This is a genomic window from Planctomycetota bacterium (assembly GCA_018242585.1).
In the GTDB taxonomy this organism is placed as follows: domain Bacteria; phylum Planctomycetota; class Planctomycetia; order Pirellulales; family PNKZ01; genus JAFEBQ01.
On sequence record JAFEBQ010000030.1, the window covers coordinates 1 to 85,506 of the forward strand.

Sequence of the window (85,506 nt, forward strand, 5' to 3'; positions counted from 1 at the left end):
CCACGATGGCGTCGTCCACCACGACCCCGATCGCCAGCACCAAGGCGAAGAGCGTGATCAGATTGATCGACAGCCCCAACACTTGCATGAAAAAGAAGGCGCCAATCAACGAGACGGGCACCGCCAGCGTCGGAATCAGCGTGGAGCGGACATCCCCGAGGAACATGTATACCACGAGGGAGACCAGCAAGAAGGCTTCCAGCAGGGTGTGCAGCACCTGCTCGATCGAAGCGTCCAAGAACGTCGAGACATCGTAGCTGATCGCGAAGTCCATGCCCGGCGGGAACGCTTCCTTCTTGATCTCCTCGAGCTTCTCTTTGACGTTCTCGATGACGGTGGCGGCATTCGTACCGGGGATTTGTTTCAGCACGATGGCCGCCGAGGGGTGGCCGTCCATGTCCGAATAGACGTTGTAGTACGAAGGGCCGATTTCGATTTGGGCCACATCCTTGAGCCGCAAAATCTGGCCGTCGGGGTTGGCCTTGAGGATGATGTTTTCGTACTGCTCGGGCTTGTTGTAGCGGCCGACCCAGGTAAGCACGTACTCCACGGTTTGCGAAGTCCTACCGGTCGCCTGGCCCAGGCGGCCGGGCGAACCGATCATACTTTGTTCTCTTACCGCCTGCATGACGTCGTCGGACGAGACTCGATAAGCGCGCATGCGCTCCAGATTGAGCCAGACGCGCATGGCCATCGCGCGGCTGCCCAGGATATTGGCGCTGCCGATGCCGCGAACCCGCTTGACCTCGGGCACCACGTTGACGAACGCATAGTTGTACAAGAAATCCTGGTTGTGCCCCGGATCGGTGCTGTAGATGTTGACGTACATCAACATGCTCGTCATCTGCTGGAGCACGACGATGCCTTCCAGTTCGACGATCGGCGGCAAACGCTGTTTGACGGTTTGAATGCGGTTTTGCACATTCAAGACCGCGATGTTCGGGTCGCTGCCGGGCTCGAAGATGATCAGGATCGTCGCCTCGCCGGCGCTGGTCCCGGCCGAGACCATGTAGCGCATGTCCTGCACGCCGTTGATCGCCTGCTCGAGAATGACCAGCACCGAGTCGACCAACACGTTGGCGCTGGCGCCCGGAAAGGCGAGGGTCACGACCACGCTGGGGGGCGCGACGTTGGGGAATTGCGAGATCGGCAGGGTTTTGATCGACAACCCGCCCAGGAACAGAATGATGATCGAAATGACGATCGCCAGGGCTGGGCGGCGGAGGAATTGCGAGAACATTGGGGTGGGGACAATCCGTTTTGCTTCAGGTGCTGGCTGCCGTTAAGCGGCGGTTACTCCGCGTGGTATTTCAGGTTGGAAACCACTTGCTCGATTTCACGATCTTCGTATTTCACCTTGTCGCCGTCGCGCACCTGGCGAATGCCTTCGAGCACGATCTTGTCGCCGGTGCCGACGCCCTGTTTGAGCACGAAGAGATCATCCAATTCGTTCTGGACTTCGATCTCTTGCTGGTGCGCGATGTTGTCCTCGTCGATGACGTACACGTACCGCTTTTGCAGCACCTCGAACGTGGCTCGTTGCGGAATGAGGATCGCGTCGTTTTGCACGCGGCTGATCAAGATGGTGCCCGTCTGGCCGTGACGCAGCAAACGATCCGGATTCGGAAAATCGGCGCGGAACGGGATATTGCCGTTCTCGTTGTTGAAGTCGGCTTCGATGGCGCCGATCTTGCCGATCTGGTCGAACTTCTTGCCGTTGGCCAGGACGAGCTCAACTTTCAATTCATGCTTGTGCTGGTTCATTTCAGCCATGTATTCGAGATAGCGGGCTTCGGGGACATTGAAGTACACCCACATCAGGCTATTGTCGGACAAGGTCGTGAGGATTTCGCCTTCTTGCACCAGGCTTCCCTGTTGATGCTGGAGACGATCGACGATGCCTTCGAAGGGCGCCTTGACCGTGGCGAAATTCAACTCGGCCTTGGCCAGGTCGGCCTTGGCCTCGGCCTTGGCCAGTTTGGCCCCAATCAGGTTCACTTCGTTCTCCGACACGACCTTCTTTTCAAACAGGCTCTTGGTGTAGTTGTATTCCAAGCGAGCCAGGTTGGCCTCGGCCACCTCGGCATCCGCCTTCTTCTGGTAGAGGATGGGGATCACGCGGAACAGCAAATCACCAGCATTCACTTGCTGGCCTTCCTTGATGGTGATCGCCTCGAGGTACCCCATCTCCAAGGCGCGGACCTTGATGTGCCGCTGCGAATGAATCTGGCAGACGTACTGCTGGATCAGCGTGATCGCCTTTGACTGCGGGTTGGTGGCCGTGATCTTGTGGGCTTCCTCGTGGTGTTCCTCGTGATGCGAGTTGCACGCCGACAGACAGAGGGAAACCAGCGCCAAGTTAACGGCGAGAAGGGACGAGACTTTCATGGGGCTTTCGCTCGTGGTTTAGTCGTTCAGGTCGCGATCCGGATGGTGTCGCGTGGCGAGTTCACAACTGAGGTATAGGACACCCGCCCAATAACGCAAGTATTACTTTTATTCGGCCGTTGAACCAATACAAAAAAAGGTGTGAAAATATATTGAAAAAGACTATATGTTCATAGTTATCACCCAATCGGCATCAATAGATTAAATAAGCGTAATAAAAGGCCGTGTTGCCGGCCGATGCAACGCGCCAGAGTGAAGATCGGTAGTACGCTTGGGATGGAAAAGCGGGCGATGAAATGACGCGGTTGGCTGGCCTCGTAAACCTTCGTCGTGGTTCCCTCAATGACGCGAGCGCGTCCATGCCTGCCAACGACTGGTTGAATTACCACCATCTGTTGTACTTCTGGACGATTGCGCGCGAGGGAAGCGTCGTTCGCGCGGCAAGCCAGTTGCACCTCTCCCAGCCGACCGTCAGCACGCAATTGCACGCGCTCGAACGATCGCTGGGGCACAAGCTGTTCGTGCGTCGGGGCCGAAGTCTCGCCTTGACCGAGATCGGCGAAATCGTGTTTCGCTACGCGGAGGAGATTTTCGAGAAGGGGCGGGAATTGTCGCAGGCCGTGCATGGCGTGGGCGCCGAGCGACCGCAGCGTTTCGCGGTGGGGATGGCCACCACGCTTCCCAAGCTGACGGCGCATCGCTTGCTCGACCCCGCGTTACGCCTGTCCCCCGCGGTGCGGCTCGAATTGCACATGGGTCGGCCTGATCAATTGCTGGCGGAGCTTTCGGTCCACGCCTTGGACATGGTGCTTAGCGACGCGCCGATCCCGCCGACGGCGCGTGTGCGGGCGTTCAATCACTTGCTCGGTGAATGCCCCGCCACGCTCTTCGCCACCAAGCCGCTGTGGCAGCGATATGGCAAGGGCTTTCCCAAATCGCTGCACGACGCGCCAATGCTGCTGCCGACGCCGAATAGCGCCATGCGCAAGTCGCTCGACGCCTGGTTCAGCGCGAAGGGGGTCGCGCCCGAAGTAGTCGCCGAGATTGAGGATCTGGCGGTGCTGCAGTCCTTGGGTCAGAAAGGGTTGGGCGTGTTCGCCGCGCCCACGGTGGTCGAGCGCGACATCACGCGGGTCTACGGGGTTCGCGCCGTGGGGCGCGTGGGGGTGATGACCAATCGCTTCTATGCGATCTCGGTCGAGCGCAAGCTAAAGCATCCGGCGGTTATCGCCATCTGCGAGTCAGCCCGCGAGCGACTGTTCGCCGAATAACGGACGCGCCTTCGCCCCCATCGCGTGTGGCGGCGCCAAGAAGCGATGTCGGCATGTGCCTGTTCCGACGACTGGTTTTTGGCAACGCGATAAACCGCGCAATTCTCCGCTCGGTCGGCGGCGCCACCGAGCGCGGCACGCTATATCGTTCTCGCGGGCAACCAATTAGAATGGACGAGCCCGCCCTCCGCTCCCCGCTGGCTAGATGATGAAGCCTTCCCGACTGCTCACCCTCGCTGCTGGTTTGCTCTGTGTCTGGCTATGCGGCGCAACGGTTCGCGCGGCCGACAAAGGGGCGGCGCCGTCGCTGCCCGCTAAACACAAAGCCTTGCTCGACACGTTTTGCTTGAACTGTCACGGCCCCCATGAGCAGAACGGCAGGTTTCGCGTCGATGAGCTGTCATTCTCGATTGACAATCTCGAGACTGCCGAGCGGTGGCAAAAAGTTCTCAATGCCATGAACTCGGGGGACATGCCCCCCGAGGACCAGCAGCAGCCCCCCAACGCCGCGAAGGCCGATTTGCTCGACGATCTGGCCAACTTGATGGTCGCGGCGCGGAAGCGCCTTGCCGATCAGCGCGGCGTGATTACGATGCGACGCCTGAACCGGCGCGAGTACAAGAACACGCTGCGCGAGCTGCTGGGCGTCGAGATCAATGTCAGCGAACTGCCCAGCGACACCGGCACTGGCGGGTTCGATACGGCGGGCCAGAACCTGTTCATGTCCGCCAACCAGATCGAACAGTACCAATCACTGGGGCGCGAGGCGTTGGAAGAGGCGTTTGCCTGGCAAGCCGCGGCCGGCGAAGAACGCAAACTGCGCTACGAAGCCGAGGAATCGCTCAAAACCATCATCAAGAAGTATCAAGATCAACTCGACGCGCTCGAACGAGCCAAGCAGTGGGCCCAAGCCGTCGAAGCAGCTGCCGCGCGCTCGGAAAACGCCGCCATCGTCGCCGAACTGCGCAAGGAAGCGAAGACCGACGCGGTGTTTCGCCGTTCGTGGGCGAAGATTCAGGGGGCGCCGGCCCCTGAAGCATTTGGGTTTCGGACTGTCGAGAATAACGCCGACAAGGCCAATGGCGCGCTCACCTTCGAGACCAAGCAGGCCAGCGGTTATCTGCGGCCCTATACCGAGAACTATCTCAAGCAACCGCACCTCGATACTGGCGCGTACTTGACGATCATGGCCGGTAACGATCTGGGGAACGATTATGTTGGCGTCACGGTGCCGCCAAACTGGCCCGTGGGCTCGTATACCGTGCGCGTGCGAATTGCGGCGCTGGAACATTCAGCGCCCGAGCGACGTTTTATCGAGTTTGGCTTGCACCCGCGCAACGGTCGGCCGCTGAGCACTCACGAAGTTAGCGGCACGATGTCGGCGCCGCAGGTGATCGAGATTCCGGTGACGCTTACCAAGGAGCAGATGACGCGAGAGAGTCGCACGTTTTTTATTCGCGAAAAAGGGAGCAACGATCACTTCACCCAAACCCGGATCATTTTCAACGCTGGCAAGGCCAAGAACGGCATCGGGCCGGAACTAGCGTTGTGGGTCGATTGGCTGGAAATCGAACGCAACACGGGCGCCGCGCCGGCGACGCCACCGAAGCCGCCCCGGTTCAATATCGGCGACAACCGGCAGGTCGGCTCGGTCTCGGCGGCGGGGCTGCGCCAGGTGCGGTTTGAATGTGAAACGGCGAACGAAAAGGTGAAGAACTACGTCGCCGCGCAAATCGACGCTCGCGAGCGGGCCCAAAGTTGGGTACAAGCCATCAATGCCGCGGCCGCGCTGCCCGAGAACAAAGATGTAGTCGCCGAGTTGCGCGGGCAATCGAAGAACGACGCGGTGTTTCGCCGCTCATGGGCCAAGCTCCAAGGCGCGCCGTCGCCCGAATCATTCGGCTTTCGCACCGCTGAAAACAACGCCGACAAGGCAAACGCGGCGCTGGGTGAGAATTGGCAGAAGTACCACGAATACTACCTGTCACGTCCCGGGCTCGAGCGCGGCGCGTATCTGGGCACGCCGACCATGCACCCGGCGGTGATGGCGCTCGGCTTTTTGCAATTGCCGGTGCCGGGTGAATGGAGCAGTGGCGATTACGTGTTGCGAGTGCGACTGGCGGCCGCGCCCGAAGCGCGGCCTGAACAGCGCTTTCTTGAGATCGGCATGCATCCGCGCAATGGGATGGTCCGCGCCACCTATGAGATTACTGGCACGATGGAGCAGCCGCAGATTGTCGAAATGCGGTTCTCGCTGACGCGCTCGCAAACCGACGCCGGCGACCGTACGCTCTTCATTCGCGAAAAGGGAGCGTGGGACAACAATGACGAAGGAGGTCGCAAACGCAGCGCGGCCGTGAAGCGCAACGGCATCGGGCCCGAGGCGGTGCTGTGGATCGACTACCTGGAAATCGAGCGGCTGAGCGACGCGGCCAAGTCGCAGCCGCCGGGACTCGCCGCGATTGACTTGACGATCGATGGCAAATCGCAGGCTCCTCCCACCGCCGAGGTTGAAGCGGCAATCTCGCGGTTTGCCAAAGTTGCGTTTCGCGGTGTCGAGCCGTCCGAGAGCTATTTGCGGCGACTCGCGAAGATTTACGAGACGCATCTCAAATCGGGGCGCCGACCAGCGGCGGCCTTGAAAGACACGCTCTCGATCGTGCTCGCCTCTCCCATGTTCTTGTACCTGGCGGAGCCGGTCGAAGGAGACAAGCATCGCCCGCTGAGCGGTCCCGAGTTGGCGACCCGGCTCTCTTACTTTTTGTGGAGCGCGCCGCCCGACGAAGCGTTGTTGCAGGTTGCCGGTAATGGTGAGCTGCTCAAGTCCGATGTATTGGTTAGCCAAACGACGCGCCTTTTGGACGACCCTCGTGCCAACGAATTCGTTCGCGGCTTTGTCTTTCAGTGGCTCGGCATGGACCGACTCGACTTCTTTGAGGTCAACCGGCCGAAGTTTCCTCGCTTCGACGACAGCACGCGATTGGCGGCGAAGAACGAAGTCTATGAAACATTTGCCTTCGTCCTGCGGCAGAATGCGCCGCTGAGCGATCTGCTGAAGGCCGATTACGTGGTCATCAACCATCTACTCGGCGACTTCTATGGGCTTCCTGGCGTGCAGGGAGACGCATATCAAAAGGTGAGCGTGCCGACCAACTCGCCGCGTGGTGGTTTGTTGGGCATGGCGGCGATCAACGTGATGGGTGGCAACGGCGATCGCACCAGCCCCGTCGAGCGAGGCGCCTGGGTGCTGCGCAAGTTGCTCAACGACCCGCCGCCGCCGGCCCCGGCCAACGTGCCGCAAATCACGCGCCTGGCGGGAAAAGTGTTGACGACTCGTGAGCGGCTCTTCGCACATCAAGAGGACGCCCAGTGCGCCAGTTGCCATCGCAAGATCGACCCCGTCGGCTTTGGCCTGGAGAACTTCGACGCCGTGGGTCAGTGGCGTACCGAAGATAGTTATCAGGTCATGGACGAAAACGGCAAGCCGGTCAAAGGGGCCAGCAAAACCTGGACGATTGATCCGACGGCAACCCTCCATCAAGGCCCGACGTTTAGCAGCTATTTCGAGCTGCGCGAGATCATTGCGTCGAAACGCGAGGACTTCGCGCGAGGATTCAGTGCCGCGCTCATTGAATACGCGCTCGGCCGTCCGATCGGCTTCCGTGACGAGCCATTGCTGGATGATTTCGTGGCCACGGCCAAGCAGAAGGATTTCGGCATGCGTGAGTTCATCCACGCCTTGGTTTCCAGCAAGGAATTCCACACCAAATGAGCGGTTGCAATATACTGACTGCATCCCGACAAGCCTGACCATTTAATCAGCGATTGAAATCAATGAAAAACCGCCGCCACTTCTTGCACTCGGCTACGGCCATCATCGCCTTGCCCGTGCTTGAATCATTGGGCTTTCGTCGATTCGCGGCCGCCGCTGAACCATCCCAGCCACCCAAGCGGTTGATCTTCTTGGGCTTCGGTTGGGGCATCACCGAAAGCACCTGGTATCCAGACATTAGGCAACCGGGACCGAACTACGAATTGCCGCCAGGACTGAAACCTCTGGCGCGTCACAAGGCTGATTTCAGCGTGGTGCAAGGTCTGTTGAACAAATATTCCAACGAGGGGCATTGGGGCAGCACCATGTGGCTGACGGGCGCCAATCGGTATGCCCAGCCGGGCCAAAGCTTTCATAACAGCATCAGCGCCGACCAGGTTGCCGCCGCCCAGCTTGGATTGCAAACGCGTTTCTCGTCGCTGCAATTCAATGGCAGCCAGTCTGGCGACCTGAGTGGACATGGCCCCGGTTTGTCGATGGCTTGGGACGTCAGCGGCAAGCCGATCGGTGGTCAGAACGGCCCCGTCGCCGCGTTTCATCGGTTGTTCGCCCAGGACACGACGCCGATCGAGCAACAGCGGGCCATGCTCGCGCAGAAGCGAAGCGTGCTCGATACCGTAATCGACAATGCCAACTCGTTGCGGCGAGGTCTGTCGCGTTACGATGACGCCAAGCTCGAGGAATACTTCCAGGGAATTCGCGACATCGAGACGCGATTGGCCAAAGAGGAGCAATGGCTGGGCGTGCCCCAGCCACAAGCGCCGCTGGCCGAGCCCAAGCCCGGCGTGGATGGCCGCGAGGAAATCAAGCTCATGTACGACATCATGGTGGCGGCCATGCAGACCGACAGCGCGCGCGTCATGACCTACCGTCAGCCGGTGAACACGCTGTTGACGGCGATGGACATCAAGGTCCATCCGCACGATATGAGCCACTACCATACGACGCTCGGCGAAAAGCTCGACGCTTCGCAGCGTCGCGACGTGGCGCAGAGCGAACTGTTGGCGGGCTTCATCGATAAATTGAAAGCGACCAAGGAAGCCGATGGCAGCCGGCTGTTCGACAACGTCGCGGTCGCCTACGGCAGCAACATTCGCACCGGGCACGAGTTGACGAACTGCCCGACGATTCTGACCGGCGGCGGCGCAGGGGTGAAACTCGGCCAAAACATTGTTGTTCCGAAAGACACGCCGCTGTGCAACGCCTGGCTCGCGCTGTTGCAAGGCGTGGGTGTGGAAGTCGAGCGCCACGGAGATAGCACCGGGGTGCTCAAGGAGATCATCGCGTAAGCGCGCCCCTCGGCGGCGGCGCGGATGCCGCTGGCGGTGGCCAACTCATTCCTGGTCGGCGTCCCAATTCAACTCGACCGCCGCGCGATCGACCACTCGGCTCCAGCGCATCCGCAGGGCGTCGGCCGTGGTTCCTAGCTCGACCGCCAACTCGCCCCACGAACGGCCCGCCGAGCGAGTGTCGAACAAGTAGCGCTCTTCGTCGGTGAGCATGGCGCGGAATCGATCGAGCAGTTCACGCCCCGCGACGATACGGCTGGGAGTCGCCAAATTTCCTGGCAGCGTCTGCTCGTCAATTGACGCCAGGTGCCCGTTTGGCCCTCCGCGCTTGATCGCCTGCTCGCGGCGGACTTTCTCGTTCAGCTTGTTCGAGGCAATGGTCGCCAGCAGCTTGATGAGCTGATCGGGAGATTCGAGGTCGAACTGTCCCACGGCCAACCGGGCAAAGAATCCCCCCATGACCGACTGACAAATGTCCATCGTGTCGAGGGTCCGCCTCAGCTGCTGATCGGTCAGCCGGGCGCGAATGAAGCGGCGGATCGCCGGCTCGTAACGCCGCACCAACTCACCTGCCGCGGCCTGATCCCCGGCGCGCACTTTTGCCAGGAGTTCGGCGAAGGAGTGCTGCTCGCTCATGATTGCCGCCGAAAAAGGCGAACAGAATCGGGTCGCCTCATGTTAGTCACCACGCAAATCGGCGGCAACTCGCCCCAGCCGCGGAAGTTGGGAGCTTCGGGCTGAAGCGACGCGAGCAGCAGCCCCCATTTCATCGGCTCGGGCGCCTTTCTTCGGAAAACGAAGCGCGATTGTGTTCGTTCCGGCCAGGAACGGCATTCCTTGGTAATGACCAGTCCCCGCCGGGCCAGCGCCACCGAGTCCGGGCACTTGGATCTGAAAAGGTTCAAAACCATGAATCTGACTGACCCGCATTTGAACGCATCGTCCGAGCCGAGCGATTTGCGCGAAGCTACGGCGGTTCTGCGAGCCGTGATCGCGGAAAAGTTGCGCGGCGCCAACCCGTCGCTGGGCCAGGGAGCAGGTGGCCCCGCGGCGCCCGATCGGGTCGCTGACGACGAGCCAGAAAGATCGATGCCCAACGATGGGATGAAAGACTAATCGCCAGGGGGGATTGCTGTGCGATGTTATGCCGAGACATCGCTCCGCCTGCGGTGAAACTTGGGCGGCACCGGCTGGGTAGAACCTACCGACTCAGTCTGTATTCCAGCTCCAACCGTCTTCGTCGCGCCCGAAAGGAACTGCCATGCGCCGATTCGTCGTTCCCGTCTTGCTTTTCATGTTGACCGGGAATTGTTGGCGGCACGGCTGGGCCGCCGAGTCGCCGTCGGCCCGCGTCGCCGAAACCAAATATCTGGTCTTTCAGGTTTGGCCCCGCATGCCGGGATATCCGGGCCTTCCGTCCACGTCGGCGCGCTTCACGTTGGGCAAGGCGGAAATGGAGGGCTTCGTTCGCGACGTGTCCCAGGCGATCGGCATCACCGGTGACGCGCGGCACAAGCTCGGCTTTGCCGTCGGACCCTTTTCGTTCGATGTCGCGGACGACGATGCGCGCCAGTGGATACGCGACGCATTCGCCGTCGCGCGGGAAAACGACGTCGCCGTGGCCATTCACCTTGACGATTCGATGAGTTGGGGCGAGCGTAAAGATTTGCTGGCTAATCCCGACAATATCGAAGCCGCCGATTGGAAGCTCCAGCCCAGCACCGGTCGGCGGCTGGACTGGGGACCGAGCCCGACGAAGTTTCCTCCGCAAATGTGCTACAACGCGCCGGCCGTTGTTTCCGCGGCGAAAGCCCGGGCGGGGTTGCTTGGCGCCGAGATCAAGCGCGAGTTGGAAACGCTCAAGGCGCAGGAAAAAGAATACCTGTTCGCGGGCGTGATCGCCGGGTCCGAAACGCAGATTAGCCGTGATTACGACACGAGTCGCGCGCTGGGCTTTCGAGCGCTGGCCCATCGCGGCTTCAGCGAAGCGAATCCGCCAAAGGATATTGACGCTGAACGGGTGAGCGTGGTGAAAGAATGGATGAAGCTGTGGGCCGACGGGCTGCACGCCGCCGGAACGCCGCGCGAAAAAATCTTCTGTCACATCGCTTTCACCGATCAGGGGCTGCGGAAGCCAACCGAGACCGAGACATACGCCGAACGGGTCGCCTTCGCGGTGCCCGAGGTGGCCTTCAGCTCGGCCTACCGCCCAGGATTCTCCACTTACCCGGAAGGACGCACGTTTAAGGAGGTCTACTCGGTGCTTGAGAAGCACGGCTCCCCGGGCTGGATTTCGGCCGAAGGGACGAACGTGTCTCCCACCAGCATGCCCGGCGAGCCGACGATGGAAACCTACCTGGGACGAATGTTCAACCACGGCGCGGTGCTGACGAATGTGTTTTCTTGGGGCATCGGCGGCGAGGCGCTGCGCGAAAGTTTTTTCCGCCAGGCCACGGAGAACCCCGAGTGCCTGGCCGCCTATGCCAAGTTTCTCCGCGGCGAACCGCTGGTCGAATCCGCAGCGACCGGTTTCTCGAGCGAGGCGTTCCAAGCCAAGATGCGCCGCATTCAAGCCGAGCTTCCTCCGTGGGTCCAGAAAACGGGAAAGCAGGCCCAGGCGATGCCGCTGATCCAGAAGGTCCAATCGCTGATCAAGGAAAAGCAATGGCAAGCGGCCGACCAGGCCGCCGACCAGGTGTTGGCGTTGATGAAGGGAGAAAGCCCCGAGACGCCACGGCCCAAGGTCACGACCGTCGCGATGGACCTACCAGCCAAGATTCAAAAGATTCAGCAGTCGCTTCCCGGCTGGATCGATGGCGACCGAAGTCGAGAGCGGCAGGCCATCGCACTGATGCGTGAGTTGGAAAAGAATCTGCAAGGCCAGGACCTCGCGGCAGCCGAGAAAACGGCCGATGCCGTCTTGAAGCTGTTGGGCGCGAGCGGCGAAGGCCGTTGATCGGAATCATCTCAGCGCCAAGTTGCTGATGACGTTTTCCTTTCGATAAGCTCGGATTTGGCTTGCGCGGCCCCGTCGGCTAGGATCAGGGCCACCGCTTCAAGCCGAGCCTCGATCAGGAGATCATCATGCGCACACGTCGCCTTGTTTCACGACTCATGCTGGTGCTGAGTGTGGCCGCCTTGGTTGCGGCCGAGACATTCGCCCAGAACCCGGCGCCCAAGCGGGCCACGCCGCCCCAGGGCTTCGTCGCCGAGTACGACGTGCTTTATGTACCCGACGGCGATCCGGCCCAGACGCTCGACATTTACTATCCCGAGAGTCCGGCCGAGAAGCCATTGCCGCTGCTAGTCTGGATTCACGGCGGCGGCTGGAGCGGCGGCAGCAAGACCCAACTTCCCTACCTGGAACAACTGCGGCGCGGCTACGTCGCCGCCAGCATCGAATATCGCTTCAGTCAGAAGGCCACGTTCCCCGCTCAGATTCAAGACTGCCAGGCCGCCATTCGCTGGCTGCGCGCCAACGCCAAGAAGTACAACATCGACCCTGCGCGGATCGGCGTCGGCGGCGCCTCGGCCGGAGGACACCTGGCCGCGCTCGTCGGCACCAGTGGTGGCAAGCGAGCGTTTCCGATGATCGGCGGCAACGAAGATCAGTCCGATCGGGTGCAGGCCGTGTGCGACATTTTTGGCCCCGCCGATTTCTGGAAGGTCGTGGCTCACGCCGAAGCCGACACGGCGGTCAAGTACGTCTTCAAGTGGAACAACGGCGATCCCTATTCGCGGCTCATCGATGCCAAGCTGGGCGAAGACAAGGAAAAGTGCGACGCCGTCAGCCCGGTGCATTATGTCAGTAAGGACAACCCGCCGTTTCTGATTCTGCACGGCGACCGTGACTCGCTGGTCCCGTATGCTCAAAGCGTCGAGTTGAGCGAGCTATTAGCCAAGGCGGGCGTCGAGGTCACGCTGCAAAAGCTGCCGGGTGCCGGCCACGGCGGGCCGGCTTTCTTGTTGCCCGCGGTCGGCAAGCTGGTCAACTCGTTTTTTGATAAGCACCTGAAAGGGGTCGATGCCCAGATCGAGCCCTTGCCCGAGAGCGAAGTGACGGTCCAGCCGCCCTTGGCGCCGGCGGCCAAGTAACGTCGTCGACGAAGTGCATTTCGGCCTCAGGCGAGACACGCGATGACAGACGAAACCGGGGCGGGAGCGTCGCCCGTCGAGTCGCGCGCCTTTGCCGAGCTACGGCGAGGCGCTGAATTCGTTGCTTACCAGGCCGATGAAGTCGTCTTGGAGTTCGACGCCGAACGGAAGTTCACGTACTTTGGGCCAGAGAATCTGAGTAACGCTACGTCGATTAGCTGAGCAGCAACTTCAGGTCATCCGCGGTCAGTTGGCTGATCGGACTGCCGTCGGCCGAGATGATGGCGTCGGCTAGTTCCCGCTTTTGAGCTTGCAGTTCGAGAATCTTCTCCTCGACGGTATTGCTGGCGATCAAGCGGTAAGCAAAGGTCGGCTTGGTCTGGCCGATCCGGTGGGCGCGATCGATGGCTTGGGCCTCGACGGCCGGATTCCACCACGGGTCGAGAATGAACACATAGTCCGCCGCGGTCAGATTCAGGCCCGTTCCGCCCGCCTTGAGGCTGATCAGAAACAGGCGACACGTGTCGTCGTTCTGGAATCGTTCGACAACTTTCTGGCGGGCGTTGGTCTTGCCGTCGAGATAGGTGTAACTGATCCGTTCGGCGTCCAGGCGCTTGCGCACGATCGCCAGCAGGCTGGTGAATTGCGAGAACACTAGCGCCTTGTGCCCGGCGTCGAGTACCTCGCTGAGTTGCGCGAATAAGGTGTCGAGCTTGGCACTCGATTCGCCAGTCTGTTTCTTGTCGAGCAGGCCGGGGTGACAAGCCGCCTGCCGCAAACGGAGCAGCGCTTCCAGCACCTGGATCTTCGATTTCTTCAGCCCTTGCCGGGCAATTCGCTCATCCAGTGATTGCCGATAATGATCGCGCAGCTCGTCGTAGAGCTTGCGTTGCGTCGCGTCGAGTTCACAGAACAAGGTCTGTTCGGTCTTGGGTGGCAACTCGGACAGCACTTGCTCCTTGGTCCGGCGCAATAGAAACGGGCGCAGCGCCTGGGCCAGTTGTGGCAAGGCGTCCGTCGCGACCTTCTTGCCGTTGGTGGACAACGCCTGGAACCTGGTCGTGCGACCCAGCATGCCAGGGTTCAGGAACTCGAACATCGACCAGAGTTCCCCCAGGTGGTTTTCGATGGGGGTGCCCGTCATGGTCAATCGAAAGTCCGCTTTCAACAACCGGCAGGCCTTGGCTGTTTGCGAGTCGGAGTTTTTGGCCGCCTGGGCCTCGTCGAGAATCGCGTAATCGAAGCCAATGTCCTTGAGCTTGAGAATATCGATTCGCAGGGTGGCATAAGTCGTGACAATCAAGTCAACCCCCGACAGTTCGCCGAGCTTTCCGTTGCGCTCCAAGCCGGTGTAGTTCAATACGCGGAGCTTCGGGGTAAACCGAGCGGCCTCTTCGACCCAGTTGTGTACCAGGCTCTTCGGCGCCACGACCAGCGAGGGTTGGCGCGGCTGTCCCGGTTTGGCGCGGCGCGTGCGCCGCTCTTCCAACAGCGCCAGCACCTGAACGGTCTTGCCCAACCCCATGTCGTCGGCCAGACAGCCGCCAAACCCGAACTCCTGCAAAAATCGCAGCCAGCCCAATCCCAATTGCTGGTATTCACGCAACTGCCCCGCGAACCCCCCGGGTTGTTGTCGAGGGCTGACGCCGGTGAAGTCGCGCAGCTTGACGCGCAGTCGGTTGAAGGGGGCGTCGACCTTGGCCTCGGGCTGGGCGGCCAACAGCGCGTCGAGGAACAACGCTTGCGAGCGGCGAAACCGCATCACGCTTCCTTCGACCTCGCCCAATTCAGCGAGGGGCGCGAATTTCGCCAGCCATTGTTCGGGCAGCATGCCTTGCGAGCCGTCGTCCAGGGCGACGTATTGCGAACCGCGGCGCAATGCCTCGAGCAGCTTCGGCAAGCCGACGCTGACCCCTTCAAAGTCGCACCGCGCGTCCAAGTCGAACCAATCGATGCCTGAAGCGACGCTCAGCTTGAACTCGCCAGCCTGGCGGACCAGCTTGCCATCGGCCTCGACCTGCCAGCCGGCGCTGGTCAATGCCGGCACGACGCGCGGCAGATTCCTTTCATTCAATTGCCAGTCAGCGCGGTTGCGGCTGTAATAATCGGCGTCTTTGAACCCCAGGTCGCGGGCATGCGCAAGCAGTTCCTGTTCGCGAGCGAAATCGCGACGGGTCACCCGCCGCGCCGCGCGGTCGATGAAGCTTGGAGCGGGATCACTCAATCGCACGGCATGGTCTTCGTACTCAAACGTGACCTTCGCTTCGAGGTCGGTGCGCCGCCAGGCATCCGGCCCTTTCTTGAGCACGATCTTGGGGCGCGGCGCCACGGTGGCATGTTCCCAGCGGAGTTCCGCGGGCATGTCGACCTCGGGAATGCTGGTGGCTTGCCAGAACTGCTCGAGGAAGTCGTCTGCCTGGCCGCGCGGTATGACCAGCGGCCCGGTCTGGCGGAGCCCACTGGCCCACGCGGCGCCGCCTCCCCAATCGACGCGCGCCAAGCGATCGTCGAGCAGCATGAAACCGGCGGGCAGAACCAGGTGCGGGCGCGAAACATCGGCCGCTTCGTCGCCACGATGCAATCGCCCGGTGACGCACCAGTTCTTTTTCTTATCATCGAGATCAAAGTGCAGCCGGAACTGCCACGGCGGCCCCTCGTCCCAAGCAACCGGCCGGCCCTGGTCGTCGGTCCAAGGGCCGCGAGAGTCGTTTCGCTCGGTCCACAACATCCGGCCTCGGGCGCATAGCCGGGGCAGGACAATCTGGCCCAGCGTCGGCGACAGCTCGATTTGTGAAAACACCTGGTGGTCCAACCAGCGGTATCCGCCGTAGTCCGAACCGTAGCCGTAATTCTGGCAAGGCAGCAGGCCCAACAGCAGGTCCAGCGTATCGCGATCGTCAGCGTCCTCAAAACACGAGAGTTCTTTCCGCGCCAAGCTCATCACCTTGAGCTTGCCGAATTCGCCGTTCCGTTTCCGCTCGCGACAACAGAGTTGCACCACCAGTCCGCCCGCGGCCAGGCAGTTGTTCAGGTTCAGCAAGAACCACGCTTGGCGCGGCGCGCCCGTGCGCTGGCCAGAGAGATCGACAAGTGCATCGACTCGGGCCAGCGCATTCTTCACGGCCGCCAACCGCTTCTTCCAAGAGTCGGGCTCGGCTTTCCGCCGGCCAGATTTCCGCGAGGAAGCCTTTTGTGCGGCCCCTGATGTGACGCGCTTCGTGGGCGAGTTGCGCCGCGGAGGTGGCGAGTACTCATCGTCGTCGGCGTAGTAGCCGTCGTCGAGGCCGTCCGATTCGCCCAACTCCTCGACGATGAAATTGCCCGAGGTGCGTCGCGGCCCGACTTCTTGCTCGTCGGCCGCCAGGATCGTGGCAAAGACATGCTTGCACAAGCCGGTGTCCGCGAAGCGCGGGCAACTGCACGCGACTTTCAAGACGCACTCATCGGCTTCGGACCAATCGAGCGTCACGTCGTAGGGCGAATAGTCCGAGCCCGCGACCTCGGCGTTCAGCCGGTCGTCGTTGACCTCGAGATTGTTGACGGCCCCGGTGGCGAAATACTCGGCGCCGCGCTTGATGTCCCGGGAAGAAAACTGGTTCCGGCAAATGTTGGCCAGCGACATCCACGGCATCCTTGCGGAGAATGAAAGAAAATCGAGCTTGCCGCTCGACGTGAAACATCCGGCGCGCTGTTGCGCATCTTCCGGTGCATTCGTAAGCACGAAACGGTTAGTTAAGCGCTTGATCGTAGCAGGCTGGCCTTCGAGATACTAGCAAATAGGCGCCCCGCAACCTGGCGTTCATGGCTGTCATCGATCCGCCACTTATCCGCCACGTCGAATGATTCGCCCCCAAAATGACTCTTGCCGCGACAGAGTCGATTGCAGGACCAGCGGGTGATATGCTGGTACGCAGGAGCAAGGCGATGACCTCATCAACATTCAACGCCGTCTTTGGGCATTTCCAGAATCTGAATCTGCTCTTCCTGTTGCAGGACTTGCGCGACGGTCGCACCACGCGCCAATCTTGGCTCAGCGGCTCGTTGCTTTGTCCGGTCGCTCATGGCCTGTCGCACGGAGCCGAAGTCCGCGAGCTGCGGGCGTTGGGCCAGGTCGAAGATCTGGCTGTCGGCTGCGACTACGCGGCTCGCGACCTGGGAGCTGATCCCGACTCGGTGCTGCGCTTCGTGCGCTTGTGGGACGCGCAATTCTTGAGCGACGAGGGGCTGATCCGCGAGCTCGATGCGATCTGGCAAGAGCGCCTGACCGACGCCGAAGCGGCCCAAGAGTTTTTGCAGTCCGGTCGTCCGCAAGAAGCAAGAGCATTTGCAGTCGATCCTTTGAGAGATCAACCTTGCGAGCAGGCGATCTCGGCCTGATCGCGGCTGCTGCCATCTTTTGGCGAGTAATCGAGCGCGGATGGCACGAGCTTTGCTAAGTTGTCATTCATCCAGCGCGCGGTAAGTTGCACACTGGTCAACAAGCCGCATCGAAGCGGCCGGAGCATTTCGCGGCGCGATGCGCCCAGGCTGGAAGCCCCTCCCTCGTTTGGCAACGGAGGTTTCCATGTCGACCGCTTTCGAGACCCTTCCTTCACGATCCGAACTCCGCCCGACCGTTCCGCGCTCGCTGGCCGATTTGCCACCACCGCACCCGCGCGTCAAGCCAATCGAATTGGTCCAGCTTTGCTACACGCTGGTCCATGCCGCCCAGGCGGCCGGCATTCACGACCTGGCCGACGGTGAATACCGTCCCGGCGACCCAACGCTCGAAGTCGGCATCGAGCGACAGCTCAACTATCTGCTCGACCAGGTCGGTTGCAACCGGCCGGGCTTCCGGTTGCTCGAGATCGGCTGCGGCTATGGACATCTGCTGCGTTTGGCCGCGGCGCGCGGCGCGCAGGCCGTCGGCGTGAATGTTTCGCGCGAGCAGGTCGAACACTGTCGCCGCAATGGCCAGCAGGTTTACTGTTGCAGCTACCGCGATTTGCTCGAGCTGGATGAATGGCACGGTCGGTTCGACGGCGTGATCGCCAACGGCTCGCTCGAACATTGGGTCCAGCCCGAGGACGTGCTCGCCGGTCGAATGAACTCGATCTATCGCGAATCGTTCCAGATCGCGCACCGCATGCTCGACCCGGCACTTCCCGACGCTCGTTACGTGACGACGGCCATTCACGTGAAGCGCGAGGTGCGTCCCGAATGGCTCCTGGCACCGTGGCAGTCGTGGCCGCGCGGCTCGGACCAGCGGCATTTCAGCCTGTTGCATCACTGGATGGGGGGCTACTACCCGGTCGACGGGCAGTTAGAGGCGTGCGCCCGCCCGTACTTCACGTGCGAGGCCGAGGTGGACGGGACCGAAGGGTACAGAATCGCCAACGATTTCCGGATGGCGACGATGATGTGGGCCTTGTACACCAATCCCCGGGTCGTGTGGCGCATCGCCCGGGCGTTGTTCCGTCACCCGCGGGTGACGTCGACGATGATCGAAAGCTTTTTTATCGAAAAGTCGTGGGACTGGCAGTTCTGGGGAGCCGACCCGCCGATGAAACTGCTCCGCCACACGTGGCGGCGAAACACCGAGCCACGTTCAGCGTGCCAGTGAGCACAACTCGGAAGCAAGCACCATTAGCCCCGGTCAATGACCGGGGGCTTTGTGTTGGCAAGGTTCGTCGAGTGTCAGTTCGGTAGGTCAGGCCTTGGCCTGACATTGTTGTGGCTTCCATTTGCGGCAGCGGCTCCGGTCGCTTGGTTCGCACAATATCGCCAGGCCAAGGCGCGACCTACAGACTGGCGAGCCGACCAAGGACGCCCAGTGAAGTGTTAGGATTACGAAGCCTTGGCCGGCGGGTCGATGGCGGCCGGCATGGCGGGCCAGCCGATAGCGCGATAGAGGGCGAACTGGGCCAGATTGTAGTCGATCATCGCGCGCAGGTATTCGCGGCGCGCGCCGGTCAACGCCTGGTTTGATTGCAACACTTCGATCGGCAACCCTTGCACGTCGCGGATGCGCGCCACGTTCCGCTCGTGCGAGGCCTTGGCCGCTTCGACCCCCAGTCGGGCTGTTTCAATCTGGGCAAGGCGCGCAGCCACCTGGGTATGGGCCTCGACCACCTCGCGGGCCACCAAGTCCATCGTGGCCAGTTGCTGCTCGTTGGCCTGCCGGACCACCGAGCGCGTCTGGGATCGGGCCGCCGCGTCGCCGAAGCCCAAGTTGCGCAGCTCCCACCAAGCGACTGCGTCGGCATCGAAACGGCCACCGAACCCAGAGACCGACGCATTTTGCCCACCACCAAACGTGCCGTAGCTGGCACCGACGAGCACGCTGGGGACGAGGGGGGCGTATTGTTCGCGGCGCATCCTTGCGACCGCCGCCGCGACCAGGTGCCGGTTCTGGCCAATCTCGGGTCGCAGTGTCAACCCTTGCGCCACCAACTCGTGCAGCGATGCCTCCGCTGGAACCAGATTCAACGGCACGATCGTGTCGTCCAGTGGGGCAAGCTGCACGGTCGGGTCGAGTCGCAGCAACTGGGCCAGCCGCGCCGAGGTAACGCGCAGGTTTTCTTGTGCCCTCAACAGGTCGTTTTTGCGCAGCGACAGCTCGGCTTCGGCCCGATCGGCGTCGGCGCGCAGGCCTTGCCCCGACTGGGCATAGGTCGAGGTTAGGTCGAACAGGTATTGGGCGTTTTGCTGGGCCTCGTCGGCAATGGCGATATCTTCGGCCGCGCGCAACAGTTCGAGATAGCCCTGCGAAACGCGCAGCAGCATATCGTTGGTCGTGGCCGCCGCGGCATGGCGTTGGGCCAGAGCCGTTTGTCGCGTGGCCAACGGTTGAAAGATCGCGTCGGCGAGATCGAAGTTAGCGTACAGCCCAGGGAGAATCGGCGAGCCGGCCCCCGCCGCGCCGGCGCCCAAGCCCGAATAGAACAAGCTCCGACTCACCGGCAAGATCGTACCGTTGATGTTCTGAATCGGCCCATCATGCCGGTTATAGTTCAACCCGCCGCGCAACGATGGCAGCCACAACACTCGGGACCCTTGGTATTGTGCCCAGGCCTGGCGAATCTGCTCGCGAGCCACGGCCACTTGCAGATTGCTGCCGTCGGCCAGTCGCAACGTCGTGACCAGGTCGATCGGGTACTCACGCGGCGACGACTCGGCCGGCGGCGCGGGGACCGGTTCAGGCGGGGGCGTTGGCGCCACCAGGGCGATGCCCGATGGAGATTGCGGCTGGGGCGCCGCGACAATCAGCGACGTCTGGGCGACGGTGGACGCGGGCTGTGGCGTCGAGGGGGCCGGCGCTTGGGCGAGCGCCACGGTCACGCGCTGTTCCAGGGGCGCGACATTCGCGGTGGCCGCCGGTGGCAGCGCCAACTCGGGGCGTTCGATCACCGGCGGCGAGACTGCGGCAACGCGAGGGGGACGATTGGCCGACGAGCCGGCGCAGCCGACGACGAGGCACGCGCCGGCCATCCAACAGGCTCGAATTAGCCAACGATGCTGCCGCACAACCGTCTCCGCCAGTCCTGCGCGCATTGTTCGCGCCATGCGCATCAATCGCGACCATCGTTACTATCGGAGTGCGCGGCAGCCGACGCGGGCCGGAAATGGAGCGGCCGAGCAAGAAAGCGCGTCAGAATGACGGGTAAAGATCGGCTTAGGGCGCTGGTATCGGTTGTGCGGGCTGGCCGTCGGCAAGGTTTGCGCCATTGGCAGCCACGACCACGGCATCGTCCTTGAGCCCGCCGGTGATCTCGACTTCGGTCCCGGCCCGCACGCCCAGGGTCACCGGCCGCCGGCGAATCACGCCGTCTTCGATGGTGGCACAATAACTCTGTGACTTATCAGCAAAGATCGCAGCCGTTGGCAGGACGAGCGCGCCCGCGCGCTGGGCCGACGTGATGCTAGCATAGACGTACATGCCAGCATGAAACTGCCCGCGCGGATTCGGCAGATCGACTTCGGCCCGCAAGGTGCGTGTGGCACGGTCGAGCGCCCACGACGTGCGGATGACTTTGGCTTCGACTTGCAAGCCGCCGAGCGCCGGGAAGCGGAGTGTGACGGGGCTGTTGGCTGCGACCTGATCGGCGTCAGCCTCGGGCACATCGATCAGCACGCGGACTCGATCGGTCCGCGCTACGATCAGCGCCGGTTCGCTGCCGGTTGAGCCTTGCACCAGGTGGCCAGTGTGAATGTTGCGACGCGTGACCACACCGTCGTACGGCGCGACCAGCACGCGGTAGCCCCACATCGTGCGTGTCTGCTCGACGTTGGCTTCGGCCACGCGTTGCCGCGCTTCGGCGGCGGCGACGTCGGCCGCGGCCTTTTCCAGCAATGCCTGGCTTTGCTGGATTGCCGCTTTGACGGCGGTGATCTTGGCCTGGGCCGCGCGGACGTTTGAAGCGGCTGCGTCGCGCGAGGCGGTGGTCTCGTCGACCAGTTTGCTCGGCACGGCGTCCCGCTCTTTGAGGGCCACAAACCGCTTCAGCTCGGATTCATAGCGCGTCGCCATTGCCTCGGCTCCCGCGACGGCCGCTTCGGCGGCGGCCATGTCGGCCTTGGCGACGGTGATCCCTTCCTGAGCCACTCGCACGGCCGCCTTGGCTTGCACGACTTCCGATTTGGCCTGCGTGACCAACGACTCTTTCTGGCGCAGCTCGGCTTCGAGTTCAGGGACTGACAATTCGGCCAATGGCTCGCCGGCCTTGGCCTTGCCGGCGGGTTTGCCTTGCGATTCGGGAGGTGTCGGCTGCGGCCCGTGAATCGCGTCGCCGATGTCGACGCGAACTCCTTTCACATAGCCCGGCACGCGGAAGTAGAGGGGCGTGATTTCATACGGTTCGATCGTGGCCGGCTGCTCGATGACACGGCGCAGGGCTTTGCGGGCCGGCTTGATCGTGGCGACACGCACGGTGTTGGCCGGCAGTGCGGCCGGTTCAGCACCCAACGAAATGCCGGCCACGGACGACACCAGGAGAGCGACCGCAACCAGACGAAACAACGAGTGAATAGTAGGCATATTACGTCTTCTTCAGTGAGCGGCCACTTGGTGATAGATGCTTTGCGGGTCGTCAGGGTCGAGCGAGGCGCTGCGATTCGGAGCGTTGCGCTGGGCAATAGCAAACACCGAAGGCAAAACAAGCAGCGTAGCCGTCGTCGCCCCCAGCAGGCCGCCGATCACACTGCGACCTAGCGGGGCGAACTGCTCGCCACCCTCGCCCAGGCCCAATGCCATCGGCAACATCCCGGCCAACATGGCACAGGTGGTCATCAAGATCGGACGCAAGCGCGAGGCGGCCCCTTGGGCCGCGGCGTCGCGTGCCGTCGCGCCGTCGCGGCGAATGTGTTCGGCAAAGCTGACCAGCAAAATGGCGTTGGCCATCGAAACGCCCAGCGCCATGATCGCGCCGATGAACGATTGCAGGTTCAGCGTGGTGTGGGTCAACCACAGCATGGCCACCGCGCCAGCAATCGCCGCCGGGGCGGTCGATACGGTTGCCAACGCCAATCGCCACGACTGGTAGTTAGCGGCCAACAGCAGCAGCACGACCAGCACCGCGACACCAAGTCCTACGCCCAGACCCGTGAGCAGTTGTTCCATCGGTGGGATTTGACCGCGGATGTCAAGGACGGCGCCATCAGGTATCTTTCCCGCGTCGGCAATCGCATCGCGCAACTGGCGCGAGACGTGGTACAGGTCGGACCCGCGAATGTTGGCGGTCAGGCCGATCTCGCGCTTGTTGTTGTACCGGTCGAACTGTCCTGGCATGGTGCCACGCGCAACGCTCGCCACGTCGCGCAGCAACACCTGGCCCGCCGGCGTGTCCTTGACCGGAATCGCTTCCAGGTCCGAGGCCACGGTCACCACGCGCTGCGGCACCTGAACTTGCACCTGGTAACCGACGCCCGTTTTGGGATCGGGCCAGTAGTTCGGCATGGTGAACCGCGAACTTGACGTGGCCGGGATCAGCGACCGCGCCACGTCGGCGGCCGTGACGTTGCTCAGGCCCCCTTTGCGCCGATCGAAGTCGACCGTCACGGTCGGGTATTCGAGCGACTGGGCATATTGCAGGTCGCAGATCGCGTCGATCTTGGTCATGTTCGTCCGAATGCGCTCCACGTAGGCTCGCACATCGGCGGCGTTCTTGCCACCGATGACGGCTACTTCGATGGGCGTCGGCGAGCCGAAGCTCATCACCTCATTGATGATGTCCCCGGGTTCGAACGAGGCCCGCACGTCGGGCATCTTTTCTGACAGGCGTTCGCGCAACTGTTGCTTGAGCTTCTCGACGCGCACGCCGCTCTTGGGGCGCAAGGCCACGCGCAACAGCGACTCTTCCGGACCGCGCGACCATTGATAGACTGCGTTGATCGGATAGCTCGACGGAATCGAGCCAACATATCCGAGCGTCAATTCGACGTTGTCAGGACCAGCCAATTGCTTCACTTCGTTGATTGCCGCCAGCGCCACCTGCTCGGTTCGATCAAAGTGGGTGCCGTCGGGCGCCCGCAGGCGCAAGCGGAACTGTCCCGTGTCGACCGTGGGAAAGATTTCCATGCCGAGCTGCGTGCCGAGGAAATAAACGACGGCAATGCTGGCCGTGAGATAGGCCGGCACCAGCAGCCCGCGAATCCCAATCAATCGCGATTCCCAGCGCTCGAAACGGGCCCGTTGCCGATCGAACCAGCTTTGCTGGCTCGGGTCGTCTTCATGGTGCGCCACGTGACACAATAGCCAGGTCGACACCACGGGCACGAACGTGCTCGACAGGATGTACGACGCGATCATGGCAAACGCCACCGCCATGGCCAGCGGCATGAACAGCCCGCGGGCTGCCCCTTCCATGAATACCGCCGGCAGAAACACGGCCAGAATGCACAACATCGAGAGTAACCGCGGAATGGCGGTCTGGGCGTTGCCGCGCCGCACGGCGTGGGCAATGGTCGGCGAGTGAGCGAACTGGGTGTGAATGTTTTCGATTTCGACCGTGGCTTCGTCGACCAGAATGCCAATGGCCAGCGTCAGCCCGCCAAGGGTCATCAGGTTGATCGTCTGCCCCGTGATCCACAGTCCGAGCACCGCGGCCATCAGCGCCAGTGGAATATTCAACACCACGACCAGGGCGCTTCGCCAGTCGCGCAAGAAGATCAGCACCATCAACCCGGTCAGCAGCGCGCCCAGCCCCCCTTCGGTCAACAGCCCCTGAATTGAGCGTGTGACGTAAGGGGATTGATCGAACTCGAAGCTGACGTTGATTCCCTCGGGTAGGGCGGTCTGCATGCGCGGCAACGCCTTGCGCACCTCGCTGACCACACTCAAGGTCGATGCGTCGGCGCGCTTGGTGACCAGAATGTAAACCGCGCGGCGGCCGTTGATCAGGGCATAGCCCGTTGGCAGATCGGTCGAATCCTCGATCGAGAAGGCCACGTCGCCGACATAGACCGGTGGGCCGGCACCCTTGCGCAGGGGAATGTTGCGCATATCCTGTGGATCGCGCAGGATCGAGTTCAATGGCACGATCGGGTACCGGTCGTCAAGGTGAATGTTCCCCGACGGCGCAATGGTATTACCATCGGCCAGGGCGGCCACGACATTCTCGGGCGAGAGTTGATACGCCCGCAGCCGATCGGGGTCGAGGTTGATGACAATGGCCCGGGCGCTGCCGCCGAACGGAGGTGGCGCACTCACGCCCGGTAGTGCGGCGAACATCGGCCGCACGGTGAACAGGCCTTTGTCCTGAATCTCGGCAATCGGCACCGTGTCGCTCGACAAGACCAGGTAACCGACCGGCACGCTGCCGGTGTCGAACCGCATGACGAACGGTGGCACCGTGCCCGGCGGCATGAACGCGCGCGAGCGATTGACGTAGCCGATGGTCTCGGCCATGGCCTGGGCCATGTTCGTGCCGGGATGGAAGACCAGCTTCATCAGGGCCATCCCTTGCACGTTCCGGCTTTCGACGTGGTGGATGCCGTTGATATAGAGGAAGTGGTACTCGTAGTAGTTGGTGAGCAGCCCTTCCATCTGGGCCGGGTCCATGCCGCCATAGGGCTGACAGACGTAAACCACCGGCAGGTTCAAGGCCGGAAAGATGTCGACCGCCATCCGCCGTACCGCCAGCACGCTGGTCAACGCCAGGCCGATCAGGACGACCATCACGGTGATCGGGCGGCGCAGGGCAAACGCGATCAAATTCATAGCGGGGGCTTTGCGATGGCGGGCAAAAGGCGGGACGATTCCTCGATACTACGCTCGACTGCGGGCGGTAGCAATCAGCAGTAAGTGCTTGGCCGGTAGGCGATTGCTCATTTTCGCCAAGTTTTTGCCGGCGGATGTCCAATCCCAGCCTCCGACCTGCGAATAACTGGGGCGAAGGGGTCAATCCGGCTCGTTCGATTCAGGTCGTGGCCCACGGCGACGACGGGCCCGGTGTACGTCCCTCGAAGGAGGTTCTCGCCATGATTCGCAAGTTGCTCATCACCGGAGGAAGCGTCGTTGTGCTCGGGCTGCTCTGCTTTGGACGCGACGCGGCCAGCTACGTCTCGACCACCTACGGCCAGTTGAAACAAACGGTCCGTGACAGCGTGCCAATGGAATTTGAAATCCAACGCGCGCGGGACTTGCTCAAGAACATCGTCCCAGAGATTCGCACCAACATGCACCTGATCGCCAAGGAAGAAGTCGAGGCGGTTCGCTTGCAAAAGCAAATCGGCGAGCAGGAGACCCGGCTCGAAAAGGATCGGGGCGAGCTGATGAAGCTGAAGGCCGACTTGTCGACCGGTAAGGCGACGTTTCAATATGCCAGCCGCCGCTACACGGCCGAGCAGGTGAAGTGCGACCTGGCCAACCGGTTCGAGCGGTACAAGACCAACGAAGCCACGCTGGGCAGCTTGCGCCAAATGCACGAAGCCCGGGCGCGCAGCCTGGAAGCCGCGCGGCAGAAGCTGGAGAACACGCTGGCGGTCAAGCGGCAATTGGAAGTCGATTGCGAGCACCTCGAAGCGCGCCTTAAAATGGTCGAAGCGTCGCAAGCGGCCAGCACCTATCACTTTGACGACAGCCAACTGAGCCGCGCCAAGGAACTGGTTGCTGATTTGCGCACTCGATTGGATGTGACCGAGCGGCTGTTGGGGGCCGAGACCAAGTTTCAGGACCAGATTCCGGTCGACTCGGTCTCGCACGAGAACATCGTCGACGAAGTGACCGAGTATTTTGCCGCCGGCAGCACGCAAGTCGCCGCCAGCGAACCGGCAGCCAAAGCCGAGGAGTAATCGGGAGTTGCGCTGCCGCGAGAACGTGTCTGTTATGAACCTGGGTAGTGGGTCAGTTTGAATCTAGGACGTTGGGTGGCGGGGTCAGAGCGCAGCGATGGCCCCGTGGTTACGGTTCGGGGCCATCACTTCGTTCTGACCCCGCCACCCTGCTTCATCAAACTGACTAACTCCCGGAACCTGAAGCGACGGGCAATTGTCAGCTAATCGTGATACGATGTCGTTATTGCACGATTTCAACCGTTGGTTCGCCTGGAACACGTCTCGCGACGCGCGACTGATGAACGCCGCCAGTGGTACGACGCCGACGCGGCTCCGCTGCTGGTTGTGGATTGATGGCGTGGGAGGCTACCTGGTCTGCTTGGGTGACGAGTTGTCGATCGGCCAGCCGGTGGCCGGCGCGCCGGTCGACATTCCGTTGCTCGGCGATCTGTCGCGTCGCCACGCCACGCTGGTCCGCGACGGCGACGGTTACTTGCTGCGGCCGATTCGCGCGGCTCGGGTGATGGAACGCGATGGAGCAGGGGAGTCGATCCTGGCCGATGGCCAGACGATCGAGCTGAGCGGGCAAGTGCGCCTGCGCTTCCGCCGTCCCCACCCGCTGAGCCATTCGGCCCGGCTTGAGTTTCAGAGCGGCCACGGCACGCAACCGCGCAGCGATGCGGTGCTGCTGTGGGCCGACACGCTGGTGCTGGGGCCGACGGCTAGCGCGCACGTGGTCTGTCCCGGATGGCCGCGCGAGGTGGTGCTGTATCGACAGGGCGAACAACTGATGTGTCACGCGCCGGGCGAGTTCACGGTTGACGGCCAGGCCTGCCGCGATCGCGCGGCACTTGGCGCGACGTCACGGGTCAGCGGTCCAGGGTTCTCGTTTGCGTTCGAGGCAGCTTAGGTCGGCACAGGGGTCGTGCGGCGGAAAGGTCCGCCGTGGGGGAGCATACGAGCGATGAGCAACATGGCCGAAACATCAGCGCTGCCCGACGCGCCGGCCAAGCCGCCGGGGGCCAATCGCTTTGCCTATGCCAGCGGCGCCAAGCCGTTGGCTGGCTACACGATCAAGCGCGGCGTCGGACACGGTGGCTTTGGCGAGGTGTACTACGCGGTCAGCGACGCGGGCAAAGAGGTTGCGCTCAAGCTGATTCGCCGCAACCTCGACATCGAGCAGCGCGGCGTGCGGCAGTGCTTGAACCTGAAGCATCCCAATCTGATCTCGTTGTTCGATCTGAAAGAAGACGAGCAAGGTCAGACCTGGGTCATCATGGAGTACGTGGCCGGGCCCAGCCTGGAAGAGACGCTGGCCGCGCACCCGCAGGGGTTGCCAACCGACGAGGCGCTCGACTGGTTTCGGGGCGTGGCGGCGGCTGTGGCGCACCTGCACGATCAAGGCCTGGTCCATCGCGACCTGAAACCGGCGAACATCTTTCGCGACCTGACGTCGTCCGACGCCCAGGGGCATCGGCTGATCAAGTTGGGCGATTACGGGCTGTCGAAGTTCATCTCGGTCAGTCGCCGCAGCGGCCAGACCGAAAGCGTCGGCACGGTCCATTACATGGCCCCCGAGATCGCCAACGGGCGGTACGGCAAATCGATCGATATCTACGCGCTGGGGATCATGCTGTACGAACTGTTGACCGGCCACGTGCCGTTCGAGGGAGAAAGCGTCGGCGAGGTGCTGATGAAGCACATGACCGCCGAGCCCGACCTGTCGCGGCTAGCGCCGAACTATCGGCGCGTGGTACAGGCGTGCCTGGCCAAGGATCCGGCCGTGCGTCCTCAGTCGGTGCCTGAGCTATTGGCCATGTTACCGGCTGCGGATGGAACACCGGCGGTCATGCCAGCGGCTGCGGCGAAGGCGACATCTGCAAGTGACAGCGATCCAACTGACAGTACACAGAATGATTGGGTGGCGTCGGTGAACGAGTCGTTCGAGAACGTGCGGCGCTGGTGGCACCGGGCCAGCGTGCCGACGCGAGTTGCGGGAGTCATCGCGTTGATCCTGGTCGCGCGAATTACACTGCCGCTGGCGTCGAGCAGCCTGGGCTTGATCGCGGCGGGAGGTTCTTTGATGGAAGTCTTGATCATGCTGGCCGTGGGGTTTGCGGTGGTGAAGTATGTAAAGACCCACTCGCCGCGACGTGCCGCCGCCGGTATGCCGCCGCCGAATGCTGCGCCGCGACCGCCGGTGACGCCGGCCCCAAGGCCAACTCCCCAGCCTGCGGCCGCGTCGCGCGACGTGCCACCGCCGCTGCCGACCACCGCGTATGGCCATCGTTGGGGCCGCCGGGCCGTCGAAGCGCTGACGGTGAAAAGCCGCGGGCTGAAAGCGCGCGAGCTGACCGGCGCTTGGCTGGTATCGGCCTTGGTCGTGTTGATCACCACGCCGAACCTGATCGTCGTGCTCGGCGCGATGCCGCGCATCGAGCAGTTGGTCTGGCTGTTGTTGACGAGTCTGTCGGGCGCGTGGCTGGTATTGGCCGTGGCCAAGCCGTGGGAAGGGACGCATGGCGAGCCGTTGTTGCGTCGGTTGGTGCTGATGTCGACCGGGCTGTTGTGGGGGCTCGTCGCGTGGGGCTTGGCTCAGTATCTGTCGGTCGAATTGCCCTTCAAGTATGACAAGCTCAGGTCGTTCGCGTTGTTCGACCACTCGCAGTTTTACCTGGCCAATGGCCAGCCAGAACTGCTTTGCTATCTGGCTTACTTTGGGTTCCTGGCGGCCGCGGTTCGCTGGTGGCAGCAGGTCACGCCGCTGCGGCGCTCGCGCGTCAGCCTGATGGCGCTCGCTGGCGCGGTGTTCGCGGCCTGGGCCTTGAACCTGGTGTGCAACTTCCCACAACCCTGGGGCTTGCTTGTCGCCGGCGCGGTTTCGCTGGCCGTGCAGATCGCGGCCCCGTGGCAGATACCGCTTGGCGAACGCTCGCGCCGAGGAGATTGAGATGAACACGGTTCCCGTCGAAGCTGCTCCTCAGATCACGTGGGGGGGACTTTCATTGTTGATGATTGTTGTGTTGACCCTGGCCGCGATCGCGGCGGGGGTCTCGGGCATCCGCTGGCCAAGAGGGAGCGCGCTGGCCTGGCTGGGTGGGGGCATGCTTGTGTTGTCGGCCGTAGTGTTGGCCGCGAAGGTGGGCATATTTTACATTCGCGCAAGCGCCGACTTCGGTGGGATGCCAGCGTTCGAAGTATTGCGCGACGACGCGAACGATCCAACACGCCACGACCTGATTGTTTTAGATAGCTCGATCGAAGCCGAGCCGGCGCCGTCGTCGACCGAAGCCACGAAGCCGTCGGACTCGCAGGAGGCCGACGCGAAGTCGCCCGAGACGAAGCCCGCCGCCAAGCCATCACCCGCCGCGAAGCCCTCGCCCACGCGAGCTCAGGCCGCTGGCGGTCCCACGACGACGGCCAAGCCAAAACCCGACTGGGTCGACCACCCGACCGAGGACGGGCCAAACCGCAAGGTGCTCGTCGTCGGGCCTTACCTGACGGTCGCCGAGTGCGACGAGCACTTGGACGAAGCGCTGGCCGGAAGCGTGACCGAGTTTCTTCGCGCGACGCACGGTTCGACGGACCTGGCCCAGGTGCAGCTGAGCTCCGACTATCTGCGGCACAAGGTAAAGCGGGATCAATGGATCGAACCGGTGAAAACCTCGGTCGGCAACATGGTGCAGGTCCATTTGCTGGTCGATTTTGATCCGGCGGTGCGTGCCGCGCTCGACGCGATCGTCCAGCAATATCACCAACGGCAACGAATGGTGTATCTTGGCTCGGGTGTGGCTGGGGTGTTGTTCGTTATCGGCGTGGTCCATCTTGGGCTGCGCCGTTTCGTGCCGGCCACCTAAGCGAATGTGGGCCTTTGATGCCACGCGCCAGTGACGCACTCCTGGTCGAACGAATCCGCGCCGGCCAGGCCGACGCCTGGGCCGACCTGATCAACTTGTACGAAGGACGGTTGCTGGCGTTCGTCGCGACCCGGCTCAATGACAAGACGGCCAGCGAAGACGTCGTGCAAGAGTCGTTCCTCGGCTTTCTCAACAGCCTGCCGAACTACGACGTGGCCCAGTCGTTGGAGAACTATTTGTTCTCGATCGCGGCTCACAAGTTGACCGACCATCTGCGGCGCAATGGGCGGCGACCGGCCGTGGGGTTGCCAGGTGGCAGCTCGGCCGGCTTTGACAAGCTGCCCGGCTCGGCGCGCCCGGCCAGCAGCCTGGCCCGCGGTGGTGAACAGCGCCACCGCGAGGAGCAGGCGCTCTCGGCCGCGCTGGCCGAAGTGCTCGAAGGCTGGCGGGCCGGCGGCCAGTGGCAGCGCGTGGCCGTGGCCGAACTGCTCTTTCTGCGTGGTCAATCCAATCCCGAGGCCGCACGGCACACGGGTCTTTCCGAACAGCAAGTCGCCAACCAGCGGTTCGAGTTCGTGGCCCGTTTGCGTTCTTCGCTGCGCCGGCAAGGATTGCCCGAGGAGTTGTTTCCCGACGAGCCGGGGAAGCCGCGATGAACGACGCCGATCTGCTGGCGTATCTCGACGAACAATTGCCGGCTGGCGAGATGGCGCGGCTGGAACAAGCGCTGCGCGGTGACGAGGCGTTGCGCGCGCGGCTGGCGCGATTGTTGCGCGAGCGCGACGCCGGGCTTCATTCGCTGGCCGCGATCTGGCGGCGCGGGCGGATAAGTTGCGCGACGCGGTCGCAACTGGGAAGCTACCTGCTGGGCGTGTTGCCGACGGCCGAGGCGGAGTTCTTGCGGCTGCACTTGGAGGTGACCGGCTGTCGCTATTGCCTGGCCAATCTTGATGATCTGCAAAGCCAGCGTTCCGCGGCGGCCACGCCAGCGACCGAATCGCGCCGTCGTCGATACTTTCAATCGAGCGTCGGGCGGTTGAAGGCCACTTAGAGCGCCATTCGCGGCGCGGCCTTTCTAAAGTTTGCTTGACGCGGCAACTTGGCTTGGGTTAGGAAAGGGAAAACTCGTACGGGGCAATCCCAGTCAAAAAGGTCCGCGCATGCCGCTGCAACCCTATCTGTTCTTTGACGGCCGTTGTGAAGAGGCGATCGACTTCTATAAGGCCAAGCTCGGCGCCGAAGTGAAAATGCTGATGCGGTTCAGCGAGAGTCCTGAACCGCACCCGCCCGGCAGGCTGCCGCCGGGGGCCGAGAACAAAGTGATGCACGCCGAACTGAGCATCGCCGGCAACACGGTGTTATGCTCCGACGGTCACTGCCAGGGAAAGCCGTCGTTCCAGGGATTCGCGCTGACGATCATCGTTCCCAGCGCCGCTGACGCCGATCGGGTCTTTGCCGGGCTCAATGACGGCGGCGAGGTGCGGATGCCGCTGGCCAAGACCTTCTTCTCGGCGCGGTTCGGCATGGTTCAAGACCGCTTCGGCGTGTCGTGGATGGTCTACGTGGCGAAATAGCCTGGCTGGTTCGTTTGCTGAGGGGCGGTATTGTGTTTCGTCGAGTGTTGCTCGCAGCGCTGTGCGGAGCTGGCTTCGTCATTCAATCGGCCGCGAGCGTCTGGGCTCAGGCCGGTACCCAGCCGACCAAGGCGGCTCGTTCGGTCCACTTGGGCTACCTGGCCCCTGACGCCACGTTGTTCTATCTCGAAGCCACCGTCGAGCAATCGGTGCCGGGCAGCTACTTCATGGCGGCCGGCTTTAACCACGGCTATTTCGGCATCCAGGAGCAGAAGCCCGGCGAAGGGCGAGTGCTGTTTTCGGTCTGGGATCCGCATCAAGGCGACAACCCAAACGCCGTGCCCGACGAACAGCGCGTGGAGCTTCTGGGGCAATCTCCCGACGTAACGGTCAAACGATTCGGCGGTGAAGGGACCGGAGCGCAGAGCTTCTTTTCCTACGGCTGGCGCGTTGGTGTACCTTACAAGTTCCTGATCGAAGCCACGGTCCAAGGGGACAAAACGGCGTACGCCGGCTACTTTTTTGTTCCCGAGGCCCAGGCCTGGAAGCATCTGGCGACGTTTCGCATTACCACCGGCGGCGAGCACTTGAAGGGGCTTTATTCATTCGTCGAAGACTTCCGCCGCGATGGGGCCAGTGCCGCGCAGGCCCGCGGCGCGCGATTTGGCAACGGCTGGGTGCGTGATGTCGCCGGCCAGTGGCAGCCAGTGCTCAAAGCGAGGTTCACCGCGTCGAACGCCGCGTGGGAAGCCAAGGATACGATCGACGCCGGCGTGAACCGTGGGCAGTTCTACTTGAGGACCGGCGGCAACACGCGGACCAGCGTGGCGCTGCAAGCGGTCATCGAACGTCCGCTGGGGAACGACAAGCCCCCCAAGGTGTTGCCCGGGGCAATCCGCAAGCCCGCGGGCAAAACCGCCACGCCCTAGGCACTCACACGCCTGGCGTCATTCTGAAACGTCCAGGTGCGGGTCAAACCCCATTCGTTGGCGAGCTTTCGACGTTTCACGCTCTTGCCACAACAGCCGGCGGCGGATCAACAGATTGCGCCGCTCGATCATTCGCTGGGCGCGCTGGCAGCGGCCGATCAGCGACCTGGCTCGCGATGGCTTGTAATCGGCTTTCAATTGTTTGACCACCGTCGTGCCGAACGCCCGCTCCAGGACATCATCGTCCAACGACAAGTACTGGCGATAGGTGCCAGGGTCTCCTTGCCGGGCACAGCGGCCGATCAATTGCAGGTCGATCCGCTCGGCGTCGTTCAGCTCGGAACAGATCACGTGCAGCCCGCCGCGCTCGCGCACCTCGTCGGCCAGCACAATATCGGTGCCGCGGCCGGCCATGTTCGTGGCCACGGTAATCCGCCCCGGCTGGCCAGCCTGGGCCACGATCTCCGCCTCGCGGGCGATCTGCTTGGCATTGAGCACCACGTGCGGCAAGCCCGCCGAGGTCAACAGCTCGGAAAGATGTTCCGACTTTTCAATCGAGCGCGTGCCAATCAACACCGCGCGTCCCGATTGCGAAAGTTCAGCGGCCTCGCCCACGATGGCGTTCCATTTCTCTTCGGCCGTGCCTAGCAGTTGCGCCTCGCAACGCTGTCTCAGGCAGGGCAAGTGGGTCGGAATGGCCACTGCCCGCGTGCTGAAAATGCGGCGGAACTCGGCACTTGACGTCATCACGGTGCCGCTCATGCCGGCCAGGTGCGTGTAGCCGAGGGCCAGGTCTTGCAGCGTGATGCGGGCCGCCTGATCGGTCGGCGCCGTGATGGGAACATGTTCCTTGGCCTCGATCGCCTGGTGCAAGGCGCGACGCCATTTGCGTCCTTCGGCAATGCGGCCGGTCGAGGCGTCGACGATCTCGACCTTGTCATCGCGGACCACGTAGTCGCGCCCGCGCAGGTAAAGCTGCTGGGCCGTCAGCGCGCGTTCCATGTCGTCGTACAGGGACGTCCAGCTCAGGCTGTTCAGCAACTCGGGACGCGGCAACGACCGCAGCCGCTGGCGGCCGCGCGGGGTCAGTTCGACCAGGTGCCGGTGACGATCGATCTCAAAATCGTTGTCGACTTCAAACTGGCCGACCGCCGCGGCGCAAAACTTGTACTGAGCCGCTTCGACCGTGGCCAACTCGGACGAGGCCGAGATGATCAACGGCGTGCAGGCGTCGTCGATCAGCAAGTTGTCCGCCTCGTCAACCAGCAAGAAGTGCCGCTCGCGCTGCACCGGGCGGACCATCCGTCGCTCTTCCGTGTCGAAGGCAAAGAATCCTTGTCGCCGGTTTTCACGCAGGTGGCGCTGCCAAAGCCGATCGCGCAGCGCGTCGAAACCGAACTCCTTGAGCGTCCCGTAGGTGATGTCCGCATCGTACGCGCGCTGGCGCACATCGCGAGCGGTGACGGTCCCCTCGACCACGCCGGCCGACAGCCCCAGGAACCGATAGACCGGCCCCATCTGCTCGGCGTCGCGGCGAGCCAGGTAGTCATTGGCCGTGGCCAGATGCACCCCCTTGCCGGCGAGCGCGTGCAGGTACAATGGCATGGTGGCCGTCAGCGTCTTCCCTTCGCCGGTTTGCATTTCGACGATCGAACGCTGGCTGAGGGCCAACGCCCCCAGGATTTGCTCGGGAAAATGGCGCAGGCCGATCGTCCGCCGCGCCGCCTCGCGCACCAGGGCATAGGCCTCGACGGTCAGTTGCGACAACGGCTCGCCGGTCTTGGCCCGATAGCGCAGCGCCAAACTACGGCGGTGCAGTTCGCCGTCACTTTCCCCTTCCAGCGTCGGCTCCAAGGCTTCGATCTGGGCGACGATGTCGCGCGGTTGGCCACGCCACAGTTGCGTACAGCGATCGTACGCCCGGTGCAGATCGCGCCCCACGGCCGCGACCAGCGATCCGCCGGCATCGAGCGCGCGCTGTTCCAGTTCGCGAATGCTCATTGCTCGATTTGCCTGAATAGCATTCTGAAAACGATTGAACCGCAAAGACGCAAAGTGAAGAGATAACCAGGAAGTCCCTTTTTCATCATTCACCACTCAGCATTCATCAATTCCTTCTTGGCGTCCTTTGCGTCTTTGCGGTTCAAATGCTCCTGCTGTTCTACAATTACAGCGGCCTTCCATTTAGAGCCGGAAGTGGAAGGTCTGGGAGAACCAGCGCCACCCTTGTTGAGCGGCTGACTCCCAGGGAAGAATAATCTTGGCCCGGCCGCGGAAGCCAGTCCGCAGCTCGCCCGGGGTGACGTGAATCGGCACGCGTGCCTGATACGAGACCGAAAGAGGGCGCTCGGCGCCGGTTTCATCGGTTCGAGTCGCCAACTCACCGCCAACCTTGTTCGACAACGTGCGCGGACTGATCTTCAAATCGGAATGAGCAATCTCGGTCAACGTCCCCCAGAGGGTCTTCGTCGGTGACTCGTCGAGCTTAATCGCCACCTGTTGCCCTTCGATCACGTACGACACATCCGCCTGATCGAGCACAATCTGGGCTTCGTAGCTGCCGGTGTCACCCACCTGGCACAGCAGGGTTCCTTGCTCCAGGTAGCAGTCGCGGTTGCGAGGCTCGAACAAACTGCCTGACCAAGTGGCTAACTCGCCCGGCGGCAACGGTCGGCGCGCTTGCAGCGGCGCCGGCAGCACCGTGCCGGCGCGCGTGGCCCGCAGCGCCAGTCGCTCGAAGTGCTGCTGCTTTTGCTCCAACTGCTCGGTCACGGCCGCCAAGGTCGATTCGAGCTCGGGGATTTGCCGACTGATTTCGCGCTCTTGCGAGCGACGGTGGACCAGCCCGTCGAGTTGGGCCTGTAATAAGCCGCGGCGAGCTTTCAGCCGGGCGATCTCGAATTCCAGGTCCAGGTTGCGCAGTTGCGCCAGCAGCGTCCCCGGCTCGACACGCTGGCCGGGGGCGACTTTCATCTCGATCAGCTCGCCGGGGACTTCGACGTAGACGTTCTGCGGGGCCAGCGGCTTGAGTTCAAGCGTCCCCCAGGCGCGATGCGGCAACGGCACGACTGCCAACAACAGCGCCACGAGTCCCAATCCCACGAAGGTCGCACGAGCTCGGCGGCGGTCCATCTCTTCGCCGCGGCCGGGAACCCGCAGGTAGCGCGCCAGGCGATAGAGCGGAAAGCCGACCATTCCCGTCAACGAGGCCAGGCCCAACAACTGGGCGATGATCGTCAGGTGGTAAGGCTCGAAGAACCGGTACAAGAACCAGATCACCGTGACATAGACGAACATTCGATACCCGAACGCCGCCAGGGCGAACGCCACATAGAGGACGCGCCGCCGGATCGACATGTACGCTTGCTGTGGCGGCTCGATTCCCAATAGCAACGAGGCCAACGAGCGTTGCACGTATTGATTTGCCTTCTGGTCCAGGTTGGGCACTTCGATTAGGTCGATCAGAATGTAATAGCCGTCGAACCGCATCAACGGGTTGGCGTTGAAAAAGATCGTCGTCACCGAGCAGACGAACATCACGTTCAGGGCAATGTGGTGCAGCAGCCCATCGGTCGTGAACCACCAGATGAACGTGGCAATCGCCGACAGGACCAGCTCGACGTATATCCCGGCGGCGGCGATGGCCGCGCGATGCCACTTGTTGGGCAACATCCACGAGTCGGAAACTTTGCAATATAGGCACGGCGTAAACACCAACAGCATCATGCCCAACTCGGTGCACTCGCCCCCGAAATGCCGACAGGTGAGCCCGTGCCCCAGCTCGTGCAACACCTTGACCGCCCCCAAGGTGATGAACAGCAGGATCGCCGTCTCGAACGTGAAGTACTGATGAAACGTCGGTAACTGGGCGAGGAAGTCATCGAACTTGGCCAAGATCAGCACCAGCGCCGCCAGAATCAACGCCAGGCTCAGCCCCAGCGCCTGTGGCGAATACAACCAGCCGAACCAGGCATAGAGTCCGTCCAAGAACCGTCGCGGGTTCACCCCCTTGAACCGCATGGACAAGGGGTTCATCAGCCACGACAGGCCCCGGTTGCGGTTGTGCTCGGCGCGGCGGCGGCCGAGTTCTTCACCCTGGCCGGGTGCTTCGGAATAGACCAGCCCCGACTGGTGGAACAGGGCGAACATCTGGGCCAGCTCTTCCAGCCGGATTTCGTCCGGGGCAAAGCGGGCGTCGAAGGCCGCCTTGATTTCGCGCGTCGAAGTCTTGCCGTCGAGCAGCTCGAGCACGGCATACTCGGGATCGTCGAGCCGGACGTAGTTCATGCCGATCGGATCTTTCAGCACCCAGCAGTCGCGCCCTTCGAAGTGCTGGCGCGCCACGACCAGGTCGGGACAGCGGCGCAGCCGCACCGGGCGCGAGGCGGTGGCGATCACGCTGTCGTTGAAGCTGGTCATGCAAACCGTCGCGCGCCTGCGCGCCCCAGGTTAAAACCGGAACAACACCCGCGAGTCGAAAAACACCCAGGCGTCGTACAACAGCACATAGCCCAGCGAGTGCTCGCCGCAACGAATCTTGGCGCGGCAATCGGCACCGGGGCGCAAGTTGTCGAGCGCCGCGCGATCGATCTTCACGCGGACTTGCACCGTGTTGCCCGCGTCGCCATGAATCTCGGCGGCCAGCTCGACCTCTTGGATGGTCCCGGCGTGATCGTGTCCTGGATCGGTCGCCAATCGATAGACCACCGGCAGCGCTTCGCCTTGCCGGCGCTGAGCCTCCGTCAGGTGTCCCAATCGGTTCTCGGGCACTTGCAGTTCCAGCTCCCAATCGCCGGTCGTGTCGGCCACGGTCAAAAGGATTTGGCCGCGATGGACGGGGCGCTGGTCGAGCAGTTCATGCACATCCCAGGTGACAACCTTGCCGGCCAGCGGGCTGACGATCGACAACTGCTCGCGCTTCTGTTCCAGCAGCGTGAGCTGCGAGCGTTGGCTGTCGAGTTGTTCGAGCAGCTCGTTGCGCTGGCCCGAGAGTCGCATCCGCTGTTCGCTTTCGAGCCGTTTGCCTTCGGACGACAGGGTCCGCTCGACGGCCGCCAGTTGCGCCAACGTGGCGGCTTGCTGCCCATTGAGGTCGGTGATCGCCACTTCCAGATCGGTGTTCCGCAGCGCGGCGAGGAGTTGTCCCTGCTCGACCTGCTGGCCGTGTTTGACCAGCACGCGATCGACCGTCCCGTCGGCGGTGGCAAAGACATCGTGGCGGCGCTTGGGCTGCAGCGTGCCGTTGGCGTGAATCTCGAACCGCCAGGGGATGACGGTCAGCGCCAGGATCGCCAGCCCAACACAGGCGGCGACGAGCTTGGTGCGCGGCCAATTCTTGGCCGAGACCAAGAGCTTGCTCTGCGTGATCTTGTTCCACAACGGGAACAGGAACAGCCCTTCGTGCCGAAGCGCGTTGGCCAGGGCGAGTTCCGCCTCGCTTTGAGCCATGCGGGCCGTTTCTTGCAGTTGCTCGATCGGCCGGCTGCTCAGGCATTCGACGAGCAGGGCACCGATCAACGATCGCTCTTCGTCCGATTCTTGCTTGCCGGGCAAGGCCAGCGGCAATACGCCGACAATCTTGGCGTGCGACTCGTCCAGGTATTCGTTCAGCGGCGCTTCGATTTGCGGCGGAGTGTGTTCCGAAAAGCCGGTGTACCAGTAGGCTTCTTTCTGGCTAATGACGGCGGTGGCCAGCTCGGTCAGGTGCTCCATCACCGGCGAGCGATGATCGATGCTCTGCTTGCCGCTGACGGCGGCGATGCGTAGCTTGCCGCGACGCTGGATCGCGACGCTAACCCGGTCGCAGTCCAGCAGCAACCGTCCTTCGTTGGCAATCGCGGCGCTGACTTTCTGCGAGCGTAGACTGCCGTGGATCGATTGATGCAAGTCGGCCCACTGGTTCCACAGAGCCAGCTTGGCTTCCAACGCGCGAACCCGCGCGGCCAGCAAGAAGACCGCGGCAAACTCGCAAAACCGCCGGGCACAGGCCAGATAACCCGCCTGGGTCTGCGCGTCGGGATGGAACCGCTGGTAAATCTCGAGCACGCCCGCCACGCGCTCCTGAACGCGAATCGGCACCAGCATCAACAGGTGATGCGTGTTGTTCTTGAGCGTGGTTCCCGGCAGTCCGCCGCCGGGCCCGATCATTTGTGGATGCGGCGCGGCGAGTTGCTGTTGAATCAGCCGCTCGTTCTCGGCCGTGCTGAATAGCGCGGCCACGTCGGCGCCGGGGCGCTCGAACTGCGCAACCAGTCTTGCCGCGCCGCGCCCATCGGCCAGCCAGACGCCGGCGGCCAAAGCCCCCAGGGTCGTGGCGGCCCGTTCAGTGAACAGGGTGAAGAAGCGGGTGGCGTCGATTTCCTGCTCGGCCAGCCGGGCGACTTCGTCCAACAGGGCGATCAGTTGTTGCTGCGCCTGCTCGACTCCGTGTTGTTCGATATCGTGCATGACTGACATCGAGTTGCCTGTGCCCCGAGCAAATCGCTTGATCGTGGACCGCTGGCGTTACCAAGCCGGCGGCTTTGCCGCCCTGGTTTTGGTGCCGAGCTATCCACGTCGTGCTGCCATTAGTCGGAAACCTTTCGGTAGGATGTCCGAAAGTGCCAGCGACAAGACTCCATCTTAGGCAGGAAGTCCAAACACGGCAATGAATTAAAGACACGCCACGGGAGGTGAATGTCACCAACGATTCAGAGCCCGGGACGTATCGTCCCAGCTTAGCGGTGGTATCTGCTTCGCGACGGGGGGCTAACGTCCCTGACTCTCGCTGGCGCTGACTTTCCCCACGCCGGCGTTGGCCGGGATCAGCTCTGGCAACTGCTGGGCGTCGTCGAGTTTGTACTGATAGGGGACCGCCGGCACTTCGCCGGCCGATTGTAGTGGGCCGCTTTCGACCGTCACGTTCTGCCGCTCGACCAGTCGCCCCGGCTCGGGCGAGTCGCCATAGCTGGTCAGCGTCGGCAACTTGCAGCGCAGGAAATAGTTCCCTTCGACCAGCACGCCGGCATTGGCCGTCGACGCCACGCCGTACTGATTGTTCTGATAAAAGTTGTTGAAGACGTGGATCGGCTCGCCGACGCGGGCGCGCGGATGCCGCGACAGACTCCCATCGAAAAAGTTGTGATGGTACGTCACCCGCAGCCTGCCCCGGTCCTCGGCGGCGGCCGAAGCCTTGTCGCTGTGCCCCAGCAGGCAGGTCTTGTTGTGATCGTGAAAGCGGCACCACGAGACGGTCGCCAGATCGCTGCCATGCTTGATGTCGACCAGCCCGTCGTGGCAGTTGGCGAAGTCGCAGTGATCGATCCAGACGTGCCGCGTGCCCCCCTCGACGTTCACGGCGTCATCGGCCGAGTCGTGAATCGACAAGTTGCGGATGATGACATTCTCGACTTTGTTCAGGTGCAAGCCAAAGCCAGTCAGCTCGGCCCCCGCGTCGCCGAGGATCGTTTTGTTTGAACCGACGCGAACTTTCTTGGACAGCGTGATCTTGCCGCGGACAATCACCGTGGCCGGCCCATAGCCAGCAACCGCCAGGCGGAGCGCCTCTTCGTCGGCGACCGACACCGTTGCGCCCCCTTTACCACCGGTGGTGCCGCCGTCGACGCTGGCCCAACCGATCGGCTCGTTCTCCGTCGCCCGCGGCGATTCGGCCGCCAAACCGAGCGCAGGCAACAGGGAAAGAGACAGCGCAAGAGCGACGCTCAAGCGGACGAATCGAATGGCGCGCATCGTGATACCTTGCCGGGGGACGCGAGTTGGTGGAGTTCCGGTCTCGCTCAGGATACCTAAGGTCGCCCCCGCCGGGCGAACTTTTTCGGCTACAGCGCGGATCGAGCGAACGAATGAAAACTCGCCGACCAATCGGCTCATCACGATCGAATCCAACGCCAGGTGTGAATCACAAGCCACCTCGCCCCGGACCCCTCTCCCACGGCGGGGAGAGGGGAGTGATTGTCACTTCTCCACTAACCTCGTGGGGGCAACGGCTCGACGCTGATCAACAGCGTCGGCACGCCGTCGAGATCGTTGTTCTCCAGTTGCAAGTGTACCGTCTTGAAGTCCTTGCCAGCGCCGGCCACCTTGCCCAGGAAGGCCAGGTAGCGAATGCTCGGCGGATCGGGCAGCTTGGGAATCGTGGCCCCGTTGGCCAAGAGCGTGTCCGGCCCCAAGTGGCCGTACTCGATTTCATTCAAGCTGTCGGTAATCAGCTTTTGATCGTCGGCCGTCAGGGCGGCCCGCAACGTGCTCTTGGCTAGGTCGCGGGCAAATCGTCCCAGGTTTGCGTCGTCGATGAACGATCGCGACAGGTACAGCCCCACGGCCGTCACGCGCTGCGCGCCGCTCACGCCGATGCGCAGCGTGACATAGTCACGAAACCGCGGGCCGCTCGGTTTGAAGCTGATGACCTTCGTGCCCTCGAACGGGCCGGCGCTGCTGCCGGCTTCTTGCAGCTTGAAGAACGTGAACAGGTCGGTCTGTTTGGCGTCGTCGAGCGACATGCCGATCAGCGAGCCATCGCCGCTGGCCGGGGTTCCAGGCGCGCCCGGCGGGGCAGGGGCCAGCGGAGCCACGGGTGTTGCCGGCGCATAGCGGCCACCTCCTGGCGGCGTCAGGATAATGCGCCCCGGCGACGGAGTCGGGTCGCTGGGCGTGGGATCGTCGGGCGATGGCACGGGGCTGCCGGGCGTTGCGCCGCCGCCGATGGTCAGCGAGTTGAAGAACTTCTTGATGTTCGCCGGGCCGGTTTGCGAGTTCGGCGTGCGAGCGAAGATCAATTCGATGATCCGCCCGCCGGCAATGATCGCGTGGATGCGAATGTCGGTCTCGTTTTCCCCTTCGATGACCAGCGAGAAGTCGCGACCTTTGTACCCTTGGAGTTCGGTGGCCTTGTCGTTGATCAACCGCCCCTTGGTTTGCTTGACTTCCATGTCGCGCAGCTCTTCGAGCTTGCTGGCCGCCAGACTGCTCAGGTCTTGCTGCGCCTGGGCGACCGAGACCTTGTAAACCGTCGCCCCATTGTCGACCAGCAAAATGTAATTGCCGTTGGCGTCGGCCTGGGGCTTGCCGGGGGTGGCGAACGAGATGTTGGCGCCGTCGATCGACGTGACCGTCCAGCCGGGCGGCACTTCACCCTGCACCGTCGGCCCAGAGGGCTGCGCCGCGATGACCGGCGCGTTGGGCTGGGGCGAGGCCTGCAGGATCGTCAGCGAGTCGAAGAACCGGTTCACGCTGGCCGGCGAGGTTTGCGACTCGGCACCGCGAATCACGACCATCTGGCACAGGCGGTCGCCGGCGATGATCACCCGGTATCGGTACTCAATGTCCTGGTCGGTCACAAACGTGAACGAGGCCGCCGGGTGGCCGCCGACGTTCAGCCGCTTTTCGCCGACCGGCCGCCCCTTGGTCAGCTTCTGGGCCGCTTCCATCACCAAGCGCAGGCGCTCGTCGGCGTCTCCTTCGAGCTGCTCCTTCCCTTGCAGGATGGTGACCATGTAGACGGTGTTGTTGCTGTCGGTGGCGAGCATGTACGAGCCATTTTCGTCCAGGTTCGGCTGGCCCGGCATGTCGAACGTAAAGCCCTTGGCCGTGGCGTCGATCGTTTGCCAGCCGTCCGCCGCGGCGCGCGACTTGGCACCGACCACTGGTGGGGTGACGGCCGGGTCTTCGGCGGCGGGAGTCGGCTCGTTGCGCGGCACCTGGCGCGGACGCGGCGTTTGGGGCGTGTCGGTTTGCGACGGCGCGATCGGCCTAGGGGCGGGCTCGTGCTGCTCGGCGGCGCGGCCGGCGATGAACTCGGCCTTGGTCACACGACCGTCGTTGTTCCGGTCATAGATGTGCCACTTGCCATCGAGTTCCGTACCCGACAGCCAGCCATCGTGGTTCCAATCCAACAGCGCGAACGCCTTCTCGCCGTCGGGGTCGGTGGCCGCCTGTTCCTTGTCGGCGCGGCGGCCACGGAGGAACTCCTCGCGCGAGACCATGCCGTCGCCGTTCACGTCGTAGCGCGTCCAGTCATAGGGACCGATTTCCTGCGCGGTCAGTTGCCCGTCACGATCGATGTCGAAGCGCGAGAACATTTCGGCGCTGTTCTCGATCGGCGAACCGTCGGCCCGCGCGGCGGTCGGCGCTAGCCAGGCCAGCGCGCCCAGCATGCCGATGCCAACGAGTCGCGTGAAGCGGTGGCGAACGATCGCCCCTGCGGAATTGCCAAGACAGAACATGGCTTGTCCCCCTGCGAGATCGGTCGGTGAGGCGGTGACCAGATAAGATGCTGCCCTCAGCCAGCAGTAGAACCGATGACGCGGCCGGAAGCCACTAGGCAGACAAGTTTTTTGCGCGGGCGGGCGGTGGACAGTATGACGTGGGCGCCGAGCAAGTCGCCGTCGTTGCGCATCTGGCTTTACGTCAGTTGAGAATCGATCCTTCCAGGCCCGTTACGTTTCCATCATCACAGGCAGCGCGCAAACCCTTCTCCCTCCGGGAGAAGGTGGCCGAAGGCCGGATGAGGGTCAACGTCGCCCCGTTGGAACGCATCGCCTCGGGCCACGTGGACCCTCATCCGTCGGCTAGCGCCGCCACCTTCTCCCGGAGGGAGAAGGGTCAGCGCGACGTCGCGCGCGACCGGGGCGCTGGCAAGGCGGCACAACTTCTCCGCAGTTGATGATGGTCAAAACTATCTTCGAATCCCCTCGATCACGCTGATCTCCGTGGCCGTGCGAACAATCCGGTTCAGCTCGAACCCGGCTTGCTCGTACAGCGTCCGGTACTCCGCTTCGGTTCGTTCCTTGCCGCCGGGGATCAGCATCATCGTCAGGTCCAGCAGCTTGGTGTGAAACGGCGTGTTCCCCGCCGGGATCACCGCTTCGACCAGCAGCAGCTTGTGCCCCGGCTGCATCACCCGGTGGCAATTGCGCAGGATGGTCAGCGACTTGGCGTCGTCCCAGTCGTGGATGATGTGTCGCATCAGGTACGCGTCGGCCCCAGTTGGCACCGCCTCGAAGAAGCTGCCCGCGACCAACTGGCAGCGTCCGCCGACGCCGGCGGCTTCGACCCGCGGTTTGGCGCGTTCGAGCACGTGCGCCAGGTCGAACAAGATGCCGCGCAGGGGCTCGTGGCGCTGCAAGATCGCCGTCAGCTTCGAGCCGTTGCCGCCGCCGATGTCGGCCAGCACGGAGATGCCGCTGAAGTCGTAGGCGTCGAGCACGGCGGCCGTCTCGCGACCATGAATGCCGGTCATCGCGTCGTCAAAGATGCTGGCCTGCTCGGGATGCTCGCTGAGAAAGTCGAAGACCGGCTTGCGATACACGCGCTCGAAAGCGTTCTCGCCCGTGTGCAGCACGTGGTAAAGCTGGCCATAGACCGCGTAGTGTTCCTCGCCCATCATGATCGCCAGCGAGCGCTGCGAGCCAGGCACGCCCGAGCGCAACAGTTCGGCCATCGGCGTGAGGCGGAAGACTTGCGACTCCGACTCGGCAAAGACACCCACGCTGGCCAACGCCCGCAGCAGTCGGAACAGAAAGTCAGGCTTGGTGTTCGTGGCGGTGGCCAGTTGCGCGACGTTGCGCGGCCTGTCGGCCAGCAAGTCGGCCAGGCCGAGCTTGGCGGCGGCATAGACCGACTGGGAAAGCCAATAGCCCGAGATCAGGGGCAGCAAGCTGTCGGCCGGAGCAGGAGCGGTCATGGTCGGCACCCGAGTTGAGAGCGCGAGAAGAGGGACGAAGTCCGCGCCGCTCAGCTTAACGCACCGCGCGCTCTGAGTGAACTAGGTATCACGATCACCCAAAGGCATCGGGTGCCATGCTCAAGTCAGCAGACTTGAGCATGTGAAGCGGGAACAAGGCATGCTCAAGCCTGGGGGGGCTTGAGCATGGCACCCGCGCGGATGGATGCGCGCGAGATATCAGTCGGCGGTTAGCGCCAGATGAGACTTATCGCGACGAAGTGGCCGGTGCGGCGGCGCTGGTGGCGTCGCCGGTCAGCGTGGGGGTCGCGAAGGGAACGACGTAATACGTCCGTAGGCGACGGCCGAACAGAGCGACCGATTCTTCGTGCAACGCCTGGGGATGCGCGTTCATGGGGTGGCTGGCGCTCGGCGTGGTGAATAAAAGGAACTGGCCAGCATGACCGCGCCGGCCAAAGCGAACAGCCAGGCGTGGCCAAGCGTCCACTCGGCCGCAGTCGCCAGCGGGCCGGGAGATTGCGTCAAAGTCGACGAATCGAGTGCCGTGGGCAGAATGGGTCGTAGCGTGGGATGGCGGAGCAAGGTGGCCAGCCGCGCGGCGTCGGGATAGGGCAGGGTCGCGTCGGCCGGGAAGTGGGACTGATCGCCGGCGAAGAATGCGACACAAGCTTGACGACCCGCCTCGAGTCGCGCTGACATGCGGTCAAGATGCTCGGGCACATGGCGCGTCGCGTGCAGTGTTCCGGCAATCGCGGCCAGCGTCCACACGAGCGTCAATACTTGCAGCGGCGAGCGACGGTCGACACGCGCCCACAGCCGGAACCGTGGCGTCAATGCCGCTAGCGCCAGCAAATTGGCGATCGGGCCGACAACCAGCAAATCGAGATACCGACTGGCCAGACCGCCAGACCCGCGGGCCCAAGCGATTCCCGCCGCCTGGGCGACAGTCCACACCCCGAGGCCAAGCGCAAATGTCTCGAGCGGCGACAGCCGCCGCGGTCGACGAACCAGGCTCATCAACAGCGTGGCCAGCGGCGCGTACATCAGCGGCGCGAGCCAGGGTCGTTTGCAGGGCCACGCCAAGGCCCGGCCGAACATATAGATGAAATCGCTGACGCCCAGCGAAGGACCATCGACAGGCGCCGGCAACGAAGTGTGCCCGAGCGCGCCGGCGATCACGATTCCCGTGGCTAGGGCCAAGGTTGGCAGGTGCGTGCGCCGTGCCGTGCGATCGGACCAAACGGAATAACCTTCGACCACCACGACTGCCGCCGCCGCCATTAGTCCCGAGCCCAGCGAGAGAATCGCCGCCACGGCCGCCAAGGCGCCGACAATCCAGCCGGCGCTCAACGGCGGCCGCTGGGTCAGGCCGGCGATGGCGACTAGGGAGAACAAGACCAGAAAGTAAAACTGACATTGAAACCCACACAGCAGATTCTCGTGTCCATAGGGAACGCCGAACAGCATGGCGATTCCAATCGCCAGCGCCATGAAGACGCGACGGTCAACCAGACGGCCACAGCACCAGGTGATGAACAACGCGGTCAGCGCTGACAAGAACGCCCCAACGGTCGTCTGCAATCGCGGCTCCCAGCGTCCGTTGAGCTTGAGCAAAGCCAGATCGAGCAATCGCGTGCTGGTGATGCGATGCTCGTTATGGGGTGCGAACAGCGCCGAAGCGGTCAGCCGGCCTTCGAGCGCCGGGACATACAATTGCATCGCCTCGGCATCCCACTGGTCCCAGAATGGCACACTGACCGAGTAGATATCGAGGCACCAGCAGCGGCTGGCAAAAACCAGCAAGGCCACGGCGAACGCGGCAAGTGTCACCTGACGTCGAGTGGGCTCGCCCGCAGTGGCGGTCCCCAGCCAAGCCGTGGCGCGAGGCGCCGGTTGCAGGGCCTGCCTGATCGTTGGATTCTCGTGGGTGACACTGGCCATCGCGACATCCTTAAGCGGCACGCCGCGCGGCGATCGATTCGGCGCCGCGCTCGGGCCGTTCGAGCTGTTCCACCCGTTCGGCCAGGGCCAGGCACTGGGCCTCGACACGCGTCAGCCGGTCGTCGTGGCCCGCGTGCAACGCCAACCGGTCGGCCAGCAGATCGTCCGAGATCAGCAGCTTTTCGGCGTACACGCGTAACAACGTGGCCAGATAGCGACGACCCATTTCGCGCAGCCGTAGATTCGACGACCCCCAAGTGCGGCCGGTCCACGAGATGGGAATCTGGGCGATGTTGTATTGCCGCACCAGCGCCGACAGGGCCAGCTCGATGGTGATGTTGAAGTGGCAACTGCGGAACGGCCCGCTCTCGCGGATCACGTGGGTGCGATAGGCCTTGAAGGCGTTGGTCAGGTCATTGAATGGGCAGCGGAACATCCACTGCATGCACTTGTTCACGATCCGGTTCACGATCAGCTTCACGCGCGGATACTCGACGACCTTGCTCCCCTTGACGAACCGCGAGCCGAACACGCAGTCGTAGCCTTCGCAAATCTTGCGATAGTAGGCGATCACGTCGACCGGGTGGTCCGAGGAATCAGCCATGCAGATCACCACCACGTCGCCCGTGACGGCGTCGAGACCGGCGCGAATCGCCCGGCCAAAGCCACCCGGCGCGGTGCGATTGACGGTGCGAATGCGTGAGTCCTGGCGCATCAATTCGGCGATCACCGCGGCGGTGCCGTCCCGGCTGTTGTCGTTGACGATGATCATCTCGTACGGGACATGCTCGGCGCGCAGCGCCTGTTGCAGGTCGGCCACGGTCGGTGGCAGATTCTGTTCTTCATTGTATGCCGGGATGACGATCGACAGCTCGAGCGGCTTCATAAGGTTCTCGCTACCGGCCTAGGCGATGATCGGGCGGAGTTCGGCTTCGTGGCGCGTGACCCAGCCGGCAATGTCGCCGACAATGGCGGCCACGTTGCGCTCGGGGCGCCAGTTGAAATCGCGGGTGACTTTGCGGTTATCGGTCTGGTAAATCCGCAGGTCGACCGACGAGGTCTCGGCCTGGGCATCGATCGTGACGCGCCGGCCGAGGACTTGCTGGCACACGTCGGTCAACTCGCACAGCGAAGCCGACACCCCGGGGCCGCCTCCCACGTTGTAAACCTGGCCACGCCAGCGCGCCGGTTCGGCCATCTGGCGAACCAGCAACTGGAACAAGTCGTCGACATGGAGCATGTCGCGGACTTGCTTGCCGCGGCCGCCAAAGCCCGTGTAGCGCAGCCCGCGGCCAAACAAGTGCCGTGCGACCCACAGGGTGACGACCCCTTGATCGACTTTGCCCATCTGCCACGGGCCGGTCAGGATGCCACAGCGGTTGATCAGCGCGGGCAGCCCGCGACTGTAGGCGTACTCTTGAATCAACAGTTCGCTGGCCAGCTTGGACGCGCCGTACAGCGAGCGCGCGCCGGGCAGGGGGAACTCTTCGGCCACGCCAGCCGTGGAAAACCCCGGTACCGTGTCAGCCGCCGTCCAAGCGAAGCGCGTCGATTGTTCTTGCCAATCGAGCGCGTTGAGCGGTTCGATCGGATAGACCCGACTGGTGCTCAAGAAGAGCAGGGCGGCGTTGCGCCGGCGGACTGCTTCCAGGCAATTGATCGTGCCGACCAGATTGTTCTGCAACAGTGGTGCGGGCGAATCGACGAGCCCGGCCTGGACCGACGGTTCGGCCGAGCAGTCGATCAGCAGCTCGAATTCAGGCCAGGCGTCGACATCCTCGGGACAGCGTATATCGCCGTGCAGGAACTCGACGCCGTGTTCGCGCAGCCGGGGCAGGTTCAGCTCGCTGCCGCGGCGCTTCAGATTGTCGACCGCCACGACCCGGGTATCGGCGAACGCCCGCTTGAACAGCACGGCCAGGTTGGCGCCCACAAAGCCTGCGCCGCCGGTGATCAGGATTCGCTGGAAGTTCACGCGCGGTTCTCGCTTGGCAACAAGGGATTAAGCGGCGGCACGGCGCGGGTGACGCAGCGACCAACTGCGATGAATCTCGGACAGGATGTCGCGCAGGTCGTAGCGGTAGGACCACGTGGGGAAGTGGGCGCGGAACTTGCTGACATCGCTGACGTACCAGATGTGGTCGCCGCTGCGATTCTGCTCTTGGTATTGCCACGTGAGCCTGTTGCCCGAGATTTTCTCGCACAGGGCGATGGCTTCGCGCATCGAGCAGTGACTGTGACGGCTGCCGCCGGCGTTGTAGACCTCGCCCGGGCGCGGGGCCTGGCTGAAATGCCAGAACATGTTCACCAGATCATAAGCGTGGATGTTGTCGCGGACTTGCTTCCCCTGGTAGCCATAGATCGTGTAGGGACGCCCCTCGACGCAGCACCGCATCAGATAGGAAAGGAAGCCGTGCAGTTCGGTTCCCGAGTGCCCGCCGCCGGTCAGGCACCCGCCGCGGAAGACGCCCGTATTCAGGCCGAAGTAGCGGCCGTATTCTTGGACCAGGACGTCGGCCGCCACTTTCGAGGAGCCGAATAGCGAGTGTTTGCTCTGGTCAATCGACATCGACTCGTCGATGCCGCGTTCGAAGAACGGATGCGCCGCGTCGATCTCCCAGCGCGAGTCGGTCTCGACCAGCGGCAGCCGATTGGGCGTGTCGCCGTAGACCTTGTTGGTCGAAGTGAAGATGAACGTCGATTCCGGCGCAAAGTTGCGAGTCGCTTCCAGTAGTACCAAGGTGCCTTGCGCATTGACCGAGAAATCGGTAAATGGCTCGCGCGCCGCCCAATCGTGCGAAGGCTGCGCCGCGGTGTGAATCACCACGCGAATGTCGGAGCCATATTGGCGAAAGATCTGGTCAATGGCCGGCTGGTCGCGGATGTCGACCGAGTAGTGCTGGTAACCGGGGACCAGGTTTTGGAGTTGCCGGCGGCTCCAATCGGTCGAGGCCTCGGCGCCAAAGAAGTACTGGCGCATATCGTTGTCGATGCCGACGACTTCGAAGCCTTCGTCGCTAAAGCGGCGCACCGATTCGGCGCCGATCAAGCCGGCGGCCCCGGTGACAATCGCGACGCTCATGTTGGCAACTCCCTTTGCACTGGCGGCGGGCGCATCGTGCGCCCGGTGGTGGACTGCTGCAAGTGTGCGGTTCGGTGGACAAGACACCCTGGGCGAGCGGGCAATAGCCCACACGTCCGTGGCTCAGCGCTGAAAACGCCCGGCTCAAAGAACTGACGGAAGTGCGCATTCCTTGCGCGAAACCGAGCGCTCTATCCCTCGAGCGCCGGCGAATCGTACCCCCCCGGTGGCGCTCGGGACAAGAGCAGTGCCGCTGGCTGAGCTTGCAGGCGCGGCCTGCTAGCAACAAGGCCCGGGCAATTGACTTGCCCGGGCCTTGCTTGGCGGTTGGTGCGACGTGATAGCGGGGCGAGACACGGCCTGCCTGGGTAGACACGGCCAGCCTGGGTAGACACGGCCAGCCTAATAAACCCCGCTCGCTTAGCCGTGGATGTACGTCTTGAGATAATGATTCTCGATCACGGTCTGGTTGAGTTGCGCCTTGACCAGGTCGCCGATCGAGATCATGCCCACCAGATTGTCCCCGTCGAGGACCGGCAGGTGGCGAATTCGGTGATCGGTCATCACGCCCATGATGTATTCGACCGAGTTCTCAGGGGTGCCGGTCACCAGATCGGTCGACATGTAATCCGAGACGAGCAGCCGATTGATCGAACCTTCATTCTCGGCGCACGCGCGGAGCAGATCGCGCTCGGAAACGATGCCCACCATGCCGCGGCAACGCGCCGGATCGGCGCACACCAGCAGGGCGCCGCAACGATGGATCACCAACGAGTGAATCACTTCACCCAACGTGGCGGTCGGTGCGATGGTGTAAACGGTCGAACCCTTGGTGCGCAGGATGTCGTTCAAGGTCATGTTCTAGCTCCGCGAGAACAGCGTGACGATGGAATGAAACGAGGTGTCGGCGTGCCTGCCGAGCGTTGTGTCGGAACTCACCCGGGCACCGCGGAATTGCGGCGATGCGAACTCACCAGATGTGATCCGGCCACGGCCTCATGCGCCGCCAACAATGCAACTACCGCAGCATAATGCCCGGGGCTGAGCGGAGTCAAAACTTTTTGGCGCGTAAATCTAAGAGCCGGGCCATGTTACATTTTTCACAAAGCCGATATTCGTGACGGCGATTCACGACAGATGCGCTCACGCGGCACTCGGTAGGGTGCCTTGTGGGCGGCAAAGTATCGCAATGCGAAAGGAAAGAAAGGAATCGCGATTCGGTCGTCACCACCGGCAGGGTGAAACCATTCATCGCGTCGTTGCCGCAGATAAGGTGCCCACAGGGCACCCTGCAAAGCGCGCGGCCAATAGGCGATTGATGGCGTCGACGTCCATTACCGTGTCGGCAGTTCGGCCGCTTGCAGTTTGCGGAACGACAGATCAGTCGTTGGGTCGTGCCCCTGCAACTGCAAGGTGCCCGCCTCGACGCGCAGCCCTTGCCGCGGATTGGCGTTGGCAGGGCGAGTGTCAGTCCAGTCGCTCACCTGCACGCCGTTGACCCAGGTTGCCATGTGATCTCCCGAGGCGATCAGCGTCATGGGGAACCAGGTGAAGTCGTCCGCTATTACGCGCCGCGCATTCTGCCGTCGATAGAACCCGCCGGTGCCGCAATCAATCGGTTGCGACCGGTCGCCGTCCTTAAAGCCGTTTTGAATCTGGCACTCGTAGCCGTTCGTGTTCTCGCCGGGGATGCAGCGAAAGAAGACGCCTGAGTTCAGGTGTTTGCCGTTCGAAAAAACTTCCATCTGATAAACAAAGTCGGCGAACCGCGGCGCGCTTTCCAGTTGCCCGCGGCCATCCTTCACGTTCAGTTCGCCGGCCGAGGTGACGCTGAACTTGCTCTTCATGTCCGGGAACGTCTTCCAGCCGGTCAAATCCTTGCCGTTGAACAGACTGTTGAGCCCCAGCGGCTTGAGCTTGATATTGCGAAACGAAACCGCTCCGGTGCGGAACTGCAGCGCGACGCGGCCCCGCCCCAACGGCGCGGGGTCGGTGTAGTCGAGCACCGTGCGGCCGTCGAGCTGCACGACGAAGTGGCCGCCTTGGGCGGTCACCTGGAACGATTGCCAATCAGTGCTGGCTCGGTAATCGCTGCCCTTCTGGCGCTGGACAAAGCTGCCGGTGGGGAAGGGGCTGAGCTGCGGGTCGGCGATGTTCAGTTCGTAGCAATCCTTCGTCGGATCGGTCGGCACGGCCGGCGTGCGCAGGAACACGCCGCTGTTGGTGTCGAGCCCGGCGCGGAAGTCGACCCGCAGCACGTAGTCGCCAAAATCGCTGGTCGTGGTCAGAAAGCCGCCTTCCCCTTCGGAAACTGACATCGCGCCATCAGCGACGCGCCAGTTGGCCTTGCTGGTCGCTGTCCAACCGTAATCGGACTCGCCGTCGAACAGCAGAATCCAACCATCGGCTAGTTCAGCCGCCGAGAGCTTGTTTGGTTCGTCGGCAGCCTGGGCAATAGTGCCAACCAGGGCGACACTGAGACAGGCGACAACGAAACAAGGCAGGAAATGCGTGCGCATCGAACATCCTTTGGGGCGAAGGGGCAGGGGAGCGAGCACGCCTCAGCCTACTTGTCGCCCGGGCCGATGCAAGAGCCGAGCGGCTTGATAAGAGAGCTGCCGCGCTATTTCGCCGCGGCTGGACGCCGAGCCAAGCGGATCACGTTCTTGCCGTCGGTGGCCGATTCGTCCGGTTGCTGACTGACCGACTTTGACTCGGCGCTCGGCTTTGAATCAGCGGCCGGCTTCGATTCCGTCGCTGGCGGCTCGATCGGCTTCAAGCGGCGGATCGTCTTATCCGTTTCGTCGGTCAAGTCGGGCAATCGCCGCGGCGCCGATGGCGCCAATCGCACGGCCGATGACATACTGTAATCGTAAATCGCATTCGCGCCAGACTTGCTCGCGCCATTCGGGTTGGCATCGCCATGTTGGCCCGCCTCTTCGGTTCCCTGTACCAGCAGGATCTCCTGCTCGCGTGCCGGCCGAGGCTCGGCCGGTCGGAACATCTTGAACCAGTGCTTGAAGTGCAGCCGATCCGCGCTGTTCGACGAGCCCTGCGTCGGCGTCAGCTTGGGCGCTGGCGGCGGCGGGACCGGCTTTTTGGGCAGTTCTTCCATCGCTCCCTTGGTTTTGGGCATGGGCAACGGCTCGGCCTGGGCCTCGGGGGGCTTGTGCGGATCGATGCCCGCGTCGCGCAGCCATTCATCGGGCACCGGCGGCGGCAGAGGTTCGACTTCGACGGGCACCAGGCTGGCGATCAATTCGTCGAACGGGCGATCGATCCAGATGCCGCGCTCGTCCAACTGCATGATCCCCAGGTCTTGCTCCAACTCCATCCGTTCCGAGTAATAGTTGAGCCAGACGCCCATGAAGTTATTCTGGGCGTTGCGCAAGTCGGAGATCGCGGTCAGCAAGTTCAGCGCGGCCGTCGGCCCAAGTTGGGGCGCATCCTGCTGACCAGGCTGAACCGCTGGCGGTGGTTGGTTCAAGTCTTCAAGCGTCTTGTCCACGCGGCGGACGGCAATTGCCACGGCGCGGCGTTGAATCTCGAGATTGACCAGAAACTGTTTCACCGAGCGAATGTCCTGACGCAGCGTCTGGTTCACGCCGTCTTCGAATTGAATCAGCGTGCGGCGGTCTTGCTGATAGCTGATCAGCGACTGACGATAGTTGTTGCGTTCGAGCAACCGCGTGATCGGCGGGTCCAGGCGAATGCTCGCCGTCAAGCTGCCGTTCGACGGGTCGAACGAGACCATGTTGTTGCGGATGGTGCCGTAGTTGCCCGAGAACTGCACCGAAAAGTTCGATCGCAGCGCGTTGGCGTTGTACGTGATCAAGCGCCAGGTGTTGACGACCGTGAGCCGGTTGTTCATCCAATCCAGGCGATTCTGCCGGGCGATTTCGAGCGCCTGGGTCGATTCGAGCGAAATCGGATCGACGACAATGCTTTCGAGTCGAGCGCGGACTTGCACCAGCGACAATTCTTGAATGCCGCGGAGCAATTGCATGGCCAGGGCCACCAGCGTGTCGGCTGACTTGCCCCGGTTGTCCTCGTTGACGGTGCCGCGATAGTTCTTCATCGTGCCGACGCTGCCCTCGAAACGGGCCACTAGCGTGTTGTATGCGTCGCGGAGCTTGGTCTTTTCTTCTTCGAGCCGCGGCGCTTCCTCGGGCTGCATCAGCTTCAGCCGGCCCGGCGTCGCCAAGTCGAGCTTGCGCAGATCGTCATCGACTTCGGCCAGGCACTTCTCCACGCGTTCGCGCATGGCGGCGAGCCGATCGGACCCCTCGAGCAATTGCTGGACCGTCGGATCCTTGTCGTCATCCGTGCCGATCTGCTCGATGAAGTCGCTCAGATCGTTTTCCAGCGAGCGCGTGTCCCGGTCGATGAACAGGAACTGCTCGATCATCGACTCGTCGATCTCGACCGGTAAATGGGGCGGCAGGCCGAGAATCTGCCGCTTGAAGGTGTCGAGCGTGTTCTGGTAGTTGATTTGCGCGTTGAGCAGGTTGGCCCGCTCGGTCTCGATGTTCTGGCGGAAGATGTCGACCTGGGTGATGTCGATCACGCCGGCCGCCAGGTTCGCTTCCAGCAGCTTGAGCGTCCGCAACTGCAGATTCAGACTGTCCTCGGTATTGCGCAATTGCTGGCGTTGTTGCAGCAGGCCGATAAAGCCGCCGACTTGCCCCACGCCGCCGCCGGCGAAACCAGCGCCGGCCGCCGCGCCGCCGCCACCGGCCGTGGCCGCGCCAAAGCCCGCGCGGCCAAAGTTCGTGGCGCCGCCGACGCCGCCCAAGCCGCCGGCCCCTTGGCCCGAGAAGCCCGTCAAGCCCGTGCCGCCTTGGAAACCACCTTGACGTTGTGGGCCGTTGACCACGAAATAGCCGACGGCCACGTTGGTGAAAAAGCCTTGGCGGTAGCGCTGGATCGAACGGAGGTTCCCCAGCAAGTTCCGCTCGACAATCGTCAACTGTTCAAGCGCCACGGCTCGGCCGCCGGCGCGCAACAGCGGTTGAATGATGTTGAAGTTGATCAGCGACGACGTGGTGTTCTGCTCGCCGCCGGTGAACTGCCAAACAAACGAGTTGGCGAACGTCACGACGGCCTGGCCACCGGTGGCAAAGTTGCGCTGGAAGGTGAGTCGCGTCGGGTCGTTACCGGTGTTCACGCCGGCAATGCCAAACCCGCTCAGCGCGCCGGCCCCGGTGCCCGCGGTCAGCAGCGTCGAGTCGTTGCCGGAGCTACTGGCCACCGCGCCGGCCGCCGTGTACGAAGCGCCAAGGCCGCCGTAAAACTGGGTCATGAAGCGGAATCGTTCGGTACTGACGTCGAGTGCCGACAGGTACAGCGTTTCGAGCTGCGTGCGGTAGTCGGGCGAATGGATGTAGCCCAACTGCACCGCCCCTTCGAGATCGAGCTTGATCTTGCCGTCGGGCGTGACCGGCGTGTACTGGCCGATCATCGCGTACCACTCGGGATTCTCCAGCCGGGCCTGATCGCCCCAACGGTGCCAAAGCTTGTAGCCTTTTTTACCGGCCACGTTGTGCATGTAGACGTGCGCGGCCGGGTCGTCCGGCGGCATCGGCGTCCGGTCAGGATCGTTCGGATCGTAGTAGCGGCTGCGCGGATCGATCTGCAAGTTGAAGCCGGCTGGGATGGCCCAGCGCTGATCGTTCGATTTTTCTTGCACCAGGCCCGTCACGTCTCGATCGGCCTGCAGGCGGTAACGCGTTCGCGCGCAGCCAACCATCGTCAGCACGGCCACCAGCACGATCAACAGCGGCCAGGCCCGGGGCCAACCGCACGGAGCATCCTCGCTGTGATGCGCGAGCGCATGTGGCGCGTGCCCGGTTGCCCGAGGGGCGCTGCTGATTGAGTGGGAAAGGAGTGGTCCGCTCACCACCGTCTCCGTGCCTAACGACCTGCTGATCGAGTCAGTGCCGCCGGCGCAGAGTCCGGTTCGGCTCGCGGTTTATCGGCCGTTAAGCTGCGCAAACTTTAACGGTTCTAACGGCGCAAGCTGGACGTGCTGGCACAGAAAGGTGCTTAATGATTGCCCGTTTCGCCAAAGTTCCGCTGCTTGCAGCGAAGTCCGTTGTCAGTTGCTGATGGGCACCTATCAGAGTGCAACTGACTACGGACAACTGACCACTGACAAACAGTGCTAGCGGCCCACCACTGGCTGCAACCGCGGATCGGCTAAATCCACTCGATACATGATCTGGTTGTAATCGTACCGAGGTGTCGCGTCGGGGTTGCCTGAGAAGCTGTTCGTGTAGGTTCCCTCGAAGTAGATCACGCGGCCGCCGTCGGCGTCGAACTCGGGATGATGCGCCGGGTTGTAAAACGTGTACTTGTCGTGGGTCAAAATCTTGACCGCCGTGCGCCACGGGCCGGTCGGCGCATCGGCCGTCACCAGCCAAATCTCCCCCAAGAGCGACGTCCCGCCGTATTGCTCGCCGATCACCAGCCAGCGCTTCAAGTAGGCGTTCCAGTGGACCGACGCGGCATGGATCACGATCGTGCGCCCCTCGGCGTCGCGGGGCAGAAACCGCGCTTCGTCAGTCGTCATCTTCTTGGCGGCGATCAAGTCGCGTTCTTGTTTCGGATCGATCGGCACGACGTTGTGCCCCCAACGCCATCGCAATTGCCCCTCGGCGTCGCGCGGGAGCTTGTCGGGAAACTTGGCCGGAGGTGACACCGCTTCGGCTTCCCACAGCCCAAACGCTTCGTACGCGGCCGGGTTCGTTGCGTCTTCCCAGGTGGCGCGGACGCGGACATTCGGCACGGGCGAAGCGAACGCCAGATAGTCGACCTCGCCGTCGCGCCAACGCAACGTCTGGCCGTCGGGATGCCGCCAGGCATCGGCCTCGGTCAACTCGCGCAGCACGACAAACTTGTCTTGATCGTCGTCATAGCGCATCAGGCCGTGGTCGAGTTCCTGTTCCAAATCCTTGCGCCGCGAATAGAAGCACAACAGCCGCTCCGCATGCGCGCTGTCGCGCACGGAACATAAGCCTGCAATCCAGATCACGCCGTCTTTGCTGGGATGCCCGCACATCGGCCGGCTGAAGCCGTTGTCGTTGGTGAAGTATTGCAGGTCGACGCCAACCGACGGATCGAGCCCGCCCTGCTCGGGCAGCTTTGAAATCGCGCCGCTGGTCCGAAATTGCCCTAGTGGATAGTCCGGTCGCAACGTGTCGCCCCAGAACCAGCGGAACCGGTCCCGATAGAACACGGTCATCACGGTGTCTTGCCCGAGAACCTGTCCATTCAATAGCGGCTCGGCCAGCGGCGGCTTGATACCGAGCAGCACGCTGTCGCGATAGATCCCGCCACCGGTGATCCGGTACAGTCGTTCGGCAATATTCACACGCCGCAGCTTGAGCGTGGCGCGCTCACCGGCGCGCGGCGTAAATTGCTTGCCACGAACGCCAAAGCCATCGGCCGGCATCTCGTAGCCGTGACTGCGGACGTGGAAGAACGTCGGCCGGTTCATCAACTCGGGCTCGTTTAGGGCGACCCAGCCAGCACTGTCGGTGACGAAGCGCACGTGGTGGACCGTTTCGAGTTCCACCAGCGGCACGCCCCGGTCGGTGTCGGCGTCGACGACTTGAATGCCAAACCAGTCGTTCGGGTCGGCCTGGACCGAGGCGGCGGGCACATTGACGAGAACCGCCACCAACAGCAGGAAAAGCGGCGTCACACCAAGCCGGCAGCGCACGCCGGGCGACCTATGTTCTAGTGAGGAGTTGTTTCGCATGGCGACAGTAAATCCGACAGAACCGACACGACTGGACCGGGCGGCGCTCGCGGCGGCGCTGGCGGCCCTGGTGGGGATGTTCCTGGTCAATCTGGGGCAGCTCACGTTCGTCGATCCTGACTTGTGGCACGAGATGGCTTTGGCGCGCGAGACGCTTCAACTCGGGCGCTTGCCATTGGAGGATCGCTTCTCGTACACCCCCACAGTTTACCCGGTGGTGCATCACGAGTGGGGGGCCGGGTTCCTGTTTTATGGCGTGGCTCAGTTGTTGGGTGCGCCGGGGATCATGGCGCTGAAATACGCTCTTTCGCTCGGCGTAGGGGCCTGCTGCTTTCTGGTGGCGCGGCGTCGCGGAGCGTCGCAGGCGGTGATCATCACCCTGGCGCCGGCGATTTTGCTGGCGGGCTGTTACGGGTTCACGACGATTCGCGCCCAGTTGCTGACGATGTTCTGCCTGGGGCTGTTGCTCTGGTGCTTGGAACTCGATCGAACTGGACGACGCTGGTGGATGATCGCCTGGCTGCCTGTGCAACTGGTCTGGCTGAATGTTCATGCCGGCTTTGTCGTCGGACTGGGATTGTTTGCGCTTTACACGGTCGAGCAAGCGGTGCGGCGGCAGCCGTTCCGGCATCTGGTGCTGTTGGGCGCGGCCCTGGGGGCGTTGGTGTTGGTCAATCCTTATGGCGCGGACTACGTGCCGTACTTGCTGCACGCGCTATCGATGCCGCGGCCGATGATCATCGAGTGGCGGCCGTTGTGGCAGAACGATCCTGGCACGTTCAGTGTTTATCTGTTGAGCGTGCTGATGGTGGCCTACGCCTGGACGCAACTCGGCCTGCGGCGGATGCAAGGGCTGCTGGTGTGGGCCGCGACGGCCTATGCGGCGCTGAGCCACACGCGGCACCTGTCATTGTATTTTGTCGTCTGGTTGTGTTTCGTGCCGGCCTGGTTGCAGCAAACACGCCTCGGCGACCTGGTCGTCAATCTCTGGCAGCGGCGGCGGACGGCGATCGTGGCCTTTTCAAGTGCCATCGCGGTGCTGTGCCTGATGCGAATCGTGCCGGCCGCGCCGTGGCAGATGAAAATGCCGAACACCCCGGCCGAAGAGTTGACCGGCCGACCCATGTACCCAACCGGCGCGGTCGATTACCTCGGCGAGGTGAAGTTTTCGGGGAACCTGATGGTCCCATTCGTGCCCGGCGGGTACGTGATGTGGAAGCTCCACCCGGCGGTGAAGGTCAGCCTGGACGGACGCTACGAAGTGGCGTACCAGCACGGACTGTTGGAACAGATCGAGGCGTTGTACCAGGCCGAGCCGGGCTGGCAGGAGACGCTGGCCCGCTACCCGAGCGATGCGATCCTGGTGCCGCGCGCGTGCCCGTTGGCCGGCGAACTGGCCAAGGTGGAAACCTGGCGACGTTGCTACCGAGACGGGGCGTATGACATCTACACGCGGGCTGATCTAACGCTGCCCGAACTCGACCGTGGCGAAGCAACGACAGCAGGACAGTTTCCGTAAGCTCGGTTACGATGAGCGTGATCCTTCGAGAAGCTGTAATGCTGGCCCGGTCGAGTGCTGTGCTTTGTCAGGCGGAATGCTTGGCCGTCTTCTGTCTTGTGAATGCCGCGCGAATGGCCTCGGCCAGCTTGTCTGACGCAATTCGGAATAATTCGAGCTTGCCTATGTTCTCGTTTGTCACGTGAAATTGCCCTTCGCCCACATTGCCGCGATGTTGAGTTTTGGAATAGTCGGGGTGCGTTTCGACTTCGTGTGATGAAAGCACCCAATACCGTATTTGGTCGCGCCAAACGGCAATCCAAACAATTACGTCGCAGCAAGCTGGTTTGATCTGCTGGAAGTTCATCCAGAATGGCTTGGTAGAAACGGATGATAACGCCTTCACGTAAAGAGGCGCATCTACCCCAGCGTCCACTGCACGGGATGCTTTTACTTCGATCCGAACTCTACCGTCAAGCAGAAAGTCATATTGGCCTGAGTAATTTGAATCCAACTTCTTCGTGGACTTGGCGAGTTCGGGGACAAGCTCTTTCAAATGTCCCTGCGCCCATGCCTCGCCGAAAGTTCGCGGTGCGCTGATTTCAAAGATATACAGGTACATGTTCCGGGCAATGTAGTTGTCGCGCATCTCAAGATACTGTTCGAGCGACAAGACATTTTTGGCGAGCAGGTGCGAAATGACGAATTCGTATTCATTAAACGGGTAGACCGAGACGAGGGTATCCAGTCGCTCGCGGATTTGTTCCGCAGCGGGCAGCTTTGCCAACAACTCATCGATCTCGTTGTGCAGGGCTTCCATGTTTTATTCGAAAAGCATTGGCAGCGGCGCGGTCCTGTTGGGTGCGGCCAGCAGTTCGGATTGATCAGCATCAATGGCGTCAGGGAATTCTTTTTCAAATGGGTGGCCATTCTGCCAACCAAGTCGGCCCGTCTGCCGGTAGCGTTCTAGGCGGCGTATGCTGATTTCACAGTAGATCGGGTCGATGTCCGTCGTGATGCACCGTCGATCAAGCATCTCCGCCGCGAGTAGCGTGGAACCTGAGTGCGCAAAAAAATCGAGGATCACGTCACCCTTTTGGGAACTAGCACGGATGATCCGCTCGATGCACTTCAGTGGCTTTTGTGCGTAGCAGCCGGAAACATTTTCTTCCATCCGATAAAACACTTGCTGTATGTCAACCCATACGTTTCCCGCGCGAATCGTGTCGGATTTGCTCCGTTCAAGGTTTTCGGTCACGCAACCATTTACTTCCTTGTAGTATCCACGCAGAATCTTCGGAATATCCGTGTACTCCGCTTCGACATTGAAAGCGGGCGAGCCTTTCACGTAGTACAGGAGTTCCTGGCGTACCGCCATCCAGTTCTTTTGCGTACCATAACCGCGCTGATTCCTCATCGTGATAAAACTGCGGGCTGCAAAAGGTTCTTCGCGCATCATCACTATGAAATCAGCGAGCGGCTGGAATCCGTCACGTTGATCCGCCCCCAACCAGACATAGAGGGAGCCCTCGTGAGCGAGGACATCGTGGGTAATCCGAACCCAGCGCCTGGACCACTCGGTGTATTCCCCAATACTGCGACGCTCGAACGCGACCAGGTTGTAGGGCGGATCATGGATAGCCAGGGTTGGTGATACATCGCCGACCAGGGACTTTACGGACTTCAAGTCGGTCGCATCCAAGCAGCCCACGACGTGCTTTCCAGCGGGATCGCGCCACACGCCCCCTGCCTTCAGTCGGCAATGAGGCAGAAGCCGATCTCGCCATTCGGAAGAGGTATCCAGTCTTGGCAAGGGGTTGTTTTTCATAGGCGGAGTCTACGAGCCTCGCGAGTCCGATGCCACCCAAGTGGCGAGATTGTTAATCGCTAGCCAAATTGTGCTAAATTACGACCGGCTGCGATAGGCTACTCCCATTGATCTTCCAGGGGACGCGAGAAGGCCACGCGAGCCCGCGTTGACGCGATTCACGTCTTCTCTTCTTTCCTCGCAATTCGCGCCGATACTGGTCCGACGCTATCAGAGTTGGACTGCGGCGACGGAACTACGGCGAGCTAATTCCCTAAAGCCCGATTACTGCGATCGCGAGCAACGCCGCGCGCTTGACTTGGGTGGCCTAGCGATTCAGAATCGACTTTTTAGGCTGTTCCACAGCCCCCAACTCGTCAGCTCGTCACCTTTGCGATCGAGTCTTCTTATGCTTCTGGGATGGTTTCGGCGTCGCGCGGCTGGGCCGCTGGGCGGGCGGTTGGCGCTGGTTGGCGGTTGTCTGGTCGCGCTCGTGGTCGCCGGTTGTGGCCAGGCCGAGTTCGAAGCCCGGCTGAACCAGCAGGTCGAGATAGTTAACCATGCCGACAAGTTCCGCGGTCTGTACCCGCAGTACCGGCGGCTGATGGCGGCCGACGGATCGCTGCCGATCTGGTTCCGGATTCCGGCCAAGTTCAACTCGGCCTGGGAAAACACGCCGGCCACGCCGGACCCCGACACCAACGCGCCGCCGATTCGGAACGAGACGGTGCAGCCCGATTTCGTCTGGCTGCCTGATGTGCGGTTGTACTGTCAGGGGACGGCCAAGGACGGGCGCGGTATCGAAGTGCCGTTCTTTTTGCACATCGCGGCGAAGAACATCGGCGGCTCGACCGACCCAAACGCGCCGCAGCCCGATCCCAACGCACCGCCAGCGCAAGACCCGAACGCCCAGGCGGTGAATCCGACCGCGCCGACGCTGCCGAATACGGCGCCCAGCGATCCAAACGCAGTGCCGCCCGACCCCAATGCTCCGCCCGACCCGGCGGCGGTCGAAGCGGCAGCGCGGGCGGCCAAGGCCAAGGAGTTGAGCCTGGACCCGAACGTGCCGTTGCGCGAGGCGTTGTTGGCACGGTTGAACAAGGCCTTCCCCGAGTTGAAGGCCGAGAAGTTCGACGAAGCGGTCCTCGAAGCGCCGGCCAAGGGGAACTCGGTCCAGTGGCAGACATTGAAGATCAACGCCGAATCGTTCTATCGGAAGATGGGACTGCACGAGAGTTCCGGCTTCAAATTGCCCGGGACCATCTGGGTGAATTACTTTGAAGGGCAAGGTTGGCGGATTGTGGCCATCATGCGGATTCCCGAATCGATCCAGCGTCAAGCCGATATGAAAGGCTGCGAGGACTGGATGAAGCGGATGTGCGGCACGCTGACCATTGGCGAGCGCGCGCCGCAACAGTAGCCCAAGTCGCGCCAGCCGTTTGACGATTGGCGTTAGCATGACCATGTGCGCCGCGGGGCGCGGCTAGCTCGTTGGCGGAGCCAGCAGCGGCGACCCGCGTTGGTATTCATACAGTCGACGACCCGCACATTAGGAGAACGTGGCGAGTGTCGGATTCAGCAGCGCAAGTCTCTGAACTGCGGGCCAAGATCGCCGCGCTCGAACAGGAAGTCGCCCGGCTGCGCCAGATCGACGGCGAACACGCGCGCGCCGAGGCCGAACTGCGTGCCGGGAACGAGTTCCTGAACACGATCGCGGCCACCTTGCCGGCCGCGGTGATCATGTTCGAGGCCAAGGCGGGCAAGTACACGTTTGTCAGCGACGCCTTCGAGAAAATCTTCGGCTATCCGCGCCAGCGGCTTGTTGAAGGCGGCTTCGAGTTCGCCCTCGGGCTGTACCATCCCGACGATCGCGACCGCGTGCTAGGCCAGCACATGGCCGCGGTCCAGGCCTTCGAGTCGGGCCAGTTAAAGTTGGCCGAACCGGTGTTGTTCGAGTCGCGGATGCGCCATGCCGACGGCAGCTACCGCTGGATTCACACCTATGGGACGGTGTTTGACACCGCGCCGGACGGTTCGATTCACCGCATCTTGAATATCAATGTTGACGTGACCGAGCAGAAGGAAGCCGAGTTTCAGTTGCGCAAGATGCGCGACGAGCTCGAGCAACGCGTCGCGCATCGAACCGAAAACCTGAATCGCGCCAACGAAGTGCTGCGCGACGAGGCGTCGCGCCGGCAAGCCACCGAGGCGGCGCTGCACGAAAACGTCGAACGCTTCAACCAGATGATCCACGGCGCCAAGATGGGGCTGTGGGATACTCGGGTGAACAGCGAAGACCCGCTGAACTGGGACAACCCCATCTATTACTCGCCGCATCTGAAGAAGATGTTCGGGCACGAGCCGCACGAGTTTCCCGACACCCTGGGGGCGTTCTTCAGCCGAGTCCATCCCGAGGACTTGCCGGGCGTCTACGCGGCGCTAGATCGTCACCTGAGGGACCGCGTGCCATACCAGGACATTGAGTACCGGGTCTTCCGCCGCGATGGCGAGATGCGCTGGTTCTTGTCGCGCGGACAGGCACTGTGGGACGAGCAGGGGCGTCCGGTGCGAATGTCGGGGGCCGTGGCCGACATCACGGCGCGTAAAGTCGAGGAAGCCGAAAAGATTCAAGAACAAGAATTTCTGCAGAGTGTGCTCAAGTCGCACGAAAGCGACAGGCAGCTGATGGCCTATGAATTGCACGATGGGCTGCTGCAAGATTTGACGGGTGGCGTCTGGGAGTTGGAGGGGCTGCGCGGCACGCTCGCGCGGTTTTCGCCCGACGAGCTGGCGCGCGTCGACAAGGTGTTGGCGCTGCTGCGGCAATCGCTGGACGAGGGGCGGCGGCTGCTCAGCGGGCTGCGGCCGCCGATCCTGGACGAGCAGGGGATCGTGGCGGCGCTCGATTATCTGGTGGCCGAGCACCGGTTGGCCCACCCGATCGACGTGACGCTGTCGACCAATGTGCAGTTCAAGCGGTTGGAATCGCTGCTGGAAGTGACGATTTTCCGCATTGCCCAGCAGGCCCTGGCCAACATCGTGCAGCACAGCCGCAGCGACCGAGCCGAAATCCGGCTGACCCAATTGACCGAGTCGCTCCATCTAGCCGTGCGCGATTGGGGCGTGGGCTTTGAAGTCGACAAGGTGGCCAAGGACCGCTTTGGATTGTTAGGCATCAACCGGCGCGCTAAGCTAGCCGGCGGTGAAGCCCAGGTGGTCAGCCAGCCCAATCGAGGGACGCTGATCTTTGTCCGTTTGCCGCTAGTTCGTGGTCCAGTGTCGGCAAGCTTATGAAGCCGGAAGGTTAAGAACCGCAAAGACGCAAAGGACGCAAAGAAGACCGCAGAGGGGCAGGGGAGAGGGGGAGCAGGGGGGGAGAAGACGAGAAGTACGATTCGCGGTTTAGCCGCCGGGCCAAAGGCCCGCGCGTCGGCCGTCATCAATCGCGACTCCATGGACATCTCTTCTCTTTGCGATCTTTGCGTCTTTGCGGTTCAAATTTGCATCATTATTAGGTCAACGCTTTTCATTAGAAAAGAGACGTTACGCCATGAAAGCTGCTTTTATTCGTCAACCTGGTCCGCCCGAGAACATCGAGTACGGTGACCTGCCCGATCCACAACCGACCGCGCGCCAGGCGCTGGTCCGCGTGAAGGCCGTGGCCGTCAACCCGATCGACACGTATTTGCGGAGCGGCATGGTCAAAATGGAATTGCCGCTGCCGTTCGTCATTGGTTGCGACATGGCCGGCGTGGTCGAACGAGCGCCGCAGGGGTCGAGTTTGAAGCCGGGGACGCGCGTCTGGTGCAGCAACCAGGGCCTGCTCGGTCGCCAGGGAACTTTCGCCGAACTGGCGGCGATTGATGAAGCGTTTCTGTATCCCACGCCCGACGGCGTCGCCGACGAACAGGCGGCGGCGCTGGCCTTGGTAAGCATCACAGCCCACCTGGGCTTGTTCCGCTGCGCTCATTTGACCGCGGGCGAGACCGTGCTGGTCAGCGGCGGCAGCGGCGGCGTCGGTTCCAACGTCGTGCAAATGGCCAAGGCGGCCGGTGCGCGCGTGATCGCCACGGCCAGCACACCCGAGAAACTGGACGTCTGTCGGCAGATGGGAGCCGACCTGGCCGTGAACTACAAGACCGACGACATCGCGGCCGCGATCAAGCAGTTCGCGCCGGCCGGCGTGAACGTCTATTGGGAGACGGCGCGCGAGCCGAACTTCGAGCGTTCCGTTCCCATGCTGGCCCCGCGCGGGCGGATGGTGTTGATGGCCGGGCGCGAGGCCAAGCCGACGTTCCCCGTGGGGCCGTTCTACGTGAAGGACTGCTCGCTGCATGGCTTTGCCATGTTCAACGCCACGCCCGACGAGCAGCGCACCGCGTCGGTCGACATCAACCGCTGGATGGCCGAAGGGAAGCTGCGGGCTAGGATCGGCCGGCAGTTCAAGCTGTCCGAAGCGGCCGAGGCCCATCGACTGCAAGAGGCCAACACCCTGCAGCAAGCCGGCACTTTGTGCGGCAAGATCGTGCTCAAGGTCGGCTAGGGCGCCTGGGTGGCGCCGATTGCGCCAGCAATCGGTGTTGCGCAGCAACAAGAAACTCGATGGGCACGCGTAGCCGAGTGGCAAGTCGCCACTAGTAGAGGCCGGCGCTCAAGGTTTCCTGCGGCCTTCGGCCGCCCAGGTAGCAGAGCTACCTGGGCTACCCAGGGTTTTAACTGCCGCCCAACTGTCCAGCGCAGTGGTGGCCGTCGCGGCGGATCGGCGGGGCGTTAAATGCGTGCGAAGCGTTACAGCCGGCCCTCGTCGGCGGGCTCTTCGGCGGCGGATGCACAAGTTCTGGCAATGGGCCGGTGAAGGGGTAGACTGGACTGTTGCGTTCGGCGCGTCGGGCCGGTTTCTTGTCCCTTAGCCATTACGTCTTCATGCCACCGAAAAAACCTTTGGCCCGCCCCCCGGTTCGCAAGCCCGTCGCCGCGACGCGGCCGATCGAGAGCCCCTTCGCGCCGGCGCCGGCCACCGCCGTCGGGCCGGCCGCGCCGTTCAGCTTGGGCGAGTTTTTGTTGGGCACCTGGTCGCGCCCCAGCATGTTTGTCGTGGCGCTGCTGTTGGGTGTGCTTTCGTTCAGCACGTACGCCAACTCGTTCGATTGCGGGCTGGTGCTGGATAACTTCCTGATCGTCGGCGCCGACAAGCGGCTTAAGTCCCCTGCGGAAGAAAATGTGGACCTAGTCTTCAGCAAGGGGTACTGGTGGCCCACCTGGGAAAGCAACCTGTGGCGTCCAATGACCACCTTCTCGTACCTGGTGAACTATTCGCTGTGGGGGAACGGGCGGACGCCCGCCGGGTATCACGTGGTGAACCTGGCGCTCCATTGGGTGGTGACGCTGCTGACCTATGGCTTGATCCTGGCCATGATCCGCAAGCCGTGGATCTCGATCGGGGCGGCGGCGATCTTTGCCGTCCATCCGCTGAACACGGAAAGCGTGACCAACATCGTCGGCCGGGCCGACTTGTTGGTAGCGCTCGTGATCGTGGCCGGCATACACTTGCATCGTTTGAGTTACACCGCCAGTTGGCCGCTGGCGATCCTGACGCGAGTGATGCTGGTGGTCCTGGCTGGGGTGGGGCAGTTGAGCAAGGAAAGCGCCGTCGTGTTGGGGCTGACGATGTGGTTTTATGACCTGGCGACGTATGACATCAGGCCGCGCGAAACATTCCGCGACGTGGTGCATCGCTATCCGGTGCGATTCCTGCTGTCGGTCCTGGTGTGCTTCCTCTTGACCATGTCGATCGTGATCTGGGCCGGAGTCAGGTTCGGCTTGTTTGATGTGGTGAAGTACGTCGTCCTGCCGGGGGCGATGATTATCGCCTTGCCGCTGGGGTGCTTGCTGATCAATGGCAAGATCACCAAACAGTCGCCGGTGGCGGCCTTGGCGCGTCGATTTATTGTCAGCGGCGTCTGGAGCTACTTGGCCGTGGTGGTGCCCGCGACCGTCGTGCTCGAGGCGCGCTTTCAGCACCTGAAAGACTCGCCGGTGTTTGACGAAATCGGCGCCGACAACCCGATCGTCGCCGCCTGGGCCTTCGTCAGTCCCGAGACTCCCGAGGCCATGCGGCATTTCGTCGGCGGACTGACTGGGCGGATGACGGCCATCAAGGTGATTGGCCTGTACGCCAAGTTGTTCTGCTGGCCGTCGACTCTGTCGTGCGACTATTCTTACGATGAAATCCGCTTGTTCGGTTGGACGCTCTCGGACCCGGGGGATCTGGCCACCTGGCTGACGTTGCTGGTGATCGTGGGCTCGTCGCTGTGGCTGTTCTTTGCGCCGGCTGCGCCGGCGTGGTTCAATCGACCGTTGTACTTCTTTGGTTGGTTGTTCTGGATCGCGTTCGGCCCGACGTCGAACTTGCTGCGCGGCGTGGGCAGTATCATGGGCGAACGGTTCATGTACTTGCCGCTGGTCGGCGCGGTGGGCGTGTGCGCCGTGCTGGCCGTGGTGGGGATCGAACGCCTAGCCGCCAAACGGCCCGAGTGGATGCCGCTGTTGCCCAAGGTTTTGGGGCCGACGCTGGCCGTGGTGGTCATCGGCTTTGGCGTGCGCTCGTACGAGCGCAATATCGACTGGCTGAACGAACTGAATCTATGGACCAGCGCCGTCAAGGCGTGCCCGGACAGTTTCAAGGTCTATAAGGGGCTGGCCGGCGCGATCACCGGCCAGGATCTAACGCCCGAGCAGGATCGCGACCCCGAGTTCCGCGCCGCGCGAATCCATCGACTGGTCGAGCCGTTGAAGGCTGGCTACTCGCTGCACCCGGCCTCGGTGCGCCAGGCGCTCGACGAGCGGCTGGAAAAGATCGTGTCCGCGGCGGACCAGAAGCGCGACGAGAACATGGACGAGGCGGCTTTCCGTGACAAGTGGCTGGCCGATATGAACGCCGAGACGTATGACCTGTCCGCTTGGGTGGCCGAGCAGGGAACGAACATCCTCGAGTCCAAGCCCTTGCCGCTGTGGCACATGCCCAATGGCATTTTTCAGGACGTGGCTCGCTATTACCTGTTGCTAGGGGACCAGTTGGCGCGGATGACCGATCCGAAAATGCAGACGTTTTCCCCCGAAGCTTACGACAAGTACACGCGCGCCGTGGCGTCGTTGGAGCGAGCTCGCGAAATGGACAGGGCGGTCAATGAGAAGTCGCGCGAAGATCGCGCCAAGCGCGGCATGCCCGACGACAAGATCATCGACGTCGGCAATTTTCGCATTTACCAGAACCTGGGCGTGCTCTACATGCGGCTATCGGCGGTGAACGACCGCCACGTGCGCGACGCGCGACTTGAGGACGCCGCGACGGCGCTCAAATACATGCAAGCGCTTGAGCCGACTTCGCCGGACAGCTATTACAACCTGGCGATGGTCAAGATCAGCCAAAACCAGGCTTCGCCGGCGATCGTCTATTTATTCGAAGTGCTGATATTGAAACCGGACTCCAAAGAAGCTTGGGGCGCCTTGGAGCAGCTTTCGCCGCAACTGGTGCCGGGTGAAAACGTGTTGGTGCTCAATCCGGGAAACAACCAGCCGGCCTTGAACACCAACACGCCGTTTGTACGCAAGCATATGAACCAGGCGCTGCACAACTTGTGCGAGACGATGTTGCGGGCGCGGCGGCCGTCGCACGCCGACGAAGTTTTCAAGCTGGGCGTGACCAATTACGCCTGCCCACCAGAAGTGTTCTCTGATTTAGTGGCCCGGTTCCGCTGGACGCCGCCGCGGGTCGCCCCCGACGGCGTCCCCGGCATGGCCAATCCTCAGCAACCCGTTTTAGGCGGCCTAAGATAGGCCGCCAGCAACACTTCGCGCCGGCGTTCGCCGCAGGCCAAGAGAGACGTACAAGGTACGTATCCGTTCGGCTGTCTGGTGGGAGGCCCGAGTTTTCCCGCCTGCCGCGAAGCCTTGCCGCGCCGTAAAATGGCGTCACACGCGCCCGTAGCTCAACCGGATAGAGCAGCCGCCTTCTAAGCGGCAGGTTGTGGGTTCGACCCCCGCCGGGCGTGCTCTCCTTTTCCGCCTCACACGCCGCCCCTCGGCGTCTTACCAGCGAGTTCGCCCATGATGATGTCGATGACTGTCCGGCGGTTGCTATTAGCTTGCGGCCTGGTGTGTTTCAGTTCGTTTGCGCCCTCGGTCCACGCCGAAATCACCCGGCTGTGGCTCAGCCACCAGACCAACGACCCGAGCCGACTGGTGATCAATTGGGAATCGGCTGCGCCAGGCGACTCGGTGGTCCGCTACTCGGTCGACGACGGGCCGGAGCAAACCGTGCGGCAGGCTGAATCAACCACACTGCACCACGTCGAGATTCCGTTCGGCGCGGCCGGCGCCAAGTATCGCTACCAGGTCCAAACGGGCAAAGAGCGCTCGGCCACGGCGTCGTTCCACGGTTACGCGGCCGACGAGTTGCGCGTGGCCGTGGTGGCCGACTGGCAAGGGAAGCCGAAGCTCGACGCCTTGCTGGCCGATCGCATCGATTTGCTGCTCACCGCCGGTGACAATATCGGCAGCCTGCATGGTCGCTGTGGCGTGGGTGTGAAGGATTGCACCACGCCGTACGGCGAATTGATCGACGCCTATCCCGAGTTGTTTCGTTCGACGCCGTTCCTGCCGGCGCTGGGGAATCATGACCGCGAGATTCGTCCTCGCGGCAACCAGCCGCCCGCGGAACCGGTCTACGACGTCGAGGCCACGGCCTTTCGTCAGTTCTTTGCCTTGCCCGACGCCGAATGGCGCTGGCGGTTCGACGTGCCGACGGTTGGCGCGCGATTCTTGGCGCTCGACCTGAACCATATCTCCGACCAGGGAACGACCTATCAGACCTGCCACCCGCTGGACCCGGCGTCGGAGCAATTCCGCTGGTACCAGGAACAATTCGAAGGGGCGCGGCCGCGGTTTGTCGTAACGCTGCAAAACGAACGCAACGCCACCATGCGCGCCCAGCACGGGGCGACTTGGCATCGCTTGTTCCGCCAGGGGAGCCTGGTGATCTCGGGCTTCGGGTACTTCGCCGAGCGGGCCGAGGTTGACGGTCTCAGCTATTACAACACGGCCCTTGGTGTCGGGGCCAAATACCCCGATCCCCAGTCAAAGTTCTTTGCCAGCGTGGCCAGCTATGTGCTGCTGAGCATCAAGCCCGACGCGATGCGCGTCGAGTTGAAGTCGCTGGCGGGCGACGTGCTGGACGCCCGGACGTTTGTGCCGTTGACGGAGCGGACGCCGCGCCCGAACGAATGAGGGCTTCCTTGGCTCGACGATCCAGGGCTTTGATCTGCAACTCGCGCCGCAACGCCAACCCGCGCGACGCCGCCGTTTCCTGGTAGACCAGCTTGACCGGGGTGCGACTGCGCGTGTAGCGAGCGCCGCGGCCGGCATTGTGCTGGGCGCAGCGCCGTTCGACGTCGGTGGTGATACCCGTGTAGAGCGAACGATCCGCGCAGCGCAACAGATAGACGAACCAGGGCGCTGCCGCTTGATCGATCATCTTGCGCGAAGTGTCCTGGGATGATGATTGCGCCGCGGCTTGCTGGCCACGAACTGGCGCAGAAAAAAGGCTACCCTGCGACGAAGGATAGCCTCCTGTCCGAGAATCGCGAAGAGCAGTCTGCCTCGGCGAGCGCCCAGCGGCACCGCCCCGCGCCGCGTGCCTGCCCCGGTCGCTCGGGCCTTCCTGCCGCGAAGCCTGATTCGCGATTCTTCGTTCAACCCAGCACGACTCGTTGACCAAGCCGGCAGCTCGATCGCCGTTGGGGCGGCCGCCGGCTTGGACGTGACTTGGCGAGGGCTTAGTAGAACAAGAAGTTCGCATAGCCGCCGTAGGCCGGGCCGCCGAGGCCGCCATAGACGGTCGGGTAACCGTAGCCGTAGCCACCATTGCCATACCCGTAGCCATAGTTGCGGTAGTAGCTCGGGTAGCCGTAGCCGTACCCATAGCCGCTATTGCGGTAATAGTTGGAGTTGCCCGAGTGATGATGATGGTGAGTCGTCGGAGCGGCGCTCGCCACGGTCGTCCCCAAGCATAAAGCCGCACCCGCCACCACTGCCAGAATGAAGCGTTTCATAGCCCTGTTTCCCTGCAAAGGAGCCCTGATTGATTCGACTGGCCAAAGCCGAGCAGCCCTGTCAGGCTTGTTCGTCATGCCGAAAGATAGATATCGCATAAGGCGTGCCAAACGGCCGAGCCGAGTCAGCGAAAGCAAATTCCCTCGTGAAAACGCCATGTTTCAGTGACGGCGGCCGGGGACCGGGGGACGAGTGTCATCAAAGTGACGGCAGCGCGAATCGAATTGATTTGATTCGTCCGCGGCGCTATTCCGGCGTGATCGGCGTCTTCAGCGCCTGGAGCACCACGAACAGCATGATCGCCACGCCGCACATCCAGGTAGCGAGCCCCAGCGGGTTCAAGATCGAATACTCGGTCACCACCGGTCGCAGAATAATGCCCATCGCCAGCAGCGAGGCCATGCCTGTCAAGATTACCTTCATTGCCCCGCTCCGTCGTCCGTTGCCAATAAGTGTTTGAGCCGCCGCGAATCGACCGCGGAGCGTTTCGTCATGGTCGCTGACGATCAGAAGCCCGATCGCCAGGTGTTGGCCGCCCCAGGGGACCAACGGGACGAAACGTCCCCCGCGAGGCGCGCCCCCAGCAAGCAGGGCGCGCGGCAGCGCTCAGATTTGCAGCCGAACGTGGTCGGCTTGCAACGAAGTGGGCACGAAGTTGCGCGCGAATTGTGCGGAGGCGAGCCGAGCGGGCTCGCGCGTCGGCAGCCCGACGCTGGCGGCAACTGGCGGGTGCTTGTTGGCCTTCTCGATTTCGGAGGCCAGCGTTGACGACCGCTGGGCGTCATAGACCGAGCGGGGCGCCCCGTTCGATTGGACCGTGGCCGCGGCCAACAACGAGGCCGACTTCAACAGGCATGCCGCGTCTTCATCGACCCACGGTCGAGAAACATGGGCCGGCGCGACCGTCGGCCAGGCGACGGCCAAGGCGAGCACCAACATGATTGTGCGGCGAAATATCATGGCCTGCCCAGGCTTCGGAACACTTCCGCCATCATAACCGGGCCGGTTTCAGGTGGCAACAAATTGCGCGCTGCTGGCCTGAAAGCGTAGGGCAGCGTGTGATGGCGGTTTGGAATGCTTAATGGGGGGCTAACGAAGCTCAAACGCTGCCGCTATGCCGCCGTCCCCTCTAGCAACTAGGAACCAGCAACTAGCAACTTCTTCCCACTAGCCCCTAATCCCTAGCCCCTCGCCTCTTCCCCCCGCACCAATAAAAACTGACCGTGGGCTGATCGCAGACGACGTTGTGCTTGATAGTCCACTGGCCGACACGTTTCCAGCTTGCGGGCAAGCCGCCCCGTTCGATGAACCAAGGGTCGTAGACCATCGCGATCGTCACGCCGCGCTCCCGGGCTAGCCGCGCGATCTGGTCGCGATCGTACTGGCCGGCCAGCTTTAAGCGGGCGACTTCTCGATTCCCCAGCCCCCACAGATCGAGCACGTCGGCGTCGGACAGAAAGCTGATCGCGCCGACGTCATTGGCCGCCACGGCCGCGTGGTTGTAGTGTCGTCGGACCAGGAGCCCCAACTGATACTGCTGCTCATGGATGTTGCCACAGGCGGCCGCCACCGTGGTGTGGGCTCGCACCGCGCGGGGCAGCGCCGCCAGCCCGACGCCGATCAATACCAGGGCCAGGACCAATCGTCGCGTGCTCAATTGCTCAGCCGACAGGTTGCCTTCGGCCGGGCGGCGCCAGAGCAAGGCCAGCGTCGCGACGCCAAGGTACACCAGGTACGCCTCGTAGCGATAGAACCAGCCGAAGGCGGCCAGCAGGCAATGCAACCCGCCGGTCACCAGCACGGCCAGGGCCATCAATCCCGCCGGCTCGCGCCAGAGTTTCCGCCCCAACAACGCGGCCGATACGGCCACCGCGACGAGCATCGCCACCACGTGCGGGTTCTCATTCACGCGGCCGATGGCCACATCGAAGAATGCTTGCAGCCCACCGGGCGATGCCAGGCTCGGTCGATTCCCCTTCAAGAGTACCGACGTCGGCAGGAAGTACCAGCCCTGGGCGCGGTAGACGCAGCCGGCCACGGTCACCGGCAGGGCGCCGAGCAACGTCACAGCGGCGGCGAATGTGAACCGCCGTTTCAGGAGTGCGAGCGCCGCGACCGCGGCAATCAGAAACAGGCTCTCATAGCGCGTCGCCCCCAGCAGCGGCGCGAGGACCAACGCCCAACGGCTTGCGCGTCGCCACTCGGCCGAGCCGATGGCTACGGTCAGCGCCGAACACGCCGCGAACAAGAACGCCAACGACAGGGCCGCGTGCAGCAGGTGTTCCATTCCGGTAAACGCCACCGGCACAATCGGCGTGACGAAGATCGCTACGATCAACACGACGAGCGTCTGTCCCAGGGACACGCCACTGAGCGCGAGCACGCGCCACAGCACCGCCACGGCTAGCGCCGCCGCCGCCAGATTCATCACCAGCGGCGTTACTTCCTGGACGCCGAACACCTTGTAGAACGCCGCCAGCGCGCTGGTCCACAACGGCGACGAAGATGCGGCCGCGAACTCGTGCGGCGAGATGCCCCACGTCCCATGCTGGGCGACATTCTTGGCGATGGCCATGTGAATGTACGCATCGTCGAGCGCGTAGATCACGTGTCCACCGGTGCGCTGCAACACGACCACGAGCGCCAGCGCGAACATCGCGCCCAGCACGGACCAAGCCAGCCACAAGGCCGGCAGCGCCGCACGCAATGGTTGGCGTTCGGGCGCTGCTGATGTTACCTCACTCGCTGACATCGTGAGTGCCGCTCCTTGGCATCGGAAAGAATGAATCACCGGCCTGCAAACACCCTCGTCAGGCCGGCCGCAAGTATGTCGCGGCCCCCTGTTTTTCGGCAAGCGGAGCAATTTTTTCCCGAGCTGCGCAGGGCTATTCAGAGGACTGAGCGGCGCGGCACGCGCGAGAACCAACCGTTAATCGTATTGAGGCAGGGCGAGCGCACGCGCTCAAGGTATTGTGCCCACGATGGTTATTGGGCTGCTTGACAGCAGCGGTGGCATCCCTCGCGGTAGCGTGGCTGTGCGTAATTGCCCTGGTTTTGGGCCTCTTCGCGCGCCCACTGCCCCACTCGGATGTCGTGTTGTGGCCCCGGCGTGATTGTGACAAGATAGAGAGAACGATCGTTTCGCCGGTGTTTGCTCGGCTAGCTACGACTAGTCTTCCGCCGGCCAGGGGGCACCCTGGGGCAGCTTGCCGCGATCGTTTGAAATGCCGCTCGGGCGGCTTCACGGATTGCAATCACGAGGCCTCAAGTGAGTATCGATATTCAACCCAGCCAGGCGCCTGGTGACATGCCGGTTCGACCCGGCTCGACCGACGCGCCGGCCGCCAAGGCGTTGCCGAACTTCGACCCGATGACGCGGCTTGACTATCCGGCCGACGTCGACAAGACCAAGATCATCTGGCCGTACCTGATCAGCATGATCGTCTATCACGTCGTGGCGCTGCTGGCGTTCATGCCGTACTTGTTCAGTTGGACGGGCGTGGTGCTGGCCGGGCTGGGCTGCTATGTGTTCGGCACGCTGGGGATCAACCTCTGCTACCACCGGCTGTTGACCCATCGGGGGTTCACCTGCCCGTTGTGGCTCGAGCACTTTTTCGCGGTGTTGGGTGTCTGTTGCTTGCAAGACACGCCGGCCCGTTGGGTGGCGATCCATCGCATGCACCACCAGTTCTCGGACGAGCGTCCCGACCCGCACAGCCCGCTGGTCGAGTTCTTCTGGGGTCACGTCGGTTGGCTGCTGGTCGAGAATCGCCAGATCAACAACTGGGCGAATTACGACCGTTACGCGCGCGACGTCATGCGCGACCCGTTCTATCGCCGGTTTGAAAAGAAGCTCGGCTGGGTGTGGGTCAACCTGGCTCAAATGGCCGTGTTCTACGCCGCTGGTTTTCTGGCCGGGCTCGTCATGACCGGCACGCTGGGGGGCGCGGTGCAATTTGGCATGAGCATCATGGTCTGGGGCGTCATCGTCCGGACCGTGCTGGTCTGGCACATCACGTGGAGCGTGAACTCGCTGTCCCACATCTGGGGCTATCGCAACTACGCGACTGATGAGAACAGCCGGAACAATTGGTTCGTGGCCCTGATCTCGAACGGCGAAGGTTGGCACAACAACCATCACGCCGACCAGCGCAGCGCCGCGCACGGCCATCGCTGGTGGGAGTTCGACCTCACGTACCTGACGATCCGGTTCCTGGAAAAAGTGGGCCTGGCCGGCAACATCGCCATGCCAAACTCGCGGCTGATCGAGACACGCCTGCGTCAAGGCACCCACGAAGAACTGCCGGACTGGACGAAGGACTAGCGCGGCCAAACGGCCTAAGAGTTTCTTCGGAAGCTCCTCAAGCCTCATTTGCGGCGTAAGCCGCAACACCTCTCCCTCTCAGGGAGAGGTCGGGAGCGCAGCGAACCTGGTGAGGGTAAACGCGCTGTAGGCCGAAAGATACTGCGCCCAGAGGTGAACTTGACACGTGGGTGGCCCAGGCGCTTGCACCTGGGCGGCCGCAGGCCGCAAGAAACCTCGAGCGCCGCGCTCTGCAAGTGGCGACTTGCCACTCGGGTACGCGTGCCCATCGAGTTTCTTGTTGCTGCGCAACACCGATGGCCAAGCCATCGGTGCCACCGACGCAATTTCAACGACTATGCAACTAGCCGTATTGGACTTGGAAAATCAGCAGGTTCGCTCCAACTACCGCCCAGAAAAGTCAATTTTGGCGTGATAAGGACGACACGCAAGTTACCTACCGGCAGAGGATTCGCGCGCGTTGGATCTTGATGCGCCTCAATACAGTTTTTGATGATTCCCGTAGCGTGTTCTTCGCTCGGATCAGGGCCGTGACTGAACCCAATAACGTAGCCCAACTGGATGCCTTCGACTGCAATCTTAACTGCGTCAACAGCCATGCCGTAACCAAGACGGTTAATTGCGCCATGCGTCACCACGTCATGCGACCGAAAGTGCGCCATCTTTAACTCGACGGCTGCGTCGACGGGATGGGGGGCACCACTTTGAATTTCTTCACGCACTGCGATGCGCTTTAACTCGTCCTTATTGATAACAGTAAGGAGTGAGTGGTTCCGAACGAAATTGTCGTTCAGAAATGCAAAATCGAAACATGCCGTAGTTCCTTCGTCAGAATATCGTTGATTGTAGCTGTCCGACCTGCTCCGTCGGTATCGCCAGAACGAATCGTATTCGTGCCGAAACCGATGGACTGGGACTCCGTCCTGGGTCTCTACTTTGACGTCACGCTCACGACAGAGCGAAAAGAATACGGCGTGCAATTCGCGCTCGTGAAAAAAGTTCCGGTGGTCTTGCCTAAACCGGTGAGCAAGTTCAACAATCTTTTGGTCTAACATGGACCAACTCAACGATCATGTATTGAGCCAACCATCGAGGAGGAACCGGATCTCCACCCGACTATTTCCCTATTGATCCCGCAATTGCGCGATCGAATCTGCTTACGTTTGACAAAAATGGATCAGTGCTAGGATCGACCAAACACCGAGTAGGACCGCTCCCATCACGGGCTTTACGAAAAGCATGACGAAAGCAAACAGCAAGAGGGTGCTTAGACCAGCCAATCGCTCTTTGTTGCCTTTCCGCGCCTTCGCGGCAATTTTGCTTGCGGGCACGAGCATCGGAGAATTGCAGTTGAAGCAAAGTCCGAACCGATTTGCCATGCGAGTAGGGAATTCGTTCAGTTCGTGACAAACGTCGCAATAAACTTCAATTCCGCCACCCCGCTCCTCTACTTCGAACTGGAAACTCTCGATTTCTGGTTGGGTGTGCTGGATCGTCGGATGCTGAACTAAGGGCGACCAATTCGATATCGCCACAATCGGCATTTGGAACTGCCCACCGCAAATTGGGCACGAAACGACTTGGCCACTAAGCGTGCCGTCATTAACCACAGCGTTACGGCAATGCGGACACACAACAGGCCGCGCGGGTGGCATGCTCATTATCAACCAACGGGAAGAAAGGTGGACAGAAACTGTAAAATGAACCTAGTTCCTGAGACATTCGTTCCCACCAAAGACTCTCATTCCATGTAGTCCTCAAACGCGTCGAGCGGAGCGTCAAAGTCCGCCGCCATGTGAAGCACGGTTCCCCGCATCGTTCCTCGTTGGCGGGGCGCCCGAGGCGACCAGCCGAGCGACCGGCTGATTGTTCTCGGTGATGACTAATTCGTCACCAGGCGGAAGCTGGTGGATCAATTGCGCCAAATTGGCCTGCGCCTCTTGAATCGATACGGTCGTCATTTCATCCTCGCCGCTCGCGCGGAGCGGGAATTACCTACTCTGACTATTCTAGCTCGGGCATGTTCACGAGCCAACTTCGGCCTGGGCAAGCTCTGAACGCGGTCGTTTTAGGCCCGCGACGTCTTTACCCTCCCTCTGTCCCTCCCTGGAAGGGAGGGATGTTCATCGCTCGGCCTGCCATCGTTGTATCCAGAAGACTGCACTATGTCTCAGAGTCTATACCTTCAGCGTTACCAAACTCGAGGCCAGCGCCGCGCCGTTCTGGGCGATCGGCCGCACTTCCTTCGGCAGCGCGAAGTGGACTTCTTCTTCGCGCACCATTCGGGCTTCGACCGTGGCGTTGAAACGCTTGCGGAGATACTCGATCACGTCCTCGACGACCAGTTCGGGCGCGCTCGCGCCGGCGGTGACCAGCACCGTCTCGTCACCGCGAAACCAGGCCAGGTCGATATCAGTCGCCCCGTCGATCAGGTAGGCGGCGATGCCCTTCTCGCGTGACAGTTCGGCGAGCCGCTGGCTGTTCGAGCTGTTCTTGCTCCCCAGCACCAGCACCACTTGTGCTTCGGCTGAAAGGATCTGCACCGCTTCTTGTCGGTTCTGGGTCGCGTAACAGATGTCGTCCTTGGGCGGATTGGCGATGTGCGGGAACCGCTCGCGCAATCGGCGGATGATCCGGTTGGCGTCGTCGACCGACAGGGTCGTCTGGGTCAGGTACGCCAGCTTCGACGTGTCGGCCAGTTGCAGCTTGTCGACGTCCTCGGGTGTCTCGACCAGAACCATCGCGTGGGGCGCTTCTCCCATCGTGCCCAGCACTTCATCGTGCCCTTCGTGGCCGATCAGAATGATCGTGTAACCTTGCTGGGCGTAACGAATCGCTTCCAGGTGTACCTTGGTGACCAGCGGACACGTGGCGTCAATGGTACGCAAGTTCCGGTCGGCCGACACACGGCGAATCTCGGGCGAGACGCCATGCGCCGAGAACAGCAGCACCGAATCGGGCGGCGCTTCGTCGGGCGAGTCGACAAACACCACGCCCTTTTGGCGGAAGTGGTCGACCACGTATTGGTTATGCACGATCTCGTGATAGACGTAGATCGGTGTCCCGTATTGCTGGACCGCGAGCTCCAGCGTTTGAATCGCCATGTTCACGCCGGCGCAAAAGCCCCGGGGACTGGCCAATAGAATTTTCATTGCCATCGAAATTCACCTGAGCCGCACTTGGTATCATCATCATATCGCCCAGCCACCCCGGTTGAATAGGACGCCAGCACGCCACCCCTCGCGCCAATCAGCAATCGATGACGGCACTTGACTTTGCTCACGAACTCGATGCCTTTGGCCCGCGGTCGGCGCGCCGCGCGGCCAGTTTGGCCGAGGCCCAGGGCTATTGCCGTCGACTGGCCCAGTCGCACTACGAAAACTTCTCGGTGGCCAGTTGGTTGCTCCCCCGCGCGCTGCGCCAGCATTTCTATAACGTCTACGCCTACTGCCGCTGGGCTGACGATTTAGCCGACGAGGTCGGCTCGACCGACGAGAGCCTGGCCCTGTTGGACTGGTGGGAGGAGCAACTCGCCGCCTGCTATCGGGGCGAAGCCTGGCATCCGGTCTTTGTCGCGTTGGCCGAGACGATCGCCGAGTTTGCGATTCCCGTCGAACCGTTCGCGACCTTGCTCGTCGCCTTCCGCCAAGACCAGCGGCAACCGCGCTACGACACCTTCGACGAACTGCTCGGCTATTGTCGCAACTCGGCCAACCCGGTGGGGCATCTGGTCTTGTACCTGGGGCGCGCGTTCAACGCCGAGAACGCCTCGCTGGCCGACCAGATTTGCACCGGGCTGCAGTTGGCCAACTTCTGGCAGGACGTGGCCCGCGACTACGATCGCGGGCGCGTCTATCTGCCGCGTGAGACGATCGATCGGTTCGGCTGTGCGTTGGCCCTTGCCGAGCATCGAGCCACGCCCGAGTTTCGTCAGGCCTTGCGGTTCGAGGTCGACCGAGCCAGCGAGTATCTCACGGCCGGCTTGCCCTTGGTGGCGCGTGTGCCGCGGTGGCTGCAAGCCGACGTCTGGCTGTTCGCGCAGGGGGGCTTTGCCATCCTGGCCCAGGTGCGCCGACTCGACTACGATGTTTGGACCAACCGGCCGCGGGTTTCGCGCGCGGCGCAACTACGACTGTTGCTAAGCTGGCTGGCGCATCGCGTTTGGCCCGGTTCTGTGGGGCCAGGTCGCAATTCATCGGGGGCGGAGCCACGGCGGTGAACGATCCACTCGAAGCCAGCTTCCGCGCCTGTCAGCAGCTCACGCGCCGCACGGCCACGAACTTCTATTACTCGTTCCTGACGTTGCCGCGCGCCAAGCGCCGGGCCATGCACGCCCTCTACGCCTTCATGCGCGTGACCGATGACATCGGCGACAGCGACATCGAGAACACCGACTTCGCCAGCGCGAGGGAAACGACAGTCGAGGCCCGCCGCAACGCCCTGACCCAGTGGCGGCACGTGGTCGACGCGGCCTTGGCGGGGCATGCGACCGACGATCCTTACTTGCCCGCGCTCGTCGACACGGTGCAGCACTTTGCCATTCCGCTGTCGAGTCTGACCGCGGTGATCGACGGCGTGGCGATGGACCTCGACGAGCGGCGATACGAAACCTTCGACGAGTTGGCCGGCTATTGCGAGCATGTGGCCTCGGCCGTCGGGCTAGCCTGCATTCATATTTGGGGCTTCGATCGCAGCACCGCGGCCCTCGAAGCAGCCCGCAGTTGCGGCATCGCCTTTCAACTGACGAACATCCTGCGCGATTTGCCCGAGGACGCCGCCGCGGGCCGGCTGTACCTGCCGGCCGAGGATTTGCGACGCTTTGACTATACGTTCGACGATCTTTGCCGTGGCGTCTGCGACCCGCGTTTCGACAGGCTGATGGAGTTCGAGATCGCCCGGGCCGAACAGTTTTACTGCGCGAGCCGGCCGCTCGCGGGGCACCTCAGCACGGACGGTCGCCGGGCGTTTTGTGCCATGCTCGAAATCTATCACGGCCTGCTCGCCGAGATTCGCCGTCGCGACGGGGACGTTTTCAGTCGGCGCGTCAGCCTTAGCTCGTGGCGCAAGTGGACGATCGCCGCCCGTTGGCTGTTGCCGCTGCCGGGGGCGATGCGGCAATTGCTCGGTGCCGAAAGCTCGGGCTCATGAGCGGCGTGGCGCGCAGGCCGCGCGTGGCGATCGTCGGCGGCGGGCTGGCCGGTCTGGCGGCGGCAGCGGCCCTGGTTGAACAGTCATGGCACGTCGAGGTGTTTGAAGCCCGGCGGCAGTTCGGCGGCCGGGCCGCCAGCTTTCGCGACGCGACGACGGGCGAGGCGGTCGACTATTGTCAGCACGTCAGCCTGGGTTGCTGTACCGAGTTGGCCGACTTCTGCCGCCGCACGGGGACCGATCGCGCGTTCGATCGTTATGACACGCTCTACTTTCTTACGCCCGACGGCGGGCGGTACACGCTCGGCGCCACGCGCTGGCTGCCCGCGCCGCTGCACCTGTTGCCGGCGCTGCTGCGATTGAAATACTTGAGCCTGCGTGAGCGATGGGGCGTTCTCCGCGCGATGGGCCAGTTGTTGCGATTGCCGCGCGAGCGTTGGCAAATGTCAATCGCCGACTGGCTTCGCAAGATGGGGCAGACGCCCCACGCGATCGAGACGTTTTGGGCCGTGGTGCTCAACAGCGCGCTGGGCGATTCGCTCGATCGCTGCGCCGTGCAGTACGCCCGGCAGGTCTTCGTCGAAGGCTTCATGACCACTCGCCGCGGCTACGAGGTGCTGGTGCCGCGCGAGCCGTTGAGCGAACTGTTCGGTCGGCGCGCGGTCGAGGCCCTGGCGACCAAAGGAGTCGTGTTTCACGCCGAAACGCCGATTGCCCGAGTGGTCGTCGAGGCCGGTCGGGCGACGGGGATCGAAACGGCCGACGGCCGGCGGCTTCCATTCGACGCGGTTGTGGTGGCAGTCCCCTGGCGGCGCTTTCGCGAGCTGTTCGACCAGGCCGCGGCGCCGGCCTTGGAACCGGCGGTGCGCGGGGCAGGGCAACTCACCGGCGCGCCGATCACGGGGGTCCACCTCTGGTTCGATCGGCCGATTACCGAGTTGCCTCATGCGGTGTTGGTCGGCACGTTGAGCCAGTGGCTGTTTCAACGAAGCGGCGCGGCGACCGCGAACGAAACACCGAACGCCGGCGAGCATTACTATCAGATCGTGATCAGCGCCTCGTACGCGCTCGACACAATCAGCAAGGAAGAACTGATCACCCGCGTGTTGGGGGAGCTGCGACAAGTCTTTCCCGCGGCTCGCGAAGCGCAACTGGTGCGCAGCCGCGTCGTCACCGATCCGCACGCGGTCTTTTCACCGGTGCCGAACGTCGACGAGCTACGCCCGGCTCAAGCCACACCGATCGCGAACCTGGCCCTGGCCGGCGATTGGACCGCCTCGGGCTGGCCCGCCACCATGGAAGGGGCCGTCCGCAGCGGCTACCTGGCGGCCGCGGCCCTCGTGGCACAATCAAGTTAGCCACGGAGACACGGAGACGCGGAGGTTTGCACGGAGGAATTGCGCAGAGGGGCAAGGGAGAGGGGGAGCAGGGGGGAGTCAGACAGGAGATTGTTGAGAGGGGAAAGGAGTGCGGAAGAGTGCAGCCGTCCTCAACTAGCAACTAGGAACCAGCAACTCGCAACTTTCCCCCACCACTGACTACGGACAACATCCCCCGCAGCAACTCTGCCGCTGCATGATGAACACGCCGTGGTCTTTGCAGCAGCGGTACGTGGCGCGGAACTCGTTGCCTTGGATCGTGCCGTCGTAATAGTAGACGCCGCCGGCCAGTCGGCCCAGATCGTGCTGACCGGTGAAGTGGTAGACGCCGTCTTGTTCGGTCACGGTCAACGTCGTCTCGTAGGCATACGAGAAGAACTTGAAGAACGTGGCGTGGAACTTCACACGATAGTGTGGTCCGCCGCAATGGGTGATCGAACCCTTCAGACAGCCTTTGTGGCTGCTCTTGTGGCTGGCCCAATAGCCCGACCAGCAACCGGCCGGGTCCATGCCATTCGAGCGTGCCGCCGCGGCCGAGCATTGACGCATGAAGCGGGGCAGGGGAGCGCAGCCGCTTTGCGCCAAGACGGTCATCGCGAGCAACAGGGCGCAGATCGCCGGCACCCGACGCGCTGTGAGACTTTGCAGCCTGGGCATGATCTACCGCCTTGCTCCGTGGCCTGATCTTGGCGCGCAACCGTGCGCGTCTTGGTTCAGCATCGGAGAGCGTTGGCGGCGACTTGACCGGACCAAGCTAGCAGCCGCAGAGTCGCACGCCATTCAGAATGTTTGCCACCGAGAACAGGCAATCGCTCATTGCTCGTCGTCGGTCGGCGCGGTGGGTGGCCCAGCCGCTCGCCGGCTGGGTCGCGCAGCGACAAGAAGAATGGCACCGCGCAGCGGCTGTACTCGGATGGGGGCACGACAAAGGTGTCAGGAGCCGTTTATCGTTTTGTCACCGAAACGGTTCCTGGCACCTTTGTCGTGCCGCCTAGTAACGTCAATTTTGGAGACTTTCAAAATGGCAGACTACCCAGATTTCAATCGGGCGCGACAGGCGGTGATTGATGCGGAACTGGCGCAGGCCACTCCCGCTGACGCTTTGGCGCAGGTGCGACGGCAGCGACGGTTGACGCCACAAGAATTGGCGATGGCTGCGGCGAATACCACGGCCGTTGCGCCGCGCGGTAGCTTCGGCATGGGTCAACGCCCTGACGTTTCGGCTAACCGGACGCCAAGCGGCCTGGGGTTCGGTCCGCGCTCGCCCATTGCGGCCGTCCCCGTCGAGACGCAGCAAGAGATGAAGATGCGATGGGACCGCGAGAGCAATGGACCGCACGGCGTCATGCCGGCGTCGATGGATACCACGCCGGAAGATAGCGGCGCAGCGGCTGCTGCTGTCGTCAATGCGCAGAACACTCGGGCGAGTAAGTCACCGACCGTTGGCTTGACGCCCTCGGGGCGTGGCCTGCAAGGCTTGTATGGCAGCGACAAGATGACGAGCGCGGATGGCCGACGACTTGCCGCCGAGGGAAGGGTTAAAGACCTGTTCTGGCGCAAGCAAATGGCTGATGCCGAAGGGGCCGAGCGAGCCACCCGCCTACGCAACCGCGAAGCCGACAAGCTAGCGGCGCGGGGCGGACGCGATGCGATGTTCGCGGACGTGTTACGTCAGGGTCCGAACGCCGATCCGATGATGCGCGACTTCGTGATGGGTGGTGCGGAACTGGCCGCCACGCGGTCGAAGGAGCGGCAGGCGGAGGCTGACAGCCAATTGAAGGCCGACGAGCTGGCGAACCAACAGAGCGCATTGGTTGGTGCTACGGCACGATGGCTGATGGAAAATCAGGGGATGGACCCCGATAGTGCCAGGATCGCCGCCCAGCAGATTCACGGTTCGCCGCTGGGAACCGCTCTAGCCGGCGGTGGTGGCTCATCGGCGATTCGTAATCCTTTCAAAGCAGGCCGAAACCATAGTACAATGACAGAGGCGGAAAAAAACAAGGCTACCGCATGGGAAGATTGGCACAACGGGAACCGCATTTCCGATGCTGGCCACAGTGAAATGCAGCGAATCAACGGCGACATTAGCCGCTGGTACAAGCCAGAGCTTAACACTCCCGGGCGGCGGAAAGATTTCATCGCCCAAGCCGTGAGTGAAGGATTCCCGGAAGCAATGGCGGCGCAGTGGTACGATAACGACGTTCGCGGGCACAACCAGAATTCATTCTTCAATTGGTAGCAGCGATGGCCATTAAGATCGTCATTCAGTCGATTGTCACCGCCGCATGGACTTTCTACTGCATGTTGGTCATGTACAACCCCAAGCGAATGCCGGCGGCATGGCACACATTCGTTATCAAAAGCGATGATGGAACGCTTTACGAGCAGGCGCTTCAGGAAGATACGTTAATCTACCTTTTGAGTCTTGGCTGGATCGGTGTTCTGCTGCTGATGGTTTTGTTATTTACCCCAGACCTATGGCGCAGTCACAAGTACAAACAGGGGCTGGCGGATGGACGAGCTAACAGCAATCGCAGCCGGTCGTAAGTTCGATCCAATCAAGAGCCTTCTCGGAGCTACGCGGGCCAAGTCAACCAAGAAGCCCAAAAAGCCCAAGGAACCGACCGAAGCCGAGCGGGACGAGCAAGAGTCGCTCGTCGCGGACCTCGGCGGCAAGACGCTCTCGGCGCTGGGCTGGATCGGCGGCTCACTCGATAAAGCGCTGGGCGGACGGGCGATTCGGACGGGGCTAGGACTGGCGACGGGTCACAAGCACGCCCACGCCCGCGACCTATTGTCGATCATCCCTTTCTCGGACACGATCGGCATCACGAACCCCGGCCACGATCTTGGTGGGCGCGATGTACTGGAATCGGCTGGGATGCTAGCGCCCAACAAGCCGGGACTCGACTGGGGCGATGTGGGCGGTGAGGAAGTTCATCTTTTTCTTTCTTTTGCGTGGCCCGCTGTTGTGCTGCTAGGTGCGGTGCTATTTGTTCCAGACCTGTGGCGAAGCTGGAAATATCAAAAGGCCAATAAGGCGCAACACTAGCTAGCCAAACACTAATAAACGCCACCGCCACCACGTACAGTACATCTCGGTTAGCGCTGGGGGCGCTGCGAGTCGTCGGTGTTCGAGACGAACTGGCAAATACGTCGTTCATTAATGTTTAAGTAAGTGAACTGGAAATTGGGTAAGTGTCGCGTGATTCATCAGCGACCAAAGATACGTCATTGCTCGGCGTCGGTCGGTGCGACTTCGGCCAGGAGGACGAGCGCCGGGATGAAGCTGGCCAGGAATGTTGCCAGCCGGTCGCTGGCCTCGATCGCCTGCTGTTGTAGCCGGAGCATGTCCTTGCCGGCGCCGGGACGTCGCCACAGAGCGGCCAGTGCCGCGCCGGCCCGGCGTGCGCCAGTTTTGCAGCTGGCCAGTTGTGCCACATCGGCCGGCAGGGCGTCGTCGACCGTATCGCTGATCACGCGCACGGCCAGGCAGCGCTGCCGCGCCTGGCGACAGACCTCGGCCACAACGAACGATTCCATGTCGACGCAAAGCGCCTGGTGCCGCTCGCCGAGCGCTCGCTTGTCGGCTGGCGTGGCGACCACCTGGTCGGTCATCAGGATTTGCCCGGCGTGACAGCCCGGGGTGCGTGCCAGCCAGTCGGCGTCGACCTTCAGATCGATGTTCAATCGCGCTCCGTCAGTGGTGACGATGTTTTGCGCCAGAACAATATCGCCGCGCTTGGCGCTAGCTTGCAACGCGCCCGAGAATCCAGCCGAAATCACCCAATCGGGCCGGTGCCCCATCAATAGCGCCCGCGTGCCACGCTCGGCCGCGCGCGGACCGACGCCGGCTTCGACCAGCGCCAGTTGTCGACCGGCCAGCGTGCCAGTGCGGACCTTGAAGCCGTCGCCGTGCGTCGTGTGCGTCGCGCCGAGCAGGTCGATCAGCCCGCCGGCCTCGATCCCCAACGCGAAGACAATTCCGACGTGGCAATGAGCCGGCGGCGGTTGTTCGCCGTCGGCCGCTGCGGCAGCCTGCTCTTGCATGGCCTCGGCAAAGCGCTGGCGCACCGCGGCCTCGGCTTGTTGCCGCAGCCATTGTTTTGCAAACCATTGCCAGGGCATGAAGCGGGGAGGGGCTAGGGACTAGGGGCTAGGGACTAGGGACGAGTAAAGACAAAGTCCGTTGTCAGTTGCCCATACCCCGTGGCGGCCGGTAATGCTTCTTTGCCTCTAATTAAGCACTAAGCATTACGCATCAGTACTGTCCGGTTAGAAGTCGA

Annotated in this window: 65 protein-coding genes and 1 tRNA gene; 31 read left to right on the forward strand and 35 right to left on the reverse strand. The window is 62.6% G+C overall.

Annotated elements, in window-relative coordinates:
- Both JSS27_15135 and JSS27_15140 read right to left on the reverse strand, forming a co-directional pair.
- The coding region (locus JSS27_15135) for an efflux RND transporter permease subunit (GenBank protein MBS0210278.1) at positions 1–1,240 on the reverse strand (1,240 nt) is incomplete at its 3' end.
- A 53-nt stretch (positions 1,241–1,293) separates the two neighbouring features.
- Positions 1,294–2,388 (reverse strand): efflux RND transporter periplasmic adaptor subunit, encoded by a 1,095-nt coding sequence (locus JSS27_15140; protein MBS0210279.1) that lies wholly within the window; start codon positions 2,386–2,388, stop codon positions 1,294–1,296.
- A gap of 359 nt (positions 2,389–2,747) precedes the next feature.
- Between JSS27_15140 and JSS27_15145 the strand changes: the two genes are divergently transcribed.
- From JSS27_15145 to JSS27_15155, 3 genes are all read left to right on the forward strand, one after another.
- Positions 2,748–3,659 (forward strand): LysR family transcriptional regulator, encoded by a 912-nt coding sequence (locus tag JSS27_15145; GenBank protein MBS0210280.1) that lies wholly within the window; start codon positions 2,748–2,750, stop codon positions 3,657–3,659.
- 1,495 nt (positions 3,660–5,154) lie between these two features.
- Entirely contained in the window at positions 5,155–7,431 is a 2,277-nt protein-coding gene (locus JSS27_15150; protein ID MBS0210281.1) for a DUF1592 domain-containing protein, read from the forward strand.
- A gap of 53 nt (positions 7,432–7,484) precedes the next feature.
- A complete protein-coding gene (locus tag JSS27_15155; protein MBS0210282.1) occupies positions 7,485–8,780 on the forward strand; it encodes a DUF1552 domain-containing protein in 1,296 nt (431 codons plus the stop codon).
- Positions 8,781–8,825: 45 nt separating this feature from the next.
- Here the strand turns inward: JSS27_15155 and JSS27_15160 are convergent, their stop codons facing one another.
- Complete coding sequence (locus tag JSS27_15160; protein MBS0210283.1) at positions 8,826–9,416, reverse strand: RNA polymerase subunit sigma-24; 591 nt, start codon at positions 9,414–9,416, stop codon at positions 8,826–8,828.
- Between the two features lie 273 nt (positions 9,417–9,689).
- On the opposite strand from JSS27_15160, the gene JSS27_15165 reads away from it, so the two are divergent.
- The 4 genes from JSS27_15165 to JSS27_15180 all read left to right on the forward strand — a co-directional run bounded on the left by JSS27_15165 (position 9,690) and on the right by JSS27_15180 (position 13,097).
- Positions 9,690–9,896, forward strand: a complete 207-nt coding sequence (locus JSS27_15165) for a hypothetical protein (GenBank protein ID MBS0210284.1) — start codon at positions 9,690–9,692, stop codon at positions 9,894–9,896.
- Positions 9,897–10,041: 145 nt separating this feature from the next.
- Positions 10,042–11,736 carry a hypothetical protein gene (locus tag JSS27_15170; GenBank protein ID MBS0210285.1) on the forward strand — a complete coding sequence of 565 codons (1,695 nt, stop codon included), beginning with the start codon at positions 10,042–10,044 and terminating at the stop codon, positions 11,734–11,736.
- A gap of 128 nt (positions 11,737–11,864) precedes the next feature.
- The gene (locus JSS27_15175) at positions 11,865–12,875 is read left to right on the forward strand and encodes an alpha/beta hydrolase (protein ID MBS0210286.1); all 1,011 of its coding nucleotides are present in this window, start codon (positions 11,865–11,867) and stop codon (positions 12,873–12,875) included.
- A gap of 42 nt (positions 12,876–12,917) precedes the next feature.
- The gene (locus JSS27_15180) at positions 12,918–13,097 is read left to right on the forward strand and encodes a hypothetical protein (protein ID MBS0210287.1); all 180 of its coding nucleotides are present in this window, start codon (positions 12,918–12,920) and stop codon (positions 13,095–13,097) included.
- Here JSS27_15180 and JSS27_15185 read toward each other — a convergent pair.
- Positions 13,090–16,497 carry a DEAD/DEAH box helicase gene (locus JSS27_15185; protein ID MBS0210288.1) on the reverse strand — a complete coding sequence of 1,136 codons (3,408 nt, stop codon included), beginning with the start codon at positions 16,495–16,497 and terminating at the stop codon, positions 13,090–13,092. The genes JSS27_15180 and JSS27_15185 overlap by 8 nt on opposite strands.
- 302 nt (positions 16,498–16,799) lie before the next feature.
- Between JSS27_15185 and JSS27_15190 the strand changes: the two genes are divergently transcribed.
- Together JSS27_15190 and JSS27_15195 are read left to right on the forward strand one after the other, a co-directional pair.
- Positions 16,800–17,252, forward strand: a complete 453-nt coding sequence (locus tag JSS27_15190; GenBank protein ID MBS0210289.1) for a hypothetical protein — start codon at positions 16,800–16,802, stop codon at positions 17,250–17,252.
- Between the two features lie 187 nt (positions 17,253–17,439).
- Positions 17,440–18,477: a class I SAM-dependent methyltransferase gene (locus JSS27_15195; GenBank protein ID MBS0210290.1), complete on the forward strand. Its 1,038-nt coding sequence runs from the start codon at positions 17,440–17,442 to the stop codon at positions 18,475–18,477.
- Positions 18,478–18,701: 224 nt separating this feature from the next.
- Here the strand turns inward: JSS27_15195 and JSS27_15200 are convergent, their stop codons facing one another.
- The 3 genes from JSS27_15200 to JSS27_15210 form a co-directional block, all read right to left on the reverse strand.
- A complete protein-coding gene (locus JSS27_15200) occupies positions 18,702–20,345 on the reverse strand; it encodes a TolC family protein (GenBank protein MBS0210291.1) in 1,644 nt (547 codons plus the stop codon).
- 184 nt (positions 20,346–20,529) lie between these two features.
- Positions 20,530–21,891, reverse strand: a complete 1,362-nt coding sequence (locus tag JSS27_15205; protein ID MBS0210292.1) for an efflux RND transporter periplasmic adaptor subunit — start codon at positions 21,889–21,891, stop codon at positions 20,530–20,532.
- Between the two features lie 12 nt (positions 21,892–21,903).
- Positions 21,904–25,071: an efflux RND transporter permease subunit gene (locus tag JSS27_15210; protein ID MBS0210293.1), complete on the reverse strand. Its 3,168-nt coding sequence runs from the start codon at positions 25,069–25,071 to the stop codon at positions 21,904–21,906.
- Positions 25,072–25,331: 260 nt separating this feature from the next.
- Here JSS27_15210 and JSS27_15215 point away from each other — a divergent pair, with 260 nt between their 5' ends.
- The 8 genes from JSS27_15215 (at position 25,332) to JSS27_15250 (ending at position 32,486) form a co-directional block, all read left to right on the forward strand.
- Complete coding sequence (locus JSS27_15215) at positions 25,332–26,144, forward strand: hypothetical protein (GenBank protein MBS0210294.1); 813 nt, start codon at positions 25,332–25,334, stop codon at positions 26,142–26,144.
- A gap of 217 nt (positions 26,145–26,361) precedes the next feature.
- Positions 26,362–27,036: an FHA domain-containing protein gene (locus tag JSS27_15220; protein ID MBS0210295.1), complete on the forward strand. Its 675-nt coding sequence runs from the start codon at positions 26,362–26,364 to the stop codon at positions 27,034–27,036.
- 54 nt (positions 27,037–27,090) lie between these two features.
- The gene (locus tag JSS27_15225) at positions 27,091–29,076 is read left to right on the forward strand and encodes a serine/threonine protein kinase (GenBank protein ID MBS0210296.1); all 1,986 of its coding nucleotides are present in this window, start codon (positions 27,091–27,093) and stop codon (positions 29,074–29,076) included.
- Between the two features lies 1 nt (position 29,077).
- On the forward strand, positions 29,078–29,983 hold the full coding sequence (locus tag JSS27_15230) for a hypothetical protein (GenBank protein MBS0210297.1): 906 nt from the start codon (positions 29,078–29,080) through the stop codon (positions 29,981–29,983).
- 17 nt (positions 29,984–30,000) lie between these two features.
- Positions 30,001–30,639 carry a sigma-70 family RNA polymerase sigma factor gene (locus tag JSS27_15235; protein MBS0210298.1) on the forward strand — a complete coding sequence of 213 codons (639 nt, stop codon included), beginning with the start codon at positions 30,001–30,003 and terminating at the stop codon, positions 30,637–30,639.
- Positions 30,636–31,034: a hypothetical protein gene (locus JSS27_15240; GenBank protein MBS0210299.1), complete on the forward strand. Its 399-nt coding sequence runs from the start codon at positions 30,636–30,638 to the stop codon at positions 31,032–31,034. The genes JSS27_15235 and JSS27_15240 overlap by 4 nt, the downstream gene beginning before the upstream one ends.
- A gap of 109 nt (positions 31,035–31,143) precedes the next feature.
- Positions 31,144–31,557 (forward strand): VOC family protein, encoded by a 414-nt coding sequence (locus JSS27_15245; protein ID MBS0210300.1) that lies wholly within the window; start codon positions 31,144–31,146, stop codon positions 31,555–31,557.
- Positions 31,558–31,601: 44 nt separating this feature from the next.
- The gene (locus JSS27_15250; protein MBS0210301.1) at positions 31,602–32,486 is read left to right on the forward strand and encodes a DUF3472 domain-containing protein; all 885 of its coding nucleotides are present in this window, start codon (positions 31,602–31,604) and stop codon (positions 32,484–32,486) included.
- 18 nt (positions 32,487–32,504) lie between these two features.
- Here the strand turns inward: JSS27_15250 and JSS27_15255 are convergent, their stop codons facing one another.
- The 15 genes from JSS27_15255 to JSS27_15325 form a co-directional block, all read right to left on the reverse strand.
- A complete protein-coding gene (locus JSS27_15255; GenBank protein MBS0210302.1) occupies positions 32,505–34,487 on the reverse strand; it encodes a preprotein translocase subunit SecA in 1,983 nt (660 codons plus the stop codon).
- A 183-nt stretch (positions 34,488–34,670) separates the two neighbouring features.
- A complete protein-coding gene (locus JSS27_15260; GenBank protein MBS0210303.1) occupies positions 34,671–36,905 on the reverse strand; it encodes a hemolysin D in 2,235 nt (744 codons plus the stop codon).
- Positions 36,906–36,935: 30 nt separating this feature from the next.
- Positions 36,936–38,933, reverse strand: coding sequence for an efflux RND transporter periplasmic adaptor subunit (locus JSS27_15265; protein MBS0210304.1), 1,998 nt, complete (start codon positions 38,931–38,933; stop codon positions 36,936–36,938).
- Between the two features lie 300 nt (positions 38,934–39,233).
- Positions 39,234–40,214, reverse strand: coding sequence for a right-handed parallel beta-helix repeat-containing protein (locus JSS27_15270; protein MBS0210305.1), 981 nt, complete (start codon positions 40,212–40,214; stop codon positions 39,234–39,236).
- 236 nt (positions 40,215–40,450) lie between these two features.
- Complete coding sequence (locus JSS27_15275) at positions 40,451–42,706, reverse strand: hypothetical protein (protein ID MBS0210306.1); 2,256 nt, start codon at positions 42,704–42,706, stop codon at positions 40,451–40,453.
- Between the two features lie 452 nt (positions 42,707–43,158).
- Positions 43,159–44,166, reverse strand: a complete 1,008-nt coding sequence (locus JSS27_15280; protein ID MBS0210307.1) for a methyltransferase — start codon at positions 44,164–44,166, stop codon at positions 43,159–43,161.
- Positions 44,167–44,413: 247 nt separating this feature from the next.
- Positions 44,414–44,560 (reverse strand): hypothetical protein, encoded by a 147-nt coding sequence (locus JSS27_15285; protein ID MBS0210308.1) that lies wholly within the window; start codon positions 44,558–44,560, stop codon positions 44,414–44,416.
- A complete protein-coding gene (locus tag JSS27_15290; protein ID MBS0210309.1) occupies positions 44,557–46,107 on the reverse strand; it encodes a hypothetical protein in 1,551 nt (516 codons plus the stop codon). Before JSS27_15290 ends, JSS27_15285 begins: the two co-directional genes overlap by 4 nt.
- A gap of 10 nt (positions 46,108–46,117) precedes the next feature.
- Complete coding sequence (locus JSS27_15295) at positions 46,118–46,993, reverse strand: glycosyltransferase family 2 protein (protein ID MBS0210310.1); 876 nt, start codon at positions 46,991–46,993, stop codon at positions 46,118–46,120.
- Positions 46,994–47,011: 18 nt separating this feature from the next.
- Positions 47,012–48,082: an NAD-dependent epimerase/dehydratase family protein gene (locus tag JSS27_15300; GenBank protein MBS0210311.1), complete on the reverse strand. Its 1,071-nt coding sequence runs from the start codon at positions 48,080–48,082 to the stop codon at positions 47,012–47,014.
- A 27-nt stretch (positions 48,083–48,109) separates the two neighbouring features.
- Complete coding sequence (locus tag JSS27_15305) at positions 48,110–49,189, reverse strand: NAD-dependent epimerase/dehydratase family protein (protein ID MBS0210312.1); 1,080 nt, start codon at positions 49,187–49,189, stop codon at positions 48,110–48,112.
- Positions 49,190–49,609: 420 nt separating this feature from the next.
- The gene (locus tag JSS27_15310) at positions 49,610–50,047 is read right to left on the reverse strand and encodes a CBS domain-containing protein (GenBank protein MBS0210313.1); all 438 of its coding nucleotides are present in this window, start codon (positions 50,045–50,047) and stop codon (positions 49,610–49,612) included.
- A gap of 476 nt (positions 50,048–50,523) precedes the next feature.
- Entirely contained in the window at positions 50,524–51,708 is a 1,185-nt protein-coding gene (locus JSS27_15315; protein MBS0210314.1) for a DUF1080 domain-containing protein, read from the reverse strand.
- Positions 51,709–51,812: 104 nt separating this feature from the next.
- Positions 51,813–55,088, reverse strand: a complete 3,276-nt coding sequence (locus tag JSS27_15320; GenBank protein MBS0210315.1) for a hypothetical protein — start codon at positions 55,086–55,088, stop codon at positions 51,813–51,815.
- Between the two features lie 264 nt (positions 55,089–55,352).
- Entirely contained in the window at positions 55,353–56,912 is a 1,560-nt protein-coding gene (locus JSS27_15325) for a hypothetical protein (protein MBS0210316.1), read from the reverse strand.
- A 37-nt stretch (positions 56,913–56,949) separates the two neighbouring features.
- On the opposite strand from JSS27_15325, the gene JSS27_15330 reads away from it, so the two are divergent.
- Positions 56,950–58,470 (forward strand): hypothetical protein, encoded by a 1,521-nt coding sequence (locus JSS27_15330; protein MBS0210317.1) that lies wholly within the window; start codon positions 56,950–56,952, stop codon positions 58,468–58,470.
- A 67-nt stretch (positions 58,471–58,537) separates the two neighbouring features.
- Here the strand turns inward: JSS27_15330 and JSS27_15335 are convergent, their stop codons facing one another.
- Together JSS27_15335 and JSS27_15340 are read right to left on the reverse strand one after the other, a co-directional pair.
- Positions 58,538–59,269 (reverse strand): hypothetical protein, encoded by a 732-nt coding sequence (locus JSS27_15335; protein ID MBS0210318.1) that lies wholly within the window; start codon positions 59,267–59,269, stop codon positions 58,538–58,540.
- Positions 59,270–59,272: 3 nt separating this feature from the next.
- Entirely contained in the window at positions 59,273–60,277 is a 1,005-nt protein-coding gene (locus JSS27_15340) for a site-specific DNA-methyltransferase (protein MBS0210319.1), read from the reverse strand.
- A gap of 388 nt (positions 60,278–60,665) precedes the next feature.
- Here JSS27_15340 and JSS27_15345 point away from each other — a divergent pair, with 388 nt between their 5' ends.
- The 6 genes from JSS27_15345 (at position 60,666) to JSS27_15370 (ending at position 69,541) form a co-directional block, all read left to right on the forward strand.
- The gene (locus JSS27_15345; GenBank protein MBS0210320.1) at positions 60,666–61,676 is read left to right on the forward strand and encodes a hypothetical protein; all 1,011 of its coding nucleotides are present in this window, start codon (positions 60,666–60,668) and stop codon (positions 61,674–61,676) included.
- Between the two features lie 146 nt (positions 61,677–61,822).
- Positions 61,823–63,550 (forward strand): PAS domain-containing protein, encoded by a 1,728-nt coding sequence (locus JSS27_15350; GenBank protein ID MBS0210321.1) that lies wholly within the window; start codon positions 61,823–61,825, stop codon positions 63,548–63,550.
- A gap of 256 nt (positions 63,551–63,806) precedes the next feature.
- Positions 63,807–64,799, forward strand: a complete 993-nt coding sequence (locus JSS27_15355) for an NADPH:quinone reductase (GenBank protein MBS0210322.1) — start codon at positions 63,807–63,809, stop codon at positions 64,797–64,799.
- A 380-nt stretch (positions 64,800–65,179) separates the two neighbouring features.
- Positions 65,180–68,092 carry a DUF1736 domain-containing protein gene (locus tag JSS27_15360; protein ID MBS0210323.1) on the forward strand — a complete coding sequence of 971 codons (2,913 nt, stop codon included), beginning with the start codon at positions 65,180–65,182 and terminating at the stop codon, positions 68,090–68,092.
- Positions 68,093–68,233: 141 nt separating this feature from the next.
- Positions 68,234–68,307: transfer RNA gene (locus JSS27_15365), tRNA-Arg, on the forward strand.
- A gap of 67 nt (positions 68,308–68,374) precedes the next feature.
- Positions 68,375–69,541 (forward strand): metallophosphoesterase, encoded by a 1,167-nt coding sequence (locus JSS27_15370; protein ID MBS0210324.1) that lies wholly within the window; start codon positions 68,375–68,377, stop codon positions 69,539–69,541.
- Here the strand turns inward: JSS27_15370 and JSS27_15375 are convergent.
- From JSS27_15375 to JSS27_15395, 5 genes are all read right to left on the reverse strand, one after another.
- Entirely contained in the window at positions 69,435–69,788 is a 354-nt protein-coding gene (locus JSS27_15375) for a GIY-YIG nuclease family protein (protein MBS0210325.1), read from the reverse strand. The genes JSS27_15370 and JSS27_15375 overlap by 107 nt on opposite strands.
- Before the next feature lie 301 nt (positions 69,789–70,089).
- Complete coding sequence (locus JSS27_15380; GenBank protein ID MBS0210326.1) at positions 70,090–70,365, reverse strand: hypothetical protein; 276 nt, start codon at positions 70,363–70,365, stop codon at positions 70,090–70,092.
- Between the two features lie 247 nt (positions 70,366–70,612).
- Entirely contained in the window at positions 70,613–70,789 is a 177-nt protein-coding gene (locus tag JSS27_15385; protein MBS0210327.1) for a hypothetical protein, read from the reverse strand.
- A gap of 183 nt (positions 70,790–70,972) precedes the next feature.
- Complete coding sequence (locus JSS27_15390) at positions 70,973–71,305, reverse strand: hypothetical protein (GenBank protein ID MBS0210328.1); 333 nt, start codon at positions 71,303–71,305, stop codon at positions 70,973–70,975.
- Between the two features lie 235 nt (positions 71,306–71,540).
- Positions 71,541–73,118 (reverse strand): hypothetical protein, encoded by a 1,578-nt coding sequence (locus JSS27_15395; protein ID MBS0210329.1) that lies wholly within the window; start codon positions 73,116–73,118, stop codon positions 71,541–71,543.
- Between the two features lie 618 nt (positions 73,119–73,736).
- Here JSS27_15395 and JSS27_15400 point away from each other — a divergent pair.
- The gene (locus JSS27_15400) at positions 73,737–74,690 is read left to right on the forward strand and encodes a fatty acid desaturase (GenBank protein MBS0210330.1); all 954 of its coding nucleotides are present in this window, start codon (positions 73,737–73,739) and stop codon (positions 74,688–74,690) included.
- A 335-nt stretch (positions 74,691–75,025) separates the two neighbouring features.
- Here the strand turns inward: JSS27_15400 and JSS27_15405 are convergent, their stop codons facing one another.
- The 4 genes from JSS27_15405 to ispH all read right to left on the reverse strand — a co-directional run bounded on the left by JSS27_15405 (position 75,026) and on the right by ispH (position 77,842).
- Positions 75,026–75,745: a hypothetical protein gene (locus tag JSS27_15405; protein ID MBS0210331.1), complete on the reverse strand. Its 720-nt coding sequence runs from the start codon at positions 75,743–75,745 to the stop codon at positions 75,026–75,028.
- 102 nt (positions 75,746–75,847) lie between these two features.
- The gene (locus tag JSS27_15410) at positions 75,848–76,234 is read right to left on the reverse strand and encodes a hypothetical protein (protein ID MBS0210332.1); all 387 of its coding nucleotides are present in this window, start codon (positions 76,232–76,234) and stop codon (positions 75,848–75,850) included.
- 234 nt (positions 76,235–76,468) lie between these two features.
- Positions 76,469–76,651, reverse strand: a complete 183-nt coding sequence (locus tag JSS27_15415) for a type II toxin-antitoxin system prevent-host-death family antitoxin (protein MBS0210333.1) — start codon at positions 76,649–76,651, stop codon at positions 76,469–76,471.
- Between the two features lie 216 nt (positions 76,652–76,867).
- On the reverse strand, positions 76,868–77,842 hold the full coding sequence (gene ispH, locus JSS27_15420; protein MBS0210334.1) for a 4-hydroxy-3-methylbut-2-enyl diphosphate reductase: 975 nt from the start codon (positions 77,840–77,842) through the stop codon (positions 76,868–76,870).
- Positions 77,843–77,949: 107 nt separating this feature from the next.
- Here ispH and hpnC point away from each other — a divergent pair, with 107 nt between their 5' ends.
- The 3 genes from hpnC to JSS27_15435 are packed head-to-tail and all read left to right on the forward strand — an operon-like array spanning position 77,950 to position 81,196.
- Positions 77,950–78,909, forward strand: coding sequence for a squalene synthase HpnC (gene hpnC / locus JSS27_15425; protein MBS0210335.1), 960 nt, complete (start codon positions 77,950–77,952; stop codon positions 78,907–78,909).
- Positions 78,906–79,838: a phytoene/squalene synthase family protein gene (locus JSS27_15430; protein MBS0210336.1), complete on the forward strand. Its 933-nt coding sequence runs from the start codon at positions 78,906–78,908 to the stop codon at positions 79,836–79,838. The genes hpnC and JSS27_15430 overlap by 4 nt, the downstream gene beginning before the upstream one ends.
- Positions 79,835–81,196 (forward strand): FAD-dependent oxidoreductase, encoded by a 1,362-nt coding sequence (locus JSS27_15435; protein MBS0210337.1) that lies wholly within the window; start codon positions 79,835–79,837, stop codon positions 81,194–81,196. The genes JSS27_15430 and JSS27_15435 overlap by 4 nt, the downstream gene beginning before the upstream one ends.
- Positions 81,197–81,376: 180 nt before the next feature.
- On the opposite strand, the gene JSS27_15440 is transcribed toward JSS27_15435, so the two are convergent.
- On the reverse strand, positions 81,377–81,874 hold the full coding sequence (locus tag JSS27_15440; GenBank protein ID MBS0210338.1) for a hypothetical protein: 498 nt from the start codon (positions 81,872–81,874) through the stop codon (positions 81,377–81,379).
- A 364-nt stretch (positions 81,875–82,238) separates the two neighbouring features.
- On the opposite strand from JSS27_15440, the gene JSS27_15445 reads away from it, so the two are divergent.
- Genes JSS27_15445 through JSS27_15455 form a run of 3 tightly spaced genes read left to right on the forward strand, consistent with a single transcriptional unit; the run spans position 82,239 to position 84,272 of the window.
- Positions 82,239–83,459 carry a hypothetical protein gene (locus JSS27_15445; protein MBS0210339.1) on the forward strand — a complete coding sequence of 407 codons (1,221 nt, stop codon included), beginning with the start codon at positions 82,239–82,241 and terminating at the stop codon, positions 83,457–83,459.
- A gap of 5 nt (positions 83,460–83,464) precedes the next feature.
- The gene (locus tag JSS27_15450; protein MBS0210340.1) at positions 83,465–83,767 is read left to right on the forward strand and encodes a hypothetical protein; all 303 of its coding nucleotides are present in this window, start codon (positions 83,465–83,467) and stop codon (positions 83,765–83,767) included.
- Complete coding sequence (locus JSS27_15455; protein MBS0210341.1) at positions 83,733–84,272, forward strand: hypothetical protein; 540 nt, start codon at positions 83,733–83,735, stop codon at positions 84,270–84,272. Before JSS27_15450 ends, JSS27_15455 begins: the two co-directional genes overlap by 35 nt.
- A 179-nt stretch (positions 84,273–84,451) precedes the next feature.
- On the opposite strand, the gene JSS27_15460 is transcribed toward JSS27_15455, so the two are convergent.
- Positions 84,452–85,348: a nucleoside phosphorylase gene (locus JSS27_15460; protein MBS0210342.1), complete on the reverse strand. Its 897-nt coding sequence runs from the start codon at positions 85,346–85,348 to the stop codon at positions 84,452–84,454.
- Positions 85,349–85,506: the final 158 nt, after the last annotated feature.

Excerpts from the sequence above, each read along its gene's own strand:
- JSS27_15405 (MBS0210331.1), bottom strand. The coding sequence starts at position 75,745 with ATGTTAGACCAAAAGATTGTTGAACTTGCTCACCGGTTTAGGCAAGAC.
- JSS27_15435 (MBS0210337.1), top strand. The coding sequence starts at position 79,835 with ATGAGCGGCGTGGCGCGCAGGCCGCGCGTGGCGATCGTCGGCGGCGGG.
- JSS27_15190 (MBS0210289.1), top strand. The coding sequence starts at position 16,800 with ATGACCTCATCAACATTCAACGCCGTCTTTGGGCATTTCCAGAATCTG.
- JSS27_15145 (MBS0210280.1), top strand. The coding sequence starts at position 2,748 with ATGCCTGCCAACGACTGGTTGAATTACCACCATCTGTTGTACTTCTGG.
- JSS27_15225 (MBS0210296.1), top strand. The coding sequence starts at position 27,091 with ATGAGCAACATGGCCGAAACATCAGCGCTGCCCGACGCGCCGGCCAAG.
- JSS27_15260 (MBS0210303.1), bottom strand. The coding sequence starts at position 36,905 with ATGACCAGCTTCAACGACAGCGTGATCGCCACCGCCTCGCGCCCGGTG.
- JSS27_15415 (MBS0210333.1), bottom strand. The coding sequence starts at position 76,651 with ATGACGACCGTATCGATTCAAGAGGCGCAGGCCAATTTGGCGCAATTG.
- JSS27_15280 (MBS0210307.1), bottom strand. The coding sequence starts at position 44,166 with ATGACCGCTCCTGCTCCGGCCGACAGCTTGCTGCCCCTGATCTCGGGC.
- JSS27_15440 (MBS0210338.1), bottom strand. The coding sequence starts at position 81,874 with ATGCCCAGGCTGCAAAGTCTCACAGCGCGTCGGGTGCCGGCGATCTGC.
- JSS27_15310 (MBS0210313.1), bottom strand. The coding sequence starts at position 50,047 with ATGACCTTGAACGACATCCTGCGCACCAAGGGTTCGACCGTTTACACC.
- JSS27_15315 (MBS0210314.1), bottom strand. The coding sequence starts at position 51,708 with ATGCGCACGCATTTCCTGCCTTGTTTCGTTGTCGCCTGTCTCAGTGTC.
- JSS27_15295 (MBS0210310.1), bottom strand. The coding sequence starts at position 46,993 with ATGAAGCCGCTCGAGCTGTCGATCGTCATCCCGGCATACAATGAAGAA.
- JSS27_15335 (MBS0210318.1), bottom strand. The coding sequence starts at position 59,269 with ATGGAAGCCCTGCACAACGAGATCGATGAGTTGTTGGCAAAGCTGCCC.
- JSS27_15450 (MBS0210340.1), top strand. The coding sequence starts at position 83,465 with ATGGCCATTAAGATCGTCATTCAGTCGATTGTCACCGCCGCATGGACT.
- JSS27_15360 (MBS0210323.1), top strand. The coding sequence starts at position 65,180 with ATGCCACCGAAAAAACCTTTGGCCCGCCCCCCGGTTCGCAAGCCCGTC.
- JSS27_15240 (MBS0210299.1), top strand. The coding sequence starts at position 30,636 with ATGAACGACGCCGATCTGCTGGCGTATCTCGACGAACAATTGCCGGCT.
- JSS27_15400 (MBS0210330.1), top strand. The coding sequence starts at position 73,737 with ATGACGCGGCTTGACTATCCGGCCGACGTCGACAAGACCAAGATCATC.
- JSS27_15370 (MBS0210324.1), top strand. The coding sequence starts at position 68,375 with ATGACTGTCCGGCGGTTGCTATTAGCTTGCGGCCTGGTGTGTTTCAGT.
- JSS27_15245 (MBS0210300.1), top strand. The coding sequence starts at position 31,144 with ATGCCGCTGCAACCCTATCTGTTCTTTGACGGCCGTTGTGAAGAGGCG.
- JSS27_15290 (MBS0210309.1), bottom strand. The coding sequence starts at position 46,107 with ATGGCCAGTGTCACCCACGAGAATCCAACGATCAGGCAGGCCCTGCAA.
- JSS27_15185 (MBS0210288.1), bottom strand. The coding sequence starts at position 16,497 with ATGTCGCTGGCCAACATTTGCCGGAACCAGTTTTCTTCCCGGGACATC.
- JSS27_15330 (MBS0210317.1), top strand. The coding sequence starts at position 56,950 with ATGGCGACAGTAAATCCGACAGAACCGACACGACTGGACCGGGCGGCG.
- JSS27_15375 (MBS0210325.1), bottom strand. The coding sequence starts at position 69,788 with ATGATCGATCAAGCGGCAGCGCCCTGGTTCGTCTATCTGTTGCGCTGC.
- JSS27_15205 (MBS0210292.1), bottom strand. The coding sequence starts at position 21,891 with ATGCCTACTATTCACTCGTTGTTTCGTCTGGTTGCGGTCGCTCTCCTG.
- JSS27_15255 (MBS0210302.1), bottom strand. The coding sequence starts at position 34,487 with ATGAGCATTCGCGAACTGGAACAGCGCGCGCTCGATGCCGGCGGATCG.
- JSS27_15175 (MBS0210286.1), top strand. The coding sequence starts at position 11,865 with ATGCGCACACGTCGCCTTGTTTCACGACTCATGCTGGTGCTGAGTGTG.
- JSS27_15460 (MBS0210342.1), bottom strand. The coding sequence starts at position 85,348 with ATGCCCTGGCAATGGTTTGCAAAACAATGGCTGCGGCAACAAGCCGAG.
- JSS27_15410 (MBS0210332.1), bottom strand. The coding sequence starts at position 76,234 with ATGCCGATTGTGGCGATATCGAATTGGTCGCCCTTAGTTCAGCATCCG.
- JSS27_15305 (MBS0210312.1), bottom strand. The coding sequence starts at position 49,189 with ATGAGCGTCGCGATTGTCACCGGGGCCGCCGGCTTGATCGGCGCCGAA.
- JSS27_15285 (MBS0210308.1), bottom strand. The coding sequence starts at position 44,560 with ATGAACGCGCATCCCCAGGCGTTGCACGAAGAATCGGTCGCTCTGTTC.
- JSS27_15455 (MBS0210341.1), top strand. The coding sequence starts at position 83,733 with ATGGACGAGCTAACAGCAATCGCAGCCGGTCGTAAGTTCGATCCAATC.
- ispH (MBS0210334.1), bottom strand. The coding sequence starts at position 77,842 with ATGAAAATTCTATTGGCCAGTCCCCGGGGCTTTTGCGCCGGCGTGAAC.
- JSS27_15165 (MBS0210284.1), top strand. The coding sequence starts at position 9,690 with ATGAATCTGACTGACCCGCATTTGAACGCATCGTCCGAGCCGAGCGAT.
- JSS27_15340 (MBS0210319.1), bottom strand. The coding sequence starts at position 60,277 with ATGAAAAACAACCCCTTGCCAAGACTGGATACCTCTTCCGAATGGCGA.
- JSS27_15380 (MBS0210326.1), bottom strand. The coding sequence starts at position 70,365 with ATGAAACGCTTCATTCTGGCAGTGGTGGCGGGTGCGGCTTTATGCTTG.
- JSS27_15140 (MBS0210279.1), bottom strand. The coding sequence starts at position 2,388 with ATGAAAGTCTCGTCCCTTCTCGCCGTTAACTTGGCGCTGGTTTCCCTC.
- JSS27_15180 (MBS0210287.1), top strand. The coding sequence starts at position 12,918 with ATGACAGACGAAACCGGGGCGGGAGCGTCGCCCGTCGAGTCGCGCGCC.
- JSS27_15160 (MBS0210283.1), bottom strand. The coding sequence starts at position 9,416 with ATGAGCGAGCAGCACTCCTTCGCCGAACTCCTGGCAAAAGTGCGCGCC.
- JSS27_15220 (MBS0210295.1), top strand. The coding sequence starts at position 26,362 with ATGTCGTTATTGCACGATTTCAACCGTTGGTTCGCCTGGAACACGTCT.
- JSS27_15235 (MBS0210298.1), top strand. The coding sequence starts at position 30,001 with ATGCCACGCGCCAGTGACGCACTCCTGGTCGAACGAATCCGCGCCGGC.
- JSS27_15270 (MBS0210305.1), bottom strand. The coding sequence starts at position 40,214 with ATGCGCGCCATTCGATTCGTCCGCTTGAGCGTCGCTCTTGCGCTGTCT.
- JSS27_15195 (MBS0210290.1), top strand. The coding sequence starts at position 17,440 with ATGTCGACCGCTTTCGAGACCCTTCCTTCACGATCCGAACTCCGCCCG.
- JSS27_15210 (MBS0210293.1), bottom strand. The coding sequence starts at position 25,071 with ATGAATTTGATCGCGTTTGCCCTGCGCCGCCCGATCACCGTGATGGTC.
- JSS27_15395 (MBS0210329.1), bottom strand. The coding sequence starts at position 73,118 with ATGTCAGCGAGTGAGGTAACATCAGCAGCGCCCGAACGCCAACCATTG.
- JSS27_15385 (MBS0210327.1), bottom strand. The coding sequence starts at position 70,789 with ATGAAGGTAATCTTGACAGGCATGGCCTCGCTGCTGGCGATGGGCATT.
- JSS27_15390 (MBS0210328.1), bottom strand. The coding sequence starts at position 71,305 with ATGTTGGTGCTCGCCTTGGCCGTCGCCTGGCCGACGGTCGCGCCGGCC.
- JSS27_15200 (MBS0210291.1), bottom strand. The coding sequence starts at position 20,345 with ATGGCCGGCGCGTGCCTCGTCGTCGGCTGCGCCGGCTCGTCGGCCAAT.
- JSS27_15355 (MBS0210322.1), top strand. The coding sequence starts at position 63,807 with ATGAAAGCTGCTTTTATTCGTCAACCTGGTCCGCCCGAGAACATCGAG.
- JSS27_15215 (MBS0210294.1), top strand. The coding sequence starts at position 25,332 with ATGATTCGCAAGTTGCTCATCACCGGAGGAAGCGTCGTTGTGCTCGGG.
- JSS27_15170 (MBS0210285.1), top strand. The coding sequence starts at position 10,042 with ATGCGCCGATTCGTCGTTCCCGTCTTGCTTTTCATGTTGACCGGGAAT.
- hpnC (MBS0210335.1), top strand. The coding sequence starts at position 77,950 with ATGACGGCACTTGACTTTGCTCACGAACTCGATGCCTTTGGCCCGCGG.
- JSS27_15265 (MBS0210304.1), bottom strand. The coding sequence starts at position 38,933 with ATGCACGATATCGAACAACACGGAGTCGAGCAGGCGCAGCAACAACTG.
- JSS27_15230 (MBS0210297.1), top strand. The coding sequence starts at position 29,078 with ATGAACACGGTTCCCGTCGAAGCTGCTCCTCAGATCACGTGGGGGGGA.
- JSS27_15445 (MBS0210339.1), top strand. The coding sequence starts at position 82,239 with ATGGCAGACTACCCAGATTTCAATCGGGCGCGACAGGCGGTGATTGAT.
- JSS27_15345 (MBS0210320.1), top strand. The coding sequence starts at position 60,666 with ATGCTTCTGGGATGGTTTCGGCGTCGCGCGGCTGGGCCGCTGGGCGGG.
- JSS27_15275 (MBS0210306.1), bottom strand. The coding sequence starts at position 42,706 with ATGTTCTGTCTTGGCAATTCCGCAGGGGCGATCGTTCGCCACCGCTTC.